Here is a 115,343-nt window from a genome sequence, read left to right on the forward strand (position 1 = left end):
TTATATATATTTATATATATCGATGCCCTCGACCATATACAATCATATATGTACCTTCTATAACGGTAGGTCTCCGTCTCCCCTACTTGAATCTCAAATCTTTCGGTTTGCCCTCACAAGTCCATTCACCTGCACTCCCATCGCTGCAATCACACCACCTGCAACTCTCTGAACATGTTATATGCCGCTACTCCTCTTGATCAACGGTTTATCTTATATCTGTAACCATAATGCGCTTTCCTAGTAAATTTGTCAAGAATAATTTTTCAAGTTTTTGCTATATTTTCACTCGTTTTTTACTGTTTCCCGCATATTTGCTGGACTTTTTCCACTTATCATTTATTTTATACTTTCTTAATTATTTCCTGATTGACTACACCCCCCAACTGAAATATCCTATACATTAGACTTGAGGACGGAGGGGCATGTACCTCCATCCCCACGATTAACGATAAAGTTTTCAGCGGATTTTATAAAGTTATCAACATTAAGGAGTAGTTATGAACACAAGTACAATTTCTTCAAATTCTGAAGAGAGAATGGGCACGGCGCCGATATTTAAACTTATGCTCTCCATGGGCATTCCAACATTTGTGGCGCAGCTCATCAATCTCTTATACAACATAGTGGACAGAATATACATAGGACATATCCCGGAGGTAGGCGCAGCATCCCTCACCGGGATCGGACTGTGTCTCCCGATCATCACCCTTGTAAGTGCATTCAGCGTGTTTGTGGGTGCTGGCGGCTCACCTCTGGCATCCATCGCTCTCGGCAAAGGCGACAGGGACAAGGCACAGCGCATCCTGTCAAATGGCGTAACCCTGCTCATCATATTTACAGTTATTGTTATGGCTGTCATCTACTTATTGAAGAAACCTCTTCTGTATTTCTTCGGAGCAAGTGACGCCACCTATCCGCATGCCGATGATTATCTGAGTATCTACCTTATAGGCACGATATTTGTCATGATCACCACCGGACTGAACACATTTATCACTGCCCAGGGACAGTCAAAGACCGCCATGTTTTCTGTGCTCATAGGAGCCATATTCAACATCATCCTCGATCCGATATTCATATTTGCACTTAACCTCGGCATCAAGGGTGCCGCCATAGCAACCATCATATCTCAGGCGATAAGCGCGGCATGGGTTATCAGATTTCTGACATCCGACAAGGCTAGTCTTCGCATATCAGCGCAGATGATGCGCCCACAGGGCAAACTGATCCTGTCAATTGCAGCCCTCGGAGTGTCCCCATTTATCATGCAGGTCACAGAGAGCCTTATCACAATCATTTTCACACACGGACTTCAAAAGTACGGCGATGACCTGTATGTAGGTTCATTTACCATACTTCAGAGCATCATGCAGATGATCTTCATTCCTATGAGCGGCTTTTCACAGGGCGTACAGCCTATCATCAGCTACAACTACGGCAAGGGCAACGTAGCCAGAGTGAAGAAGACCTGCACCATACTGATAACCATGTCCATAGTCGTGTCATTTGTCCTGGCTGGGGCCGCATTCCTGTTTCCGTCCGTGGCAGCCGGAATATTTACCTCGGATGAATCCCTCAAAGCACTCTGTGCAAAGGTTCTTCCGATATACATATTCGGAATGATGTTCTTTGGCATACAGAACGGATGTCAGCAGTCCTTCATATCCATGGGACAGGCAGGCAAATCCCTTATATTTGCACTGCTGAGAAAGGTCATACTGATAATCCCACTCGCGATCATCCTGCCATACTGCACGCACTCAGTCATGAGTATTTACTACGCCGAGCCTATCAGCGACATAGTGTCCGCATTCTCATGCGGCGCAACATTCATGCTGACATTTAAGTCAATGATGAAAGGTGCAGGGAAGAAGTAACCCTCCTCATTTTCCTTCTCAGCAACACCATGCCCACCACGCACGACACGATCTCCGTGATCGGGAATGCCCACCATATCAGTGATACATCCGCCTGACCGCCTCTGACCAGAGCCGCAAATGCTCCGGCAAGCGGCAGGATGATTATCAACTGTCTGAGCAGCGATATCACAAGCGATTCCACACCGCCTTCAAGGGCCTGATATATTCCCTGAAATGCAACATTTACCCCGGCAAATACGAAACTTAGGGAGATTATCCTCATGGCGTCTATAAAATACACTCTGGACTGTCCCGCATTAAAAAGTCCGGCAAATGCAGCTGGAAACAGCTCTGTCACAGCCATTCCAAACACCATCAGCACTATTGTGTAGATTATTCCATACTTAATCGCATCATTTATCCTCTTTCTGTCATCCATTCCATAGCTGTATGCCGTGATCGGGGTGATCGCATCCCTGAGTCCAAATGCGAGAAACAGCACAAACTGCTGAACCTTGTAGAACAGACCATATGCAGTCTGCGCCGACTGGTTAAACTTGAGAATGAGATTCAGCGCGTATACCATGATGGACATAAGTGCCTGGGCTATGATGGCCGGGAGTCCTATGGCATATATTCCCCGGATGATTCTCCAGTCAGGCTTCATGTATGCACATCCATGTTCAAATTCCTTATTAAGTCTCAGATGGAACACGCACAGCAGAACCGCAGACGCTATCTGACCTATAATAGTCGCATAGGCGGCTCCTCTGACTCCCATCTCAGGAAATGGTCCCACTCCGTATATGAGAAGCGGATCAAGTATGATGTTTATGACAGCTCCCATCACCTGACCTATCGTTGAATACATGGATCTGCCAGTTGCCTGAAGCAGCTTCTCAAACAACGAGAAGAATATTATTCCAAATGAATACACACAGCATATTCTTAGATAATCCACAGCCATCTCTGTGACCTGCGTGTCCATAGTCTGTGAGACTATATAAGTCCTCACTCCCAATATTCCAAATAACAAACACACCACATATATTACAGCACCGAGAAACAGACTGTTGCCAGCCACCTTGGCAGCTCTTTCCTTATCACCCTGACCAAGGGTTCTGGCAATAAACGCATTTGTGCCGACTCCCGTGCCTATGCCCAGAGCAACCATGAGCATCTGCACCGGAAATACCAGCGTGAGGGCATTTAACGCAGCCTCACTTCCCACCTTCATATTTCCCACAAATGCGCTGTCTACGATGTTGTACACCGCCTGAAGCGCCATGGAAAGAATCATAGGAATACCCATCTGGATCATCAGCTTTCCAACTGGCATATCTTTCATCTTATTTCTCTCTCTGTTTTCCTCTTTGTTCTTATCTATTTCTTCCACTCTTCAAACTCCTTTCCCTGAACAAAAAAAGCAGATACCGCCTAAGTTAGTTGGACTTACGCTGAATAGCTACACACTAGAAAATTATTATATATACACATAAAAAGCGAGTGACAAAACTGGATTTACGCAATCTTTGCCACTCGCTTTCGATGTGTATTATACTTTTTGTTTTTGAAAAAGTAAAGTTGTAAAATTTATAATGGACTGAACATGTTATCCAGAATATCCTGATAATTTCTGTCACCAAGTGTCTCTATAGCTATTATCATCGTATACTTTCCGTCATCTGATCTTACTATTACATTTGTCAGAGAGTACTCAGTTCCAGACATATCAGCCGTTGCTGTACATATGTAGTGCTCTTCGCCAAATACTGTACACTTGGAATAATCAGTCTCAATATTGCTTGCTTCAGCGCCAATTCTACTTGCTGTAGATGTAATAACAGTATCCATCTGAGCAACAGTTGCCTTTGCTACTGTATTCTCATCAGCCCACACATCATAACCGTAATTTCCACCACCCTTAGGGGACTTTATTTTGAGCAGAATATAGTGTGTACCATCATTTGCACAGAATGCATAATCGTTTCCTACCGTAAAGCTATTGTCCAGATTATCCAATGCCCTCTGTACAGTCTCATCGCTATTGGAATCCTCCACAACCTCAGAGATATCGGTGGCAGTCAGTAATGAACCTCTTGTCTGAATTCCATAGCTTCCTTCAAGGTTGATCTTAAATCCAAAATACGAATTCTCATAACCATTCTTGGTGTATACACCTACTATTGAAGGATCAGCTTCTGCCTCTTCACTGTCCTCTGTATCTTCCTCTGTGTCCTCCTCATCAATGGCGACCGAACTGTCCTCAGTATCATCTGCAGTGTCCTGTGTTTCAGTATCCTGCTCCTCTGTTGCTGCTTCTGTCTCAGCTTCAGTTGTAGCCTTAGTTACAGAATTGTCATTGCCCCCACAGCCTGTCAGCATCAATCCCATCATCATTGCAGCCACTACAATATAACTTGTTCCCTTTTTCATATTGTTCATTTCCTCCTAAATGTATAAAATTAGCAACATCTCTATTATAAGGTAACTATTATATTATGCAAGATATTTATGATTGCAAACTATACAAACCTGACGGCTGTCCACTATAGCTATGAACTTTTCTTTATTATATACGTCCACCATATACAGGAAAACCACTGCTCGCTCCATAGCTCTCGATCTTCTTGAAATTCTTAAGAGCCTCCATATCCTCTGCACTTATCTCGAAATCGACCTCTGTATTGCTCTTCATGTGCTCTGGATTGGCCGTCTTTGGCAGTGAAATTGTTCCGAGCTGGATAGTATATCTGATGCAGAGCTGTGGAACAGTCACACCATACTTGTCCGCCATAGCCTTGATCTCAGGCTGATTGAGTATCTCACCATGTGCGATAGGTGAATAAGCCTCAACAAGTATATCGTTCTTCTGACAGTAATCCACCAGTTCTATCGGAGTATTGCTGATGTGAAGAAGTATCTGGTTGACCATAGGCTTGATCTCAGCAGTCTCCATAAGGCTCTCGATATCACCGATCTGGAAATTGGATATACCAATAGCCTTGAGCTTGCCTTCCTTGTATGCCTCCTCAAGTGCTCTCCATGCTGCTCTGTTGCCCTCCACGTATCTGTCATCGCTCTGATTTACCTTTACCCAAGGCTGTGGGCTGTGAATGATCATCATATCGAGATAGTCAAGTCCCATCTTCTCAAGCGTTCCATCGATTCCCGCCTTGGCCTCCTCATATGTCTTGTGCTCAGCCGCAACCTTTGAGACTACGAACAGTTCTTCTCTTGGAATACCACAGGTTCTAACTCCTTCGCCTACTCCGCGCTCATTGCCGTATGCCTGTGCAGTGTCAATATGTCTGTAACCTATCTTTACGGCCTCCCTCACGGCATCTGCTACCTTGTCATCGTCGATGAACCATGTTCCAAGTCCAAGCTTTGGAATTGCTACTCCATTGTTAAGTGTGTAAGTTTCTTTTAACATTTTTATATCCTCCTGTTTCTTTTTATTTCAATTTCAAATTATTTCCAGCTATGTTTATTACATCTGTTCAGTTACTTATCTGACACATTACTGTCCAAGGCCGAGCCCGCTTATCCAGTCGGCCACATCCTGCTGTGTCACACCCGACGAGAATCTCTGACCATCCTTCCAGTCTCCGCTTCCTGCCTCAGAAGCCAGATCATCTGCACTGCTTCCCAGTCCTGAGCTCGCCGATGTGCAGAACGGATATACAGTCTTGCCAGTGAAGTCATTTGCCTTGACAAATGAATCTACCGGCCATGCAGACGTTCCCCACCATATAGGATAACCTACAAATACCGTATCATACGATTCCCAGCCAGGAACTTCAGTGGTGGTAAGCTCCACATCCCTGAGGCTTTCGTCATTGTGTTCCTTTGATACCCTGCTGCTGTCATCATTGTAGTTCAGATCATCCGATGTATACTCCTGGGCCGGGGTGATCTCAAATATATCTGCTCCTGTCTCTGCCGCTATATATTCTGCAGCATCTTTTGTATTTCCAGTTGCTGAAAAATAGATCACCAGAGTCTTACCTGTCTCTGTGTCCTCCTGTCTGTTTTAACTACCATATTTTCGAAAAACGTCAGGAACTGTTTCTCTGACATATCTAATAATACTCTTTGGAGTTCACTTCAAGGCAAGGACTTTTTTTGTATTCTTGATTTTTCTATCGTCTGCTCATTTTTGCTGTATTTTCACTCCACAAATCAAGCACCATATATTTTGTATCTTTTTCCTTCTGAATCACCCATTTTAGGAAAATATTATCTCCTTTTCCATATAAAAAGGCCCGAAAGACACAAAATCTGTAAATTTGTATCTTTCGAGCCAATTTCAATCTTATTTGCGAAAATATTGTATCTTTTCTGTTGTAATCTGCCTGATGGAAACAATTTTGAGATAATTTTCTTCCACCGGATTTCAGCCAATCTTTATGATAAAGTCATATCTCCATCCTTAACCCAGCCGAGTTTTCTCACCACCATGTTGATGAGCGGGCAGAGAACTGCAGGAAGTACAAATGAGATTAGGATCAGACCAACCCAGTCCATAGCTGTGACCGCTGTCTTGCTTCCCGCCTCGATATCATTCATCCAGCCTGTGTATACTCCGATCTGTCCAACCAGACCACATGTACCCATACCTGATGATACAGGAGTTCCATTCATCTGAAGCTTGAACAGACATGTTGCAAGAGGACCTGTGATCGCAGAGGTAACTATAGGTGCGATCCAGATTCTCGGATTCTTGATGATGTTACCCATCTGGAGCATTGATGTTCCGATTCCTTGTGAAACAAGGCCACCCCATTTATTCTCTCTGAATGACATAACTGCAAATCCAACCATCTGCGCACAACATCCCGCCACAGCAGCACCGCCGGCCAGACCTGTAAGTCCGAATGCCGCACATATCGCAGCGGATGATATCGGAAGTGTAAGTGCCACACCGACGAGAACTGATACCGCAATACCCATCCAGAACGGCTGAAGGTTTGTAGCCAGCATGATGAGATCTCCGACCTTCATGGCTATGGCACCGAGTGTAGGTGCAAGAAGTGCAGACACAGCCACACCACTTCCGATGGTAACCAGAGGTGTCACCAGTATGTCAATCTTTGTCTCCTTTGAGACAACCTTTCCAAGTTCAGTTGCAATAACTGCAATAAAATAAACTGCCAGCGGGCCTCCTGCGCCGCCCAAGGCATTTGCCGCAAATCCAACTGTTATCAGTGAGAACAATACGAGCTGTGGTGCCTTAAGAGCATATCCTATAGCCACCGCCATCGCAGGTCCTGCCATAGCAGATGCGAGACCTCCAACTGTATAATCTGTTCCATTCACGGTCGCAACAACCGCTTTAAGAAATCCTACACCAAACTGATTGCCAAGTGTGTTCAATATAGTTCCGATCAGCAGAGTACAGAACAATCCCTGTGCCATGGCACCCAGGGCATCTATTCCGTATCTCTTGACACTGAACACAATGTCCTTCTTCTTCAAGAATCCTTTTACCTTTTCCATCATTCTTCTCCTTATTGAAATTATATTGCTGTCAATTACTTCAATTTCTCAAGTATACCCAGTGTATACTTCCATGTTCTCTGCACACTGGCTACATCCATAGACTCTCTGCTTGTATGGATATTCTTCATATCCGGGCCAAATGATACGCAGTCCAGACCAGGCAGCTTACCGGCAAAAAGACCACACTCCACTCCGGCGTGAATCGCCTGTATAACAGGCTTTCTTCCATACTGCTCTTCAAACACATCCACCATAATATCTCTGAGAGGAGAATCATGTCTGTACTCCCATGCAGGATAATCCCCCTGCACATCCAGACTTCCACCAGCCGAGACAGATACACATCGGAGCTGATCTATCAGATTTTCCTTTTCAGACTGTACACTGCTTCTTACTGAAAAGCTTGCTGTGACCTCATCCTCAGTTGTCTTCAATATTCCAAGATTCAGCGATGTCTGCACAAGCCCTTCTATATCATTGCTCATCTTCTGAATTCCATTTGGCATCATCATAAGACTCCTGATAACTATATCCGATGACTTTTCTGTCATAACTCTGTTGATCATGGTTCTACCATACATATCGTTCTGCACATCATCCGCGTTATTATATGAACCCAGATCATCTGACAGATCCGTTTCTACTTTCACTACAAGCTCTGGATCAGTATTTCCCAATTCATGCCTCAGAATCTTCTCATTCTTTTCCGCAGATTTTACAAAATTATCCACATCCTCCGGATCAATACCCACATATGCCTCCGCCTTGTTAGGTATTGCATTGTCCTTAAGACCGCCCTTTATAGATATCAGTCTGTATGGAACATCCCTTCCTATATTATATAGAAGTCTTGCAAGCTGCTTGTCGGCATTTGCCCTCTGTTTTATGATCTCCACGCCGGAATGTCCACCGGTAAGACCCTCTACAATAATTTTCACAACTGAATGATCATCTTCTGCATTCTCATATTCAACCGGAATATGGCACGTAGCACACGCACCTCCGGCACATGACACCAGCAGATACCCCTCATCCTCAGAATCCAGATTGAGCATGATCCGTGACTTAAGTGGACTACAGTCAATCGCCGCAGCTCCCAGCATTCCTATCTCCTCATCAACCGTAAATACACACTCAATCGGTGGATGTGGTATATCATCGGCATCCAGTATAGCCAGTGCAAATGCCACAGCTATCCCGTCATCTCCGCCAAGGGTGGTTCCATCAGCGGATATCACTCCGTCCTCAAGCACTAGTCTCAGTCCGTCCCGCTCAAAATCAATATCACAGTCAACATCTTTCTCACAGACCATATCCATATGTCCCTGTAGCATGACAGGGGCACTGTCCTCATACCCGGCAGTTCCGTCCTTGAATATGATCACATTGTTGCTCTCATCCTGTATATATCTCAGATTTTTGTCTATGGCAAACTTCACCAGATAATCACTTATCTTCTTTGTATCCGACGATCCGTGTGGAATCCCGCATATCTCCTCAAAGAAACGAAAAACTCCATATGGCTCGATATTTGATAAAACTCCCATGCTATATTCTCCTTTTTATAGTATTTTTCATGCCCAATTACTCTATTAGAATACTTTCTATCAGGTATTTCATTTCAACTCTACAATCCGTATACTATCATGTCTCTGATTATATATTTGACACCCGTCAATTTCAACTCACCTCTCAAATTTCATAGTACCTGCCTTCATTGACTTTGTAACCTCTTAATGATATATATTAATCAAATGCGTAACTTAGCATACAACACAGATTGCACAGACATCCATGTGCAGTAGATTGGAGAGTATCATGTCAGAGAATTGTACACACAACTGCAGTACCTGTGGTCAGAGCTGTTCCAGCAGAACAGAACCACAGAGTCTTATCATAGAGCCACATCCAGATTCACATATAAAACATATTATTGCCGTGGTCAGCGGCAAAGGAGGAGTCGGCAAATCCTCAGTAACCTGTCAGCTCGCCGTTCTCATGCAGCGCATGGGTTACAAGACAGCCATACTTGACGCAGATATCACAGGACCTTCTATTCCAAAGGCATTTGGCGTACATAAGACACCAGAGGCAGAAGGAGATTTCCTGTATCCCGATGAGACGGAAACAGGAATCAAGATCATGTCTGTGAATCTTCTTCTGGACGACGAGACAACACCTGTCCTCTGGAGAGGACCTATCATAGCGGGAACAGTCAAGCAGTTCTACTCAGACATCATCTGGGGAGACATAGACTATATGTTCATCGACTGTCCTCCTGGAACCGGCGACGTGCCACTTACCATATTCCAGTCCATCCCTATAGATGGAGTTGTGGTAGTTACCACCCCTCAGGATCTCGTATCTGTCATCGTTGGAAAGGCTGTTCACATGGCAGACAGCATGAATATCCCTGTCATTGGTATGATAGAGAATATGTCATATTTCATTTGTCCTGACTGCAATAACAAGCACTATATATTTGGCAAGAGCCAGCTTGAGCAGGTCATAAGAGACCTGTATATAGGCCACGCGATCCGTCTGCCTATCAATCCTTCCCTTGCGGGGCTTATGGATAGGGGTGAGATAGAGCACATAGAAGCAAATGCTGATCTTCAGGAATTTGCTGATCTCATAAGCACATTTGACCCTGACAAATACTAATTCACCTGTCAGTTAATAACAATTATCATCTATTTTGGAGGTAAATAATATGGATATCCGGCACATCCTGAACAACTGCATATTGTGTCCAAGAAAATGCGGTGTAGACCGTACATCCGGTCACACAGGTGCCTGCCATATGACAGACACAGTCAGGGTGAGCCGTGCAGCGCTACACATGTGGGAAGAGCCATGTATATCCGGAGAGAACGGTTCAGGTGCCGTATTCTTCTCCGGATGTGCACTTGGATGCTGCTTCTGCCAGAATAAAGCCATATCCGGAGGCAAGGCTGGCAAGAATATATCCATATCAAGGCTGTGCAACATTTTCTTTGAGCTTCAGGATAAGGGTGCCAACAACATCAATCTTGTCACACCGGATCACTATATACCACAGATCATATCAGCTATAGACATGGCGAGATCAAGGAACTTCAAGCTTCCATTTGTATATAACTGCAGTGGTTATGAAACGGCCGAGATGATACAGCTACTTGATGGCTATATAGACGTGTATCTTCCTGATTTCAAATTCATGTCACCGGATCTGTCCGCAAAATACAGTAATGCTCCAGACTATCCTGAACATGCCAAAGCCTCCATATCTGAGATGGTCAGACAATGCGGAGGAGACCAGACCCGCTTTGATGACGACGGAATTATGCAGAGAGGTGTTATCGTCCGTCATCTGCAGCTTCCTGATCATCTGGATGATTCCAAGTCAATAATCACATATCTATATAACACATACAAAGATTCAATATATATAAGCATCATGAACCAGTACACCCCTATGCCGGGAATTGAGAATAGATTTCCAGAGCTTGGCAGAACTATAACTCCTTCTGAATACGATGAGCTTGTGGATTATGCCATTGATATCGGCGTTGAAAATGGATTTATACAGGAGGGTGAGACAGCAAAAGAGAGCTTCATTCCAGCATTCGATAACGAAGGCGTGTAACCCACACATCTTCAAATAAGGAAATAAATAAAAGGCCATGGATTTTTGCACAAAAAAATGGACCAGCCACAACATATTGCAGTCAATCCATCTTGTAGTGGGCCGCCGGGGGCTCGAACCCCGCACACCCTGATTAAGAGTCAGGTGCTCTACCAAATGAGCTAGCGGCCCGTATTTATTTATTATGTTCGTCACAACAGAGTAGATTATATATCAGTTCTGAGAATAATGCAAGTGTTTTTCTCATTTTTTTCAACTTTTCTGACATCCAGCAAATGATTTCAAACTGAGTGACAAAAAAATGGACCAGCCACAATTATATTGCAGTCAATCCACCTTGTAGTGGGCCGCCGGGGGCTCGAACCCCGCACACCCTGATTAAGAGTCAGGTGCTCTACCAAATGAGCTAGCGGCCCGTATTTATCATGTTGTGTTCGTCACAACAGATTAGAGTATACATTAGTTCTTTTTATAATGCAAGTGTTTTTTTCAACTTTTTTCATTTTTATTTGTTCGGTATTACTCTGCTCCTATCCCATACCAAAATTACCAGTTATATATATTGTTTGAATATCATTTTCGCCTATGTTATTATTATAAGGTATGACTTTTTCAATAAAAAGAAGATTTTTACAATAAATAAATGGAGATTACTATGAGACTGAGAAATGTAAAAGGATCAAGAGAGACTATCGCAGCAAATGACTATGTAGTGCACAATGAAACAGGCATGAAGGGGCATTGGCATGAGTTATTTGACAACGATAACCCTATACATATTGAGATAGGCATGGGCAAGGGACAGTTTATCATGGAGCTTGCAAGACGCAATCCTGATATCAATTACATAGGCATAGAGAAGTATTCAAGTGTCCTGGTGCGTGCCCTTGAGAAAAGAGAGCTTGAACCTGAGATGACGAATCTCTACTTTATAAGAATGGATGCCGAATATATAACTGACGTATTCGATACAAATGAAGTAGATAGAATATATCTCAATTTCTCGGACCCATGGCCAAAGGACAGGCATGCCAAGAGACGTCTCACATCTACACATTTTCTTGGTCTGTATGATCAGCTCCTCGCCCCTGAGGGAAGAGTTATATTTAAGACTGATAACAGAGGACTCTTTGATTTCTCTCTGGAACAGGTTCCCGAGGCAGGATGGATCCTTGAGAACTACACATATGACCTTCACAATTCAGAATACAACGAAGGCAACATCATGACCGAGTATGAGACCAAATTCTCAGCAATGGGAACACCTATCAACAGACTCGTCGCATACAGAGAAAAGAAATAAACGTTGATTTTGCATTTGTTGACACACAGTTTTTGGTATACTACAATGAAGATTACAGCAAATTTATGGAAAGGAGTTTCATCATGGATACATCTTCTATAGAAAGTCTCAAATTGGTGCGCAAGACCAATCAGGATCTGTTGAATTTCTTCAATGATTCATATATCAGCAAGCTTGAGCAGGTTCAGTCACTCAAAACTGAAGATTTTGAACTCAAGGCAAAGATAGACCAGCTTATAAAGACATTAGATGTATACTCCTTCAAGACAAGCACTGGTCACAATGTATTTTCACCATTCTCAGTAGACACCACCTCACAGCAGGAAAAGGCTACTCAGATAGAGCTTCAGTTAAAGGAGCTTCAGGATATGCAGCAGACTCTTCATCTTCAGATCAAAGAGGACGAAGAAGAAACCGCATTGCTTAAGAAGCGTATAACTGATCTATCCACCTCCAACAGACATATAGATGATCTTCTGACGGAGGTGACTGAGGAAGTATCTACTATTAATAATGAAGATACAACAGAAACTGACGGACCAGATACTGATTCCCTGACAGCAGCGGATCACGGAAAAAATATCCTCAGATTGTACCAATATGAGAAAAAACAGCTTGCGGACAGGATTCAATCTGACATCACAGATGTTCTTGACTCCAATTCACACAAGTTGGATGTACTGTCCTGGCTTATAAGATCAGATATCAACAGAGCTAAGGTCACACTCGAAGAGCTCACCTCATCAACGGCAAAACTTGCCGACCATGTAGATGAACTTGCCAATTCTCTCTCTGGAGAATCAGACAGCGAAGAGCCTGTATGGAATCATCTTGAGAAACTTTTCCAGGGTTACAAGGATGAACATCCTGAATGTGGCATATCATACGACATCAACTGTGCTGATTATGCCATGAATATTCCAAGTATTGTAGCCACATATCTTTTATCAATAACTAAAGATATTATGGACAACATATTTGTTCATTCAAATGCCAACAAGGTCTCAATCAAGATATATCTGAGCAGTAAGCTCATAGATGTATATATCAACGACAATGGCGTGGGTATAGACAACAATTATGATACCAACAGTCCATGGTACAGCAGTCTCCACAGAATCAAGGAGATCATATATCTGTTAAATGGAACTCTGAAGATCGATGGAGATTCAAAAACCGGAACAAATGTAAGATTTACTATTCCACTTGAATAATAACGTATCTGTTGAAAGACATATATTACTTAATTTACAGGTTGGATATCTTAAAGTAACAAGGTGTTATATTGTGTATATGTTGTTTTATCAACACATATATATTTCGAATAAAATAAACATAAAAGGAACATTATCATGAAAGAAAAAATTGCACAGCTTATCTCAAATAACGTAGAAGGAATCGAAATGTCAGATATCATTGCTTCAATCGAGATTCCACCACGCCCTGATATGGGTGATTTTGCATTTCCTTGCTTCAGACTGGCAAAGGTGCTCAGAAAAGCCCCAAATATGATTGCAGCCGATATAAAGGAAGCCATAGGAGATGTAGATTTCATCGAGAAGATCGATGTAGCAGGTGCATACCTGAACTTCTATATCAAGAAAGATGTATTTGTAAAGACAATGATAGAGGCAGCCAACACAGATAACTTCGGCAAATCCGATATAGGCAAGGGACAGACCATATGTATTGACTACTCATCTCCTAACGTTGCAAAGAATTTCCACGTTGGCCATCTCAGAACTACAATAATCGGTAACTCTCTTTACAAGATTCATTCCAAGCTTGGATACAATGTTGTAAGAATAAATCACCTTGGCGATTGGGGCACACAGTTTGGTAAGCTTATCGTAGCTTACAAGGCATGGGGTTCAAAGGAAGCTGTTGAGAAGGATGGAATCTCAGAGCTCATGAAGCTGTATGTGAAGTTCCATGAAGAGGCTGACAAGAATCCAGAGCTTGTTGACGAGGCAAGAGCATGGTTCAACAAGATGGAAAATGGAGACGAGGAAGCACTCAGCATATGGCAGTGGTTCAAGGATATAAGTCTTGTTGAATACAAGAGAACATACAACCTCCTCGGAATGGATTTCGACTACTATCTTGGAGAGAGTTTCTATAGAGACAAGTGCCAGGCTGTTGTGGACAAGGTTAAGGCTGCCGGTCTTCTGAAGGAGAGCGAAGGTGCAATGATCGTTGATCTCTCAGATTACGATATGGCTCCATGTATCATAACCAAGAAAGACGGAAGCTCAATATACGCAACAAGAGATCTTGCTGCTATATTCTATAGAAAAGACACATATCACTTCTCAAAGTGCTTATATGTAACCGGTCAGGAGCAGAAACTTCATTTTGCACAGGTATTCAAGGTAGTTGAGCTTCTTGGAAACGAATGGGCAAAGGATCAGCTTGTTCACATTCCTTATGGTCTTGTAAGTCTTGAGGGAGCAAAGCTTTCTACCAGAAGCGGTAATATCATATACGCAGAGGATATTCTGAAGGATGCCATTGCAAAGAGTCTTGAGATAATCACCGAAAAGAGCCCAAATCTTCCAAACAAGGAGGATGTAGCCAAGAAAGTTGGTGTTGGTGCTGTTCTTTTCAATGACTTATATAACCAGAGAATCAAGGATGTATCATTTAGCTGGGATAAGGTTCTCAACTTTGACGGTGAGACAGGTCCTTATGTTCAGTATACACATGCAAGATGCTGCAGCGTTGTAAGACTTGCTGAGTCATTCGATCCATCAAAACCGGTTAACTACAATCTCATTACAGAGCAGGATGCCATAGAGTTATTAAAAGAGATCAACAGATTCCCATCTGTGATCAAGGATGCTGCTGATAAGTATGAGCCATCTGTTGTAGCAAGATATGCAGTTGATGTTGCTCAGGCATTTAACAAGTTCTATAACTCAACAAGAATCAATGTAGATGATGTTGAGCTCAAGAATGCAAGAGTTATGATCACATATCTCACTAAGAATACAATATCTGAGGCACTTAACCTCCTTGGAATCGAAGCTCCAGAGGCAATGTAATCAGTGCTTCTTCTATATTAATATATGACCATATAACCTGGTTAAAGAAAAAGAGAATGTTTCACGTGAAACATTCTCTTTTTCTCATATATCTCCAGGAATCATTTTAAATTATATTGTCATAGATATTATTGTTTTTGATACTTTTCTCTAAATAATATTACTCATGATATTTCTGTTCTGAATATTATCTTCTAAACACTATCTTCCAGACATCATTGTTTCGAAATTATTATCCTAGATAATTTTGTTCTGAATATCTTTACTTCAGGTATTTTTTCTTATATCAGAATATTTTTAGGTATTCTTCTCTTGTTTTTCTAAGTTTTACAGTTCTCTTTGTGAAGAAATTGTTTATTAAAATAACAAAATCATATTTCTAACCATATTACGTATTATATAATCTCTTCTGTTCTATTCCTTTATATACTTCTATATTCTACATTGCGTTTTTATGAATACAGAATCTTTAAAGCTGTTAAATACTAAATTATATGGTGATTTAAATAATTTCAATAAATAGATCCTTTGTATATTTAATTTTGCTTTAATATTATATATATTTGAATGTTTCACGTGAAACTTTATGATAAACGTATTTCAACTCAAACTTCAGATATCGCTTACATTTGTTTTCTACACTTATAAATCTTTTACATCTTGTTTGTCGTTTTTGCTACCTTATTATTCATTTACATTATAACAAAGTATTATACAACTCAATTACCACTCCATGAACTACTTTTCTGATTTATTTGATAATATTCATGTTTCACGTGAAACATTTTCATCATTACATATAATATTTATATATCTAAGTAATCCACATATAATAATTGTACTTTCTTGTCTATTATTCTGATTTTTTTCAAAGAATTTACAGAACTTTCAAGCATAGTCAATACTTTACTTACCTTTTTAACCATTAATTCAATTATAAAATGTTTCACGTGAAACTTTACCCATATAACGAATACAAAACATGCACCCACTATTTATCAGATTTTACACAGTTTAATTGCCACTTTGTATACGATATTATCCATTCATTAGATAATAGAATGTTTCACGTGAAACATTTTATTAAACATCATATTTTTTCTGTATTTTGTAGAATTAGCACTTTATAAGTGCTATAATAGACAAGCACTATTTATAACATAAAATATCATCATATTTTATCTATATTAAATAAGCAAACAACAATGTTTCACGTGAAACATTCTTTTTTTGAATGAAAAGGAGACAAAATGGGCAGAATTATAGCGATTGCTAACCAGAAAGGTGGCGTTGGCAAGACAACAACAGCCATAAACCTTGCCGCATGTCTGGCAGCAAAGGGTAAAAAAGTTCTGGCCGTTGATATGGATCCACAGGGTAATATGACAAGTGGATTAGGTGTAGACAGGGATTCTCTTGAATACACAGTCTATGATATGTTGAGAAATGAGTGCAACATAGGAGAATGTATGCTCATAAACGTATATCCTGGTCTTAATCTCATTCCTGCCAACAGAGAACTGGCAGGTGCTGAGGTTGAATTTGTCGGAATGGAGGATATGCAGCACATTCTTAAGACACATATCAAGAAGGTAAAGAACAAATTTGATTACGTTATCATTGATTGTCCTCCTGCACTTGGAATGCTTACTGTAAATGCTCTTACAGCAGCAAATACGGTACTTGTACCTATTCAATGTGAATTTTTCGCACTGGATGGTCTCTCACAGTTGGTATACACTATTGAACTGATAAGAAAAAATCTGAACAGACTTCTTACTATAGAAGGTGTTGTATTTACAATGTTTGACTCAAGAACCAATTTATCAGTTCAGGTTGTTGAAAATGTAAAAGAAAACCTCAAACAGCACATATACAACACAGTTATACCGAGAAATGTCAGACTTGCTGAAGCGCCAAGTTACGGAATGCCAATAATTGAGTATGATCCAAGATCAGCCGGAGCTGAGCATTATATGATGTTGGCAGATGAAGTTATAGAAAATGACTACTATAGATAATGGAGGGCTAATATGGCACAGAAAAAAGGTTTAGGAAGAGGTTTGAACGACCTTTTAGGCACTTCAGAGGCTTCAAAGCCGTCCCGAAGTAGAAATAATCAGCAAAACTCCTCTGAAAACACAAGTAAAGAGGTAAAAACAGTAACCAAAGAGGTTGTGAAGGAAGTTGTAAAAGAGGTTGAACAGAAGATTAAGATCAATCTCATTGAGCCAAATAAGTCACAGCCAAGAAAGCAATTTGATGAAGAAGCATTACAGGAATTATCTGATTCCATTAAGAAATATGGTGTTCTTGAGCCTCTGATTGTCACTAAAAAAGGCGATTATTATGAGATAATTGCAGGTGAAAGACGTTGGAGAGCTGCCAGAATGGCAGGAATAAAGGAAGTTCCTGTAGTTATACGTGATTATACTGACAAAGAAATAATGGAGATTTCTCTTATAGAAAATATTCAGAGAGAAGATCTGAATCCAATTGAAGAAGCTGAGGCTTACGAAGCTCTTATATCGGAATATAATCTCAAGCAGGAAGAAGTTGCAGAGAGAGTATCAAAAAGCAGATCAACCATAACCAATTCTCTCCGACTTCTGAAGCTTTGCGAGGATGTAAGACAGATGGTCATGTATAATATGATATCAACAGGACATGCCAGAGCACTTATTCCTATAGAAGATCCTAAATTACAGTACGAAACGGCTGCAATTGTATACGATCAGAAGCTCAGTGTTAGAGAAACAGAGGCATATGTAAAGGCAATTCTGGAGAAAAAGCCGGAAAAAGAGGAAAAACAGAAGCCTCAAAAGGATTTATCCGTCTTCTATTCTGATATAGAGAACAAATTAAAGTCAATTTTAGGTGCAAAGATAGCTATCAAGGCATCTAATAACGACAAAGGCAAAATTGAGATAAACTACTATTCTCAGGACGAGCTTGACCGAATAACAGAGATGCTTTACTCAATCAATAAAGAAATGATGTAGTAACCATCTGCATCATACATATGCACAATCAAGGAAGGACAATATTATAATGGAAAGTTCCATATTACAAAAAATAGGTATTGATCCTGCCTACATACTAATTGGTATGCTGGTTCTCATAATAGCCTTGTTTGTACTATTATTCATATTGATGGGCAATATTAAAAATAGAAACAAACAGATAAAAAGGCTGTTGAGCGGAACTCAGGCAGGTGATCTTGAAGATATTATCATGAAAAGATTCGCTGAGATGGATGCTGTAAAAAACAATTCCAAGCGACTCACAAAGGAACATAAGGAAATACAGAGTCATCTTTCAGCATGTGTCAGTAAAATTGGTCTTGTAAAGTATAATGCATTTGAAGGAATGGGTGGTAATCTAAGTTTTGCACTTGCTCTTCTGGATACAGAGAACAATGGTGTCGTACTCAACTGTATGCATACCAGAGAAGGCTGTTTTAACTATGCAAAAGAGATCATAGGTGGTGAAGCATATGTTGCACTGTCAGAAGAGGAAAAAGAGGCTATTGAACGAGCTAAAACCCTCGAGGATGAAATAGCTGAAAACAAACTAAAATAACCATATTTCAAAAAAATATTATACAAAACATGCAACGTACAAATGTGTATGAAACGCATAAAATAGAAAAGCGTATAAAGCACAAAAGTATATAAAATACAAAAGCGTATAAAACAAAAAAGCGTATAAAACGTAAAATCGCTAAAACGATAAGAACAAGATTTATAAAATAAACAAGGAAAAAAAAAGAAACAAAAACATGGAAATATATTATGTAGCTACATTATTATAATATATTTTCAAATAAATTTATATATTTAATAGGAGGATATCATGATTGATATTAAATTCTTAAGAGAAAACCCAGACATAGTAAAACAGAATATAAAGAATAAATTCCAGAATGACAAACTTCCACTTGTCGATGAAGTAATAGAGCTTGACAAACAGGCTCGTGCTGCTCAGCAGGAAGCTGATACACTCAGAGCAAACAAGAATGCAATAGCAAAGCAGATCGGTGCTCTTATGGCTCAGGGAAAGAAGGAAGAGGCTGAGGAAGTTAAGAAGCAGGTTGCTGAGACATCAGCAAGACTCAAGGAGCTTGAAGCTTTAGAGCCTGAGCTCAAGGAGAAGGTTAAGAAGATCATGATGATAATTCCTAACATCATTGATCCATCAGTTCCTATAGGAAAGGATGACTCAGAGAATGTAGAGGTTCAGAAGTATGGTGAGCCTGTTGTTCCTGACTTTGAGATTCCTTATCATGCAGATATCATGGAGGCACTTGGAGGAATTGACCTCGATTCAGCAAGAAAAGTTGCAGGAAACGGCTTCTACTATCTCATGGGCGACATAGCAAGACTTCACTCTGCTATTATCTCATACGCAAGAGATTTCATGATAGACAGAGGATTCACATATTGTATTCCACCTTTCATGATCAGAAGCAACGTTGTCACAGGTGTTATGAGCTTTGCTGAGATGGATGCCATGATGTATAAGATTGAGGGTGAGGATCTGTATCTCATCGGAACTTCAGAGCACTCAATGATCGGTAAGTTCATCGACACTATAATTCCTGAGGATGAGCTTCCAAAGACTCTTACAAGCTACTCACCTTGCTTCAGAAAAGAGAAGGGTGCTCACGGAATTGAGGAGAGAGGTGTATACAGAATCCATCAGTTTGAGAAGCAGGAAATGATCGTTGTATGTAAGCCTGAGGACAGCAAGATGTGGTTTGACAAGCTGTGGCAGAACACAGTTGATCTCTTCAGATCAATGGATATCCCTGTAAGAACACTTGAGTGTTGTTCTGGAGATCTTGCAGATCTCAAGGTTAAGTCTGTAGATGTTGAGGCATGGTCACCTCGTCAGAAGAAATACTTCGAGGTTGGAAGCTGTTCAAACCTTGGCGATGCACAGGCAAGAAGACTTCAGATCAGAGTAAAGGGTGAGGATGGCAAGAAGTATCTCGCTCATACACTCAACAATACAGTTGTTGCTCCACCAAGAATGCTTATCGCTTTCCTTGAGAACAATCTCCAGGCTGACGGAAGAGTCAGAATTCCAGAGAAGCTTCGTCCATACATGGGTGGAAAAGAGTATCTTGAGAAGACAGGAAAGTAATAATATAAACAAAAACATACAACAAGGGAGGTGTCGGAATGCATAGTTTTCTTCCATCTATAGGCTTTACTAACATAAAAAACAGACAGCAGCTTGAACCTATATACAGGCAGATTCTTGAATCGCCTGACAGGAAATTTATATCAACTATAAGTGCTGACACCTGTCTTGTACAATTCAGCAAAGACTTTGGGGAGAGATTTGGAATATCGCTTGTAGGTGAAATGTCAAAGGATGGCTCAATATCCATTGAGTATTATTTTCCTTACGTCACATCAAAGCTTTTGACCGATGACGAAAATATATACGTTGAGAAATATTCTGACAAGAGAGCATATGCCGGTGTTAGCAGTGATTTCAGTCTTGGAATGACTCTTATTTTCTTCATAACCAACATAGCAGACTATGAAAAATCATTGTGGATGAACAGATCAAACAAGTACTTTTCAAAGGCGTATTTTTCCGGTCTGTCAGTAAATGGTATGATTATTCTTGATGTGGATGATCACAGTGATAAAAATACATCCTACGGCAATGCAAAGAGAAGTAAACTCATCGAGGCTGCAAAGAAGGGTGATCCGGACGCAATAGAAAGTCTTACTCTTGAAGATATGGACACCTATAACACCATTGGAAGAAGGACTCACAAAGAGGATGTTCTGTCCATAGTGAAATCAAGCTTCATGCCTGTCGGTATTGAGACTGATCACTACGCAGTTATAGGAACTATCACATCATATATCGAGACAACCAACAGCTATACAAATGAATCGATATATCTGATTGATGTAGAAAGCAATGATCTGACATTTACCGTAGCGATCAACAAAAACCATCTTCTGGGTGAACCTGCTCCGGGAAGAAGATTCAAGGGTGATGTGTGGCTTCAGGGGCATATAGTTAATCCTTGACTATAAACTCTATAAATGTTACACTTATAATTGATGTGCATCTGTAGCTCAGCAGGATAGAGCGTCCGCCTCCTAAGCGGAAGGTCGTGGGTTCGAATCCCGTCAGGTGCACTATTTTTCACTAATAAATTTTCTAAAGGGACATGACTATGAATTATATTGTTATGGATCTTGAATGGAATCAAAGCTACAATGGGCATATGGGTGAACATCCACGTATGCCTTTTGAAATTATAGAGATTGGTGCCGTTAAGGTAGATAAGAATCTCAACATCATTGACGAATACTCAAGTCTTATCAAACCAAAAATTTATAAGAAATTACATTCAAAGATCAGAACAATTCTGAACTATGATGAGGATGACCTGAGTCTCGGAAGAGGATTCAAGGAAGTCTGTTCAGAATTTCTTGACTGGTGTGGAAAAGATTACATATTCTGCACATGGGGACCTATGGACCTCACAGAGCTTCAGACTAATATGGACTTTTATTATATGGACAAGCTTCCTAGGCCACTTAAGTTTCTGAATCTCCAAAGTATATATGCAAGCGTTACGAATACCTCAGGAATACCTCAGAGTATGAGTAAACTTGAAAAAGCGGTCAGTGAGATGAATATTCCGGAAAATGAACCATTTCACACAGCTCTCAACGATGCAAGATACACCGCACTTGTTATGAAAGAGATGAAAGCCAAGAATATAAATCAGCTTTACAGCTTTGATCTCTATATAACACCTAAGAATAAAGAAGAAGAGATTGAAGTATCTCATAATAACCAGTACGAATATATCTCAAGGGGTTTCAGAAATAAACATGCAGCACTGGACGATGAAAAAGTAACTCAGATTCGTTGTTACAAATGCAGCAAGAAGGTCAAGACACATATTGACTGGTTTGCAAATAGTCCATCATCGTACATGTGTGTTGGAAAATGCTGGATGCATGGTTATTTTTGTGGCAAGATAAAATTCAAATCTGTAAACAATAACTATTATGTTCACAAGACAATAAAACCTATCGACAAACAGGGTATAGAGGCAATTAAACAAAAACAGGAAGATATTCGTGAAAAAAGAAAAGAAAAAAGACATATGAAATCTTCAAACTAAAAAATAAAACAGCCATTTGAGGCTGTTTTATTTTTTTATGCTATTGGCTTTTTAGCAGCTCCCGCTTTTCTCGGGTACTTGTTGTCTGTATTTGCAATCTTCTTTACAAACACAAAGCTTCTCTGGTTATTGGTCTCCGGTATATTCGTATTAAATATGTTCTCGACCTGTCCCCCAAGAATCCTGATTGCTTTCTTTCCATCCCGCATCTCTTCCGGCAAAGCATTTGACTTATAAGATACAAAATATCCACCCGGCTTGACAAATGGAATACACCATTCCGACAGAGTTGCAAGATTGGCAACTGCCCTGGATACAGCCAGATCATATTTTTCTCTATGCATCTCATCTCTGCCTCCATCCTCTGCTCTTGAATGAACAGTGTGGATATCCTGCAGTCCAAGTTCATCTATAACTTCATCGAGGAACTTTAATCTCTTATTCAACGAATCCATAAGTGTTATATTCAGCTCTGGAAAAGCAATCTTCAGAGGAATTCCCGGAAATCCTGCACCTGTACCAACATCTATAACGTCAATATTCTCATGAAGATCTTTATACTTTGAAAGAAGCAGACTGTCAGCAAAATGCTTTATTATTACATCTTCCTTTTCAGTTATGGCTGTAAGATTCATTACCTTATTCCACTCAACCAGAATATCATAATATTTTGAAAATTGTTCTATCTGCTTATCACTCAATTCCAGACCAAACTGTTTTGTTATGGAATTTAATCTGTCCATATTGTTCTCCTTCAACAAATTATTCTGAATAACTTCTATACCAGTTTAGTCTCTACCCTTCATCTTGAGATACACCAGCAATACTGATATATCAGCCGGAGAAACTCCTGATATTCTTGACGCCTGTCCAATATTTTCAGGTCTGATGAGAGACAGCTTCTGTCTGGCCTCGATTCTGAGATTTGATATATCATTATAGTCAATATCTGCCGGCAGCTTTTTCTTCTCCAGCTTCTTAAACTGATTTACCTGCTGATTCTGTCTGTCTATATATCCCTGATATTTTATGGTTATATTTATCTGTTCTATAACATCATCCGGAAGTTTGGTTCTTCCCTCATCTATTGGATCAATCGCCTCATATGACAGTTCCGGTCTTCTTATAAGTTCTGCAAGAGATGCAGCAGTCTTAAGTCCTGTACTTCCAAGATCATCAAGGAACTTCTGTATGGTTGAATTTGCTCCAACCATGGTGCTCTCAAGTCTCTGTATCTCATCCATTATCTGTTGTCTCTTCTTTGTAAATGCAGCATATCTCTTGTCATCTATAAGACCGATCTCATGTCCGATCTCCGTGAGTCTCAGATCAGCGTTATCCTGTCTGAGAAGAAGTCTGTACTCAGCTCTGGATGTCATCATTCTGTATGGCTCCGATGTCTCTTTTGTGACAAGATCATCTATAAGAACTCCTATATATGCCTGTGATCTGTCAAGAACCACCGCTTCCTTGCCCTGTACTTTTCTGGCAGCATTGATTCCTGCCATTATACCCTGGGCTGCAGCCTCCTCATATCCTGAACTTCCATTTATCTGGCCGGCACCAAAAAGTCCTGATACACTCTTAAACTCCAGAGAAGGTTTTAAGTTAATGGCATTTATACAATCATACTCGATGGCATAAGCATTCCTTATTATCTTTGCATTCTCCAGTCCCTTCATGCTGTGTATCATCTCATACTGAACATCCTCAGGAAGAGAGCTGCTCATTCCACCCATATACATCTCATTCGTATATTCACCCTCAGGCTCAATAAATATCTGATGTCTGGTCTTATCAGGGAATTTCGTAACCTTATCCTCAATAGAAGGGCAGTATCTTGGTCCTGTACCCTCGATCACGCCTGAAAACAGAGGTGATCTGTCTATATTATCTCTGATTATCTCATGTGTCTTCTCATTTGTGTAACAGAGCCAGCATGATATTTGATCACGTCTTATATCCGCCTCAGTATTTGTAAATGAGAATGGAACTATCTTCTCATCGCCCTTCTGTTCCTCCATCTGAGAAAAATCTATCGTTCTTTTATCCAGTCTGGCAGGGGTTCCCGTCTTGAATCTTCTTATCTCTATCCCTGCATTCTTCATGGAATCTGACAAATAATTAGCTGCCATAAGTCCATTAGGTCCGGTGTGATATACGACATCTCCGTATATACATCTAGCCTTGAGGTATGTTCCTGTACACAAAACCACAGCCTTTGCAAAATAAGTTGCTCCTGAATATGTCTTTACACCCTTAACCACATTATCCTCGATGATAATTTCCGACACCTCTGCCTGTCTCAATGTGAGATTATCTGTATTCTCAAGGGTGTGCTTCATGGTTCTGGAATAATTTGCCTTGTCTGCCTGGGCACGAAGAGAGTGAACCGCCGGACCCTTAGACGCATTAAGCATCTTTGACTGAATATACGTCTTGTCTATATTCTTGCCCATCTCTCCGCCAAGTGCATCTATTTCCCTTACCAGATGTCCCTTAGAGCTTCCTCCTACATTCGGATTACATGGCATCATGGCCACACTGTCCATACTCACCGTAAAAATAATAGTATTCAGACCAAGTCTTGCACTTGCAAGAGCTGCCTCACATCCTGCATGTCCTGCCCCCACAACTACCACATCATATTCTTCATTCAAAACAGGCATACAAATGTCCTCCTTCCAGTACCTTATATCCTGCAATCTATTTTCCCATACAGAATTCCTTAAATATCTTATCAGCCAGATCATCTCTGGCAGTTTCACCTATTATCAAACCGAGATGTTCATACGCATCCATGAGATCAATGGAGAAAAAGTCTTCCTCCATTCCCATATCTATGCTTTCTTTAACCTTTAACAGTGCATTTTTGGTGCACACAAATTCATTTTTGTGTCGGGTATTAGTGATATAAAGCTGATCATTATATGTCAGTGTACCCTCAAAAAACATCCTGTTCAGAAGCTCATACAATTCTTCACTGCCATCACCGGTCAGTGCTGACAACTGAATTATATCTGCATCTATATATTTCTTAATATCCGATTCGTCTATCTTCTTTTCCAGATCAGATTTGTTGAGTATCACAACAACATTCTTATCCTGTATTCTGGACATGATCCTGTGATCGTTCTCATCCAGGTCAATTGAACTGTCTACCACATAGAGCACAAGATCAGCTTTATCCACAGACTCTAATGCCTTATCCACACCTATCTTCTCAACTACATCATCTGTATCTCTTATTCCCGCAGTGTCAACTATGTTCAGAGTTATACCTCTTACATTTATCACTTCACTGAGCGTATCCCTGGTTGTGCCGGCCATATCTGTTACAATCGCCCTTTCTTCGCCCACAAACATATTCATCAGCGAAGACTTACCCGCATTCGGTTTACCAACAATAACCGTATTTATTCCTTCAGACAACACTTTTCCATTGTCAAATGTTGTCAAAAGGTTATCCACACTATCTACAAGGTTATCCACAATTATTTCTAACTTTTGTGGAAAACCATCCAGACTGTAGTGTTCAGGATCATCCAAAGCAGATTCAATAAACGCCACATTGTACAGAATCTGTTCTCTCATATCAATGATCTTATCCCTAAGTCTTCCCTGAAGCTGCTCCACAGACGTTCTGGCTGCAAAGTCATTCTTTGCATTTATTATATCCATGACGGATTCTGCCTGTGACAGATCTATCCTTCCACCGAGGAATGCTCTCTTTGTAAATTCTCCAGGTTCGGCTGCCCTTGCACCACATTTTATTACCAGATCAAGTATCTTTCGGAGAACTACTGTACCTCCGTGACACTGAAGTTCACACACATCCTCACATGTGTACGTATGGGGAGCCTTCATGACCAGAAGTATAGCCTCATCTATCATTCTGTCATCCTCATACACACCACCAAATGCAGCAGTGTAAGATTTCATATTTACCGCTTTTTTGTTTTTATTTGCAGCGCGGAACAACATGTCTGTTATCTCACATGCCCTGTCTCCGCTGATCCTTATTATTCCAACTCCGGCATTACTCATACCGGTGGTTATAGCTGCAATGGTATCTTCCTTGAACATATCTGTCTTACACTTTTCCTTTCACCGTGATTAAACAACCTATCTATGTAGTGTACAACATTACCAATTCATTTTCCACATAAAAAGACTAAACTGCAACAAAAAAGAGACCATTTTCTCAAATGATCTCTTTCCTGTCACCATAAAATATTGCGATGATCTTTACACGCATCAGCGTGACTATTATTTCTTCTTGAGATATACAATAACCTTACGATATGGCTCCTCGCCCTCGCTTCTGGTTGCTACATACTTGTCGTTCTGAAGAGTAGCATGGATTATTCTTCTCTCATAAGGATTCATTGGCTCAAGAGCAAATGATCTCTTTGATCTCTTAACCTTGAATGCTATATTCTTGGCAAGATTCTCAAGTGTCTCTTTTCTTCTTGCTCTGTAGTTCTCTGTATCGAGCTTAACTCTGATACGTGACTCGCTCTTCTTATTGATAGCAAGTGTTATAATATACTGAAGAGCATCTAGAGTCTGTCCACGCTTTCCAATCAAAATTCCCATCTCTGGTCCCTCAAGATTGATAGACAGAACATTCTCTTCCTCATCAAAATCCATCTGGATCTCTGTCTGGATATCCATAGCCTTGAACAGGCTGTCAAGGTACTCCTTAACATCGTCCAGGAATGTCTTCTTTTTTCTTGCCTTTATGATACAAGGCTTTGAACCTATACCAAGAAATCCCTTTGTCTCTTCGCTGATAACTTCATACTCAAGATCTGTACTAGGGACTCCAAGTTCAACACTGGCCTGCATAAGGGCTTCATCTTTGGTCTTACCTTTGAATTCTAAGAATTCCATTATTTATTTCCTCCCTTATCGTTGCTATTGTTCTGGTACTTAAGCATTATATTCGCCTTAGCTCCTATACTGCCTGGTTTATAGTTTACATTTTCTCTGCGGGTTACATCATCACTGTCAACATTCACTGAATGTGCAGGATTAACATAACTCTTAAGTCTTGAAGAAGCCATCTTATTTATATTCTCTGACTGACTGTTCTCTGTTGGAACGTTACCATTCTGAGCATCCATCATTCTCTCATAGAAAGATTTCTTATCAGGGTTCTTCTTCTTTGCCTGCTTCTTGGCAGCCTTCTCGGCACACTTTGCAAGCAGCTCATCCTTGTCCTGATGATTATAATAAGCATCAACTATAAGCTGAGATATTATCATAATAACAGAACCAACTATCCAGTAAAGACCGATAGCTATAGGAAGAGTTATACAGAATATAAGTGACATGATAGGCATGTAGTACATCATACCCTTCATCATGTTGTTGGCTGTCTGCTGATTGCTATCCATGTTGCTATTCTGTGATGACTTCATGGATATCTTTGTCTGTAAGAACTGCATGAGAGCAGAAACGATAGGAACCACCAAAGCTATTGAAAGCTTCCATCCCGGTGCATCTGCAATATTCAGTCCAAACAGGAACTGGTTCATATTGTGGAACTGATCAACATAGCTTGTGAGAGTAGCATTACCTGTAAGATCAAGATTAGCTATCAGCTTATCCCAATCACTCTTAGAAAACTTATCAAGCACATCAATGATCTGATTCTTTGTAGGGTCATCACCCATCTGTTTCAATGCCATTGTAACTGTGCTTACCTTCGATTCACCTGCTACATCACTTATAGCCTTGACATAATCTGTCTTGGTACTCAGTATCTCTACAATCTTTCCGTAGGTCTTTGTCATTGATGGAACATACGCAGGTATATTCTGGATAACTCTGTACAGACCGTAAAATATAGGTAACTGTATAAGTGAAGTCAGACATCCTGATGCCATGCTGACACCATATTTCTTCTGGATCTTCTGAGTTTCCTGCTGCTGCTTCATCATTGATTCCTGATCAGTCTTGCCTTTATATTTCTTTGTTGCCTTGGCAATCTCAGGCTGGATGAAACTCATGATCTTACTTGATCTCTGCTGCTTGAAATATAATGGGAACAGCGCTCCTCTCAGTACAAATGTGAACAAAATAACGCACACACTGAGATTGACGTATGTGAATCCCATATGGCTTCCAATAAATCCAACGAACATGTAAATCCAATTGAATATCTTACCGAGCAGCCAACAAACTGGTCCGAGTATCATACCATCTTCTCTTGTTAGAAACATAATTTTCTCCTTTATGGAACTGGATCATATCCTCCTTTTGAAAAAGGATTGCATCTAAGTATCCTCCATACTGCAAGGAGACCACCTTTTAAAACTCCATACTTTTCGATAGCCTCAATTGCATACTGCGAACAAGTAGGAAAATACTTGCAGGTAGCATGTCCCTTAAGCGGTGACAAATACTTCCTATAAAATTTGATTAAACCAATAAATATTTTTTTCATTTCTTTACCCTATGTGGCTTATCTTCTTTAACCCACACAAATGCATCAAAGCACTCTCAATGTCCTGACATTTCTTGTCCTTTGATGACGGTCTGGCTACTATCACTATGTCATAGCCAACATCAATATTTGCTCTGTTTAATCGGTAAGCTTCTCTAATCAATCTGGTTACCCTGTGTCTTACCACACTGTTACCAACTTTCTTACTAACAGAGATTCCGAGTCTGTTGTAATCCAAGCCGTTGCTTCTCAGATACATAACTAAATATTTATTGGCTACCGAATTCTTTGTGCTGTACACACTGCCAAACTCTCTGCTGTTTTTTAATGTAATCATCTTACTCATTGTGTAACCACCGAAACTTTGATTATTAGAAAAACTGTTGCTGTGACCCTATAAAAAAAGGTCACAACCATGTGACCTTACGCTGATAATTTCTTTCTTCCCTTAGCTCTTCTAGCGGCCAGTACCTTTCTGCCATTAGCAGTACTCATTCTCTTTCTAAAGCCATGAACCTTAGATCTCTGTCTCTTCTTAGGCTGGAATGTCATCTTCATTACAAAACACCTCCTTCTTTACAAATTTACTTGCCTATTATAAATAAATAGGTAATGTGAGTCAAGCCTTTTTTGCCGTTTTTCCTATATTTTATAAGGATTTCAGCCACTATTTGATAAAGGTGACGAATCGTTCTGGATTAATTAGGTGGATACATTAATATTAATCACAAAATGTTGTGGTTTCATAGATTAATCACATTTTTGTAAGCATTTAATTTTTGTTACCAGTCGCTTTACATAATGTTATCCACAATTTGTTGGTAACTTGTTGATAACTTTTTACTTTTGTGGGTTTAATTCTAAAAAACCCAGTATTTATCGCTGTTTGTGATGTTCACAAATATAAAACAGTCATTTTTTTATATTTACATAAGTTTGAAAATAATAATTATTATGAAACTTATGTAACAAAGTTATCAACATTCCATGTGGATTATACACAAATAAGATTTTTTATTAACTTTTTTATTTTTTTGCCCCTTATTCTCGTTTATTTTGATTTTACCCCCAAATACGTGTACCTAACCGTATAAGCATGTAAAATCAAAATAAAGGCAATTTATCTTGTTTTTAACCTTAATATGCTTGAAATAGGGGTGCATTTATTATAAAATGTAATAGTGTTATTAATAATAGGAAGAATTATTTTTTTGAGGAAGGTTTTTTACGATGAAGGACTTAATATTAGCCAAGTGGAATGACATTTTGAATATACTTGAAAATGAACATGGAATTTCCCATATCATGATCCATACATGGATCGAACCTCTCAAGATATATTCAGTTGAGGATAACAAGGTCTATTTCACTCTGGACGAGGATTACGGACAGAGAGGCGTAGAATTTCTCAAGAGAAAATTATTTGATATATATCTTGAAACAGTTCTCAGAGAGCTCTTTCAGGACGATTCAATTCAGGTTATATTCACACTCGAGAGTCAGATGAGAAAGGATGAAAAGTCCCCTACATATTCAGAGGACTACAACGATGCCATTGCCAAGAGCAATCTCAGACCTGACTACACATTTGAGAACTTTATTGTTGGTGAGAGTAACAAGCACGCTCACGCAACATGTCTGGCAGTTGCCGATTCACCTGGACAGGACAAGTTCAATCCACTTTTCCTGTATGGAGGATCAGGACTGGGCAAGACTCATCTTATGCAGTCCATAGCCCACTATATACTCCAGCACAATAGTAATATGAAGGTTCTCTATGTGCCATCGAACAAATTCACAAATGAGATCATAGAAGCAATCTCCAAGAATAAAACTGAAGAATTCAGGAACAAATACAGAACAGTGGATGTTCTTCTGATCGATGATATCCAGTACCTGATTGGTAAGGCAAGTACGCAGCAGGAATTCTTTGACACCTTCAACGCTCTTCATGACGAAGGTAAGCAGATAATCCTGTCGTCGGATAAGCCACCAAAGGAGATCAAGACTCTGGATGAGAGATTCAGATCAAGATTTGAGTGGGGTGTTCCTATCGACATCCACGCTCCTGATTACGAGACACGTATGGCTATCCTCAAGAACAAGGCTGAGATAAAGGGACTTACCGATATCATCAGCGAGGAGATATTTGAGTATATCGCCAACAATATAACCTACAACGTACGTGAGCTTGAGGGTGCGCTCAACAAGCTCAGCGTATATTCAGAGCTCGGAGATATCAAGATCACTGAGGAACTTGCCAAGAACGTCCTCAAGGATTTCATATCCAAGGATTCCAAGGTGACCATAACACCTGAGCTCATTATCAACACGGTTTCAGAGCATACGAATATATCAGTCAGTGACATCGTATCCACGAAGAGAAGCCAGGATATAGCCACTGCCCGTCAGATATCCATGTACCTGTGCAGAAAGTACACGGACAAGGGTCTGAAGAGTATAGGAGATGCATTTGGAGGAAAGGATCACTCCACCGTGCACAGCAATATACAGAAGGTTGAAGATAAGATTGAGAAGGATCCTGAATTTGCCGAGATGGTTGACGTCATAATAAAGAAGCTTAATCCACAAAAATAGCAAGTTATCCACATTTTTATCTTATAAACTCACTAATTTGTTTATAACCTTACAAACATAACGTGATTGTATATTGTTATTTGATGTTTGTTACATGTTGTTATGTGTTTGAGAATTGTTCTTACGTCAAATGAACCTGATTTTGACATGTTGGTAAATGGTCAGTTTATGAACAGGTTAAAATTGATTAGTAACATGGACACATAATTCTCAAAGCCTTGATTTGTAAGGGCTTGATACACTTTCAACATTATCAAAATCACTACTACTGATACTACTAATTATCTTAATATATTTATAGTTAAGCGCTCGCGCTGTTTGTTGTTATTTGAAGTTATACACACATATCATATTTTGATGATCATTATATTTGGACATGAAAGGAGATCACACTTAAAATGAAAATTTCCATAAGAAAATCTAACTTACTTCAGGGTATAAATATCGTATCAAAGGCTGTCTCAAACAAGACGACCCATCCGATACTGTCTTGTATCCTGGTTGAAGCTGCAGGCGGTGTTATCAAGCTCACAGCTAATGACATGGAGATAGGAATAGAAAGTTATGTTGACGGTACTGTTATAGAGGATGGAAAGGTTGCACTCGAGGCAAAGCTTTTCTCAGATTTCATAAGAAAGCTTCCTGACAGCGACATAACTATAGAGAGTGATAAGGACAGCAAGACACTTATCAAGTGTGAGAGACTTGAGTTCAACATACCTGGAAAGTCAGGAGAGGATTTCTCCAATCTTCCTGTTGTATCAAAGGATAAGTTCATAACCATATCCCAGTTTGCGCTGAGAGAGGTTATCAATCAGACAATATTCTCTATATCAGATAATGAGAACAATAAGCTTATGACCGGTGAGTTATTTGAGGTATCAAACAATAAGCTCAGCGTGGTTTCTCTGGATGGACACAGAATATCCATCAGATATATAGAGCTCAAGGGAGATAATTCAGACATTAAGGTTGTAGTTCCAGGAAAATCCCTCAGCGACATAAGCAAGATCATGAACGGTGGAGTTGATGATCCTGTAAATATTTATTTCACTGACAACAATATATTATTTGAGTTTGATAATACAAAGGTTGTTTCAAGACTGATAGAGGGCGAGTATTTCAGAATAAGCCATATGCTCTCAGTTGATTATCAGATCAAGATGAAGATAAACAAGAGAGAGTTCCTTGACAGTTTGGACAGAGCAACTCTTCTTATAAAGGATTCAGACAAGAAGCCTATCAGACTCAGCATTGATGACAGAACTCTCGGTCTCAAGATCAGTTCTCTCATCGGTTCTCTGAATGAGGAGATAGATATCGAGAAGGAAGGTAACAATCTTGTCATTGGATTTAATCCAAAGCTTATAATAGATGCACTCAGAGTAATTGACGATGAGAATGTAACTATTTATTTCAACAATACAAAATCTCCATGTGTTATCAAGGATGATGCAGAGACATATATCTACCTTATCCTTCCTATGGGAATCAACGAAGAGTAAGAAGGGGTGAGAATATGGAGATAATCAAGTTAAGAGATGAGTTCATAAAGCTTGGACAGGCGCTTAAGGCTGCCGGTCTGGTGGAGTCAGGAGTTGACGCAAAGGAGGTCATAGTTCAGGGACTGGTTGTGGTTAACGGTGAGATAGAGACCAGACGTGGAAGAAAGCTTTATGATGGTGATGAAGTAGAATTTGATGGTGATAAGATAAGTATTCAGAAATAATTGTGGTCGCCATCTTGCAGATGGTGAAGGTTATGTATATAGAGTCGATAGAGCTGAGTAATTACAGAAATTACAGTAATGTGAAAGTAGAATTTGGAAAAAATACGAATATCCTGTACGGCGATAACGCCCAGGGCAAGACAAATATACTTGAATCCATATACATGGCAGCGACTACGAAGTCACACAGAAAAAATACGCAGGATAAAGATATCATAAAGATAGGTGAAGATGAGAGCCATATAAGATTATTTGTCAACAAGAAAGACATATCGCACAAGATAGATATGCATCTTCGAAAGAGCAAAAATAAGGGAGTGGCGATCGATGGCATACCCATAAGGAGGGCCACGGAATTATATGGTCTTCTCAATGTCATATTCTTTTCACCTGAAGATCTGACTATCATTAAAAATGGACCAGCCGAGAGGAGAAGGTTCATGGATCTTGAATTGTGTCAGATAAGCAGATTGTATTATCAGAATCTGGCATCATATAACAGGATACTCAATCAGCGAAATAATCTGTTAAAGCAGATTTATCATAACAGAAGTCTCATGGATACACTGGATGTGTGGAATATGCAGCTTGTGGACTATGGGTCGAGGATAATAAAAGAGAGAAGAAATTTTATCGACATGATGAATGAGATAATTGGGGAGATCCACAGTCATCTCACATCGGGCAAGGAAAAGCTGGAGATAGTGTATGAGTGCAATGTCGATGAAGATAAATTCGATGAGACACTTCAGGAAAAGACTGAGATGGATGTCAGATATTCAAGTACACAGTCTGGTCCACACAGAGATGATATAAGTTTTCTCATAAATGGAATAGACGCCAGAAAATATGGTTCACAGGGACAGCAGAGAACAGTTGCCCTGTCACTCAAGATGGCGGAGATAAAACTTGTAAAAAGGATAATCAATGATAATCCGATATTGCTTCTGGACGATGTCATGAGCGAGCTGGACACCAGCAGACGTGATGCATTGATAGAAGAGATAAAAGATATACAGACTATCATAACCTGTACGGGATATGATGATTTTGTTAAAGAGCAGGTAATAATCAACAATGTTTATAGCGTGGTAGAGGGAACGGCCACCAGAGTAAGAACGGAGGAAGCATGACAATGGAAAATGATAATTATGGAGCTGAACAGATACAGGTTCTGGAGGGACTGGAAGCAGTCAGAAAGAGACCTGGTATGTACATAGGAAGTACATCCTCCACTGGACTTCACCATCTTGTATACGAGATAGTTGATAATTCTGTAGATGAGGCTCTGGCAGGATATTGTACCCACATTCAGGTGTATATAAATGAGGATAACTCCATCACCGTAGTGGATGATGGACGAGGAATTCCTGTTGGAATACATAAAAAGCAGGGAATACCTGCTGTTGAGGTGGTATTTACCATACTTCATGCCGGCGGAAAGTTCGGCGGTGGAGGATATAAGGTATCCGGAGGACTTCACGGTGTTGGTGCATCAGTTGTAAATGCACTTTCAACATGGCTTGAAGTCGAGATTACCAGAGATGGCAAGGTGTACAAGCAGAGATATGAGAAGGGCAAGGTTATGTACAAGCTTCAGGTTATAGGTGAAGCACCTGAGGGAGTATCAGGAACAAAGGTTACATTCCTGCCGGATCATACAATATTTGAAGATAACATATACGATTACGATATACTGAGAAACAGACTTCGTGAGATGGCATTCCTTACAAAGGGCCTGAAGATAAGTCTTACAGACAAGAGACTTATTCCTGAGAAGGTAAGATCATTCCACTATGAGGGTGGTATAAAGGAGTTTGTAACATATCTGAACAGACACAGAGATCCTCTGTACAATGAGGTAATCTACTGTGAGGGAGTCAGAGATGGAATAAGTGTTGAGGTGGCACTTCAGCACAATGATTCATACAATGAATCCACATACAGCTTTGTAAATAACATCAACACACCTGAGGGTGGAACACATCTGACAGGATTTAAGTCAGCCATAACAAAGGTGTTCAATGATTATGCAAGAAAGAATAATATTATCAAGGATAAGGATGACAATCTCTCGGGTGATGATCTGAGAGAGGGACTTGCAGCCATCGTATCTATCAAGATAAGTGATCCTCAGTTCGAGGGTCAGACAAAGCAGAAGCTTGGTAATTCAGAGGCAAGACCTGCAGTTGAGAGTGTTGTAACTGAGCAGCTTACATATTATCTTGAGCAGAATCCGCAGATTGCTAAGATAATTGTGAATAAAGCGGCTGTTGCACAGAGAGCCAGAATAGCTGCAAGAAAGGCAAGGGATGTTGCAAGAAAGGCAAATCTTTCAGACAACATGGCACTTCCTGGAAAGCTTGCGGATTGTTCAGACAAGGATCCAAAGAACTGTGAGATATACATAGTCGAGGGAGATTCCGCCGGTGGTTCAGCTAAGACAGCGAGATCAAGAGCAACACAGGCCATACTTCCACTCAGAGGTAAGATCCTTAATGTTGAGAAGGCAAGAATAGACAGAATCCTTGGAAATGAAGAGATCAAAGCCATGATCACCGCATTTGGAACAGGTATCCATGAGAACTTCAATATAGAGAAGCTCAGATATAACAAGATCATCATCATGACCGATGCCGATGTGGATGGAGCTCATATAGCAACTCTTCTCCTCACATTCTTCTACAGATTCATGCCTGATCTTATCAGGAAGGGACATGTATATCTGGCACAGCCACCACTTTACAAGCTGGAGAAGAACAAGAAGGTATGGTATGCGTACAGTGATGATGAGCTGAACAGTATACTTGATGAAGTCGGAAGAGATCAGAACAACAAGATACAGCGATACAAGGGACTTGGAGAGATGGATGCAGAGCAGCTCTGGGAGACAACCATGGACCCTGAGAGAAGAATACTTCTCAGAGTGGCAATCGATGACGATGATGAGTCAGAGATCGATATGACATTCAACGTTCTCATGGGAGATAAGGTTGAGCCACGTCGTGAGTTTATAGAGACAAATGCCAAGTATGTAAAGAATCTCGATATATAGTATATTGATTAAATAAAAGTGATAAATACAACGAATATCGAGAGAAAGGAAATCAAAAAATGGATGACGATAAGATTTTTGATAAAATAGATGAAGTTGGTCTGAAAAAGACAATGGAACGTTCATATATAGATTATGCCATGAGCGTTATTGCTGCCAGAGCTCTTCCTGATGTAAGAGATGGTCTTAAACCTGTTCAGAGAAGAATACTTCACTCTATGATAGAACTTAACAATGGACCGGACAAGCCACATCGTAAATGTGCGCGTATCGTCGGTGATACAATGGGTAAATATCATCCACATGGAGACATTTCAATATACGAGGCACTTGTAAAGCTGGCTCAGGAGTGGAATACCAGATATCCTCTTGTGGATGGACATGGGAACTTTGGATCAGTCGACGGTGATCATGCCGCTGCCATGCGATATACAGAGGCAAGACTTTCCAAGATATCCATGGAGATGATGGCAGATATCAATAAGGATACAGTTGATTTCACACCTAACTTTGATGGTACAGAGAAAGAACCTGTGGTACTACCATCACGTTATCCTAACCTATTGGTGAATGGTACATCAGGTATCGCAGTAGGTATGGCTACCAATATTCCACCACATAATTTAAAGGAAACTATCAATGCAGCCATAAAGATCATCGATAACAGAGTGGAAGAAGGACGTGAGACAGAGATAGATGAGATCATGGACATAGTAAAGGGTCCGGATTTCCCTACAGGCGCACAGATACTGGGCAGACAGGGAATAAACGATGCATATAGAACAGGTCGAGGCAAGATAAAAGTACGTGCAATCACAGAAATCGAAACAATGAACAACGGAAAGCACCGCATTGTTGTAACCGAACTACCATATATGGTAAATAAATCACTTCTTATAAAGAATATGGTCGATCTTGTCAAGAACAAGAGAATCGATGGAATCACAGATATAAGAGATGAGTCTTCAAGAGAGGGAATGAGAGTTGTCATTGAGCTTAGAAAGGATGTCAATGCCAACGTAATACTCAACCAGCTCTTCAAGCACACACAGCTCCAGGATACATTTGGATGTATCATGCTGGCTCTGGTGGATGGAGTACCTAAGATACTCAACATCAAGGACATGCTCACATACTACCTGAAGCATCAGGAGGATGTTGTCACAAGAAGAACAAAGTATGATCTGAACAAGGCTGAGGAGAGAGCCCACATATTACAGGGTTATCTCATAGCACTGGACAACATAGATGAGGTCATCACGATCATCAGAAATTCAAAGAATGTTGGAGAGGCTAAGGCAAAGCTGATCGAAAGATTTGGACTTTCCGAGGCACAGGCCGGAGCAATCGTTGATATGAGACTCCGTGCTCTGACAGGTCTGGAAAGAGAGAAGATCGAGAACGAGTACAATGAGCTTATTGCGAAGATAGCTGAGTACAAGGAGATACTTGCAGATGAGAATAAGCTTCTCGGAGTTATCAAGACTGAGCTTGCAGCGATAGCTGACAAGTACGGTGATGAGAGAAGAACATCCATAACTGCATATTCAGATGATATAACAGATGAGGAGCTTATCAAGAGAGAAGAGATAGTTATCTCCATGACAAAGCTCGGATATATCAAGAGAATGCCAAAGGATACCTTCAAGGTACAGAACAGAGGCGGCAAGGGTATCAAGGGAATGAACACCATCGACAACGATATAATCGATGAGATATTCCTTACTAATACCCACAACTTCATAATGTTCTTCACCAATATGGGAAGAGTATACAGAATGAAGGGATACGAGATACCTGAGTCGGGACGTAATGCAAGGGGTGTTGCGATAGTCAACCTTCTTCAGCTTCTTCCTGGTGAGAAGGTAACAGCCATAATTCCTATAGCCGGATTTGACAAGAAGTATCTTATGATGGCTACAAAGAATGGTATTGTAAAGAAGACCAAGATAGAGGCATTTGAGAATATAAGAAAGACCGGTCTGGCAGCCATAACACTGAATGAGGGAGATGAACTCATAGAGGTTAAGGCAACGAGCGGTGAGAATGATGTATTTCTTGTAACTGCCAAGGGTATGTGTATCAGATTCAATGAGGAATGTGTCCGTGATACAGGACGTACATCCATGGGTGTACGTGGAATAAGATGCGACAAGGGCGATGAAGTTATAGCAATGCAGCTTGATGTTCAGGGCGACGAGATGCTCTTCGTAACCACAAAGGGTATGGGTAAGAGAACTGAACTGTCAGAATTTGTCCCTCAGATGAGAGGCGGTAAGGGTGTCAAATGTTACAGGATAACCGAGAAGACCGGTGACATCGTCAGCGCAAAGGCCGTGACAAATGACCATGACATTATGATGATGACCAATGAGGGAATCATGATCAGAATGCATTGTTCAGATATAACTGTAATAGGAAGAATAACCTCAGGTGTCAAGCTTATGAATATCGGCAAGGATGGCAACACATTTGTGGCATCTGTTGCAAAGCTTGCAAGAAGTGATGAAGATGAAGAGGCAGAGGACTCAGAGAATCCAGAATCAGCAGAAAATGAAGTATCAGAGAATGTAGAGAACGATACGGAGAATGATGCCGAGAGTAATTCAGAGGAGTAATTATAATTACAAATAAAGATAGATGTACTGTGTTGTAATATGCAAGACAGTACATCTTTTTTTATGTCCATGGATGTTTACAGATTGTGTGCAAATAGCCGTTATGATATACTTATCTTGGATTACACATTGGGAGAAAATAATCCTGAACGCAGGATTTTGAAGGTTATTATAAAGAGATTGGAATTATGGGAAAATACAACAAAATTATTGGGGGTAAAAGGCATGACGGCGAATGTGATACAGGTGGTGGCATCGGCAGCTACAACGGCTGCATCTACAGTTACAGAGGCAACAACGGAAGGAAAACTGGACAAGATATTCCAGAGTTCCGAGAAGGCGTCTGAACTTTCTTACAGTATAATGAACATCATATATATATTGGCGGCGATGATCATAGTTGTTGCGATATTTACAGTGGTGTTATACATATACAAATTCATCATGAACAGGAGAGATCCAAACTACAAAAAGAACGATGATACGTTCCTGGATGATTAAAACAAATTTATAAAATGGCGGTGAAGAGATGAGAGTTATTGCAGCAGAAGAGATTACCAGAAATGTAAGGGAGATGTGCATCGAAGCAAATGTAAATCTGTCTGAGGATATGGAGAAGGCGGTCAGGGATTCAGTAGAATCTGAGGACAGTCCACTCGGAAAGCAGATACTTGGACAGTTGTGTGAGAATCTGGATATAGCAAAGGAGAATGATATTCCTATCTGTCAGGATACGGGAATGGCTGTTTTCTTTGTGAATGTTGGACAGGATGTACATATAGAAGGAATGAACATAACTGATGCCATAAACGAAGGTGTGAGACAGGGATACACTGACGGATACCTGAGAAAATCAGTGGTAAAGGATCCTCTTATCAGAGAAAATACAAAGGATAATACCCCGGCGATTATACATTATGATATAGTTCCGGGAGATAAAATAGAGATAACTATAGCTCCAAAGGGATTTGGAAGCGAGAATATGAGCAAGGTGTACATGCTCAAGCCGGCAGATGGAGAAGAGGGCGTGAAGGCTGCTGTTCTTCAGGCTGTAAAGGATGCCGGACCAAATGCATGTCCTCCCGTATTCGTAGGTGTGGGTCTTGGAGGAGACTTTGAGCTTGCTGCGAAGCTTGCAAAGAGGGCTCTTACAAGAAAGGTAGGAGTTCACTCAGACAGAGAGCATATAGCAAGGATAGAGAGTGAGCTTCTGGAGATGATCAACAACACTGGAATAGGACCTGGCGGTCTTGGAGGAAAGACCACGGCACTGGCTGTGAACATAGAGACATATGCCACTCACATAGCCGGAATGCCATTGGCAGTTAATATGTGCTGTCATGTGAACAGACACGTTACGAGAGTATTATAGGAGGAGGTTAGGTTCATCATGGATAGACATATAAAGGCACCATTTGACAGAGAAGAGGTAAAGACCCTCAAGGCAGGGGATTATGTATATATAGATGGAATAGTGTACAGTGCCAGGGATGCCGCACACAAGAGAATGTATGATGCCATCATGGAATCAGGATGCGTGGACGCCAGTGGAACTGAGTTATACGAGAAGGGCATAGTTCCTATAGACCTTAACGGCAATGTGATATATTATCTCGGACCGACACCGGCAAAACCTGGACAGGTCATAGGCTCGGCGGGACCGACAACCAGCAGCAGAATGGACAAATACACTCCACTCATTCTCAGCAAGGGTCTGTGTGGAATGATAGGAAAGGGAAAGAGAAGCCAGGAGGTTATACAGGCAATAATAGACAACAAGGCTGTGTATCTGGCAGCCGTTGGCGGTGCAGGAGCGCTTCTCTCCAAATGTATCAAGAAATCCGAGGTGATCGCGTACGATGATCTCGGAACAGAGGCTATAAGGAAGATGACAGTGGAGAATTTCCCAGCTATTGTGGTTATAGATTCAGAGGGACACAACCTGTATGAAACAGCGGTAAAGGATTATCTTGAGCAGAATAAATAATACAGGAATAAAATAAAAAGTATACAGAATCTCAACAATGAATTAGCAAAAATGCACAAAATAATTGTTGAATATTACAGTCACAATAATGTTGACTAAAATATATTAAACTTGTAAAATTTTAATATGAGTTAGTCTCATATTAAATTAATTGTTGTATTAACAAGGGAAAGAAGAAAAAGGAGAGATTTAATGAGAAGAGAAAAAGTTTTCAACAGATCGTTATTGATCCTTGCAATCATGTCAATCATGCTCTTTGCAATGACAATAACAGCATCGGCAGCATCAGGAAGAGCAGTAACAAATCTTCAGCAGACAGATGATACCAAGACAAGTGTCACAGTTCAGTGGAGCGGTAATTATGGAGAGGAATACTTAGTGTATTTATCCCAGGATAGATCTTCAGGATATCAGGCATTAAGTTCTTATACTTCAACATCAAATAAGAAGTATATTTACAATCTTCAGGCCGGCAGAGCATACTATGTAATAGTTCAGACATATGTCAACAAGCAGCTTGTTGGACAGTCAGATCCTCTTCAGGTCATAACAACTCCTGAGAGCGTAGATTACAAGTCAATAAAGCAGACTTCAGGCACAAAGAATAAGATCGGTTTACAGTGGAACAGAGTTTCAGGTGTAACAGGATATGTAGTTGCCAAGATCAGCGGTTCAAAGGTTGAGGCTCAGTATAATGTTACTACAAACAAGGCAACTGTACCTGCAAAGGCCGGAACACATTATAGTGGATATTATGTATATTCATATAAGAGATCAGAGTCAAACTACATAGCACTTGGTTATGGACAGTCAACAGGTACACTCTACTCAGCACCTGTTAACCCACAGTATGTTGCCGATGCAAAGGCAGGAACTCTTATATGGAGTCCAGCTAAGAGTGGAAATGTAATAACAATCGGATGGAAGGCAAATCCAAACTATGACTATCCTACAGGATATCAGGTTCAGATCTACTCTCTCAACGGAAAGACCAGATTATACACAACAAAGGCTACAACAAAGACCAGAGTTAAGATCAACAACGCAAAGGTTCGTAAGGCAATCAACAACAAGGGATTCAAGGTAAGAATCCGTGCATACAAAGAGGCAAATGGTGGTGCTAAGTGCTGGAGCGATTGGTCAGCATTCAAGACAATCATACCTCAGGCATGTGTAAAGAAGAGTAATGTAACTTCTGTAAGCAGCACTGCTGCAAAGGTTAAATGGAAGAAAGTAGCAAATACAAAGTATTATCTTGTATACTATACAAAGAATCCATACGCTTCAAATGCAAAATGGATAAAGAAAAAGGTAAGTGCTAAGAGCAGCTCTTATACAATAAGAGGTCTTAAGGCATATTCTACATTTGGAGTATATGTTATCCCTGTTGTCAAGGTAGGAGGAAAGACCTACAGAGGACAGGCTTGTGAGTATATAAGATGCAGTTACTACTATAGATAAGATAGTAAGAAACATCTACAAAACGATAAGAGGGCGGATACAAAAAAGTATCCGCCTTTTTGTCGTTTTTTGGCTGATTATTTTCTTGTAAAAACTCCTTGACATTCACTGCCAGGTTTGGTATTATAAACAAGCGTCAAAAATTAAATACTCTTTGGTAGGAGATTTTTATTTAGGCATTTTGCAGAAGTACTCAAGTGGCTGAAGAGGCGCCCCTGCTAAGGGTGTAGGCCGTTTGCGCGGCGCGAGGGTTCAAATCCCTCCTTCTGCGTTTCCTTTTTGGGAGATGCTTATGACGTTATTCCTCGATAGCTCAATGGTAGAGCACTCGGCTGTTAACCGAGGGGTTGTAGGTTCGAGCCCTACTCGGGGAGCTTTAATTAAATAATATGGTGCGATAGCCAAGTGGTAAGGCCCCGGTCTGCAACACCGTCATCGCCGGTTCAAATCCGGCTCGCACCTCTCAAGCGGAAGATATATGTAATATATATCTTCCTTTTTTTGTAACCTTGAATATGCTTTTTTTGTCTGTTATACTGTAGAGGTATATTGGCTATTGAAATAGTAGGAGGTGGGGTATGACTCAAATTTTAAAAGATTCAATAAAAATTGAATACAAACTTGATCAGGTTACTCCTATTAGCAAATATGAAATGAATGCCTATAATGTGCCTTTTGCAGGCAACACAAGCATGTGCAGGGAAGTGTTTGTTAAGGGGGAAAGAAAACTCGAATTCTCAATAGATGGGGATATGAGTCTTAGTCAGATAATGCAGAAACCGGTTTTCAGGGATGAACTGGTGGAATACATATTCAGCATAAGCAAGCAGCTTGTGTCAGTCATACAGAATGGACTAGCACTCGAGAAGGTAGTGTGGGATACGAATTATATGTATGTGAGATTTAGTGACTTCTCCATACAGCTTCTGTATCTTCCACTTGAAAGCAAATTTGACAAGAAGGACATTGGGGAGTTCGTGAAGAGCATCTTGTCAGGATTTGTCTATGCACACACACCAGCCATAGAATGTGCTAACCAGATAGTTGATTATTTCAACGATCACAGGGAGTTTGATGCATTTCATTTCAATGAATTTGTGTCAGATCTCAGAGCATCAAGTCAGCTCCTTATAATACAGGGTGAAAAGGGCAAGAGTAAGGTACTCACTTCAAATGAGAATAATAAAGAGCTTGCAATCCACAAAGCCGAGGAGGCAGCCAGAAAGGCTGAAGAGGCAAGAATGCAGGCCGAGAATGAGGTAAAGAGACAGATAGAGGAAGCAAAGTATCAGGCGGAAGTTGCCAGACAGGCAGAGGAGACCCGTATGAAGGCCGAGGCGGCAAGGGTCGAAGCCGAGATATGGAGACAGAAGGTCACTGCTGAGGCAAAGGATTATGAGCAGACAGCGGTACTCACAGCTCAGGATATGTACTCATATCAGGGCAATTCCGATGACAGTGAGAGGCTTAAGGCTGAAGAAATGTTCAGGAATGCCGAGGAGGAGCGAATCAGGGCAGAGAAGGTTTCATCGCAGTATGCAGATGAGATAAGACGTGCCAGAGAGCAGGAGATGCATGCTGAGGAGGCTAGAATGCAGGCAGAATTTGCAGCCCGCAAGAATGCTGAGGAGGCTAAGAGACAGGCAGACCTTGCAAAGATCAAGGCGGAGGAAGCCAAGAGACTCAGTGAGCAGCCGGATGAGGAGCCACCTACAACACTGTTCAGCAACAGAACACTTGTCACAGGCAGCAAGCCGACCCTCACCAGAAAGACTACGGGTGAGAGCGTTCAGATTAATAAACAGGTATTCTGTATTGGTAAGGCTGATCAGGGTGTTGACTATAAGGTAACAGGAAACAAGTCTATAAGTAGAAGACATGCCTATATCACCAGTATCAATGGAACACATTATCTGAGAGATAACAACTCAACAAACCATACATTCCTGAACGGAACTCAGGTGTACAGCAATGTTGATGTGGCTATCCCTGATAACAGTGTGATAAGGCTTTCAAATGAGGAGTTCATATTCAGGATAAATTCTTAAATATGAAGTTCGATAAATGTAATAAATCAGGTTGATCCGTAAGGGATGTGTCAAGTTTTCTATGAAAACTTGACATGTAGCTCCAGCCATTTGCCGAAGGCAAATTTTGCATGGCTGGAGTTCAAGATGGAGGAAGAGATATGTATTGTGATAATTGTGGTTGTGAATTGGGGGAGAACGTAAGAAAGTGTCCTGTCTGTGGAAAAGAATTTCCTTTGATAGAGCCGGAAGTTGACGACAGCACAACTGTGCTTACAAGTGAGCCGGACGTCGATGAGGACGATGACAGCACAACTGTCCTGACAGGCGGAACACAGGGCATGCCTCAGATGATGCAGCAGCCACAGGGTAATCCTGTGCCACCGCAGCAGCCTCAGATGGGAATGCCACAACCTCAGATAATGCCACAGGAAGGCGCCGATATAATGATAAAGAAAAAGGGCGAGAAGAAGGGTATGAGCAAGGGTGCAAAGGCCGCACTCATAGCTATACCAGTGGTTATCGTCATCGCTATAGGCGTCTTTGCATTTATATTTGTTCCAAAGTTTAGAAAGTATAACGAGGCCAACGACCTCATGGACCAGGGAAAGGTTGAAGAGGCCGTGACACTGTATAAGGATCTTGGAAAATTCAAGGATTCCTATACAAAGGCAAACGGAGACGCTTATTATGAGTATGCCGAGGGTCTTGAAAAAGAAGGCAAGAACCTTGAGGCGGCTGAATATTATAAGAAGTCAGGCAACAGCAGAAAGGCTGCAGAGAACTACAGCAAGTCATCTGACGGTGACGAGGAGAGTTTCAGCAGCGATGACGCATTTGATAAGGCTTATCAGTGTTATTACAATGCGGGAATGGATCAGATGAATGCGGCATCCTACGATGCAGCCATAGATGCATTCAACAATGCAGGCTCATACAAGGATGCATCGGACAAGGTTATCGAGTGTACATATAAGAAAGCAGAGGCACTTATAACAGCCAAGAAGTACGATGACGCCATCAGTATTCTGTCAACCATAGAGGAGTACAGCGATTCCCAGACTCTTCTTGCAAAGTGCTATTACAACAAGGCATCAGAGCTGCTCGACAGCGGCAAATATGACGATGCGTATGATATGTACATGAAGTCAGAATTTGATGACTACAAGAACAAGGCCAGTGAGTGTACATACAAGAAGGCAGAGCAGTATTACAAGAACAAGGATTACGAGAATGCCATCAAGAGCTATGATAAGGTGGACAAGGATTACAAGGACTGTGTAGCTGAGAAGGACAAGTGTTATCAGGCACTTGGAGCCCAGGCATACAAGGACAAGGAATACAAGAAGTCAGTTGATTACTATGAGAAGGTAGTCAAGACTGATGTGTCCAAGAAGATAGCAAATGGAAAGCTTGCATTTGCAAATGCAAATAAGAACGCAGCCAATGAGACTACAATGACATATCTCGGAGAACTCAGATACGACGGCAACGAGAAGGCTCAGAAGCTGTATTCAGAGCTTGTGAAGTGGAATATAGAATCATTTGTAAACAGCAGTGAAAAAGATCTTGATAAGGGATCTAACAGCATCAAGACAAAGGATGGATCAGATATATATATTCATACGTCATTTGGATTTGACGGTGATGACTCTATGAAGATATCGGGATACGTTGTGTATGCGGATGGAAACAAGTCTGACGTCATAACATTCTCAGATCCTGTGGTTGATGGCTGGTCAACATGGGTCAAGATATCAGGTGACAGCGCACCTAAGGGTGTAACATATCTGTATCTTCAGAACGAGACGACCAAGAAGATCATAGAGGTATATCCGTTCACAATAAAGTAAAGAGACAGGGTGATATATGTGATAAACAGACCTGAATTGCTGGCTCTGGAATTCTACAAGTCGCGGCCTTTTAAGGGCAGTGACAAGGGTATCCGTTACATGATACAGAAGGATGTTGTGGAGATTGAGCCGGAGGGTGAAAAAAATCAGACAGAGGAAGATGCACCGAAGGAGACAAAGACTGTACTCACGGCATTTATATGGCCGGAGCCATTCTGTTTTGAGGTCACACCGGATGAACAGAAAGGATCGAAGCAGTTTGATTTTTCCGAGGAAGGATTGTGTGAGGCCATAGCCTGGTTGAATGAAAATCATGATACATATGCACAAAAAAAACAATAATAAACTACTTAAAAGAATAATTGGAATAACAGCGACTGTCATCATTCTGATGGCAGCAGTTGTTGCAATTATTTTTTTTCATCTTATGAGAAAACCTCAGATAAAGCTTGTGGAGGCCATGGTAAATACCATCAATTCTTCCAGAGAGTCGGAGATGAATCAGCAGTATGGCACATTTGACATGGGTATGAACATGATAAATGGCAGTCAGAGCTTTTCATTTGAGGATAATTCTGATCACAGCGTTGACATATCGCTGAAGAGAAGTGCTTCGAATCACAATTTTCTTGCGGAGGCAGGAGTTGATGACAAGACATTCAAGCTCTATGCAAATAAGAGGACTTCTCTCATATATATAGATGATATGGCAATCAGAATACAGTACGCTGACAATCTCATCACGAACATGAGCAATTCTCAGGTGGTATCACTGCTCGGGATAGACAGCGACACAGTGTACTCATTTGGCACTGCTTATGAGAATTGTATGAGGATGGCTGCAAATAATTATGCGGACATCAACGGTGACGATATCCAGACAGATATTATCCAGAAGACACTTAAGTATTTCTTCAATATGGAGGGTACGAGTGAGGGAAAACAGACTGTGGTCACGGGAGACAGAACCCAGGACTGCAAGGTTTATTCTGTCATCTTCAATGTGGATGATTTCTACAGTTATCTGGACGACTGCTTTGGCACGCATGATATAAATCTTCAGGAAGTGTATGACATGCTTGGCAAATACATACCGGAGATAGATACCATTGACAATACGGCAGAATTGGTACATGATATAAAGCAATTTGTGGATGAAATGTTAGACGGCAGGGATATCACGCTCTATTTTGCTGTGAACAGTAAAAATGAGCTGGTCAAGCTGTATGCGGATCATGTGTCCGACAGGGATATGAGCATGTCGCTGACATTTTACGGAGACAAATATACAGCACAGTCGTATGAGTTCACTGTTACTGACAATTCTGACAACCATCTTGTGATAAAAAAGAGGGATGTGAGCAGTGACGGAGAGACAGGAGTGGTGTTTGATGTGGATATATCGGCAGCCGATCTCATGGATTCCATGAAGCCTGTCAGTATAAGTGCATCGCTGGAGCTTAGATTGTCTGGAAGTGATGCAATTCTTGGTATACAGGTTGGAGATGCCGTGTTCAGAAAAAATGCGGAGATCACCGGATATGATAAGGGTAACAGCATTGATCTTGCGTGGAGCGGGGACAGTGATGGAAGCATGCATATCGGCTGTGATTCAGGAGCGATAGAGAAACCGGAATACAGGGACAGCCTGGATATATTTGACACAGATGTGATAAGTGCGTATAAATTTATAAAAGAGATAATGAACAGATAGATGGAGATTTGTATATGAGTGATACATCAGTTGTGGATAACTCCACGGGCAAAGAAAAAAGCAGATATACATCGGGAACCATATATAAGATGATAATTGCTATAACGTTCCTTCTGGCATTTGGACTGATAATGATATTCAGCGCATCCAGTTACGGCACGGCTGCCAGCAATTTCAGAAGCCAGTTGGTGTTTATCGTTTTCGGAGCATTGGCAATATGGGGATTGGCGTTTTTCCCATACGGTCTGTATAAGAAGCTTACATGGCCTGCATATTTTCTGTCATTGATACTGACATTTTTGCTTCTCACGCCATTGGGAGTAAATGTAAATGGTGCGACGAGATGGATTCAGATCCCTCACATACCATTCAGAATCCAGATCGCTGATATAGTGAAGACTCTCATGATCATATTCATAGCTTCATTTATAAGCAGCAAATGGAGAGAGATGCACAAGTGGCAGACTGTCATAATACTGTGGGTGCTTGTGGGACTCCAGGCGGGACTTTTGCTCGTCATATCCACAAACCTGAGTTCGTGTCTGGTCGTTCTTGGAATATGTTACTGTTCAACATTTATAGCCAGCAAGAACTGGAAACTGCATTTGGGAATATTGCTGATAGCTGTGGTGGTGGCGGTGGTCTATGTGAAGGTAGCCACGAGCTACCTGCCTACGGAGGAAGAACTTCTGTCAAATGACAACTTCCGTGCAAAGCGAATCCTGGGATGGCTGTACACAGAGAAATATGAGAAGAGTGCAGGATATCAGGTCATACAGTCGCTGTATGCCATAGGAAGCGGATCTTTCTTCGGCAAGGGACTTGGAAATGGAACACAGAAGCTTTCGGCTATACCGGAGGCCCAGAATGATATGATCTTCGCGATAATCTGCGAGGAGCTTGGTGTGGCAGGAGCAATCATGTTATTTCTTCTGTATGGCTATCTGTTATACCAGATGTATGTTATAGTTAAAGAGTCATCGAACGTATTTGGAAGCATGATGGTCATAGGTGTGATGGTACACCTTGTATGCCAGATAGTGATCAACGTAAGCGTTGCGACAAATGTAATTCCGAATACAGGTGTCACTCTTCCTTTCATAAGCTCGGGAGGTTCCGCACTTCTCATGACCATGGTCGAGTGTGGTATGTGTATAGGAATCAGAAGGCAGCAGACGAGAAGAGTGTATCAGAAGCATTTGAATGAATAAAATCCATGTGAGGAATAAGAGAGGTAGTATATGGTAAAGTTTAGAAAAATTGCGTTTTTGACAATGGCAGCAGTATTGTTGTCAACTTGTGCGACAGGAATCTCAAATCTGTCAGAAAGCAGGGTCGGCGGACAGTACACGGTGTACGCTGCGGAGACTCAGGCTGATGCCGGAGAGAGTGTTGCGACATTGACGGATGCAACTGCCACTGTGAAGAATAAGAAGGGCTGGTATACCAAGAACGGTAAGACATATTATTACGATGAGAACGGCAAGGCGTTAAAGAGCAAGTTCCTTACATACAAGGGCGACAAGTATTATTTTAACAGATATGGCCGCATGGTGAGAGGTCTTAACAAGATCCAGAATAATTACTATTACTTCAGAACAAATGGCAAGGCACTGGTGAATACCTGGAAGAAAATAAAGGGTAAGAAGTATTACTTTGGTTCTGATGGAAAAGCCTATAAGGGTGCACATAAGGTAAAGAATAGCAAGTATTACTATAATTTCTCAAGTAATGGTTATCTTGCGGAGGGTGTCAGAAAGATAAATGGCGTGACATACAGATTTGGTTCCAATGGAAAGCCATATACAGGATGGTATACTACAAAGCTTGGAAACAGACAGTATTACAGCGCTTCAGGTGTTGCATACAAAGGACCTAAGAAGGTAAATGGCAAGCTGTATCTGTTTGACAAGAATGGTGCACTGGTGAAGGGCAGAGGCTGGAAATATTACAACGGCAAGCGTTACTTCGTAAGCGTCAAGGGAACATTACTCACCGGATACAGATATGTGGATGGAGCATACTATTACTTCAGTAAGAGCGGTGCCATGTACAGAAGCAAGTGGGCATATGCGAATGGATATAAGTTCTATTTCAACAGAGGTGGCAAGAGACTCACAGATGTTGATAAGATCCTCGGAAAACAGGATTCCTATGAGATAAAGGTCAACAAGACCACAAATGTTGTGACTGTATATGCAAAGGATGGCAACAAGGGATATATCATTCCGGTAAAGGCATTTGTATGTTCAGGCGGTGACACAACACCTCTTGGAACATTCTGTACCCCGGCAAAGGGAAGATGGTGGACACTGATGGGGCCATGCTATGGACAGTGGGATACACTTATAACAGGTGATATACTTTTCCACTCTGTGTATTACGGAGAGGAGGATCCTACCACATTATCAGTCAGCGCTTATAACATGCTCGGAACGACATGCTCACACGGATGTATAAGACTTAAGGCAGGAGATGCAAAGTGGATATATGATAACTGCGATCTTGGAACAAAGGTAACTATATTCGAGAGCAATAAGAGCGGCCCGTTCCCTAAGCCTACATCAGTTCAGCTTGATTACAGCCATACATGGGATCCTACAGATCCAACCATGGCATACAAGTGTAGAGAGAACGGATGTCATAAGGGAATAGCATGGTAATATCGTGTTCAATGTGGAGAGAATAGATATATGAAAAAAGCGTCGTGGATGGACATGGGCAGAAAATATATATTATTTATGATTGCGGTCATCTGTTTTGCAGGTATCTGCATGGGATGCGGGAAGGTGGATGACGGTCAGGAGGAGAGTACCGGTATCCAGATAAAGAGCGGTGATGTTGAATCCGCGGAGGATATGACTCAGATAGGAGTGTATCTCGATGTGGATAAGAACAGTTCCGAGATAACGGATGTGAAGTACAAGATATCCGGTGACATAGGTATCGTGAGTTTCAGGTACAGCGGAGTGAAGGTTGAACTCAGAGGCTCCTGCAAATACGAGATGTACGATCTGGCGGGCGTTGAGAACACCAGCAATGGTGACATGATAACCGGCAACATCCAGGGATACAGTGCTACTTATTACACTCTGTCTCCCGGACGTATAGCTTTCTGGAGCGATGGAACAATTAACTATTCGCTATATATATACGTCACAGCCAGTGATGAGGTACTCAATGAAGTGCTGTCACATATAGTATTTGAGAACAGATATACGGACAGGGCTGATGTCCAGCAGCAGATAGAGACGGACAGCAGAGCATTTGCTGAGAAGATCGTGAAGGTGTTCAATGATGAAGATCTTGAGACCATGAAGGATATGGTTTTATATCCTCAGGAGACAAGTGGTGGACAGTCCATAGCAAATGAAAATGAGCTGTTGAATGTTGATAAGAAGGCGCTGTTCACTGACATTCTTATGAAGGCTCTGAACGATGAGAATGCACTGGATAATCTGAGAAAAACCAACGACGGCTCCGAATATGTAATTGGAACAAACTATAAAAATGTACATTTCAGACTGAACGACGATGGACAGTTTGTCATCACAAAAATAAATAACTGATATTTATCCCCTGCACATAAGGGCAAACTGATATGTGCAGGGGATTTTTCTGTTTAAAAATACTGAAAAAGTTCTATTTGTCACGAATAAGTTCAGAATGTGATAAGTATGGGAGTATAGTGGGAAAATTTAGAGGACGATTCGCGTTGAGACTGTGTATTAAAGTCCTTAGAATTGTATCAGGACAGGAAATAACTTAAGACAGGACCTGATCTGAGACAAGGAGGAGATATACACGATGACAGAGAGAGTTTACAGTATAAGTGAGGCAGCAGCCAAGGTTGAGGTTGAGTCACATGTGCTTAGGTATTGGGAGGAAGAGCTTGAGATCGATATCAAGAGAAATGACATGGGTCACAGGTGCTACAGTGAGAAGGATGTAAAGATACTTCAGAGGGTTAAGACTTTGAAGGATAAGGGGATACAGCTCAAGGCGATAAAGGATATGGTTCACAGAATGTATGAACTTCTTGACGAGGGAGAGAGCACAGAGGAAAAAAATGCGGATGATGCGGTGACGGAGCTTATCGCAGAGAGTGAAAATACAGAGAAGAAGACCATAGAAACCATAAGGGTGAGCAGCGATGTGGGGGATGATTCAAGAATAGTTGATTTCAAGATGGCACAATTCCAGAATATCATGGACAAGATAATCAGCAACTCCATAAAGGACAACCTTAAGGTGATAACACAGTCAGTGTCCGCTGCGGTGTCCGATGACGTGGTAAAACAGATGGATGTGCTGATGAAGGAGAAGGAGGATCAGGAGGAAGCGAGATACAGAAAGCTTGACGCCACCATAAGAGAACTTCAGCAGACCAGACAGGAGGTTGCGGCAACGGAGATAAAGAGGAAGAAAAAGGGCATTTTCAGAAGAAAACAGAGAGAGAGTTTATAAAAACTTCACACACTAACAATAGGGATTAATGCTATAATTAGCGCTAGTAAGATGGGAGTTAACACGAATGAAGATTACTAAGAAAGTTAAGATAGCGATAATTTTTATATGGATAGCAGCGATATTGTCCATGGTTATAGGTACGGCTATCATAGGGCGATATTTTATCACTGGAACTTATGGCCGTAATCACTCACTGCAGCTTTTATATTCGGAGGACGATCCGGTCAATGATGTGTACAAATCTCTGTCCACATTGCGTGAGGAAGTTATAAGCAAGGTGAAGAAGAATCCTTCATACTATACAACCCAGGATAATGCAGATGCACTGGATGAAAAGAGCTCGGTATTAAATACTCATATAGCAGTGAAGAAGGATGGAGAGTACATATATAGTTCCGTTGATCCTTTTTCTGAGAGCCTGAAGGAGCAGTTAAAGAGAAATGATAACAGTTCGAATATCAATGCGATAGATGGTGATTCGATTGATACCGGAAATAACAGTGATATAAAGGTTCAGGAATATCTCATAACCCAGCCGTCATTCTATCTGTGCAACCAGGTATCATATGTGCTGGATGGAAGTCAGGTAGATATTTACATGCTCACATACTATGGTAATTATATGGCGAAGTTCAGGGGAACCATCATGGGTTATTCCATACTGATGGTTCTAATGATGATGCTCCTGAGCGGTGTCGTGGCATTCCTTGTATACCAGCAGTTTGTGAATCCTCTTGTCAAGCTCAAGGAGGCAGCAGAGCGTATGGGCTCAGGCAACCTTGACGAGAAGATAGACTTTGGCGATAACAGAGTCGATGAGGTTGGTGAGCTCTGTGAGTCATTTGAGGATATGAGACAGAAACTGTCAGACTTTACCAAGGCGAAGATGAGATATGAGGAAGAGAACAGGCAGCTCATAAGCAATATATCACACGATCTCCGTACTCCTATCACGACCATCAAGGGTTATGTGGAGGGAATCATGGATGGAGTTGCAGATACCCCTGAGAAGCAGGAGAGATATCTGAAGATGATATACAGCAAGGCAAATGAGATGGACAGCCTCATCAATGAGCTTTCACTGTATACGAATATCAACAACAACGCCATACCATATGAGTTCCACAGGGTATCGGTGAAGGATTATTTTGATGACTGTATGGAGGAGGTATATACGACGCTCCTTTCCAAGAACATGACGCTCACATACAAGAACTATTGTGATGACGATGTGAAGGTCATAGTTGATCCTGACCAGCTCAAGAGGGTCATCAACAACATAATTACAAATGCTATCAAGTATACCGATAAGGAATATGGACAGATAGATATCAACATATATGACAATGACGCGGAGGTTAAGGTATCCATAAGCGACAATGGCCGTGGAATAGATTCAGAGAGCCTGCCTCATATATTTGACAGAATGTACAGAGCTGACAGCGCAAGACAGTCAAGAGGCGGAAGTGGTCTTGGACTTGCTATATGCAAGAAGATCGTTGAGGAGCACGGCGGCAACATATATGCCACAAGCCAGCTTGGTGTTGGAACAACGATAGTATTTACCCTGAAGAAGTATATTCCAAAGGTTGAGGAGATCGAGGGTGATACTTCTGACGCCAGCGGTGAACAGCAGGCAAATGTAAAAAAGGATACACAGAAAAAAGATGATCAGAGAAAAGACAATCAGAAAAAGGATGGTCAGAGAAAAGGATCATTGCAGATCATAAATACACTAAAGAAAAGGAGAGATACAGATGAGTAAGATATTGATCATAGAAGATGAGCTTAGTATTGCAGAGCTTGAGAGAGATTATCTGGAGCTCAATGATTTCGAGGTAGAGATAGAGACAAATGGACTTAAGGGTCTTGAGAAGGCATTGGATGAGGAATACAGTCTTATCCTTCTGGATCTCATGCTCCCTGAGGTGGATGGATTTGAGATATGCCGACAGATAAGGGAGAAGAAGGATATTCCGATCATCATGGTAACAGCCAAGAAGAATGATATAGACAAGATCAGAGGTCTTGGTCTGGGAGTTGACGACTATGTCACAAAGCCATTCAGTCCAAGTGAGCTGGTGGCAAGAGTCAAGGCGCACATATCCAGATACGAGAGACTTGTTGGTTCAACGGCACTCAAGAATGACGTCATCGAGATCAGAGGTCTTAAGATAGACAAGACGGACAGAAGAGTGTATGTTGATAACGAGGAGAAGGTATTTACGAATAAGGAGTTCGATATACTGTGCTTCCTTGCCAGCAACCCAAACAAGGTATTTTCCAAGGATGAGCTGTTCAGCAAGATATGGAATATGGACAGCATAGGAGATATAGCCACGGTTACTGTTCATATCAAGAAGATCAGAGAGAAGATTGAATTTGACACATCGAATCCACAGTACATAGAGACTGTGTGGGGCGTGGGCTATAGGTTTAGGATGTGATAAGAAAGCCCCAGACGGCGAACATGCAGCGTTCATGCTTGCATGAAACGCTGCATGTTCATCGGATGGGCAGATATTCATGAGCATGTATGCCGATAGGCAGGAATGCTCATGAATGTGCGATTACGAGAGCCACGAAGTGGCGAAGTAATCGTAAGGCTTTCTTATCACAATTATAATAAGCCCCAGATGGCGAATGAGGAGAAAACAAATGAAATTAAACATTTTACATGAGGATAATGATATAATCGTGGCTGTAAAGCCATGTGGTGTGCCAACTCAGCCGGACAAGACCAATTCAGAGAGCATGGTGAGTATGCTCAAGCTCAGGATATACGAGAAGGAGAACAGAAAAGAGGAGCCATATCTTGTGCCTATACACAGACTGGACAGGCCTGTAGGCGGAGTTATGGTATTTGCCAAGACTCCTGAGGCGGCTGCAAATCTCTCAAAGCAGAGCGAGGATGGTTCTATGATGAAGTATTATCAGGCGATCCTCACTGGTGAGCTTTCAAATGACCAGGGAGTTTTGAAGGATTATCTTCTTCACGATACTAAGGACAATGTGACAAAGGTCGTGGACAAGGACACACCTGGAGCAAAGTATTCCGAGCTGGAATATGAGGTGCTGGATGTCATGGATACGGACGAGGGAGTTCTGTCATATATACTTGTTGAACTCATAACTGGAAGACATCATCAGATCAGGGCACAGTTTGCAAAGAGAAAGTGTGGAATCTGGGGTGACACAAAGTACAATCCTAAATTTCAGAGGACAAATAAGAAGTACAAGGAGATAGGACTTCACGCGTCCAGATTGGAATTTGACCATCCGACAACAGGGGAACACATGGTGTTCAAGCATGAGCCGGATGGCGGAGCATTTGCCATTCTGGATCTGGATGAGTTTTAGTTAAAATGGTATTTACAGGGCGGATGTTGGCATGTTTCGTGTTGACATACGTCCTGAAATTTTGTAGATTAAAGAGTGTATGCATTAGGTAGTTCAGCTATGCAGCAGATATAGAATGTTTTAGAATTAAGGAGATAAATAAGATGGCAAACGATAAGAAGATGGTTGAAGCTATTACTTCCATGGATGAAGATTTTGCACAGTGGTATACTGACGTTGTCCTCAAGGCAGGACTTATCGCATATACCAACGTGAAGGGATGTATGGCTATCAAGCCCGCAGGATATGCAATCTGGGAGCTTATACAGAAGCAGCTTGATGAGAGATTCAAGGCTACAGGTGTGGAGAATGTGTACATGCCTATGCTTATTCCAGAGAGCCTTCTTGAGAAGGAGAAGGATCACGTTGAGGGATTTGCACCTGAGGTAGCATGGGTTACTTATGGCGGACTCAATCCACTCACAGAGCGTATGTGTGTAAGACCTACATCAGAGACTCTGTTCTGTGATTTCTACAAGAATGATATCCAGTCATATCGTGATCTGCCAAGGGTATATAATCAGTGGTGTTCAGTTATGCGTTGGGAGAAGGAGACAAGACCATTCCTTCGTTCAAGAGAGTTCCTGTGGCAGGAGGGACACACTGCACATGCAACAGCCGAGGAGGCTGAGGCAAGAACAATACAGATGCTGAATCTGTATGCAGACTTCTGTGAGGATGTACTGGCTATGCCTGTTATCCGTGGACAGAAGACAGAGAAGGAAAAGTTCGCAGGAGCAGAGGCAACATACACAATAGAGGCACTTATGCACGATGGCAAGGCGCTCCAGTCAGGAACAAGCCATAACTTCGGAGACGGATTTGCCAAGGCATTTGGAATACAGTTTACAGACAAGGACAACAAGCTCAAGTATGTTCATCAGACATCATGGGGTATGACAACAAGACTTATCGGAGCCATCATCATGGTTCACGGAGACAATTCAGGTCTTGTACTTCCTCCAAAGGTTGCTCCAACTCAGGTCATGATCATTCCTATCATGCAGAAGAAAGCAGGAGTGCTTGAGAAGGCAGCAGAGCTTCGTGAGAAGCTTGGAGCATTCAGAGTAAAGGTCGATGACAGCGACAAGAGCCCAGGCTGGAAGTTCTCAGAGCAGGAGATGAGAGGTATTCCTATCAGAGTTGAGATCGGACCAAAGGATATCGAGGCCAATCAGGCAGTTCTGGTACGCCGTGACACAAGAGAGAAGATCACAGTATCACTTGATGAGATAGATACAAAGGTTGGAGAGCTTCTTGAGACTATCCAGAAGGATATGTTCGAGAGAGCAAAGGCTCACAGAGATTCACATACACATGCAGCGCTTAACTGGGATGAGTTCAAGAATATCATCGACAACGAGCAGGGCTTTGTAAAGGCTATGTGGTGTGGCGAGACAGCTTGTGAGGAGGCTATCAAGGATGAGACAGGAGCATCCACAAGATGTATGCCATTTGCACAGGAGCATCTTTCAGATGTATGTGTACACTGCGGCAAGCCGGCCAAGAAGATGGTATACTTCGGAAGAGCATACTAAAATATAGATAATAATCATGTATAATAACTTCTTCAGCATTTTGCTGGAGAAGTTATTATTTTACAGATATAAAGATGCGGAGAGAAGATATATGAGAATAGACATTCCAGAGGGAGCAAATAAAGTTATAGAGGGTCTTGAGGCAGCAGGCTATGAGGCCTATATAGTCGGCGGCTGCGTGAGAGACAGCATACTCGGAAGAGAGCCGGGGGACTGGGATATCACCACATCTGCCAGACCTGAGCAGGTCAAGGAGATATTCAGGCGAACCGTAGATACAGGAATAGAGCATGGAACCGTAACAGTCATGATGGGCAAGGAAGGCTATGAGGTCACGACGTACAGGATAGATGGAGAGTACAGTGATCACAGGAGACCGGATCAGGTGGAGTTCACAGCCAGCCTTGAGGAGGATCTGAAGAGAAGAGACTTCACCATAAATGCCATGGCGTACAGCCACAGCAAGGGCATAATAGATATGTTTGGCGGTGTGCAGGATCTGAATGACAAGGTTATAAGAGCTGTCGGTGTGGCAAGGGACAGATTCGATGAGGATGCACTTAGGATACTCAGAGCCATAAGATTTGCGGGACAGCTTGGATTTGACATAGAGAGGGATACCCGAAAGGCCATGATCATCCAGGCACAGTACCTCAAGGATATAAGTGCGGAGAGGATCAGGGTGGAGCTCACAAAGCTCCTTGTATCAGATCACCCGGACAAGCTGCTCGAGGCCTATGTTACAGGGATCACTGCATATATCCTTCCTGAATTTGACAAGATGATGGAGCAGCCACAGAACAACCAGTATCACAGATACAATGTGGGTGTACACTCCATTGAGGCGGTTAAGAATATAAGAGCTGACGTCACCATGAGATGGGCGGCGCTTCTCCACGATATAGGCAAGCCATCCACACACACTGTGGACGAGAATGGAACAGATCACTTTTACGACCACCAGATCGCGGGAGTTCCACTGGCGGAGGCGGTTCTCAGAAGACTGAAGTTTGACAACAATACCATCAAGGACGTGTGCAAGCTGGTGAGATGGCATGACTTTGGCATGGGCTGCGTTCCGAAGAAGAATACCATCAGGAAGCTTCTCGGAGAGGTTGGAAAGGATTTCTTCCCATATATAATCGAGATCAAGAAAGCCGATATGGCTGCCCAGAGCGATTACAAGCTGGAGGAGAGACAGAGCCAGCTTGCGGAGCTTGAGAAGAAATATGAAGAGATCGTGGCAGATGCTGACTGCGTCAGGATCAAGGACCTCAAGGTAAATGGCGGAGACCTCATAAAGCTGGGAATAAAGCCGGGACCTCAGATGGGCGAGATACTTCAGAAACTGCTGGATATGGTTATAGAAGATCCGGAGAAGAACGACAGGGAATACCTTATTGAACAGGTCAAAATGATGTAAGGAGTATGTATTTCCCATATCATATAAAAAAGAATTATTGGATGATGCGATAACAGTCGTAAAAAAATCCGGTAAAATATAATAACTTAAGAATGAATCTTAACAGCCCCTCATACAATAATTTAGCAGGTTATTATTGCTATAAAGTGAGCGACAGTTGTAGGAGGGGGTTTTTATTTGGCTGAAAAAATGGGTGAAGTGTATGAAGCATACGATATGGAAGTACAGGGAACGGGCAGAGGCAGAGGTGCTGTGATCCTGATGACGGACAAGGGGGTCAGACAGGTGTCATCCCTGAATGGAACTGACGAGAGGCTTCAGCAGGAGAAGGAATTCAAGGATAAGATATATGAAAAGGGCTTCTGTAATATAGACCGGGTCGTGGCCAACAGCGAAGACGAGCTGGTGACCTGCGACAGGTATGGAAATCCATTTGTGTGCAGGGAATATTTCCAAGGGCGGGAGTGTAATGCATCAAGCATAAGGGATCTTGAGAAAGCAGTTATAAATCTGGCGTGGTTTCACAGAGCCGGAAGGGAACTGTACATGGAGGAGAATACGTCATACACAAAAAAAACTCCGGGAAATCTGGATAGAAAGGTAAATGAGCTTCGCAGGATAAGAAATTTTGTCAGCAGGAGAACCCTGAAGAATGACTTTGAGATGATGTACATAAAGACATTTGATTATTTTTACAGCCAGGCAGAGAAGTGCCTGTCGCTGTTTCAGGATAATTTCACATACAACGACAAATGGCTTGGCTATTGTCACGGCTCGTATAATTATCACAGCGTGATGTTCTGTGATGGATACATAGCAACCATAAATTTTGACCGGTTCCATGTGGGATACCAGCTCATGGATCTGTACCAGTTTCTCCGCAAAGCCATGGAGAAGAACAGGTATGATATCACCATGGCGAAGGACATTCTGAGTGCGTACAGTCAGATCAATTATCTTGAACATGAGGATTATGAATTCATATATCTTATGTACAGTTTCCCGGAGAAGTTCTGGAAGATAAGTAACCGGTATATGAACACCAGAAAGAGCTACATATCCCCGGTTTTGATGGAAAAACTCCAAAAAGTTATCGAAGATGACCAAGAAAAGCTCAAAATTTTGAGTGAAATTAACGATACCTATGGACTTCACAAGCTGACAAATTAAGAGTATAATGTTGGGGCGTGGATAATAATTGAGTTAGACACGTGATACTGAATTGTGATGTATTTTACAGATGGTTTTTTCGTGTGTGTGTTTTCCATTTGTAGGATGCTCTATGGGTAACATAAAGCAATAGATTTCACAGGAGGCAAAATGATGAGCGATTATAATTACAAGGACGTGTATGAGCAGTGGGTGAACAATCCTTTGTTTGGTCAGGAAACCAAGGATGAGCTCTTAGCGATCAAGGATGACGAGAAAGAGATAGAAGAAAGATTCTATTGTGATCTTGTATTTGGAACAGCCGGACTTCGAGGCATCATCGGAGCTGGTACTAACAGAATGAACATATATGTAGTGCGCAAGGCTACACAGGGACTTGCAAACTACATCATCAAGGCGGGCAAGCAGGACAAAGGTGTGGCAATAGCTTATGATTCAAGAAGAATGTCACCTGAGTTCTCTATGGAGGCAGCTCTCTGCCTGGCAGCAAATGGCATAAAGGCTTACAGATTCGAGTCACTTAGACCGACACCTGAGCTTTCATTTGCAGTGAGATATCTGGACTGTGTAGCTGGTATCAATGTAACAGCATCACACAACCCACCAGAGTACAATGGATATAAGGTATACTGGGAGGATGGCGCACAGATCACACCACCTCATGACCAGGGAATCATGGCCGAGGTAAAGGCCATCACAGATTTCGCAGATACAAAGACCATGGACATGGTAGAGGCAAAGAAGAAGGGGCTTCTTGTAACTATCGGTTCAGAGGTTGATGACGCATACATGGGCGAGCTCAAGAAGCTCATTCTCAATCAGGATGCAATTGACAAGTATGGTAAGGATCTCAAGATAGTGTACACACCACTTCACGGAACAGGCAACATCCCTGTAAGAAGGATTCTCAAGGAGATCGGATTTGAGAATGTGTACGTGGTTCCTGAGCAGGAGCTTCCGGATGGAGATTTCCCAACAGTTGAGTATCCAAACCCAGAGGCAAAGGAAGCATTTGCACTGGCACTCAAGCTGGCAAAGGAGGTCGATGCAGATCTCGTTCTGGCAACAGACCCTGATGCCGACAGACTCGGATGCTATGCCAAGGATTCCAAGACAGGTGAGTACAAGGTATTCACAGGTAACATGTCAGGAAGCTTACTCTGCGAGTATGAGGTAAGCCAGATGAAGGAGAAGAATGGCAGCCTTCCAGCAGACGGAGCAATCATCAAGACTATCGTTACTACCAACATGGTAGATGCTATAGCAAAGTATTATGGAACAGATCTCATCGAGTGTTTCACAGGTTTCAAGAACATTGGCCGTGAGATCCTCAGATTTGAGCAGACAGGCAAGGGAACATACCTCTTCGGATTCGAGGAGAGCTACGGATGCCTGATCGGAACCCACGCAAGAGACAAGGATGCCGTTGTTGCAACTATGGCTCTCTGTGAGGCAGCAGCTTACTACAGAGGTCAGGGCAAGACTCTCTGGGATGCGATGATGGATATGTACGAGAAGTACGGATATTATGTAGATGATATCAAGACCGTAACACTCAAGGGTGTTGAGGGATCAAAGAAGATCGGACACATCATGAATATCCTCCGTGCAAATGTACCTGAGGAAGTAGCAGGATACAAGACCAGAGTGGTACGTGATTATCGTCTTGAGTATATAAGGAATATCGAGACAGGTGAGGTTAAGCCTACCGGATTCCCGAATGCCAATGTACTCTACTACGAGCTTGAGAACGATGCATGGCTTGCGGTAAGACCTTCAGGAACTGAGCCAAAGATCAAGTTCTACTACGGAATCAAGGGTTCATCATACGATGAGGCACAGAAGGAGTCAGCAGCATTTGGTGACAAGGTCATGGATCTTATCTACGATATACTTGAAAAGTAATAAAGAAAAATAATCATAAACAAACGGATTGTTACAGTGACATATAATATACGGTCACAATGTAGCAGTCCGTTTTTTATTTTAAAATAAATTAAGTATACAAAGGAGGTAAACTGCTCTTATTATATGGGCAAAGACAGTGGGAGAATAGATTATGACAGAGAGTGTAAAGAAAAATAAAGAAATCAGGACAAATCGGTATTTCTGGATCGCATGCATAGTGCTGGTGTTACTGCAGTATGGACTGTGCATCCACTACGGGCTTAAGAGACAGTATCTGTTTTGCGATGAGGTGTACAGCTATGGCCTTGCAAACTCCACGGACAAGACTTTTCTCCATCCGGGAGAGGACAACACGCCACTTGATGAGTGGGTGACGGGGTCATATTTTGAGAACTATATGAATTATAACGATGATTCATTCAACTACAGTGCGGCATACAGAAATCAGGAAAATGATGTCCACCCGCCGGTATATTATATGCTGCTGCATACGGTGTGCTACTTTTTCAAAGGAGCGGGATACAGTGCAGTTCCGGGAATAGTGCTCAACCTCATACTCCTGATATTTGTGGATATTCTTCTGTTGTATGTGGCGGCATATCTGCTTGGAAACAGATGGTATGGACTGATGGCGGCAGCTCTGTGGGGCGTATCATCGGTGGGCATAAGCAACTGTATGCTCATACGGATGTATCTTCTTCAGACCTTGAATGTATTGCTGCTGACGGCGGTTCATGTATATATACTGAGACATAAAAAGAAGATGACCGTGCCGTATTTTATATTGCTGGCACTGGCGGTCATGTTCGGCGGACTCACACACTATTATTTCTACTTCTATGTTGCCGGACTTGGATTGTGTGTATGTATATACCTGTTGTATATGCGAAAGGTAAAGCAGATGTTTGCGTATGGCTTTAGTCTTGTTGCTGGATTTGGTGCGGCAATAGCGGTATTTCCCGCGACGATAAAGCACATATTTGGTTACAGGGGAAGCTATGCTACCGATAATCTGATAGGACTTTCCGGTCACAAATTCTTATATTATATCAGTTATATAAACAGGTCGTATTTTGCAGGACTGCTTCCGCTGATCGTGCTTGTGGCACTGGTGCTCATCGTGGCAAGGATAGTGCTTTCATTTGTGGATATAAAGATATCCTTGGTCAGGGAAAATGATGGATTATCCTACAGAGTATGTATACACAGGAGAGATATAGATGCGGACAGAACAGGAAGGATAGAGTCACGCTCACTGTTATTGGCGGGGGTTATCGTGGCTGACGCCGTTCTTGCATTTGTGGGAATACAGGGGTCCGAGCTTGTAAATGCAAGATATATTTACTCGGCACTTCCTATAGTGGCTGTGTTTATGATATGGTGTATGATGAAGCTGGTTCCAGTAATAACCAGGAAGAGATGTGCAGTTGTAACCGCTGTCATATGCCTGGCATTATGTGCAGGCAGTATAGCTGTAAAGGGTATAGACTGGCAGTACATGGGCTACAGCGACTGGAGCACAGCCTTGGAGGAGATGAAGGGACAGGACTGTATCATACTGTGTCACGGAGATGGCAAATGGAACAACGTGTACGCGGGAATGAACGTATTTTCCCAGATGGGAAGATGCCGGTATGTGTACGAGGATGATATAGACAGCATCGCTGATCTGGTGAAGGACTGCGGCGATGAGATATATGTGGCGGTCATCAATGATCCAAAATTTGAAGAGAAAAAGATACACAAGATGACTGAGAAAATAGCAGAGATAACAAAGTATACAAAGAAATCTATAGAATACAGATTTTCAGGAATACGAATTTATAAATTTAAAGCAGGTGAAACAAAATGAAAAAAGTTAGTTTGATAATTCCATGCTATAACGAAGAGCAGGCTCTTCCGATATTTGCAGGGGAGCTGGACAAGGTGAGACAGGAACTCAGACAGTATGATTTTGAGGTTCTTATGGTAAATGATGGTTCGTCGGATAAGACTCTTGAGACCATGAAAAAGATATCAGAGGAATACGATTATTTCAAGTATTTGTCATTTTCCAGAAACTTTGGTAAGGAGGCTGCAATGTATGCGGGCTTCTGCAATGCAGATGGGGATTACGTGGCGGTGATGGATGCCGACATGCAGGATCCGCCAAGTCTGCTCCCGGAGATGCTCGGTATACTTGAGCAGGGAGAATATGACAGTGTGGCGACCAGAAGAGTCACCAGAAAGGGCGAGCCGCCGATAAGATCATGGTTTGCGCGGATGTTCTACAAGATCATCAACAAGATATCCGACTCCGATGTCGTGGATGGCGCCAGGGATTTCAGGCTTATGAAGGCAGAGATGAAGGATGCCATCGTGTCGATGTGCGAGTACAACAGATTCTCCAAGGGAATATTTGGCTGGATCGGGTTCAGGACAAAATGGCTGGAATACGAGAATGTGGAGAGAGTTGCGGGCGAGACGAAGTGGAACTTCTGGAAGCTTTTCAAATACGCACTGGACGGAATAATCAACTTCTCCGAGGCGCCGATGAGTATAGCTTCAGGATTTGGAATATTTTGTACATTTGTCTCATTTGTCATGATGCTGTTCTTCTTCATAAGAAAGCTGGTGTGGGGAGACCCTGTTGCGGGATGGCCGTCACTTGTGTGCATCATACTGTTTATATCAGGACTCCAGTTCCTGTGCATAGGAATAATGGGTAAATATATCGCCAAGACATATATGGAGACCAAGGGAAGACCACATTATATAATTTCCGACACCAATAAAGACGACGTGAATAAGATAAATTGATAACATTATGAAGTTGTATTGTGATGGAATGGTTATGATACAGCTTTATTTGGATGATAAGACGTTTTATGTAATATTTACATCCGTTACAGGTACATATAGTTGTAATTTGACTACTTGATAGCTTATAATTTAGATGATACTGTTTTAGTCAAATGGGGCTTATGTTTGGTAGACATGGGGGTAACATGCAATGAATCTTACAGTAAAATGTCCATCCTGCGGCGGTGTTGTGGTACTGAATCCTAAGACGAGGCAGCTGCAGTGTACGCAGTGTGATTCGGTGATCAGCAGAGGCATAGGAGAAGAAAACTCTGCCATGACCAGGAATGAGGATGGAGAGCTTGTAGATAAGAGAAGCTATAAGGCAATTCAGAAGATTGCCAGAATAAAAAGATACATAACTGATGCCACGGATACGATATACACATTGGATGAGATCAATATTGGAAAGGATGATGAATCACCAAGGTATATGGATATGAATCTATATGAATGTACATCCTGTGGTGCAAGACTTATGGTGAAATCCACGGAAACTTCCAGTTTCTGTGCGTATTGCGGGCAGCCGATGATATTGGTTGACAGAGTTAAGGATGAACTGGAGCCGGACCTTATTATTCCATTTGGAATTTCTCAGAAGAGAGCAGAACAGCTTATACGTGACAGGTTCTGTAAGGGGTGGTTTGTTCCGGATGAGATAAAGAAATTTGAGATTGATAAGATACGAGGAATATATATACCATATTGGCTGGCATCTTATCATGTTAGAAAAAAGCTCAAGTATGTATTTCAGGAGAATGAAAAAGGCGAGCGCGTTAGTAATTATGAAAAATGCTTTGGTTCTATAGCAGCAGTTGCACAGAAAACTGCAGACAAAACAGTCACACACAATTGTATGAGAGATTGTGAGTGTACAGTTCCAAGGGTACCTGGTGATGCAACAAGAAGATTGAATGATCACATTTCGGCAAGACTGGAGCCTTATGATTTAGAGAAGGCTTTGACGTTTTCTCCAGAATATCTGTCCGGATTTTACACGGACAGGTACGATGTACCAGCTGCCGAGATCGCAGCCGTTGCAAAGAGAAAGAGCAATGATGCGGTGAAGGAAGAGATGATGAGCGATGTTCCGAAAAACGCCCGGATTACTGAGGAAAAAACGGATATAAAGATGACAGATATCGAGTATGCATTGCTGCCAGCGTGGTTCATGACTTTTCGTTATCAGGGAATACTCTATACCGTGGCGGTGAATGGGCAGACCGGCAAGGTCGTGGGAAATGTCCCATCCAACAGATTTAAGGTTGGGGCATCCATAGCGATACTTATGACAGTGATGGTTGTGCTTTGTACATATGTATCTGTATTTGTTGGGGGACTTATGACGGATCTGTATAGGATAAGTGCAGGTGTGGGTGATTCAAGTGGAGCTTTTATGGTATTTTCCGCGTATGTGGCTGGAGTTATATATAGTTTGGTGAGCTTCTGGCGTGCGATCAACAAGCTTCACAGATCAAGGATAGATATTCACAGATTCAGAAGCTATGGCACTATAGAATACGTTAAGGAAAGGCAGGATAAGACATGGGTTCGATAGTATTTTTGTATGTTGCAATAGGTATCGTGTGCGGGATATGCTTAACGGTATCCATAGTGATTTCTGCTCTTGTAAGATCCAACAATATTGGACAGAATGAGGAGAAGAAAGCGGAATACGTTGATTATACTACATTTGTGTATCATGCAAAGTATGACAGCCACAGCCCGATTAACTATTTCGATGGATATTATAAGGATTGAGTCAGATCCTTCGATATCGCACAGAAGTTTATAGAGCAATGATATGATGACAAAACCAGGGGGATTTGGTATCATATTTTTGATATATTTTCACACAGGGAAAGGAATTGGAGGTAACAGGAATGAACGAGAATCAGGATCAGCATTTTGGTCAGCCACAGGGAGAACAGCAGGTGGCAGATCAGGCACAGACAAATCAGCAGGCGGCGGAGAACAGCCAGCCACAGGCAGATCAGCAGGCAGCGGCTTACAGCCAGCCGCAGATGAGTCAGCAGGGAGTGTACAATCAGCAAGGCTATGGCCAGCAGATGAACCAGCAGGGTGCATACAATCAACAGGGTTACGGCCAGCAGATGAACCAGCAGGGTGCATACAACCAGCAGGGCTACGGTCAGCAGATGAACCAGCAGATGTATAATCAGCAGGGTTATGGCCAGCAGATGAACCAGGGAGCATACAATCAGCAGGGCTACGGTCAGCAGATGAACCAGCAGATGTATGGTCAGCAGGGCTACGGCCAGCCACAGATGAACCAGCAGATGTACGGCCAGCAGGGCTATGCACAGCCACAGCCGAAGAAGCCATCAGCAGTGGGCAATATGATAAATGATCTTCTCAAGAATGTGATAGGTCTTTTCAAGAGCCCTGCAGATACAGCGGGTGAGATGGTTCAGAGTGACAACATGGTTCCTGGCGGAATACTTGCAGGAGTAAATGCCATCCTCTCACTTATATTTGTAACTGTCGGATTCCTCATAATGGGATTTGACTTTGGCGATTCAATAGCAAAGGGATTCTACATGTTCTTCTTCACTATAATCGCAGCAGTCATCATGACAGCAGCGGTATTTATCGCCGGAGGAATTATATTCAAGGGTGGAATCACATTTGGAAAAGCACTTAACGCCGTTGGTGTATTTGCACTTTATGAGGCAATAGCAATGGTTGCAGGAATCATATTTGAGATCATCTCAGCACTCTTCCACAAGGTTGATTTCCTCAGCGGAATCATCGGAGGCTTTGGATACATACTCTTCCTCGGAATAAGCCTTTGCGGAATCGTGATCGCAGCTCATGCGTTATTCGATAACCTTGAGACAAATGACAACTCAAAGATATTTGCAGTTATCGCTGCTATAGTTATCTCAGTATTCCTCATCACTGTTATAGATAACATCGCAGAAAAGATATTCAGTGACAGCGCAACATGTGCAGAGCAGGTACTCAGCTACTTCAAGAACGCTGCAACAGTATTTGGTTACCGTCACTGGTAAGACATAATTTATAAATATTTTACGGGAAGCAGACAGATCTGAAAATTGACAGGTTTGTCTGCTTTTGTTAAAATATAAAGGTGTTTTTGGTGTTAACTTATATAAAAGGGTGGCAAAGATATGGTAAAGGAAAGGACGGGTTATGGTAAGAAAGGTTGGTTTAACTGACAGTGTTGGTTTTGCTTGTCTGGAAGATCTACAGTTGTCGAACTCCTATATGTGGGGTACCGCAATCAGTCTGGACTATTGTGGCAGAGAGGATTGTATAAAAGGCTGGAAGTTTGGTCCATACGTCAGAGAATCATATGTTATCCATATGGTAAAGAAGGGCAAGGGTACATTTACAATTGCGGGGAAGACTTATGAACTGGGACCTGGACAGGCGTTTATCATCAGACCTGGTGAGGAGACTACTTACAGGGCTGACGATGATGATCCATGGAGCTACATGTGGGTTGGATTTCATGGCTACAGAGCTGAAGATTTTATTGAGGCGATGGGGTATGTAAAGGGCTCACCTATCATCAAGATAGAGCAGATGGATACGTGTGCAGAATGTATCAACAAGATGCTCGAATATTCCCAGATCACACGTATAAACGAGGTGAAGAGAATGAGTGCACTGATGCTTCTCTTCGCAACCATTATGGAGGATAATGCCTCCGATGCGCAGGAATCTGATAACATTGAGTATCCAAGTAAGATATATGTAAAGGCTGCTGTCGACTTCATAACAGAGAAGTACATGAACAAGATCAAGATCGATGACATTGCGGATTTCATAGGAATCAGCAGAAGTCATCTGACAGGAAGCTTCAAGAAGGAGATGGGTGTATCTCCTCAGGAGTATCTTATCAACTTCAGATTGGAGAAAGCTGCAAGTCTTCTCCGGTCATCAAAGGAACAGATCAATATAATCGCATATCAGTGTGGTTATGAGGATTCTCTTTCTTTCTCCAAAGCATTCAAGCAGAAGTTTGGAATGAGTCCTAAGTCATTCAGGAATCTTGAGGTTGAGCTTGAGACGAATGATGCCAAGTTTGGACATGAGGCTTCGAAGCTGTAAGATATAATTGAATCAAAAAATTTGAATTAAGCAAAAGGCGGGTGTGCGATTTGTCGCACATCCGCCTTTGCTGTATTTACGATATACGGTAAAAACTACTGTCTGCCATGATATGAATTGTCAACGATAAGCTTCTTGGTCACCTTTGTGGATTCAGGATTATCCTCATCTGATTCAGATGTCTGGTCATCGCTGTGCATCCATGAAGCAGGATCGTCGTCCGTGTACTTCTTTGTGACCTCATCCAGATATGGGGTGAATGCCTTCAAAAACATGAATGATGATACATATGCTATAAGGCCAAAGCCACATACTATGAACACGAATATACCTACCATGAATACCTGAGTGCTGGATAGCAGAACATATGCAGGCAGAGTGTAGAGAACCATGATCACTATTGTAAATATGAAGTTCTTGGCTGCCAGGTAAATGGACTGCAAGAGAAGGTTCTTCAATGTGTTCTTAAAGGCACTTATGACAGGGAACAGGTAAATTGCGATGAAGCATGTCAATATCATAAGCACGACACTGGTGTAGTACATGAGCTTGTTCTCCTGTGGACCACCCTTGCCAAAAAGGTTGAAATCCAGAGTGAATATAAATGATATAAGAAGGAATAGCAGCCATGAAATCGTTGACTGTTTGAAATTATCCTTGAAGCCTTTGAAGAATAATTTCACTACACCTCCATTTTCGCCTGTCCTCTGCTTCTTTAACAGAGTGAAATACATTGCACTCATGGAAGCTCCCATGGTGACTATGGGAATACTACACAATATAAATAGAATGTTCACTATTATAATATCGCCGAGCGTTCCAAAAAATCTGGAAAACCAGCCGTCACTGCTGAAAATGTTCATAAAATTCCTCCTGATGTAAAAAGTGATAATATCGTTTGTTTAACTATAGCACAAAAAGGTATGCCAATATATAGCGAATTTTACAATTTACCATATGTATTCTACATTATACCATAAAATAGCACAAAAACAGCGAACTTAACTACTTAAAAATATACATTTGTGACAAAACCCCATGATATTTTGACATTTTTCCATGTAAAAATCTTCACCAAAATTTTATAATTCAATCATAGAAAGCACACAGAACGCCGTAAGGCGAACCGGCAGAACAGGACGCAGAATTCAGGGTATGAAAGAGAATGTGGGTGTCGTAAATCCTGCCGGTGATGTAAAAAGGAGGAAGGTTTTATGAGAAGAACAATGAAGAAAGCTGTAGCAGTAGGGCTTGCAGCAGCAACAGCATTTTCACTGTGCGCATGTGGCGGCGGTGATGGAAGCAAGGGTAGCAGTAAGGATGCACTTGAGGTGGTTATCTGGGATAACAATCAGCAGAAGGGTCTGCAGCAGATATGTGATCTCTTCACAGAAGAGACAGGAATCAAGGTTGATGTACAGGTTAAGGAGTGGGATTCATACTGGACACTTCTTGAGGCTGGAGCATCAGGTGGAGATATGCCGGATGTATTCTGGATGCACTCCAACAACTCACAGATGTACATGAAGAACAACAAGCTCTTAAAGCTCGATGACTACATTGAGAAGAGCGATAAGGTTGATATGAGCAACTACATGTCAGAGATCACAGAGCTCTACACATATGATGGCTCATATTACGCAGTACCAAAGGATTACGATACAATCGCTCTCTGGTACAACAAGAAGATGTTTGATGATGCAGGACTTTCTTATCCAGATGAGACATGGACATGGGATGACCTCTATGATGCAGCTAAGAAGCTTACTAATGGCGATCAGTACGGTTTCTGTATGAACACATCAAACGATCAGGACACATACTACAACATGGTTTACTCAATGGGCGGTTACATCGTAAATGACGATCACACAAAGTCAGGATATGACGATGCCAACACTATCAAGGCTATGGATTATGTAGGAAAGCTCCTCAAGGATTGCTGCCCACCGGCAACAACAATGTCAGAGACAGGTACAGACGTTATGTTCCAGTCAGGTACAGTAGCAATGATCACACAGGGTTCATGGATGACAGCAGGATTCCTTGACAACGAGTATCTCGTTGAGAACTGTGACGTAGCAATTCTTCCATACGACAAGACAACAGGTATGAGAACTTCTATCTGTAACGGACTTGGATGGGCTGCATCAGCAGACACAAAGAGACCAGATGACTGTTGGAAGCTTATCGAGTGGTTAGGTTCAAAGGAAATGCAGGAGAAGCAGGCTGAGCTCGGTGTAACAATGTCAGCTTACAACAACACATCAGATAAGTGGGTTAACTGCACAGACAAGTTCAACCTCAACGCTTACCTTGATATCACAAAGGATTCAACAGTTTCAGGTGTTACAAATGAGCTCGTGCTCAGACCTTACACATACAATTCAACAGTATGGTCACAGGCAGCACAGACATTCTTCGCAGATGCATGGGCAGATCCATCAAAGATGGAGCAGTCATGTAAGGACTTCGCAGTTCAGATGAACCAGTACATCGATGAGGAAGACAAGTAATCCTACAGAGCATTTATAAGATAACATAACAGTGGGTAGGATGAAGGTCCTGCCCATTGCTTACCAGAAACAATGGGGTGTTAATTACAGTATAAATGATAAGAGGAGGGATTTTATGTCAGATAACAACAAGAAAGTTGAAGAAAAAGCGGCTGAGATAATTCAGGCTACAGAGACACAGACAGTTAAGCCGGCAGCAGCAGAAGATAAAGAGTTCAAGAAAAAGAAGTCAACAACATGGGAAAGAAACCAGCGCAAATGGGGCTGGGCATTCATCCTCCCAACAATGATAGGAATCATCGTACTTAACTTATGGCCTATAGTACAGACAATATATCAGTCATTCTGCAAGGTCGGTTCATTCGGAGATTCATCATTTGCAGGATTTGCAAATTACAAGAAGATGTTTGCTGACCCTGAGGTATGGCAGTCACTTCTCAATACATTCAAGTATGCGATCATTGAGGTTCCATTCTCAATCGCCATCGCACTTATACTTGCGGTATTCCTGAATCGCAAGATGCACGGAAGAACAATATACAGAGCAATATTCTTCCTGCCAATGGTAGTTGCACCTGCAGCTGTAGCCATGGTATGGAGATGGTTATACAATTCACAGTTCGGTCTGTTAAACCACATCCTCGGTACAAAGATCGAGTGGATATCCAATCCAAAGATCGCATGGATCTCAGTTGCGATCATCGGTGTATGGTCGATCATTGGTTACAACATGGTTCTGTTCCTTGCAGGACTTCAGGAGATACCTAAGGATTACTACGAGGCAGCAGATATTGACGGAGCATCAGGAGTAAGAGCATTCTTCAAGATCACTCTTCCACTTCTCTCCCCTACAGTATTCTTCGTACTCGTAACAAGAGTAATCGGAGCACTTCAGGTATTCGACCTTGTATACATGGTAATGGATATTTCCAATCCGGCTCTCAAGAAGACAGAGTCCATCGTATATCTGTTCTACCAGTACTCATTCCAGAATGGTAACAAGGGTTATGGATCAGCAATAGTAGTTCTTCTTCTCGCAGTCATCATGGTACTTACAGTATTCCAGATGATCGGTCAGAAGAAGTGGGTTCATTATAACTAGGAAGGGGGAATCGATATGACAAGAGGCGTACAGTTTAAGAGAAGAATGCAGAGATTATTGATTCACCTCATTCTGATCATATTCTCAATCATTATGATAGTGCCATTTGTATGGATGACACTCACAGCATTTAAGACAGTAACAGAGGCAACTTCGGTAAGTCCATTCGTAATATTCCCATCACAGTGGCGTACAGACGCGTTCACTACTGTTTGGAATAACATGAACTTCCTTGTTCTCTACAAGAACACATTATTGCTCATATTCTTCAGAGTTGTGTGTGCATGTCTCACAGCAACACTCGCAGGATATGCATTTGCAAGACTTAAGTTCAAGGGCAGAGACTTTATGTTCTCCCTGATACTTTTCCAGATGATGATTCCTTCACAGATATTCATCATCCCACAGTTCCTGATGATCAGTAAGATGGGCATGACAAATACAATGTTTGCTCTGGTATTCCCGGGAATTGTAACAGCGTTCGGTACTTTCCTGCTCAAGCAGGCTTACATGGGACTTCCTGGAGATCTCGAGGAGGCAGCGAGACTTGACGGATGTAACATTCCAAAGACATTCGTGTTTGTCATGGCTCCGCTTGCAAGATCATCGATGGTTGCCCTCGGTATATTCACAGCAGTGTTCGCATTCAAGGATCTGATGTGGCCACTGGTTGTAAACAGCAGTGCAAACAAGATGCCGCTCTCAGCAGCTCTTGCAACAATGCAGGGACAGTATCAGTCCAATTATCCACAGCTGATGGCTGCATCTCTTATATCATGTATACCAATGATCGTTATATACCTGATATTCCAGAAGCAGTTCGTAGAAGGTATCGCAACATCAGGTGGAAAGCTCTAAAGAAAGTTAAAGAAGATATTATATATGACCACAGGGTGACGTCAGTTACTGACGCCACCCTTGTGAAATATATCGTAAGTGCGAAGCACTTGCGATGCTGCAGACGCCGCGCGAAGCGCCTCTCATGCGTCTGTTCCAAAATATATCGTAAATACGAAGTATTTACGATGCCGTGGACGCCGCGCGGAGCGCCTCTCATGCGTCCACTCCAAAGTATATCGTAAGTGCGAAACAAAAGGAGGACGTCTATGAAAAAGCCGATAATCACGGAAGAAGAAAAACAGAAGATCAAAGAGATGGACTCCACCCGCAAAAAAATAGGATATATCTGGGATTATTACAAGCTTTGGATAATCGGTGCGGTCGTTCTCGTGGGACTTGTAGTGTATTTCTCTGTTGTGTTTGCAACGAGGGAGGACAAGCCGATACTGGATGTCGTCCTTGTGAACAACTACGATGATGTTTCAGAGGACTGCAGGCTGACACAGGGATTTGTGTCGTATGTAGGGGAAGAAAATCTCCCGGGAAGGGTTACATTTGACAACAATGCATTTTTTAATCTGGCAAATAACTCAGATTATAAGAACAGTTACTATATGAAGGTGCTGGCATACCTTGAGGCGGACACTGCTCAGGCAGTCTTGTGCCAGTATGACAATCTCATAGGTCTGGCGAAGAGCGGCAGACTTGCAGACCTGTCGGATGAGAAGGTCGGCGATATATATGATAAGTATAAGGATAGGATAATTTATTACGAGGATGAAGAGGGGAAGAAGATACCTGTCGGAATAGATGTATCTGAAGGATACAAGGCGGCAGGACTTACTGAGTACACAGATGGCAAGGCATATATTGGATTGTCAGCATATGCGGCGGATTATGGATATGTGGAGAAATTTGTGGACTACATGGTGGAACTTGGAATACAATCCGGCGGAGCTGGTTGTAGATAAATTATGAGGAAAGACCAGTCAAATGAAATTTGGCTGTAGAGAAACTGGAGATCACGAAAAGGAGGACTTGGGCATGGCAATATTGATAAATGAAGAGAAAAAGCTTTTCACATTGAACACCAAAAATACTACATATCAGATGAAGGTGATCGACTATGGGTATCTGGCTCATCTGTATTATGGCAAGAAAATGGACGGGGATATGTCATATGTCATAACTCATTACGATAGAGGATTCTCAGGCAATCCTTATGAAGCACAGGAGCACAGAGAATTCTCTCTGGACAACATTCCACTGGAATATAGCTGCTACGGCAACGGAGATTTCAGGACTCCGGCATTCAACATAAAGGACATAGAGGGAATACATGGATGTGATCTCAGATATGTTTCATATGAGGTGATGGACAGTAAGTATAGTCTCAAGGGACTTCCTGCTGCTTACACAAATGACGGCGAGAAGGGTGAGACCCTTAAGATCGTTCTTCAGGATCCTCAGGTGGGAGTGGAGGTTGATCTTCTGTATGGAATTATAGAGGATAAGGATCTGATCACAAGATCAGCTATAATCAGAAATATAAGCGATGCGGATATATTTGTGGCAAAGGCATCAAGTGTGAGCCTGGATTTTGTGACAGGTGATTATGATCTCATCCACTTCCACGGAAGACATGCTATGGAGCGCATGTATGAGAGAGAAGCTATAAATCATGGTGTGAAGAAGATCGGAAGCACAAGGGGTACATCAAGCCATCAGCACAGCCCATTTGTGGTTATAGCAGGCAAGGATGCGAATGAGGATGCAGGTGACTGCTATGGAATCTCACTTCTCTACAGCGGAAGCTTCAACTGTGAGGTTGAGAAGGATCAGACAGATCAGGTGAGACTCAATATGGGTGTTCAGGATGAGATGTTTGAGTATGTGCTCTATCCTGAGAGCGAGTTTGTGGCACCTGAGGTAGTTATGGTTTATTCACCTGATGGATTTGCTGACATGTCACATAAGATGCATGACGTTGTGAGATACAATATCTGCCGCGGCGAGTACAAGACAAAGAGGAGACCTATTCTCATCAACAGTTGGGAGGCAGTATACTTCGATTTCAATGGCGATGATATTGTAAACATAGCAAAGCAGGCTTCAGAGCTCGGCGTTGAGATGCTGGTTCTGGATGACGGCTGGTTCGGTGTGAGAAATGACGACAAGTCAGGTCTCGGCGACTGGTTTGTAAATGAGGATAAGATGGGCGGCCCTATGGCTGATGTTGTCAAGAGGGTTAAGGATCTCGGCATGAAGTTCGGTATCTGGATCGAGCCTGAGATGGTATCCGAGAAGAGCGAGCTTTTCAAGGAGCATCCAGATTATGCATTTGTGATCCCTGGAAGAAAGCCTGTCATGGGAAGAAGCCAGCTCAATCTGGACTTCTCAAGAAAAGAGGTCGTAAACTGTATATTTAATCAGCTGACAGCGGTGCTTGACAAGATAGATGTTGATTATATAAAGATGGATATGAACAGAAGCATCTTAAATGTATACTCCATGACTGAGGGAATCCAGAACAATGGAACTATCCTCTACAAGTATGTACTCGGTGTATATGACTTTATGGAGAGGCTTCAGGCGAGATATCCAAAGATGTTCATCGAGGGCTGCAGCGGCGGCGGCGGAAGATTTGACGCCGGAATGATGTATTACACACCTCAGATCTGGTGCAGTGATGACACAGATGCCATCTGCAGACTTGACATACAGTATGGAACTTCATTTGGCTATCCTATATCGGTGGTTGGTTCACACGTATCAGCGGTTCCAAATCATCAGACAGGCAGGACAACTCCATTCAATACAAGAGCCGTTGTTGCCATGGCAGGAAGCTTTGGCTACGAGCTTGATCTGAACAAGGTCAGCGATGAGGAGAAGGAAGAGGTAAAGGCTCAGGTAGAAAACTACAAGAAGTACTGGGATCTTCTTCATAATGGACTTTACTACAGACTGACGGATGCGGATAAGAGCAAAGGTGTAGCTGCATGGTCATTTGTCGCAAGGGACAAGTCAGAGACCCTTGTCAATATCGTGACGGTGGAGAGCTTCTGCAATGCCCCTGTACCTTTTGTCAGAGTAAAGGGACTTGATGTGGATGCCACATACGTTGACGAGGAGACCGGAGCAGAGTACAGCGGACAGGGACTTGAACAGATAGGACTTCCTGTACCACTCAAGTTCGGCGAGTACAATGCTTACCAGATCCACCTGGTTAGAAAGTAAAATTGCATAAGTGATATTGTGTTATTTATACATAAATATTAATTATATTGTATTAAATTACAGCTTCATGATAATATGAGGCTGTAATTTTTTGTGCTTATATATTCGGCATAAATGTGCTGAATATGTATGGGAGAAAAAGGGAGGTTACATATGAAATTGAAGGGGATAATGGCTGCGGCTGTAACTGTAGCCATGGTGTCGTCGTGCATTCATATACCGATGACGACTGCACAGGCACAGACTTTACTGTCAAATATGACAGCGTATGCCGTACAGATGAATGAAGCTGAGATATCAGCAGCTACAGAGGATATTTCAGAGCTTGAGGGTGACTATGGAGTTGTGAACATAGTTAATGGCAAGGAGAGTAAAATATCGTTTGTCACGGATGAGACAGGATATTATGAGATAATATTGCAGGGAAGCCAGTCACGGCTGATGCTTCAGGAGACCTTGTATAACAGTAAGAGTAAGCGCCTTGCTACAGGTAAAAAGGATGGCAGTGGATGCTGCAGGCTGGTATACAAGTGCACTGCGGGGGAGAAATACATTCTTGGGTCTAAGTATGCCCGTTCTTATACAGTTTCCGAAAGTGCAAATATAAGCGTGAGAAAGCTTCCGGATGTGGCGGCAATAAAAATGGTGCCGGATAATACAACGATACTGGAGGGAACACCAGACTCCATAACATCGGCGTACGCAACGGTAACCTATTCCGGTGGAAAGGTGCGCAGTTCAGGTATCAGCGGCTCAGACTGTAAGATAGATGGAGTTACATACAGTCTGTGGGTGAAGGATTCCAAGGGAAGTTATTATTATGAGGGCGATGAAGGGGATATGGTATCGTATGCGGATGCGGAAAAACTTCCGGCCGGTACGTATACTGTTCAGCTTACAGATAAAATGGATAGTGAGCCGAACCAGTCGACCAAGATATACGATTCGTACACTGCAAAGGTGCAGACTCCTGCTGAATATTTTGTAGGAAAAAGGAATATCAGTGAGACGGATACCTACGCATATGATACCAGGGTGGACGGTTACGAGTATTACAGATTTATACCATCTGCAACTGCTGACTTTGTGTTTGAAGTAGATAAATCATCAACTGCATTTATAGATGTATATGATTCGGACATGGCGGTGGTTGAGACCGATAATGACAGGTATTCATTTGTCAAGGGAAAGACCTATTATGTCAGACTTTCAGGAACAACGGATGATGACAATGAAACATTGAATGAGGTCAGGCTCAAGGCGAAGGAGTATGCGGCACCTTCAGGGGTGACATTGAAGCTGGCAAAGAGCGAATGGGCAGCCGGAACGCCGATAAGCTTCATGAATGGTGCGAGCAGTACAATAAAGTATAATGATAAGTCCACGGAAAGCATAGATCTGACCGGTGGAAGTGGATACAGTAATGGAAACAGATATACAGTATATTATTCGTCATCTGATGATAACTGGAAAGAGTACGAATATGAAAAAGGTGTAAATCTTTCAGAGGGCGAGTACAAAGTAGCTGTGGGATATAATGCGGCTGAGGAAGATCAGGAGCTGCTCGGCACGGCAGTGCTTAAGGTAGTGTCCATAGACAAGCTGAGCGCAGGACAGCTCTCCGAAGGTGACAACAATGTGAGTGTCGGAACGGATGAGTATGACAAGGCCTATTACAGTTTTGTCATGCCATTTGACGGAAGTGTGGTAATAGAAAGCGACAGTCCTTATTGTGTATATGAGTCCGGTGATGAGGGCCCGGTAGAGGTTACAGGAAAACTTACTGGAGGCAGCACTTATTACGTAGGCCTGTATAATGAGTTATCTACTTCCAAGACAAATGTGAGACTGAGCTTTATTCCGAAAGTGACAGATATGATTGCTGTTCCCGAGAACACAGATTTCATCAGAATGGGCAGCTACGATAAGGATATCAGCAGTTATGTAGATGGAACCAGAGTAAAGATCTCGTATGCTGACGGAAAAACAGAGGAGCTGGTGTTTGACGATTCGGACAGTGTGGAAACCTCCAGAGGAGACGAGGTACGTGCTGAGATAGTTACAGATATGGAAAATGAGTGCCCTGTCGGAGCGGCACAGATTAGGATATACACACTGTATAGTGAGGACTCTTATGCATATGACATAGAGATAAAGGATATAGAGGATGTTGCTGCCGGAAGTCTTGCGGAGGGATCTAACCAGGTAAGTCTGTCGGAGAATGGCAGTGTATATTATACGTTTAAGCCTTCGACATCCGCCAGGTATACATTTGCCCCAGTGGGTGGCATGGAGATCTACAGCAAGATCGACGCTGACGATGAGACAATGTATGATCTGAAGAAACTTAGTGTATCGGATGGCGAGGCTGCACTTGAGAGCGGCAATACATACTATATCTGTCTCGATGGTGGAGTAGAGGACAAGTGGGGAGATACGCAGACCAGTTGGAGCATGAATGTGACAAGGGGAGAAACTTTGTCAAATTCAAAGATCAGTTCATGGAAGCTGAGAGATAACAGAACCTATGAATTCCTTCCAGATATGAAATTATCAGGTATCAAAAACCTTCTGGATAGAGAGACTCTTCAGTTTGTATATGATGATGGCAGTGTAAAAGAGGCCAGTGTCGGTGACAGCGAGGATAATGAGCTGATCACGAGTACATGGTACAGATATAACGAGAAAACTGGAAAGTATGTCGAGATCGCAGGCCTTGGCAGCAGGGTTGATACAGGCAGATACATGGTTGAACTTGCAATCGATGGTGCGGATGGCATGGATACGGTTGAGATACCATTTGCAGTGAAGACTGCACAGAGCATGAGCCTTGGAACATGGGACGGCTCAAAGACGCTGGATATTTCCGGCGACAGATATATGTATGTATATAAGGTAAGTGCCCAGGCGGGTTCGTATGTGGTATCCGCTGATGAGAAGATCGATGGCATCAGGATTTTAGATGCAAATGGAACAGAGATAACGACTAACAACGTGGCTTATTCATCTGATGGATTTGGCAGTGCGGGATTTGACACAGCAGGCGGGGATCTGTATGTATGTGTGTATCCGGGAAAAAATGTAAATAAATGCGGCGTGACAATGAAGGAGATCGTCAAGGCTGTAAGCGTAAGCACAACCGTTTCTAAGACTGAATATCTGAGGGAATTTGATGAGCTTAAGGGTAGCATAAAAACCGTTGTCACATATTCTGATGGAAGCACCAGAACATTTGATGCGGATGACGATGATACAAGCTATACGATCACGAAAAACGGCAGGGTGAGCAGCTATTTAAGCATCGACACGATAACAGAACAGACCGGATCATATGAGATAATACCTTACATATGGGGAATGGCTGACGATTGTGAAGTTCAGGGAGCATCATTTGATGTCGTGGATCTGAATGTGGATGAGCTGGAGTACCTGATATCAGGTGAGCCTGCGGTGCTTTCAGGTGTTGAGAACACTGGGGATGTAAAGCTGTACAGATTTGATATTGCGTCAGATGGAGTGGTATCCCTTCAGAGACAGGGCTTTGAGCTTAAGGGTATATATACCATTGAGGATGATGGCAGCTTTTCAGATACATATAGCAGTGGAGATGCTTTCTCTCTGAAAAAGGGAAGCTATATTATAGCACTCTATGCGAGAGAGAAAGATGATCAGATAACATTTACATATCACGATTCGTATGTGACAGGTAATGGAAAAATAACACCGGGTCAGAAGACAACAGCGGATATAAGCTATGACGGAGAGGGCATCGAGTATGAATTTATCCCAACGGAGACCGGAGAGTACAGATTTACGGTGGACTGCGGAGATAATACAGTATACACCAGAATCTATGCTGATGGGGTTCTGGAAAAGACATACTCACGGAACGGCGGACAACTCATTATAGACAGGACATTTGAGGCGAACCGCAGTTATACATTCAGGATCAGCCTTGCGTCGCAGCAGACAGGAAGCGTGACGATCACTCCTGAGAAGGTGGAGGCAGAGGTAGAGAACGAGTACGATATCTCCGCTGTGAGCATATCAGGATGCAAGGTGAAGAAGACAGAGGACGGATACAGTGTAACCGGAGATATAGAGATAACATATGCAAATAATGAGAGCCAGAAGACACCATTTGTCAGCGGAAGATGGACTGATGCATATGGAAATATCATTCAGGGAATCATGTCTGTTGTGGAAAATGACACATACACAGATGTGACCCTGGATCTCAGATATAAGAATACGGGTTCATCAGAGTGGATATATGCTGAGTCAAAGACCCAGAAGTTTGGGGCTGGAGATGACGAGGGATGGATCATAACCAAGACTCCGACATGTACTGAGAACGGAGAGAAGACAAGGTACATTGAGGATGAGGATATATATGAGACCGAGGTGATCCCTGCTACAGGACACAGCTTCACAAAGTATGAGTCAGATGGAAATGCCACATGTTCGCAGAAGGGAACCAAGACGGCAAAGTGTGACAATAACTGCGGAGAAAAGGATACTATCATAGACGATGAGACCACAGTTCCTCACGATTATCAGACGGTGTGGACGGTTAAGAAAAAGGCATCACAGACCCGTGACGGATATAAGGTGCATTTGTGCAAAAACTGCAAGTCAGCCAGCAAGGAAACTCAGAGTATATACAGGATAAAGAGTATCAGGCTTGCATACAGCGCTGTTGAGTATGATGGTACAGCTAAGAAGCCTGCGGTAGAGGTCAAAGACTCAAAGGGCAGAAAGGTTGCCGCAGGAAATTACAGCGTTTCATATTCAAATAACAAGAATATCGGCAAGGCCAAAGTTGTCATCAAATTCAAGGGTGACTATGAAGGGGAGAAGACACTCACATTTGACATCAAGATGGGTGTGAGAAAAGTTGAGTCCATTGACAACACAGCAAATGGAATAAAGTTGAGCTGGAAGAAGTATAAAGCGGCATCGGGATATGTTGTTTACAGAGGAGTAAATGGAAAAGCATATACGATAGCAGGTGTTGTTCAGAATCCGGAGACAACATCGTTCGTGGACGTCACAGCTAAAAATGTGGGTGTAAAGTATACATATAAGATAAGAACTTATAAGACATTTGGCGATGTGACATACAATTCGGCATTTGGCGGCGAGAAGACAGGAAGTTATGTACCTGCCGTGAAGCTGAAGAAATTCACAAGTGCATCTGCCGGAACAGCCAAGGTTACATATAATAAGGCAGCCAAGGCCACCGGATATCAGATACAGTATGCAGACAATGCATCGTTTAAATCTGCAAAGACGGCCAATGTAAACGGAGGTTCAGTTACAAGTAAGACCATCAAACGACTTACTAAGGGCAAGAGATATTATGTCAGAGTACGAAGCTTTAAGAAGATTGATGGTAAGGTTTACTATTCCGCATGGAGTGGAAAGAAATCGGTTGTAATAAAGAAGAGATAATATCAAAAGAAATAGAAGAATCCGCCATGGATACAATCTGTATCCGTGGCGGATTGTTTTTTATTCTGTGTGTTCATCATCATAACGCCTTTTATTACATAATAGCGAAAGAAAACAGGTAATAAAGTGTAAAAATTGAGGTAATGTGATGTTTTTGGTTGGACATGGCAGACATAAAATGCTACCATGATTCTATGGGAACATTATTGTTCCAGAGCAGCAAAAGGGATGAGCAGAATAAGGAGAGAAAGATGGACGAGAATAACATAAATGGATTTAATGATATGGACGACGATGAGGACGAGGGAACTACTGTCCTCACGACTCCGGGAGTGAGCGCATTTTCTCCGGTGCAGAACAGTGCACAAGGGCAGCCGAACCCGGGTCAGCCACAGCAGAATCAGCAGCCGGGTGGATTTGGACAGCCGATGGGCGGACAGTATGGAGGATTTGGACAGCCACAGTATGGTCAGCCGCAGTACGGTCAGGGTCAGCAGTTTGGTGGAAATGTCCAGCCGACAGGTGGACAGTATGGAGGATTTGGGCAGCCACAGTATGGGCAGCCACAGTACAGCCAGCAGCCGGGCATGACTCCGGGTGTTATGGAGCCGGGTAAAAAGGTGAACAAGAAGCTTATAGCAATAATAGGAGGAATCGCAGCGGCAGTCCTGATCGCGATAATAGTCGTTGTTCTGATCCTGGCGGGTGGTTCCGGTGAGAGAAGTGCCAAGAAGGTCGGAGACAAGCTGGTGACAGCCTATGAAAAAGGCGATGCCGATGCCATGGTTGATCTGATGGACAAGGAATATTACAAGCTGTATAACAGAATAAGAAGCTATACAGGCAGTGATGACTATGTCAAGGATACATTCAACGAGCAGGTCAGCGACATGGTAGATGAGGTAGGCAAGGTCAAGAGTATCAAGGTCGAGGACCGATCAGAGAAGGAATATGACGAGGATAAGCTTAAGGATGTAAATGATACATTTGACATGCTGGATGTCGACATGACGGTTGACAAGTGCTACGAGGTGGACCTTGATGTCAAGATAAAAGGATCTACTGACGAATCAGATGGCGAGATCATATACACAGTTATAAAGACTGGCGGTAAGTGGTATCTTGTAGACTATGATCTCTACGTATATTAGAAAATAAATCTCATGGATTGAGGATTGATTTCTCAGTTCATGAGATTTTTGTATATATTAGATAAATACGAACGTGTTTTGTAGTAAATATGCATAAAAAACAAATTGTATTTGTATATGCATGGTGATAATATAAAAAACGTAAGAAATTTTTATATGTATCTTAATAATGGAGCTGGTGGATATATCGTATACAGAAAGGCTGGAAAGGGAAAGTACAGCAAGCTGGCCAATATAAACAAAAACACAATACTGAGCTATACAGATAAGTCAGCTAAAAATGGAACGGTATACACATATAAGATTGTTGCGTGCAAGACGGCAGGCAAGACAAGTTACAATGCGGCTGACAGCAATCAGAAAACCATTATGAGAATCACTTCGTCAAAGGTTACCAAGACCACGAACAAGGCAGGAAAGAAGATGACTGTTAAGTGGTCGGTAAATTCCAAGGTAGGAGGATATCAGATACAGTATTCTGTAAAGAGCAATTTTGCCAAGGCAAAGACTGTAAAAGTGACCGGAGCTAAAAAGTCAAATGTCACAATAGCAAAATTGGCTAAGAAGAAATATTATGTGAGAGTCAGAAGCTTCAAGAAGGTAGGAAAAACAACTTACTATTCTGCATGGAGCACAACAAAGAATGTGGTTATAAAGAAGTAGAATAGTAAATTATTTGCGCATATTGCGATTGACAAACCACAAATACTTGCTATACTAATGAATGGATAGGTTCAGAAATGGCTTATACAGGCGGGTTTCTGGATCATATAAGTTAAAAACGATGACAGAGACAGTACGGAGTCTGCGAGATCAGCAGCGAGCCGGGGGCGGTGCGAGCCCGGTGACAGTAGAGACTTTCGGAATATCACTCTGGAGTTGCAGACCAAAAGAGATTTGCTCAAGTAGGCTCTGACGTATTTCCTGCGTTAAGGGGAGCGCATATGTTAGTATGTAAGTAATAGGTGGTATAACGAACTCAAAGCCCTTCGTCCTGATTACGACGAAGGGCTTTTTTATATTTATCACAGAAAGGAAAGACGACATGTACGACAAGGTTTCGACTAAACTGGAATTCGTAAACAGAGAGCAGAAGGTATTGGACTTCTGGAAAGAAAATCAGGTATTTGAGAAGAGTGTTGAAGAGACAAAGGATCTGCCAACATACACATTCTATGATGGCCCTCCAACAGCAAATGGTAAGCCACATATCGGACACGTTCTCACACGTGTAATCAAGGATATGATCCCTAGATATCAGACAATGAAGGGACATAACGTAGTCAGAAAGGCCGGATGGGATACACACGGTCTGCCTGTTGAGCTCGAGGTTGAGAAGCTCTTGGGAATCGACGGCAAGGAGCAGATAGAGGAGTACGGACTGGAGCCATTTATCCAGAAATGTAAGGAGTCCGTATGGAAATATAAAGGCATGTGGGAAGAGTTCTCAGGCAAGGTTGGTTTCTGGGCTGATATGGACAACCCATATGTAACATACCATGATGACTTCATCGAGTCAGAGTGGTGGGCACTGAAGAAGATCTGGGATCAGGGACTTCTGTACAAAGGCTTCAAGATCGTGCCTTACTGCCCAAGATGTGGTACACCTCTTTCAAGCCATGAGGTTGCACAGGGATACAAGACAGTCAAGGAGCGTTCAGCAGTAGTAAGATTCAAGGTTATCGGAGAGGACGCATATTTCCTCGCATGGACAACAACACCTTGGACACTTCCTTCAAACGTAGCACTCTGTGTAAATCCAGATGAGACATACGTGAAGGTTAAGGCAGCAGACGGCTACACATATTATCTTGCACAGGCGCTTGCAGACAAGGTTCTCGGCGGTCTTGCAAAGGAAGCAGCAGACGATCAGGCAGCAGTTCCTGCATACGAGGTTCTTGAGACATATGTCGGTAAGGATCTTGAGTACAAGGAGTATGAGCCACTCTATGAGTGCGTAAAGCCTGTATGTGAGAAGCAGCACAAGAAGGGCCACTTCATCACATGTGACACTTATGTAACTATGACAGATGGTACAGGTATCGTTCATATCGCACCTGCATTTGGTGAGGACGATGCAAATGTTGGAAGAAACTACGATCTTCCATTTGTACAGTTTGTAGATGGCAAGGGTGACCTCACTGAGGAGACTCCATTTGCCGGAATGTTCGTAAAGGATGCAGACCCTGAGGTACTCAAGGATCTGGACGCAAGAGGACTTCTCTTCGATGCGCCTAAGTTCGAGCATGAGTATCCACACTGCTGGAGATGTGACACACCACTTATCTATTACGCAAGAGATACATGGTTCATCAAGATGACAGCAGTCAGAGACAAGCTGGTTAAGAATAATGACACTGTAAACTGGATCCCGGAGAGCATCGGTAAGGGACGTTTTGGCGACTGGCTGAAGAATGTTCAGGACTGGGGACTTTCAAGAAATCGTTACTGGGGTACTCCGCTGAACATCTGGGAGTGTGAGTGCGGCTGCAGACATGCCATCGGATCAAAGGAAGAGCTCCGCTCAATGAGTGACAACTGCCCTGAGGACATCGAGCTTCACCGTCCGTTCATCGACGCTGTAACTATCAAGTGTCCTGAGTGTGGCAAGCAGATGCACAGAGTCACAGAGGTTATCGACTGCTGGTTCGATTCAGGATCAATGCCATTTGCACAGTGGCACTATCCATTTGAGAATCAGGATATATTTGAGAAGCACTTCCCTGCTGATTTCATCAGTGAGGCTGTTGACCAGACAAGAGGATGGTTCTACTCACTTATGGCGATCTCAACGCTGCTGTTCGACAAGGCTCCGTTTAAGAACGTAATCGTTCTCGGACATGTCCAGGATAAGGACGGACAGAAGATGAGTAAGTCCAAGGGAAATGCTGTAGATCCTATGGATGCTCTGAACAAGTACGGTGCAGATGCCATCAGATGGTACTTCTACAGCAATTCAGCACCATGGCTTCCTAACAGATTCCATGAGGATGCAGTTGTTGAGTGTCAGAGAAAGTTCATGGGTACACTGTGGAACACATATGCGTTCTATGTACTCTATGCAAATATAGACAACTTCAATCCACTTGAGCATGAGCTAGAGTACGACAAGCTGTCACTTATGGATAAGTGGCTTCTGTCCAAGCTGAACTCAACAGTCAAGGCAGTTGACGCAAACCTTGGCGCATACAAGATCCCTGAGACAACAAGAGTTCTCGAGGAGTTTGTGGATGACATGAGTAACTGGTATGTCCGTCGTGGCCGTGAGAGATACTGGGCAAAGGGCATGGAGCAGGACAAGGTAAATGCTTACATGACACTTTACACAGCGCTCGTTACTATAGCACAGACAGTAGCTCCTATGCTCCCATTCATGGCAGAGGATATTTACCAGAATCTGGTTAGAAATATAGACAAGGATGCACCTCTCTCAGTTCATCTGTGCTCATTCCCTGAGGTGGATGAGAAGATGATCGATCCAGAGCTCGAGGTAGCTATGGACGAGATCCTGAAGATCGTAGTTCTGGGACGTGCAGCAAGAAATACAGCAAATATCAAGAACAGACAGCCAATCGGCAAGATGTATGTCAAGGCTGACAAGAAGCTTTTCGGTGAGGAGAAGGCTATCATCGAGGATGAGCTGAACGTGAAGAACGTTGAGTTCGATGATGATGTAAGCGCTTACACAACATACAGCTTCAAGCCACAGCTTCGTACAGTCGGACCTAAGTACGGTAAGCACCTTGGTAAGATCAAGGAGCATCTGTCAGCACTGGATGGCAACGCAGCCATGGCAGAGCTCAAGGCAGAGGGCGCTCTGAAGTTTGAGGCAGACGGAGAGGAGATCGTACTCACTGAGGCTGATCTTCTGATCGACATGGCTCAGATGGACGGTTTCGTATCTGAGGCAGACGGCGGTGTGACAGTAGTTATCGACACAAATCTGTCAGAGGAGCTTCTTGAGGAAGGATTTGTCCGTGAGATAGTATCCAAGGTTCAGACTATGAGAAAAGAGGCTGGATTCGAGGTTATGGACAAGATCACTGTATACGCAGACGGAAGCCAGAAGGCAAATGACATCATCGCAGCAAATGCGGATGCCATCATCGGCGACGTTATGGCAACAGAGATCATTACCGGTTCAGTTGATGGTTACTCTAAGGAGTGGAACATCAACGGCGAGAAGGTAACTCTCGGAGTGAAGAAGAACGACTAAGGGATATAATATTAGGGCTTAAAACAGGCATTTTGGAAAAAATTATCCCTGATCAAGAGAATACGGCCCGAAAGGTACAAATCTTAAAGATTTTGTATCTTTCGGGCTATTTTTATGTGATTTAGGATAATTTTGTACTTTTTTTAAATATATTTGGATATTAGGGGATGACGGTGGAATTACGATTTATTAAGTTTGTGTATGTGTGGTGTTGGGAGTATATTATTGTATGAATAAATCGTACAAAGGACTGCCGTCAATATGTATATTGGCCAGTCAGAAAAACAAAGGAGAAAAAAGATGATAGCAATTTTTATTGCGCCTTTTTACATAGCGTTAAATATATATTTGTTCTGGAGAATAAAGGGTTGGGTACAGGCATATTTCCCGAAACTCAAAGGCAAGAAGGGCTGGATAGTCCCGATAGTGCTATATGCATTTCTGGCGTCGGCGCTGGTGATCGCATTCTTCCTGCCACAGGGAAGGTTCAAACGTGGCATGAAGCTGGTGGGAAATTACTGGCTGGGTGTTCTGCTTTATATGATATTCTTCATAGTGATAGCCGAGCTTGGAAGATTCCTACTGCTTCATGTATTCAGAGTGAGCAAAGATAAGATATGTGTGCCGCGGATTCGCAGGATAGTAGGCTGTGTGTGCGCAACACTCATCATGTGTATATCATTCTGGGGAGTGGTAAATGCGAGACTTGTGCGGGTGACGCCTTATGATGTGACCATCAATAAGGAAGCACGGGATGAGAATGGTCAGAAGATGGATTCCATGAAGATAGTGCTGGTTGCAGATCTTCATCTTGGATACAACATAGGCGTCAGGCAGGTTCAAAGAATAGTGAATTCCATAAATAAGCAGGACGCAGATCTGGTGCTGATAGCGGGTGATATATTTGACAACGAATGGGAAGCCGTTGACCAGCCGGAGGAGCTTGAGAAAATACTCCGGGGGATCAAATCAAAGTATGGAGTGTATGCATGCTATGGTAACCACGATATACAGGAGCAGGTGCTTGCCGGATTTACATTTGGCGGGCAGAGGGAGAAGACCAGCAGCCCTGAGATGGACGAGTTTATGGAGAAAGCGGGAATCACACTTCTTCGTGATGAGGGAGTTCTGATAAACGATTCCATATATATCTATGGCCGCCGCGATGCCCACAGACCGGGAAATGGAGCCGCAGACAGAGCATCTGCGGACGAGATCACGAAAAATATGGACAAATCAAAGCCCATCATAGTCCTTGATCATGAGCCAAAGGAGCTGGAGGAGCTGTCGTCGGCGGGTGTGGATATGGATCTGTGTGGACACACCCATGACGGACAAATGTTCCCAGGCAACATACTTGTGGCGATGATGTGGGAAAATTCCTGCGGTTACCTGAATGTTGACGGCATGCACAACATAGTGACATCCGGAGTCGGTGTGTTTGGCCCCGATATGAGAGTTGGAACCAAAGCGGAGATATGTCCGATAACGGTGAATTTTAAATGACCACCACACCGCATTATATTTCGCCAACCGCCCGCATAACTTAATTAATAAAGGAAAATAACCATAACACCACAATACTCTGGACTTTGTGGCAAAAATACAGTAAATTTACGGGTATATAAACTGATTCGGGATAAAAATGAGGGGAGTGCCGGGTCGGATGATATGGATAACCTGGAAAGAGGAGGCAGTTGTATGGAAAAGTTAAATGAGATCGTGTCGGCGGTGGATGGATTTGTCTGGGGACCGGTCATGCTGGTGCTTCTGGTTGGAACGGGAATATTTCTGACGATCAGAACAGGATTTCTTCCTTGGAGGAACCTCGGCTATGCGCTGAAGAGTACACTTAGCAAGGAGGCAAGGACAAAGAGCAGGGGAACCGGAGACGTGTCACCATTTTCGGCACTGACCACCGCGCTTGCTGCAACCATAGGAACGGGAAATATCGTTGGTGTTGCAACGGCCATGGTATCGGGAGGTCCGGGAGCACTGGTGTGGATGTGGATATCCGCAGCATTTGGAATGACATCCAAGTTCTCAGAGTGTATGCTTGCTATCAAGTACCGTGAGGTGAATGCCAAGGGCGAGATGAGCGGCGGTCCTATGTACACTATGAAGAAAGCATTTAAGCATAAGAAGTTCGGCGCAGTGCTGGGCTGGCTGTTCGCACTCTTTGCAGTCATCGCCTCATTTGGAATAGGAAATATGACACAGGCCAATTCCATATCTGAATCTCTTAGCAGCACATTCAGCGTGCCTACATATGTGACAGGAATCATACTTACGGTTTTTGCCCTTCTTATAATAGTTGGAGGAATCAAGACTATATCTAAGGTGTCATCAGTTGTTGTTCCTTTGATGGCGATATTCTATGTTGTAGCCGGACTTATTGTAATAATCGTCAATATCCAGAATCTTCCGGCAGGAGTTGTCATGATATTCAAGATGGCATTCTCAGTCAAGGCAGTCGGTGGCGGTCTGTGTGGTACGATCACAGCAGCTATGATGAACGCCATGAGATTCGGTGTTGCCAGAGGAGTATTCTCAAATGAAGCTGGAATGGGCTCTGCGGCCATCACGGCGGCGGCTGCCACAACAGACAATCCTGTCCGTCAGGGTTACATCAATATGACAGGTACATTCTGGGATACCATAGTAGTCTGCACCATCACAGGTCTCTGTATTGCATCATCGGGTGTGCTTGGAATCACGGAGAACAGCACAAAGGGCAGCTATCAGGTGAGCGGAACGGAGGTTACTGTGGAGGCTGTTGATTCTGACAACAAGATTACCACGACGGATTATACATATGAATTCACAGATGACCAGCTCATTCTGACAGATACATCCAATTCGTCAAATACACTGACTCTTTCTGTTCTTCCATCCGGCGAACTCAACAAGGATGAGAATGCAAAGCTTGCAAGTGAGCTTGCGGTGGAGGAGAGTCAGGCAGCCATAGGAAGTCTTACCGGTACATGGACTGATGCAGCCGGAAACCATTATACATTTGCTGAGGATGGAACATTTGCCTGCTCAACTGTTATAAAAGGTGCAGCTCTCACGATACTGTCATTTGGCTCTGCACTTGGCAAGGTGGGAGGCTGGCTCGTAACTATAGGAATTGTGCTCTTCGCATTCTCCACGATCCTTGGATGGGAGTATCACGGAGAGAAGGCGTTCGAGTACCTGTTCAAGTCGCACAAGTACAATATGATATACAGGATAGTGTTCTCGCTCGTTGTATACGTAGGCGCGACGATATCACTGGATCTTGTATGGAACTTCTCAGATATAGCGAATGCGCTCATGGCGATTCCGAACCTTATCTGTCTGCTGGCATTAAGCGGAGAGATCGCAAAGGATATGAAGGAATTCCAGGCGGTTATCAAGGCAGAGAAAGCATCAAAGTAGAATATTTAGTCCCGGGGACGGAGGAGTCAAGTACCTCCGTCCCCTTTTTTATACTCTCTTAACCGAACTTTATACTTACTTTATTTTTTGTCCAAATTATGTTCATAAGTGATGGTTATTATATACAATATATGGGGACGGAGGTGCCTGACCCCTCCGTCCCCATGAGTAGATTAGAATACCATTACAGAGAGGTTGACATATATGAGCAGAGTAGTAGGAATAGACCTAGGAACAACAAACAGCTGTGTGGCAGTGCTTGAGGGCGATCAGCCAACTGTCATACCGAATTCGGAGGGCGGCAGGACCACACCTTCCATAGTAGCCATCACAAAGAATGGAGAGAGACTGGTGGGTGAGGCTGCCAGGAGACAGATGACTGTGAATGTGGACAGAACTATCACATCCATCAAGAGAGCGATGGGAACAACATACAGAAAGAGGATAGACGGCAAGGACTATTCGCCGCAGGAGATATCCGCCATCATACTTGCAAAGCTGAAGAGCGATGCTGAGAGTTATCTGGGAGGACCGGTATCTGATGCAGTCATAACAGTTCCGGCTTACTTTGACGACAGCCAGAGACAGGCCACAAAGGACGCCGGAAGAATAGCGGGACTGAATGTGCTTCGAATCATAAATGAGCCTACATCGGCGGCTCTCGCCTATGGTCTTGACAATGGACAGGCGCAGAAGATACTTGTATACGATCTGGGCGGAGGAACATTTGACGTGTCTGTTATAGAGATAGGGGACAGCGTCATAGAGGTTCTTGCCACCGCGGGAGACAATCATCTGGGCGGAGATGATTTTGATGAGAGGTTGCTGGACTACGTCATCAAGACCTTTAAAAAGGAGACAAAGGTCAATCTGGCGAAGGATATCACGGCATCCCAGCGAGTGAGGGAAGCCTGTGAGAATGCCAAGAAGGAGCTCTCATTTGCGCAGACTGCACACATCAATCTGCCATTTATATCGACAGTGAAGAATCAGCCGGTGCATCTGGATATGACGATAACCAGGGAGCAGTTCAACGAGCTCACCTATGACCTGGTGGAGAGAACGGCGGGACCTGTAAACCAGGCATTATCCGATGCGGGCATAACGAGAAATCAGATAGACAAAGTGCTGCTGGTGGGTGGCTCCACCCGTATACCGGCGGTTGTGGATAAGGTTCGTGCCATAACCGGCAGGGAGCCATCCAAGAATATGAACCCGGACGAGTGCGTTGCCATGGGTGCGGCGGTCCAGGGAAGCAAGCTCAGCGGCGAGCTCACCGTGTCGAACAAGGTGAATGACATTCTCCTCATGGATGTGACACCTCTTTCGCTGTCCATTGAGACCCTTGGAGGCGTGGCAAATGTCATCATTCCGAGAAATTCTGCCATTCCGACCAGGGCATCAAAGATATTTACCACGGCGGGCAATTTCCAGAGGGATGTCGAGATCAAGGTATACCAGGGCGAGCGGCATTTCACAAGGGACAACAAGCTGCTAGGCAACTTCAGACTCAGTGGTATCAAGAGAGCCATGGCGGGCGTTCCTCAGATCGAGGTCACATTTGACATGGATGCAAATGGTATCCTCAAGGTCTCAGCTAAGGATCTGGGCAGGGGTGTGGAACAGCAAATAGTGATCACATCCAGCACCAACCTTTCGGAGGAGGAGATCCGCAGAGCCAGGGAGGATGCGAAGAAGTACGAGGATGATGTGGCTGGAGCCAAGGAGTTCAAAGACATTATGAACGAGGCCGAGTCGTATGTATATAAGGTAGAGAATCTTCTTGAGACCAGGGGCGCACAGCTCGACAAGAAGGAGATGAAACGGATCAAGAGCGACTGCGAGTATCTGAAGAAGCTTGTGACACGAACTGACATGAATCATGTAGATGACGTGGAGATGGGCAGGATGAAGGAAGCCTACAGACAGCTCCAGGAATCTGCAGAGAAACTGGAGACAATGTAAGAATTTGCGAGGAGAATGGTGAATTATGAAAGACAAATTTATAAGATTTATGAGATCCAGGTACGGCAACGATCAGTTGTCATCATTCCTTACCTGGGGCGGATTGATTTTTATGGTGCTGGATGCATTTATCAAGACAGGGATATTTTATTTCCTTGGACTTTTCATGTTCGCTTATGGATATGTGAGGATCATGTCCAAGAACTATGACAAGCGCGCGGCTCAGAACAGATGGTTTATGGAGCACACCGCGGGCGTGAGAAATATATTCAAGCGCGCGAAGAAACAGAAGGAAGCCGGCAAGGAATACAAGATATTTGTCTGCAGCAAATGCCAGCAGATGATCAGAGTTCCAAGGGGAAAGGGCAAGATAGAGATCAGATGCCCTAAGTGCGGCAACAGATTTGTGAAGAAGTCTTAGTGATGATGCGGACTTTAGATATTTTGAGTTGAAATACAGTGTGGAGATTGAGAGATGTTTGGATATATAGTGGTGAACCAGCCTGAGCTTAAGATGAAAGAATACGATGAATACCGTAGGTATTATTGTGGCCTGTGCAAATCGCTGAAGGACAGATACGGTGCGAGAGGACAGATAAGTCTCAGCTATGATATGACATTTCTGGTCCTTCTTCTGACGGGACTGTACGAACCGGAGAAGCACTCGGGCAGCAGAAGATGTATCGCACACCCGACATCGAAGCATGCTTATGTACAGAACGAGTACACAGATTATGTTGCTGATATGAACGTGATCCTTACCTATTATAAATGTATAGATGACTGGGATGATGAGCATATGTTTACCCGAAAGCTGTATGCGGATGTACTGCTCGCAGGACAAAATGGCAGGAGGCTCAAGGAAGATTATCAACAGAAGATCCAGGTTATTGCGGAGAACCTCAAGGCGATAAGTGAGCTTGAGGAGGTGGGATCCGATGACATGGATGCATTGTCAGGGCATTTCGGCAATATAATGGCAGAGATATGTGCCCCGAAACATGATGAGTGGGAATCATATCTCCGCACCATAGGCTATTATCTGGGCAAATTTGTCTACATAATGGACGCGTATGACGATATAGAGAAGGATATAGGTGCTGGAAATTACAATCCATTCGTGTGCAGGCTTGCGCATGAGCTGGGTGTTGAGGTACAATCAGTGGGGGCAGATAAAACCATAGAACAGGACAAATGGCAGGAGCTTGCAGAGTGGACGAAGGATGTTCTGATGATGATGGTGGCACCACTTGCAAAAGAGTATGAGATGCTTCCTATTATTGAAAATGTAGGTATACTCAGGAACATAATATACTCAGGAATATGGGAAGCATATTATTCGACTACAAATAGAAGATGCGGCGATGAGGAATAAATTATGAAAGATCCTTACGAGGTGCTGGGACTCAAAAGAGGTGCCAGCGAAGAAGAAGTAAAAAAAGCATATAGAAGGCTGAGCCGGAAGTATCATCCGGATGCGAATATCAACAATCCTCACAAGGATGAGGCTGAGGAAAAGTTCAAGGAGATACAGCAGGCTTACAAGTCCATAGTGAGCGGCGAGGCTGACCGTGCAAGTTACGGTGGTGCTGGTGGGTATGGAACTGGAAGCTCGCAGGGCTACGGCGGCGGTTATGGATCTGGCGGTTCATATGGTCCGTATGGTGGAAGTTCTTACGGCGGTTCGTCAGGAGGCTACGGACAGTATGATGATCCATTTGGCGGTTTCGGAGGATTTGGCCCATTTGGTTTCGGTGGCTATCAGAGACAGAATGACTACGATCCGAATGATAAAGATTCCAGATATTTTCAGGCCGCGAAGAACTATATGAACAGCGGAAGCTATGAGGAGGCGAAGAACGTCCTCAATCAGATAGAGAATCACGATGCCAAGTGGCACTATTACAGTGGCGTGTGCAACGCCGGACTTGGCAATCAGATAAGAGCCATGGAGATGCTGAAGCGTGCAATGGAGCTTGAGCCGGGCAATCAGGAATACCGTCAGGCATATGAGTCCATCAAGAGCGGCCGTCAGTGGTACATGGACAGAGGTGCCGGGTATGGAATGGATATGCCGACCGGCGGAAAGTTTTGCAACAACCTTTGTACCATATGTGCTCTCATGTCGTGCTGCATGGGCGGTATGCCTTGCGTGTGCTGCATGCCGAGTGGATACGGACGAAGTTAGATATAAAACCCCTGGGAGTTGCCTCTCCCAGGGGTTTTATATCGTATACGTGGTGCATTTACAATATTCTGGTAATCATTGAAAACGCTAGAACCCCCGATTAATCTCGATATTATCAGACATTTATCGCCTTTTATGTAAAAAAACTGCAAATTCTATTTGACCATAGTCTAATTTTATAGTGTTATTTAACAAATTTTTTCTCATGTATTGTTAAAAAAAAAGGTTGATGATAGAATGAAACAGTGAAAATGGAAAAAATTATATCTATTTATCCAAGGAGGGAATGAATCAGATGAAGATGTTAGCAGATTTCGATAAGGAAGGCTTCAAGAAGGAAGTCATTACTAACGTAAAGACCCTTTTCCGCAAGCCTATCGAGGAGGCTACTCCACAGCAGGTATTCCAGGCAGTCAGCTACGCAGTAAAGGACGACATCATTGACAGATGGATTGCTACACACAAGGAGTATGAGAAGAAGAACGTCAAGACAGTTTATTATCTGTCTATGGAGTTCCTTATGGGTAGAGCACTCGGTAACAATCTTATCAACTTGACTTACTACGATGCAGTTAAGGAAGCACTTGACGAGTTAGGATTTGACCTGAACTTTATAGAGGATCAGGAGCCTGATGCCGCTCTGGGTAATGGCGGTCTCGGACGTCTTGCAGCTTGTTTCCTTGATTCATTGGCAACACTTGGTTATCCTGCATACGGTTGTGGTATCAGATACAAGTATGGTATGTTCAAGCAGGGTATCAAGGATGGATATCAGGTTGAGATGCCGGATGACTGGCTCAAGGATGGCAACCCATTCGAGGTTAAGCGTTCAGAGTACGCTGTTGAAGTTAAGTTCGGTGGATATGTCAGAGTTGAGAACAAGAATGGCAGAAACTACTTTATACAGGATGGATATCAGTCAGTTCGTGCCGTACCTTATGACCTTCCAGTCATCGGTTATGGCAACAACGTTGTAAATACACTTAGAATCTGGGATGCTGAGGCAATCCAGGAGTTCTGCCTTGACTCATTTGACAAGGGTGAGTATGAGAAGGCAGTAGAGCAGCAGAACCTTGCAAAGACTATCGTTGAGGTTCTCTATCCAAATGACAATCACTACGCAGGTAAGGAGCTCAGACTGAGACAGCAGTATTTCTTCATCTCAGCTTCAGTTCAGAGAGCAATCCTCAAGTTCAAGGAGCTCAACAAGGACATCCACAAGCTGCCAGAGAAGGTAACATTCCAGATGAATGATACACATCCAACAGTAGCAGTTGCCGAGCTCATGAGAATCCTCATGGATGAGGAAGGCCTTGAGTGGGATGACGCATGGGATATTACAACAAGAACATGTGCATACACCAACCATACGATCATGGCAGAGGCACTTGAGAAGTGGCCTATCGAGCTGTTCTCAAGACTGCTTCCACGTATCTACCAGATCGTTGAGGAGATCAACAGAAGATTCGTTCTCAAGATCCAGGAGATGTATCCAGGCAACCAGGATAAGGTTAAGAATATGGCAGTTCTGTACGATGGCCAGGTTAAGATGGCTCATCTTGCAATTGCAGGTTCTTACTCAGTAAACGGTGTTGCAGCTCTTCATACCAAGATCCTTGAGGAGAGAGAGCTTAAGGACTTCTATGAGATGAGACCAGAGCAGTTCAACAACAAGACAAATGGTATCACTCAGAGACGTTTCCTGCTTCATGCTAACCCACTTCTTGCAAACTGGATCACAGACAAGATCGGTGACGAGTGGATAACCAATCTTTCACACCTTAAGAAGCTTAAGGTATATGTGAACGATGAGAAGTGCCAGCATGAGTTTATGAACATCAAGTACCAGAACAAGATCCGTCTTGCAAAGTACATCAAGGAGCACAACAATGTGGATGTAGATCCTCGTTCAATCTTCGATGTACAGGTTAAGAGACTTCATGAGTACAAGAGACAGCTTCTGAACATCCTTCATGTTATGCATCTGTATAACAGACTGAAGACAGAGCCAGAATTCGATATGTACCCAAGAACATTCATCTTTGGAGCAAAGGCATCAGCAGGATATAAGAGAGCTAAGCTTATCATCAAGCTCATCAACTCAGTTGCAGATGTTGTCAACAACGATGCTTCAATCGAAGGCAAGATAAAGGTTGTATTTATAGAGAACTACAGAGTATCCAATGCCGAGATTATCTTTGCAGCAGCAGATGTATCAGAGCAGATCTCAACAGCTTCAAGAGAGGCTTCAGGTACAGGTAACATGAAGTTCATGCTGAACGGTGCACCTACACTTGGAACCATGGATGGAGCAAATGTAGAGATCGTTGAGGAAGTTGGCATCGAGAACGCATTTATCTTCGGACTTTCAGCAGAAGAGGTTATGAAGTATGAGCGCGAGGGCGGCTACAACCCAATGGATATCTACAATAACAACCAGGCTGTAAGAAGAGTTCTCACACAGCTTATCGATGGTACTTATGCATCGGATGATCCGGACAGATTCAGAGATCTCTATGATTCTCTCACAAAGGAAGATGTATACTTCATCCTCAAGGACTTCGATTCATATGCAGAGGCTCAGCAGAAGGTTGATAAGGCATACCAGGATGAGAAGGGCTGGGCAAAGATGGCTATGCTCAACACAGCATGTGCTGGAAAGTTCTCATCAGATAGAACTATCGAGGAGTATGCAAAGGAGATCTGGAAGCTTAAGAAGGTTAAGGTTTCCCTTGATAAGTAATTATCAGATAGAATGAAATAACAAAATAAAGGACGGACATCATATGGTAAGGATCGTATGGTGTCCGTTTTTATTTTGCATCTGTTAATACATCCGCGCCTATGTTATGATAGATATATATGTTACGTTGTGATGAAAAGGGGGTTATAAACATATGAAAGGTAGAAAATTGAGACACAGACTCACGGCTCTGCTGCTCGCATTTGCAATGATATTTACAGCGGTTGCCGTACAGCCGAACTGTGATGCATTTGCAGCTACGAAGGTAAAGACGCCGGTGGCGACACATGGAAGACTGTCTGTGAAGGGGGCAGATCTGGTGGATGCCAAAGGCAAGAAATTCCAGCTCAGGGGAATCAGCACACACGGTATCAACTGGGATGTGGGATATCCTTATGTGAACAAGGCGGCGTTCAAGACTCTGAGAGACGACTGGGGAGTTAATGCGGTAAGACTTGCCATGTATACATCTGAATACAACGGCTATTGCGCGGGCGGCAGCAAAGCGGCACTTCGAAATCAGATATACAAGGGCGTGAAATATGCGACCGACCTCGGAATGTATGTGATCATCGACTGGCACATACTCAGCGACGGGAATCCTATGACACAGGTTGCAGAGGCAAGAAGATTCTTTGCAACTATGGCGAAGAAGTATAAGAAACAGAAAAATATCATTTATGAGATATGCAATGAGCCAAATGGCTGCGACTGGAAGATTGTCAAGCGATATGCGTCCCAGGTCATAAAGGTCATAAGAAAGTATGACAAGAAGGCGATCGTCGTAGTGGGAACGCCGACATGGTCCCAGCTCGGTTCGGATGGCACACACAATGAGGTTGCGGATAACCCTATCAAGGGCTACAAGAATATAATGTACTCACTCCATTTCTATGCAAATGAGTGGAGCCACAACCAGTATCTTCCTGCGAAGCTTGCATACGCAAGGAAGAAGGGGATAGCGGTCATAGTCACAGAGTTCGGAATGTCCGCGGCAAGCGGCGATGGAGGCATAAGCAAAGCCTACACCGGCAAATGGCTGACCAGACTCAACAAGGCGAATGTCAGCTATTTCTGCTGGAGTCTCAGCAACAAGAATGAGTCGTGTTCATTGCTTTCGTCTAAGACGAAGAAAACAAGCAGGTGGAAGACTACAGAGCTGTCTGCAGCTGGCAGATACATAAGAGCGAAATACAGAGCCCGCAAGAAGGCTCTCGGAAGCAGGGCGTAACGGGAAGCCGTGAGGAAACCGTGATATTAACAAGCAATAAAAAACAGGCGCTATATAGATCAAAGATCTGTATAGCGCCTGTTCTTGTGTTAATGGTTATATGTGAATTAAGCTACAACTGTTACGTTAGTTGCTCTCTCCTTAGAAGCGTCCTTAGGATCAGCCTCTACGTCAAATGTAACCTTCTGTCCCTCGTTAAGAGTCTTATATCCATCAGAGTTGATTGCTGAAAAATGAACAAATACGTCCTTTCCTGTCTCATCATCTGAGATGAATCCATAACCCTTTTCTCCGTTGAACCACTTAACTGTACCGTTCTTCATCACGAGTACCTCCTAAAAATGAAAATTTGTACTCAATGAAAACACTACAATATACCTTATAGAGAATACTCCAAAGAAAAGCTTACCTTATATAGCAATCGAACCGTTAATCTTGAATACGCTATTATCATATTATGTCATGTTGCATTTGTCAATAAACGATACGACTAAAATTTGCGTTAAGATTTCTCAGTAAAAAGGGTATATGAGCAGTGTAAAAACGATATATATATAAGAGGTATAAAAATGCGGGAGGGTGAAATGAGGAATGCAAAGACGATCATTATAGGGATTGCGTGTGCTATGGCACTTGCTTACATAATATCAGGAATATACGACAAGGCGGTTGGGGGAGATGACACTGACGGATCGGCAAAAAGCGGACGCAATGTGTGTATTTATGATAATGGGGAGTATTCCCTCGTGGATGTGGAAGAGTATACAGCATCGACGCTGGCGGGAATGATGAGTGACAAATGGAGCGATGAAATGCTCAAGGCGGTCGCAGTTGTGGTTAGGACCGGAATCTATTACCAGATGGATGAAAATGACAGAAATTCCGCCACACAGGGGCAGACAAAGAATCTTATAAATGAATCCCAGCTCCGGGAGATAAGATATACGGAATCACAGCTCAAGAAGAAATGGGGAGGCGAGTGCTCCGGGATAATGAGAAGGGCGGAGAAGGCGGTGTATGCGACCGGTGGACAGGTTATGAAATACGGTGGAGAGATAATACTTCCGGCGTATCATATGATAAGTACAGGGCATACTGTGAGTGCACAGGAAATATATGGGCATGACATACCGTATCTCAGGCAGGTGGCAAGTGATGTGGATCAGATGGCGGAGGACTTTTCGACCACTGAGATATACAGCGGGGACAGGCTTCAGAAGATATTCAGAAAATGGATAGACGCTGACAATATGACGGATGAGGTCAAGGTTATGACAGCCACAGAATCTGGATTTGCACAGACCATAAATGTATTTGGGAGCGAGCTGGAGGCTGATGTTTTCAAAGAACAACTGGGACTTGCCTCGACGAATATACACATAGATAAGGTTAAGGATGGATACAGGATTATAACGGTGGGCGTTGGAGATTCTCTGGGAATGTCACTGTATGGGGCGTCTGTATTGGCGGAAAATGGAGAGAAGTATGATCAGATCCTCAGGTATTATTATACTGGAATAGAGATTGCAAAATAAAGGTTGATAAAAAATATTTACACATTCAAATCATCTGTATATAAGTGCCAATAAGTGGACATGATACAGATGAGGTGATGAATATGAAGAAATTTTTGGGCGGCATAAAGAAGAATATATTTTATATCTCGCTCATCACAGGCATGGCAGTGCTTGTGACAGTGCTCGGACTTTATAACGCACAGACCAATTCAAAGGAGAAGACCATAACAATAGGACAGAATACGCCGAATGACAGTACGACGGAAGCCGATGCGAAGGAAGCTTTGAACGATAAGAAAAATGATAAGAACAGCGGAGTGTCGGATGAAGGTACATCAGAGCAGAAAGATATTGAGACGGATAATACCATAGAGAATTCCACTGCATCCACAGCGGAGAGTGAGAGTGCTGAGACTGGAGCTTCAGGAGTTTCAAATGACAGCCTGCATTACGATCCAAAGGATAGCATATCATGGCCTATAAATGGCAATGTGATAATTCCTTACAGCATGGATACGACAGTGTATTTTGAGACACTCAAGGAATACAAGTGCAGCCCTGCAATGGTAATTGAGGCGCAGACGGGCGATGAGGTCAAGGCTGTATATGAGAGTAAGGTAGCGGAGGTCTCAAGCAACCCAGAGCTGGGCAATTACGTCAAGCTTGAGCTTGGAGACGGCTACACCGTGACACTTGGACAGCTTCAGGATGTGAAGGTTGCACTTGGCGAGCATCTGGATGCCGGCCAGGTAGTGGGAACCGTTGGCGAGCCAAGCAGATTCTACAGCGAGGAAGGAAGCAATCTCTATTTTGCAGTCGAGAAGGACGGCAATCCTGTGGATCCGATGCTGCTTATACAGTAGAGGTAGGGTTGGACAGGTTGCTAATTTGTATCTTTTACGAGGACAACACAGCGTTTTGCGACAATCCCGTGGCGGGATGAAGAAGATAGGCCATATAAACAAAAAAGCCCCACAATATCTAAAATAGATATTGTGGGGCTTTTGCACTATATACTTACGTATATTTTCTTAAATGTGCTTTATAATCCACGGTCTATATTAGCCCATTACAACCTCTACTGAGTGAGTCTTGCCATCGCCAAATGCTGGGATAACGTTGCCCTCGATAGCGTTGCCATCAACGAGTACGCTCTTAACGCCCTTGTTGATGTGAGCTGGGTTAGAAACCTTGATGTCGTATGTAGCACCACGGAACTGACGTGTAGCTGTCATTCCATCCCATGCAGCAGGAATTGATGGATCGATCTTCAGACCATCGAAGTCTGCTGAGATACCAAGGATGTACTGTGATATAGCTACCATGTTCCAAGCAGCAGTACCAGTCAGCCATGAGTTCTTACCCTGACCGAAGTGGTTGCCCGGCTTGCCGATATCAGATCCGGCATCCTTACCACCGATCATCTGGCCGTATACATATGGCTCAGTCTTGTGTATATCTGATGTCTCCTCAGTGAAAGCTGGAGCTATCTCTGAGTAGTACTTAAATGCCTGATCACCGGCACCTGCGTAAGCAGCAGCACAGATGATCCATGCATTGTTATGTGTGAAGATTCCGGCATTCTCCTTGTATCCACCTGGGTATGTAGAAATCTCACCATACTGGATGTAATACTTTGTAAATGCTGGGTTGTTGAGTACAAGTCCGTGCTGTGTATTAAGTCTCTCATCGATTGCAGCAAGAGTCTTCTTGTCGCAGCCCTGATCCTTACCGATGTCTGACATGATAGCGAATCCCTGTGGCTCGATGAAGATCTGACCTTCCTCGCACTCCTTGGATCCCATCTTCTCACCGTTTGCATCGTAAGCTCTGAGGAACCAGTCGCCGTCCCATGCTGACTCCATGATGTTGGCCTTCATCTTGTCGATCTCAGCCTGAGCAGCATCAGCCTCAGCGTCCATTCCAAGGTGCTTAAGGATAGCAACGTAGTTAGGACCTGCATATGTGAAGAGTGTAGCAACCATAACTGACTCAGCAACCTTTGAGTATCCACCCTCAGCAGCGAACTTAGGGTTGGTGTATGTCTGGAAGCTCTCACCTGGTGTATCTGAGAAGCATGAAAGGTTGATACAATCGTTCCAGTCAGCTCTCATTGCAAGTGGAAGTCCGTGTGGTCCAAGGTTGTTCACGATCTTGTAGAATGAAACCTTGAGGTGGTCAAGCATAGGCTTTGCAATTGACATATCGTTGTCATATGGAACCATCTCGTCAAGGATGCCCCAGTCGCCAGTTTCCTTGATATAAGCTGAAACTGAAAGGATCAGCCATAATGGATCATCTGAGAAGTCTCCACCGATATCTGCGTTACCCTTCTTGGTAAGTGGCTGGTACTGATGGTAGCATCCACCGTCTGGGAACTGTGTTGAAGCTATATCGATGATTCTCTCTCTTGCACGATCAGGGATCTGATGAACAAATCCAAGCACATCCTGGTTGGAATCACGGAATCCCATACCACGGCCGATACCTGACTCGAAGTATGAAGCTGAACGTGAAAGGTTGAATGTAACCATACACTGATACTGATTCCAGATGTTGACCATACGGTTAACTTTGTCATCAGGTGTGTTAACGTTGAGAATGCTCAACAGTCTGTTCCAGTGCTCCTTGAGCTCCTCAAGACCTGCAGCAACCTTCTCAGGAGTGTTGTACTTCTCGATCATCTCGAGAGCCTTTACCTTATTGATAGTCTTGCCGTCTGCCTCGAACTTCTGGTCAACAGGCATCTCAACATATCCAAGTATAAATACAAGAGTCTTTGTCTCGCCTGGAGCAAGAGTGATCTTCTTGTAGTGTGAAGCGATAGGCGACCATCCATCAGCAAAAGAATCATTTGACTTGCCAGCCTCAACAGCCTGTGGGTTGTGGAAGCCGTTGTAAAGTCCGATGAATGAATCTCTGTCTGTATCGTAACCATCGATCTCGTCATTCACTGTGTAGAATGCGAAGTGGTCACGTCTGTCTCTGTACTCTGTCTTGTGGTAGATAGTTGATCCGACAACCTCTACACGACCTGTACTGAAGTTTCTCTGGAAGTTGGTGCAGTCATCCTGTGCATCCCAGAGACACCACTCCTCAAATGAGAAGAATGAGAATGTCTTCTCCTCTGAGCCTTCATTTGTAAGAACGACCTGCTGAACCTCTCCAGCGTAGTTCTGAGGAACAAAGAAAGTAACCTCAGCCTTAAGGTCATTCTTCTTACCTGTGATGATTGTATATCCCATACCATGACGGCACTGATACTCGTCAAGCTCTGTCTTTACCGGTGACCATCCCGGATTCCATATTGTACCATTGTCGTTGATATAGAAATAACGTCCGCCCATATCTATAGGCACGTTGTTATAACGATATCTTGTGATTCTACGAAGACGAGCGTCCTTGTAGAAGCTGTAACCTCCTGCAGTGTTGGAGATCAGTGAAAAGAAATCCTGTGTTCCAAGGTAGTTGATCCAAGGATAAGGAGTTCTAGGAGATGTGATGACATACTCCTTGTTGGCATCATCAAAATAACCAAATTTCATGTAGCATATACCTTCCTTCCAATGTTTTGTGAAGGCTTCCAGATGGCTATGCCAGCCCCCCTGAAGCCGCTTTTGTATCGACTTGTGCTAAATTCTCCCTTAAAGTCAGCCATACACTCTGATTATATAATAAAAGACTTTAAAACACAACAAAGTTATAGTGAAAATTGCACAATTACTAAATGTATTAATTCCTGTATTTGAGTAATTAATTGATGCTTATGCTGTGTTATACTGTGTAATATCAAAACAGTATAGGAGTTATTTACTATGGGAAAAAATGAAACTAAGAATTATGTAGGCGGAAGCGGAATGGATGATATGGAGCTGGACGAGCGTGATATACAGCTTATGGAGGAGAGCAGAAAAGAAGGCAAAAAGAAGCTGTTTATAGCACTTGGTGCGATCGTGTTAGCAGTGATAGTAGTGGTGATATACATAGTTGTCAGAAAAAATATGACCGGAAAATCAGAGAGCGAGTATCTGATAAAGACCTACATGGAGGGCCTTGAGGAAGCGGATCTTGACAAGGTGGAGAGTGTTATGGATCCTGATACCATAGACAGCGATTCGTCAAAGGATCTGGTCACTGTGTTCCAGACTTATAAGGAAAATAATATAGAATATACAGTCAGCTATACCATGGGTGATGGGCATGTGGCAGAGTCCAGCGATCTGGCGGCAGTCAGCAGCACTGTATATGGAAAGACCCAGAAGGAAGCAGGTATATCAAAGGGTTATGTCATTCCAGTTACCGGAAAGATAATGATGACATTCCAGGGTCAGACTTCACCGTATGATCTGGACATGGATATCATTTGTTATGAGAAGGATGGAGAGTGGTATCTCGGCGGAACAGTTATGACTACGGGAGATACGACTACAGATGATACGACAGAGTAGTCACGAGAAGGACAACTGCTGGATACAGATATTGAATACAGAAACTGAATATATGGACATGGATACATGAACAGACGACAAATGGTGCGGATATTAAATGTAATATTCGCACCATTTGCTGTCTTCTGCCAGTGTGCAGCTATCTCTCTTGATGAGCTTGCACTGGAGCTCAATTCTTGCGACTCCCTTGTGACCGCCCTTGAGTCTGTCCATTAGAAGCTGCAGGGCGAAATGCCCCATGTCCGTCTTGGATATCTCCACTGTGGTCAGCATCGGAGTTGTGTACTGGGCTTCCTCGATACCGTCGCTGGATATGATGGAAGGAGTGTAATATCTGTTCTTGCATTTGGCAAGGTACTTCAGCATCCCTATGGCCGTTATGTCATTGGCACAGTATATTCCGGTTGGGCTCTTGTCGGATTTCATGAAGTGTTCCATGGCCTCAAATCCTTCAACCTCGCTGAGCTTTGTGTTGATGACGTAGTCCGTGTCGATATCAAGTCCATGATCGTGAAGAGTTTCAAGATATCCTTTGTAGCGGGCCTCGTTATTGCAGTTTCCCACATATCCGATATTCTCATGTCCAAGAGATATGAGGTATTCAACCGCTGTTCTGGCAATCTGGCTACCGTTGCAGATGACCTCATCCACCTCGCCGTTTGCAGAATCCCTGTTGACATACACTGTGCTGCGATAGCGCTGGCTGAGCTTCTTCAGGGCTGCGCGGTTGCATTTTCCGATGACAATAAGTCCGTCGTTGTGGCCATCCGCTTCCTCGCACATCCTGCGGATTACAGAATCCACGTTCTCATACCTGCATCTCCTGTCGTCGGAGAAGATGGACCGATACCATACCTTGGACAGGATGCATCCGTTCTTGTGGATCTCACTCTCTATGACATGCAGCAGTTCTGTAAAGAATGGGTCCGACGTGGCAGAGTCCATTCTGGTCATGAGCACATTTATATAGTAGGTTTTCTCCACAGTCGCGCCTTTTCCATTCTTGAGCTGGCGGGCAGACTGGTTTGGCGTGTAGTTGAGCTTCATAGCTGCGTTCCAGATCTTATCCCTGAGCCATGCGCGGAGCTCCTTTCTGACCTTTGCATCTATAGCGGCAAATGGTTCATCGAGAAGCAGGAGCTGTGGCTGGGTGGCAAGCGCTCTGGCAAATGCGACCCTCTGACGCTGGCCTCCTGACAACTGTCTTGGGTATCGTTTCTCAAGGCCCTTCAGTCCAACCAGTTCTATCAGCTCCGTCACTCTGTCGCGGATCTCTGACTTTGGGTATTTCTGTATCTTCATTCCAAATGCGATATTGTCATAAACTGTCTTGTATCTGAACAGCGCGTAATTCTGGAATACGAAGCCAATCTCCCTCTTGCTGGCGGGAATGCCATTTACTTTTTTGCCATCTATGTATATGTCCCCTGAGTCCGCGGTCTCGAGTCCTGCAAGTATGCGGAGGATAGTGGTCTTGCCGCTTCCACTTGGACCCAGAAGTCCGATGAGCTTTCCTTTCTCAATGGAGAAACTGACATCATCGGATGCCCTGTAATCTCCAAATGTTTTATTGATGTTTCTGAGCTCTACGTATGAATGTGTATCTGTAGGTGTATTCATATCATATACCTCCCTCTTTATTTCCTCTGTGTTCAAGTATGTTTCTAAGTATCAGTATGATGACTGCCATGATGACCAGTATGGACGACATGGCAAAGGCTCCTGTGAAGTCAAATGCCTGGTACAGCAGTTCGATATAGAGTGGCATGGTGTTGGTGAGTCCTCTGAGATGTCCCGAGAGAACTGACACAGCTCCAAATTCACCCATGGCCCTTGCGGAGCACAGTACAATTCCGTACAGCAGAGCCCAGCGTATGTGGGGGAGTGTGATCTGTGAGAATATCTGGAATCCGTTTGCTCCCATGAGGGCTGCAGCTTCCTCCTCATCGTTGCCCGCCGCTGTGAGAACCGGTATGATCTCCCTTGATATGAAAGGAAATGTTACAAATATAGTAGCCAGGACGATCCCCGGAACCGCGAATATGATCTGTATCCCGAGCTTTTCAAGGTATGGATACAGGAAGCTCTGCCTGCCAAATGTAAGTACGAATATAAGGCCCGCGATGATCGGGGATATGGTAAACGGCAGATCGATGAGCGTTGATATGATCTTTTTGCCCCGGAAGGTGAATTTGGTTATGAGCCACGCGGCATAAAGTCCGAAAATTGTGTTGACCACCACCGTGATGACTACGACCTTCAAGGTGAGAAGTATTGACTTCACTGCGTAGCTGGACAGAACTCTCGGTCTGGTGATGGTCTGCCAGAATTCGGATAGTGACAGTCTGGCTGAGAATACCACCAGAGAGCACAGGGGGATCACCACTATAATTCCGAGGATTGCCATTACTATTCCAAATGACAAACCGAATCCCGGTATGATGCTTTTACTTTTCTTTTTTGCGTGTGTGTGCCGATGTGTCATGTCTCAGTCATTCCTTTCCTGTATGTATTATCTGGATTTCCCGCCAGACTGCCATTTCAAATTAATTCTTTTCCTCGTATATGGAGTCAAAGAGCCCTCCGTCCGCGAAATGCTTTTTGCTGGCCTCTGTCCAGCCTCCGAAGTGTGATATGTCTGTGAGGTCAACATTTGTTATGATCCATTTGCCGTCCTGTGGCAGCTCCGATATGGTGTTGCTCTGTCCCTGATATTCGAACTGCTTCAGGATATCCTGATCTGATGGTCTGTAGTACCACTCTGCCTCAAGCTTCTGTGCCTCGTCGGAATACAGGTAGTTCAGATATTCGGTTGCGACATCCCTTGTGCCTCTCTTGTCAACCACCTCGTCGACTACTGAGACTGTAGGTTGGCACAGTATAGATACGGAAGGAACCACGATCTCGTACTCACCAGGATGCTCATCCAGTGAGAGGAACGCCTCGTTCTCCCATGCGAGAAGCACATCGGCCTGAAGCCCATTTGCCACCTCAAGCGCCTGCTTTCCTGAACCACCGTGTGACTGAACAACTGATACGTCCTGTCCCTTTTCCTCTTTCCAGTGCTTTGCAAATAAATCGTTGTACGCTGCGTATAGCTCTCTGGTTGGGTCGTAGGATACGTTCGTTATCTCAATAGCGCCCGCTGAGTCAGATGAGCTGCCGGTTGAGTTAGATGCTGCGCTCACACCGCATCCTGACAGAACTCCAATTCCAAGTGCTGTGACTGCGAGTAATGTTGCCAATTGTTTCTTCATAATCTTCTTCCTCTCTTTTTTTAATTTCCCGTTTTCATATCGGGTATGTATGCAATATATGCTTGTAAATGCTGGAAATCAAAAGAAAAGAGTGAAAACGTTGTCACATGGAAAAACATAGAAAAACAGCACGTCAGGTTGTCCTGACGTGCTGCCTTATTGAACTTTTCGGTATTATTTCTTCTTCATACCTGAAATTATGATTATCACAAACGAGACTAGAATGGTCGCAAGCACTGTTATAAGGATTATGAGCTGAAGGTTATGTACCTTACTCTTACTCTTATCAGTGGAAGCGTAGCTGCCCACGGTGAGTGTGCTCTTTTCTGTTGTGACCTCAGTGGTCGTCTCGGTTGTGGTACGCTCTATCGTGGATATCTCAGTTGTGGTCGCCTCGGTCGTCACAGGGGTAAATGTATTTCTATACTCTGTGGTGACCTCGGTCGTACTTGCCGTTGTCGCCTCGGTTGTGGCTCTGGTAGTTGTCTGTGTGGTTGTGGAAGTCTCCTTCTTGGACACTGTAAATGTTGTCACAGCATCTCCGGTCTTGGATCTGATGGTTATGGTGTGGCTTCCGACCGAGAGGGATTCAAGATAGCTCGTCTTGAGCTCGATTATGATGCTTCCCTCTTTCTTGTTGTAATATGAAGGGTCAAGTTCCTTGTCATCTATGAGGACACAGACAAAGTCAGCGTACTCAGCGTTCGATCTGAACTTGATAGTGTTCTTGCTGGCCTTGCTCCATTTGCTTCCCTTGCCGCCGATAATCTCGGGTGCTGCCTTGTCGATGACTGTGTCAGCCTTGCTTATCTCCTTTGTACAGCCCTTGTTGCTGAAATATTTCTTGCAGGCTGAGCAATACCAGTATTCTATATTGCCCTTGCTGGAGGTGGTTGCTGCTACATAATCAGTCTTCTTAAGGTCTGTGTGGTTCGTTGTGCTGAGTTTGCCGTAGCTCTTGCCGCACACAGAGCACACTGCCTTCTTCTGGCAGGTTGCGGTTCCGCCGGAGCAGTCCTGGATGACCTTATATCCACAGCCCTTGTTCTTGCACTTGCGGGAATGGGTTTTGCCGTTGCCATCACTTGTCCAGTTGCCGAGGTCGTGGCTGCTCTTGCCCTCTACGACGATCTCACCGCAGTAGCGGCATTTCTGAGGTGTCGTGCAGTCACCGTCGTCGGTTTCTGCGGTGTGTTTCTTGTTTACTGTTACAGTCAATTTGGTTTCATTTCCCGCCTTGTCGGATACGATGATGGTCTGCTCACCATCTGTGGCTTCCAGAGCAAGTGAGTGATCGTCGTCAAGGGATTTCTCCTCGCCGTTCACTGTGACCTTTGCCAGATGGGATTCCTTCACGGTCATCACGGCTGACAGGCAGTAAGTCTCTCCGTCGGCGATTCCTGTGACCTTTGGCGCGTGTGTGTCGATGATGAAGCCATCTGTGGATAAGTATGTTGTTTTGCCGTCCTCTGATGAAAGCTTTGCGTATACAACATATTTGCCCTCGTCCTTTATGGAAAATGCTTTCTTATACTCGGTAAATGTTGCTGCACCCAGATCGTCCGATGACAGAGCTGAGTCGCTTATCAGGTAGCCGACTGTGATGGAAGGGTCGGAGTTGTTGTCACAGGTGATGGTAACCTTCTGGGTCTTGTTGTAATACTGCTCAAATGATGATACATCCTGGAGACCGTTCCAGCTCTTATCGCCCATGCTGATGGTGCCTGTAGGAGCAGAGTCTGATTTCCACATCGCATAAAATACCAGGTTTCTTTTAGCCGATGAGTCATCAGTATCGGAATACTCATATCCGTTATCTGCCGCCTTCTCAAAGGAAGAGGTGTATATGATGTTCACGGTCTTGCCTGATCCGTCGGACTTCGTGTTCCAGCCCTTGAACTCATAGCCCTCACGGGTCGGTGGGTAGTCGTTCAGTGCCACGCCATATCCTGATCCTGCTACATCAAAGTCATATGTTCCGCTGTCCGCATCTCCGAGCTTGCCTCCATTTGCATTCAGTGTGAAGGTGAGCCCTGAACCGGAGAAGCTGTCCTTGGTGTACATCGCTGTCAGCTTTATACGGTTTGTAGACTGGAAGTATGATGTGTCAATGCTGGTGACCTTTGTCTTGTCGTTGTACCATCCGGTGAATGTAAAGCCGTCTTTCTCTGGCTTGTACTTTGACAGGTCAACAGTCGTAAATTCTGCTGATGGGCTGCTTATCACAGTGGAAGTCTCTCCCGATAACTGTCCTCCTGCTGCATCCAACTCCAGATAGTATGTGTCTGGAGTGTCGGTATCTTCTGCAAATGCTGTGAAGCATGTCATACAGAACATTGCCGCGAAAACCAGTAAAAATCTAAGTATTTTTTTCATAGAATCCCTCCTTGCATATGGTATTATAATAATTTTATTATACCGGGGGGAGAAAAACAACGAGACAGGGGAAAAATTAATAATATGAAAGAACGGCCTCCGCCGGGAGACCGTTCCATAGAAAATGTCATGTTTTATGCCATTGTGAATATTCTTTCTTTTACTGTCTTGGACTCGCCTGGAGCAAGCTCTGTGTAGCCTGTGATCTCCGGTGCTCCTGAGAGATTTGGAGCGTCAATATTCCAGCTCATTGGCTCAGGACAGAAGTAACCCTTGTCGCCGTGATCGTTCCACATGATCCAGAACTTCATTGTGTCGTCAACCTCATAGCAGACCTTCTTGCCTGTGGCAACATCAGTTGCGTATACTCCGTAGAAAGGCTTGCCGTCCAGCTCGTTCATCTCCGCTGTGTAGAGATCGTTGTCGATGTCCTTCAGAACAGGTACCATGGTTCCGTTCTTGTACTGGAGATCGTAATCTGTTATAGGAAGGTTCTTCTCTGTAGGGATAGCGTGCTCATCAAGCTCCCATTTGTCTCCAACAGGTACACAGAGACGTACATCCTCGCCCTTTCCTGTGCTTGTGAAAGGCCCCTTGAATGCAACGTGGTTACATACGCCGTATGGCATCTGCTTGTCGGAGAGGTTGGTGAGTGTGAACTCGTAGTGCATACCGTCCGGAGCAAGAGTGAATGTGAAGTCTGCTCTAAAGCTCACAGGGTATGTAGTGAAAAACTCATCCTTCTCATCATATACATATGAAGTCTTGCCGATGGCCTTGTCTCCATCCACTGACACGCTCTCTATGCTGTGGTTTCTGAGATGAAGGAAACCGTGGAGATGGTTGCCGAGAGGATCATTGCATGGGAAATGATACATGGCATCGGAGGTTCTTAAGTTGCCGTGTGACAGTCTGTTAGGGAGATACAGGGTAGGCATTCCGTAGATCTCTGCTGCTGCTTTGAGCTGTGCAGGAGTCAGGGAAGGATCGTTCCTGAATATATCAATATCCAGAGCTGTGTTCTCCATCTTCATAATGTTGCTCCCGTTAAATGGTGCGATCAGTGCACGGTAATCGCCTGATATAAGTTCAATACAAGTCTCGCCCTTGTAGTCTATTGTACGTGCTGTAGTGTTCATCGTGTTCTCCTCTTCTATAAATATGTTGTGTTTGAGTTGTATGCTGAAATCCGCAAAAACATTGAACTTTCCTATGTGAAATAGTAACACGGAAAAAATTGTATGGCAACAATGAGGTTCACAAAACGCGGCGTTCTTGATTATTTTATCATTAATTGCTATACTATCATAGGATATTTTGCGAAAGACATGAAAGTTAGTTAATTCGGAGGTCGAAGGTGACTAAGAATAATAACACTGATTATAGAAAAAAGATATACAGACAGCGGCATCACCGCAGAATGAAACTCGTCGAGAGCGGAATAGGAGTGGTCGTCGCAGTCATAATGATATTTGCGCTTGGACAGGGCAACCTGAAAAAGAATGTGAACGGCCAGGAGGAGTTCCAGCCTGAGAGCGGAACATCGGCAGATATAAGTGAGAGCAGCAGTCAGGATATGTCATACAGTGACACGGAGGGGGCTGCACAGCAGTATCTGGCAACTGCGGAGGATGCGGCCATTCCGGATCAGCGAAATGGTCAGTATGTACAATTTGTCAATTACACCAACCCTGATGTGAGCGGCAAGGGAGCGGACAAATATGACAGCAATATATACATGCCGGCGAATGCCACGGATGACCAGTATTTCTCGACATCTCTGCTCATAGGTGATTCCAGAGCCGAGGCGCTGGGACTGTACAGCGGTGTAGACAACTGGGATATGTGTGTGGCGAAGAATCTGGACATAGAGAAGGTCGCTAATACCAAGATGTTCACCTGCGATTCAGGAGAACAGTGTACGGTTGTCGAGATGCTTGGCATGAAGAGCTATGAGAATATATACATTTCATTTGGGCTTGAGGAGCTTTCGTGGTATAACGAGCGGTACATGTTGGCCTACAAGACTTTACTGGATCAGATCTCCCAGTTACAGCCTGCGGCAAATGTATATGTGATGTCAGTACTTCCTGTATCGGCGGAGCTTTCATCAAAAGACCAGGTGTATAACAACCCGGGTGTGGACAAGCTCAATTCTCTCATGCAGGAGATGTGTGGCAGCTACGATCAGGTGATCTATCTCGATGTGGCTCACAGCGTGTCTGTGGATGGTGTTCTGCCGGAGGATGCGGGAATAGATGGAAAACATTGTAATAAGAAATATTGTCTCAAGATGATGGACTACATCAGAAAGAACGTGTATGTCAGAAGATAGTGGAGACGGAGGCATATGATAAAAAGAATAATATATTTGTTTGCATGCTGTCTGGTGATCTGTTCGCTTGCGGGATGCGCAGGAAATGGAGACGACGAGGCAGATATGCCGGATGTGCACTCTCTGGCTGATATGCTCATGCAGAACGTGAAGTTTGAGGATTCCGTGGAGGAGGTCTCCTCTGAGACGGCGCTCAGATATTATGGTATAGACAGCGTTCAGGTGCAGGACAGTGCAGTGTACATGTCAACGGGAGCCACCGCCGAGGAGCTCGCAGTATTTCAGGCGTCGTCAACGGTCGATGCCCAGGGCATACTGGCGGACATGAAGAAAAGACGCGACTCACAGTTGCGGATGTACCTTGATTACAAATCGTCGGAGGCCGCCAGACTTGATGATGCGGTTCTGTATGTGCATGATACATTTGTGGTATACATGGTGTCCGATGACAGCGAAACGGCACAGGGAATAATAAGTGATTATCTGGAATGATCTTCCGGGTGATCATTTTTTTTGTCTGCATTTCCTTGTGTAACACCGGGACAGATCATTCATATTATAGTAATAAATCCGCTGTCAATAAAATAAGATAAATAAAGAGCGCTGTATGCGGTTGTAATTTTATGCACTGGCATGTATTATTATGTATAATGTATACAATATACAAAATACGAACAATTGACAGCTTGAGATATCAGCACTGTGGTGCGTTGCGCCACAGTGACTGAAAGTGGCTGAAAATGAGTTGAAGGTCAATAGAGAAAGAGGTATAGACATGGCAAAACAGAATTGGAAACCAGGAAATATGTTGTATCCGGTTCCGGCAGTTATGGTGAGCTGCCAGAGACCGGGAGAGAAGCCAAACATAGTGACGATAGCGTGGGCCGGTACCATATGCAGCGATCCTGCAATGGTGTCCATATCGGTGCGTCCGGAGAGATATTCCTACGACATAATCAAGGAGACAGGAGAATTTACCATAAATCTCGTCACCGAGAAACTGGCATTTGCAACTGATTATTGTGGTGTGAAATCAGGAAGAGACGTGGATAAATTCAAGGAGATGAACCTCCATGCATGTGACGGCGTGAATGTGTCATGCCCGGCTATAGAGGAGAGTCCGGTGAACGTAGAGTGCAAGGTAAAGCAGGTAGTTGAGCTTGGATCCCACCACATGTTTATCGCTGAGGTGGTCGGAGTCCAGATAAGTGATGAATACATGGATAAGACCGGCAAATTCAACCTCAACAGCACGGGACTTGTCGCATATTCACATGGAGAGTATTTTGCACTTGGCGACAAACTCGGCAAATTTGGATATTCTGTTAGAAAAAAGTGATCGCAGGCTGAAAAGCTGCAGGGGAAATGTCACGGATAGGAGAGAAAATGGAAATATCATTAAAGGCATATGGAAAGATAAACCTCGGTCTCGACGTGGTCAGGAGACGCGAGGATGGATATCATGAGGTGAAAATGATCATGCAGACGGTCGATCTGTGGGATGAACTGACATTTTGCGATGTCACCACAGACGAGATCGTTATAACATCGGATTCGGCGGAGCTGCCGGATGTGAAGGATAACATCATATACAAGGCGTGCCGGATGATGAAGGATATATATGGAATAGACAAGGGTGTTCATGTAACCGTGGATAAACACATACCGGTTGCAGCCGGAATGGCAGGGGGAAGCGCTGATGCAGCGGCAGCCCTCAAGGCGATGAATATGCTGTTTGGACTGAACCTTTCCGATGAACAGCTCATGGAACATGGAGTGAAGCTCGGCGCAGATGTGCCTTACTGTATCATGCAGGGTACGGCACTCTCGGAGGGAATAGGAGAGATCCTTACACCACTTCCACCTATGCCGGACTGCCTGATCGTCATAGCGAAGCCGGCGATCGGAGTGTCCACAAAATGGGTATACCAGAACCTGAAGGTGGATCTGCTGGAGGAGCATCCAGATATCGATGGCATGGCGGATGCACTCAAGACCGGAGATCTGAAGGGAATAACAGACAGAATGGCAAATGTGCTCGAGACGGTTACGATACCTGCAAATCCTGTGATAGATTCAGTCAAGAAGCTCATAGCGGAGAACGACTCCATGGGAGTGCTCATGAGTGGCAGTGGGCCGACAGTGTTCGGAATATATGACAACAGGGATAAAGAACTGGCACAAAGGGTAGTAGATATGCTGCGTGAAAAGGACGAGATACAGGCTGCGTATGCCGTCAGCCCGTATAACATAAGAAGAGGTATGTGATGGATCTTAGATTGAATATGGATGAGTACCTGCCCCTTCGAGAGGTAGTGTTTAAGACTTTGAGGAATGCTATAGTTCACGGTGAGTTTGAGCCGGGGGAGAGACTTATGGAGGTCACTCTTGCGAAGAGGCTTGGCGTAAGCCGTACCCCTGTCAGGGAGGCCATGAGAATGCTTGAGCTTGAAGGGCTTGTGGTCATGATCCCGAGAAGGGGAGCAGA

Annotated in this window: 90 protein-coding genes, 6 tRNA genes and 1 pseudogene (1 of these 97 running past the window's edge); 72 read left to right on the forward strand and 25 right to left on the reverse strand. The window is 43.2% G+C overall.

Going from position 1 to position 115,343, the window contains the following annotated elements:
* The first annotated feature begins 500 nt into the window (after window positions 1-500).
* Window positions 501-1,880, forward strand: a complete 1,380-nt coding sequence (locus tag DWW60_RS02740) for an MATE family efflux transporter (RefSeq protein ID WP_117874329.1) — start codon at window positions 501-503, stop codon at window positions 1,878-1,880.
* Here the strand turns inward: DWW60_RS02740 and DWW60_RS02745 are convergent.
* From DWW60_RS02745 to DWW60_RS02770, 6 genes are all read right to left on the reverse strand, one after another.
* On the reverse strand, window positions 1,846-3,210 hold the full coding sequence (locus DWW60_RS02745; protein ID WP_117874450.1) for an MATE family efflux transporter: 1,365 nt from the start codon (window positions 3,208-3,210) through the stop codon (window positions 1,846-1,848). The two genes, DWW60_RS02740 and DWW60_RS02745, sit on opposite strands and share 35 nt — an antisense overlap.
* Before the next feature lie 245 nt (window positions 3,211-3,455).
* Window positions 3,456-4,298 carry a hypothetical protein gene (locus tag DWW60_RS02750; protein WP_022217400.1) on the reverse strand — a complete coding sequence of 281 codons (843 nt, stop codon included), beginning with the start codon at window positions 4,296-4,298 and terminating at the stop codon, window positions 3,456-3,458.
* Window positions 4,299-4,434: 136 nt separating this feature from the next.
* Entirely contained in the window at window positions 4,435-5,298 is an 864-nt protein-coding gene (locus DWW60_RS02755; RefSeq protein WP_015534418.1) for an aldo/keto reductase, read from the reverse strand.
* Window positions 5,299-5,385: 87 nt separating this feature from the next.
* Entirely contained in the window at window positions 5,386-5,862 is a 477-nt protein-coding gene (locus DWW60_RS02760) for a flavodoxin (RefSeq protein ID WP_243002904.1), read from the reverse strand.
* Window positions 5,863-6,272: 410 nt separating this feature from the next.
* Entirely contained in the window at window positions 6,273-7,364 is a 1,092-nt protein-coding gene (locus DWW60_RS02765) for a PTS transporter subunit IIC (protein WP_055272015.1), read from the reverse strand.
* Between the two features lie 35 nt (window positions 7,365-7,399).
* Window positions 7,400-8,914, reverse strand: a complete 1,515-nt coding sequence (locus DWW60_RS02770; protein ID WP_117874331.1) for an aminoacyl-histidine dipeptidase — start codon at window positions 8,912-8,914, stop codon at window positions 7,400-7,402.
* A gap of 271 nt (window positions 8,915-9,185) precedes the next feature.
* Here DWW60_RS02770 and DWW60_RS02775 point away from each other — a divergent pair, with 271 nt between their 5' ends.
* A complete protein-coding gene (locus DWW60_RS02775) occupies window positions 9,186-10,031 on the forward strand; it encodes an Mrp/NBP35 family ATP-binding protein (protein ID WP_117874332.1) in 846 nt (281 codons plus the stop codon).
* 49 nt (window positions 10,032-10,080) lie between these two features.
* Window positions 10,081-10,995 carry a radical SAM protein gene (locus tag DWW60_RS02780; protein WP_117874333.1) on the forward strand — a complete coding sequence of 305 codons (915 nt, stop codon included), beginning with the start codon at window positions 10,081-10,083 and terminating at the stop codon, window positions 10,993-10,995.
* A 98-nt stretch (window positions 10,996-11,093) separates the two neighbouring features.
* On the opposite strand, the gene DWW60_RS02785 is transcribed toward DWW60_RS02780, so the two are convergent.
* Window positions 11,094-11,166 (reverse strand) — tRNA-Lys (locus DWW60_RS02785).
* A gap of 172 nt (window positions 11,167-11,338) precedes the next feature.
* Window positions 11,339-11,411: transfer RNA gene (locus tag DWW60_RS02790), tRNA-Lys, on the reverse strand.
* A 239-nt stretch (window positions 11,412-11,650) separates the two neighbouring features.
* On the opposite strand from DWW60_RS02790, the gene trmB reads away from it, so the two are divergent.
* The 10 genes from trmB (at window position 11,651) to DWW60_RS02840 (ending at window position 22,513) form a co-directional block, all read left to right on the forward strand.
* A complete protein-coding gene (gene trmB / locus DWW60_RS02795) occupies window positions 11,651-12,298 on the forward strand; it encodes a tRNA (guanosine(46)-N7)-methyltransferase TrmB (protein ID WP_015534422.1) in 648 nt (215 codons plus the stop codon).
* Between the two features lie 83 nt (window positions 12,299-12,381).
* Window positions 12,382-13,512, forward strand: a complete 1,131-nt coding sequence (locus DWW60_RS02800; protein ID WP_117874334.1) for a sensor histidine kinase — start codon at window positions 12,382-12,384, stop codon at window positions 13,510-13,512.
* A gap of 138 nt (window positions 13,513-13,650) precedes the next feature.
* Window positions 13,651-15,342: an arginine--tRNA ligase gene (gene argS / locus DWW60_RS02805; RefSeq protein ID WP_117874335.1), complete on the forward strand. Its 1,692-nt coding sequence runs from the start codon at window positions 13,651-13,653 to the stop codon at window positions 15,340-15,342.
* A gap of 1,250 nt (window positions 15,343-16,592) precedes the next feature.
* Window positions 16,593-17,363 (forward strand): ParA family protein, encoded by a 771-nt coding sequence (locus DWW60_RS02810; RefSeq protein WP_022217394.1) that lies wholly within the window; start codon window positions 16,593-16,595, stop codon window positions 17,361-17,363.
* Window positions 17,364-17,375: 12 nt separating this feature from the next.
* The gene (locus DWW60_RS02815; RefSeq protein WP_022217393.1) at window positions 17,376-18,344 is read left to right on the forward strand and encodes a ParB/RepB/Spo0J family partition protein; all 969 of its coding nucleotides are present in this window, start codon (window positions 17,376-17,378) and stop codon (window positions 18,342-18,344) included.
* A gap of 49 nt (window positions 18,345-18,393) precedes the next feature.
* Window positions 18,394-18,924, forward strand: a complete 531-nt coding sequence (locus tag DWW60_RS02820) for a DUF4446 family protein (RefSeq protein WP_022217392.1) — start codon at window positions 18,394-18,396, stop codon at window positions 18,922-18,924.
* A gap of 273 nt (window positions 18,925-19,197) precedes the next feature.
* Complete coding sequence (serS, locus tag DWW60_RS02825) at window positions 19,198-20,490, forward strand: serine--tRNA ligase (RefSeq protein ID WP_117874336.1); 1,293 nt, start codon at window positions 19,198-19,200, stop codon at window positions 20,488-20,490.
* A 38-nt stretch (window positions 20,491-20,528) separates the two neighbouring features.
* Entirely contained in the window at window positions 20,529-21,401 is an 873-nt protein-coding gene (locus DWW60_RS02830; protein ID WP_015534425.1) for a DUF3881 family protein, read from the forward strand.
* Window positions 21,402-21,438: 37 nt separating this feature from the next.
* A tRNA-Arg gene (locus tag DWW60_RS02835) sits at window positions 21,439-21,512 on the forward strand.
* A 38-nt stretch (window positions 21,513-21,550) separates the two neighbouring features.
* Complete coding sequence (locus tag DWW60_RS02840) at window positions 21,551-22,513, forward strand: 3'-5' exonuclease (RefSeq protein WP_022217390.1); 963 nt, start codon at window positions 21,551-21,553, stop codon at window positions 22,511-22,513.
* Window positions 22,514-22,548: 35 nt separating this feature from the next.
* Here DWW60_RS02840 and rsmG read toward each other — a convergent pair whose 3' ends face one another.
* The 8 genes from rsmG to rpmH form a co-directional block, all read right to left on the reverse strand.
* Window positions 22,549-23,256, reverse strand: coding sequence for a 16S rRNA (guanine(527)-N(7))-methyltransferase RsmG (rsmG, locus tag DWW60_RS02845; protein WP_015534426.1), 708 nt, complete (start codon window positions 23,254-23,256; stop codon window positions 22,549-22,551).
* A 45-nt stretch (window positions 23,257-23,301) separates the two neighbouring features.
* Window positions 23,302-25,182, reverse strand: a complete 1,881-nt coding sequence (mnmG, locus tag DWW60_RS02850; RefSeq protein ID WP_117874337.1) for a tRNA uridine-5-carboxymethylaminomethyl(34) synthesis enzyme MnmG — start codon at window positions 25,180-25,182, stop codon at window positions 23,302-23,304.
* A 37-nt stretch (window positions 25,183-25,219) separates the two neighbouring features.
* Window positions 25,220-26,599 carry a tRNA uridine-5-carboxymethylaminomethyl(34) synthesis GTPase MnmE gene (gene mnmE, locus DWW60_RS02855; RefSeq protein WP_117874338.1) on the reverse strand — a complete coding sequence of 460 codons (1,380 nt, stop codon included), beginning with the start codon at window positions 26,597-26,599 and terminating at the stop codon, window positions 25,220-25,222.
* 183 nt (window positions 26,600-26,782) lie between these two features.
* Window positions 26,783-27,409: an RNA-binding cell elongation regulator Jag/EloR gene (jag, locus tag DWW60_RS02860; RefSeq protein WP_022217387.1), complete on the reverse strand. Its 627-nt coding sequence runs from the start codon at window positions 27,407-27,409 to the stop codon at window positions 26,783-26,785.
* Window positions 27,409-28,743 (reverse strand): YidC/Oxa1 family membrane protein insertase, encoded by a 1,335-nt coding sequence (locus DWW60_RS02865; protein ID WP_117874339.1) that lies wholly within the window; start codon window positions 28,741-28,743, stop codon window positions 27,409-27,411. The genes jag and DWW60_RS02865 overlap by 1 nt, the downstream gene beginning before the upstream one ends.
* An 11-nt stretch (window positions 28,744-28,754) precedes the next feature.
* Window positions 28,755-28,967: a membrane protein insertion efficiency factor YidD gene (yidD, locus tag DWW60_RS02870; RefSeq protein WP_022217385.1), complete on the reverse strand. Its 213-nt coding sequence runs from the start codon at window positions 28,965-28,967 to the stop codon at window positions 28,755-28,757.
* 4 nt (window positions 28,968-28,971) lie between these two features.
* Window positions 28,972-29,313 (reverse strand): ribonuclease P protein component, encoded by a 342-nt coding sequence (gene rnpA / locus DWW60_RS02875; protein ID WP_022217384.1) that lies wholly within the window; start codon window positions 29,311-29,313, stop codon window positions 28,972-28,974.
* 77 nt (window positions 29,314-29,390) lie between these two features.
* On the reverse strand, window positions 29,391-29,525 hold the full coding sequence (gene rpmH / locus DWW60_RS02880) for a 50S ribosomal protein L34 (RefSeq protein WP_004852723.1): 135 nt from the start codon (window positions 29,523-29,525) through the stop codon (window positions 29,391-29,393).
* Between the two features lie 672 nt (window positions 29,526-30,197).
* On the opposite strand from rpmH, the gene dnaA reads away from it, so the two are divergent.
* The 34 genes from dnaA to DWW60_RS03050 all read left to right on the forward strand — a co-directional run bounded on the left by dnaA (window position 30,198) and on the right by DWW60_RS03050 (window position 68,859).
* Complete coding sequence (dnaA, locus tag DWW60_RS02885; RefSeq protein ID WP_022217383.1) at window positions 30,198-31,565, forward strand: chromosomal replication initiator protein DnaA; 1,368 nt, start codon at window positions 30,198-30,200, stop codon at window positions 31,563-31,565.
* 398 nt (window positions 31,566-31,963) lie between these two features.
* Window positions 31,964-33,070 (forward strand): DNA polymerase III subunit beta, encoded by a 1,107-nt coding sequence (gene dnaN, locus DWW60_RS02890; protein ID WP_022217382.1) that lies wholly within the window; start codon window positions 31,964-31,966, stop codon window positions 33,068-33,070.
* A gap of 14 nt (window positions 33,071-33,084) precedes the next feature.
* A complete protein-coding gene (locus DWW60_RS02895) occupies window positions 33,085-33,294 on the forward strand; it encodes an RNA-binding S4 domain-containing protein (protein ID WP_015534430.1) in 210 nt (69 codons plus the stop codon).
* Between the two features lie 32 nt (window positions 33,295-33,326).
* Window positions 33,327-34,427, forward strand: a complete 1,101-nt coding sequence (recF, locus tag DWW60_RS02900) for a DNA replication/repair protein RecF (RefSeq protein ID WP_117874340.1) — start codon at window positions 33,327-33,329, stop codon at window positions 34,425-34,427.
* A gap of 2 nt (window positions 34,428-34,429) precedes the next feature.
* Complete coding sequence (gyrB, locus tag DWW60_RS02905; protein ID WP_117874341.1) at window positions 34,430-36,349, forward strand: DNA topoisomerase (ATP-hydrolyzing) subunit B; 1,920 nt, start codon at window positions 34,430-34,432, stop codon at window positions 36,347-36,349.
* Window positions 36,350-36,408: 59 nt separating this feature from the next.
* Complete coding sequence (gene gyrA, locus DWW60_RS02910) at window positions 36,409-38,967, forward strand: DNA gyrase subunit A (RefSeq protein WP_117874342.1); 2,559 nt, start codon at window positions 36,409-36,411, stop codon at window positions 38,965-38,967.
* A 225-nt stretch (window positions 38,968-39,192) separates the two neighbouring features.
* Window positions 39,193-39,468 (forward strand): hypothetical protein, encoded by a 276-nt coding sequence (locus tag DWW60_RS02915; protein ID WP_015534433.1) that lies wholly within the window; start codon window positions 39,193-39,195, stop codon window positions 39,466-39,468.
* Window positions 39,469-39,496: 28 nt separating this feature from the next.
* Window positions 39,497-40,339, forward strand: coding sequence for a fumarate hydratase (locus tag DWW60_RS02920; RefSeq protein WP_015534434.1), 843 nt, complete (start codon window positions 39,497-39,499; stop codon window positions 40,337-40,339).
* A gap of 18 nt (window positions 40,340-40,357) precedes the next feature.
* Complete coding sequence (locus tag DWW60_RS02925) at window positions 40,358-40,954, forward strand: Fe-S-containing hydro-lyase (protein WP_015534435.1); 597 nt, start codon at window positions 40,358-40,360, stop codon at window positions 40,952-40,954.
* Between the two features lie 192 nt (window positions 40,955-41,146).
* Window positions 41,147-42,415, forward strand: a complete 1,269-nt coding sequence (locus DWW60_RS02930; RefSeq protein ID WP_117874343.1) for a fibronectin type III domain-containing protein — start codon at window positions 41,147-41,149, stop codon at window positions 42,413-42,415.
* Between the two features lie 183 nt (window positions 42,416-42,598).
* Window positions 42,599-42,686: transfer RNA gene (locus tag DWW60_RS02935), tRNA-Ser, on the forward strand.
* 31 nt (window positions 42,687-42,717) lie between these two features.
* Window positions 42,718-42,789: transfer RNA gene (locus tag DWW60_RS02940), tRNA-Asn, on the forward strand.
* Window positions 42,790-42,806: 17 nt separating this feature from the next.
* Window positions 42,807-42,877, forward strand: a tRNA-Cys gene (locus DWW60_RS02945).
* A gap of 116 nt (window positions 42,878-42,993) precedes the next feature.
* The gene (locus tag DWW60_RS02950) at window positions 42,994-44,463 is read left to right on the forward strand and encodes an FHA domain-containing protein (RefSeq protein ID WP_243002905.1); all 1,470 of its coding nucleotides are present in this window, start codon (window positions 42,994-42,996) and stop codon (window positions 44,461-44,463) included.
* Between the two features lie 140 nt (window positions 44,464-44,603).
* The gene (locus DWW60_RS02955) at window positions 44,604-46,295 is read left to right on the forward strand and encodes a tetratricopeptide repeat protein (RefSeq protein ID WP_117874344.1); all 1,692 of its coding nucleotides are present in this window, start codon (window positions 44,604-44,606) and stop codon (window positions 46,293-46,295) included.
* 18 nt (window positions 46,296-46,313) lie between these two features.
* Window positions 46,314-46,637 (forward strand): hypothetical protein, encoded by a 324-nt coding sequence (locus DWW60_RS02960; RefSeq protein ID WP_071849497.1) that lies wholly within the window; start codon window positions 46,314-46,316, stop codon window positions 46,635-46,637.
* Window positions 46,618-48,009, forward strand: a complete 1,392-nt coding sequence (locus tag DWW60_RS02965; protein ID WP_243002906.1) for a hypothetical protein — start codon at window positions 46,618-46,620, stop codon at window positions 48,007-48,009. Before DWW60_RS02960 ends, DWW60_RS02965 begins: the two co-directional genes overlap by 20 nt.
* Before the next feature lie 14 nt (window positions 48,010-48,023).
* Window positions 48,024-49,220, forward strand: a complete 1,197-nt coding sequence (locus DWW60_RS02970) for an FtsW/RodA/SpoVE family cell cycle protein (RefSeq protein WP_015534440.1) — start codon at window positions 48,024-48,026, stop codon at window positions 49,218-49,220.
* A 30-nt stretch (window positions 49,221-49,250) separates the two neighbouring features.
* Window positions 49,251-50,672: a L,D-transpeptidase family protein gene (locus DWW60_RS02975; protein WP_055145928.1), complete on the forward strand. Its 1,422-nt coding sequence runs from the start codon at window positions 49,251-49,253 to the stop codon at window positions 50,670-50,672.
* A gap of 30 nt (window positions 50,673-50,702) precedes the next feature.
* Complete coding sequence (locus tag DWW60_RS02980) at window positions 50,703-51,578, forward strand: hypothetical protein (RefSeq protein WP_117874345.1); 876 nt, start codon at window positions 50,703-50,705, stop codon at window positions 51,576-51,578.
* A 238-nt stretch (window positions 51,579-51,816) separates the two neighbouring features.
* On the forward strand, window positions 51,817-52,476 hold the full coding sequence (locus DWW60_RS02985; protein ID WP_117549944.1) for a helix-turn-helix domain-containing protein: 660 nt from the start codon (window positions 51,817-51,819) through the stop codon (window positions 52,474-52,476).
* A gap of 67 nt (window positions 52,477-52,543) precedes the next feature.
* Window positions 52,544-54,244, forward strand: coding sequence for a sensor histidine kinase (locus tag DWW60_RS02990; RefSeq protein ID WP_117874346.1), 1,701 nt, complete (start codon window positions 52,544-52,546; stop codon window positions 54,242-54,244).
* Window positions 54,237-54,926 carry a response regulator transcription factor gene (locus DWW60_RS02995; RefSeq protein WP_022217373.1) on the forward strand — a complete coding sequence of 230 codons (690 nt, stop codon included), beginning with the start codon at window positions 54,237-54,239 and terminating at the stop codon, window positions 54,924-54,926. Before DWW60_RS02990 ends, DWW60_RS02995 begins: the two co-directional genes overlap by 8 nt.
* Before the next feature lie 211 nt (window positions 54,927-55,137).
* Window positions 55,138-55,839: an RluA family pseudouridine synthase gene (locus DWW60_RS03000; protein WP_117874347.1), complete on the forward strand. Its 702-nt coding sequence runs from the start codon at window positions 55,138-55,140 to the stop codon at window positions 55,837-55,839.
* Between the two features lie 143 nt (window positions 55,840-55,982).
* Window positions 55,983-57,416, forward strand: a complete 1,434-nt coding sequence (proS, locus tag DWW60_RS03005) for a proline--tRNA ligase (protein ID WP_022217371.1) — start codon at window positions 55,983-55,985, stop codon at window positions 57,414-57,416.
* A gap of 91 nt (window positions 57,417-57,507) precedes the next feature.
* The gene (locus DWW60_RS03010) at window positions 57,508-58,839 is read left to right on the forward strand and encodes a CCA tRNA nucleotidyltransferase (RefSeq protein WP_022217370.1); all 1,332 of its coding nucleotides are present in this window, start codon (window positions 57,508-57,510) and stop codon (window positions 58,837-58,839) included.
* Between the two features lie 177 nt (window positions 58,840-59,016).
* Entirely contained in the window at window positions 59,017-60,009 is a 993-nt protein-coding gene (locus DWW60_RS03015; RefSeq protein ID WP_243002907.1) for a hypothetical protein, read from the forward strand.
* Window positions 60,010-60,162: 153 nt separating this feature from the next.
* Window positions 60,163-61,914: a phospho-sugar mutase gene (locus tag DWW60_RS03020; protein WP_117874349.1), complete on the forward strand. Its 1,752-nt coding sequence runs from the start codon at window positions 60,163-60,165 to the stop codon at window positions 61,912-61,914.
* A gap of 154 nt (window positions 61,915-62,068) precedes the next feature.
* Window positions 62,069-63,769: a hypothetical protein gene (locus tag DWW60_RS03025; protein ID WP_117874350.1), complete on the forward strand. Its 1,701-nt coding sequence runs from the start codon at window positions 62,069-62,071 to the stop codon at window positions 63,767-63,769.
* On the forward strand, window positions 63,766-64,716 hold the full coding sequence (locus DWW60_RS03030; protein ID WP_055145910.1) for a glycosyltransferase family 2 protein: 951 nt from the start codon (window positions 63,766-63,768) through the stop codon (window positions 64,714-64,716). Before DWW60_RS03025 ends, DWW60_RS03030 begins: the two co-directional genes overlap by 4 nt.
* Before the next feature lie 193 nt (window positions 64,717-64,909).
* A complete protein-coding gene (locus tag DWW60_RS03035; RefSeq protein WP_117874351.1) occupies window positions 64,910-66,316 on the forward strand; it encodes a hypothetical protein in 1,407 nt (468 codons plus the stop codon).
* Window positions 66,304-66,519, forward strand: coding sequence for a hypothetical protein (locus DWW60_RS03040; RefSeq protein WP_015534452.1), 216 nt, complete (start codon window positions 66,304-66,306; stop codon window positions 66,517-66,519). Before DWW60_RS03035 ends, DWW60_RS03040 begins: the two co-directional genes overlap by 13 nt.
* Window positions 66,520-66,641: 122 nt before the next feature.
* A complete protein-coding gene (locus DWW60_RS03045) occupies window positions 66,642-67,793 on the forward strand; it encodes a YIP1 family protein (RefSeq protein WP_117874352.1) in 1,152 nt (383 codons plus the stop codon).
* 142 nt (window positions 67,794-67,935) lie between these two features.
* Entirely contained in the window at window positions 67,936-68,859 is a 924-nt protein-coding gene (locus tag DWW60_RS03050; protein WP_015534454.1) for an AraC family transcriptional regulator, read from the forward strand.
* Between the two features lie 95 nt (window positions 68,860-68,954).
* Here DWW60_RS03050 and DWW60_RS03055 read toward each other — a convergent pair whose 3' ends face one another.
* A complete protein-coding gene (locus tag DWW60_RS03055) occupies window positions 68,955-69,722 on the reverse strand; it encodes a YesL family protein (protein WP_022217363.1) in 768 nt (255 codons plus the stop codon).
* Between the two features lie 351 nt (window positions 69,723-70,073).
* Here DWW60_RS03055 and DWW60_RS03060 point away from each other — a divergent pair, with 351 nt between their 5' ends.
* From DWW60_RS03060 to DWW60_RS03140, 17 genes are all read left to right on the forward strand, one after another.
* On the forward strand, window positions 70,074-71,375 hold the full coding sequence (locus DWW60_RS03060; RefSeq protein WP_242859617.1) for an ABC transporter substrate-binding protein: 1,302 nt from the start codon (window positions 70,074-70,076) through the stop codon (window positions 71,373-71,375).
* 115 nt (window positions 71,376-71,490) lie between these two features.
* Window positions 71,491-72,477 carry a carbohydrate ABC transporter permease gene (locus DWW60_RS03065; RefSeq protein ID WP_015534456.1) on the forward strand — a complete coding sequence of 329 codons (987 nt, stop codon included), beginning with the start codon at window positions 71,491-71,493 and terminating at the stop codon, window positions 72,475-72,477.
* Between the two features lie 15 nt (window positions 72,478-72,492).
* On the forward strand, window positions 72,493-73,335 hold the full coding sequence (locus tag DWW60_RS03070; RefSeq protein ID WP_004852646.1) for a carbohydrate ABC transporter permease: 843 nt from the start codon (window positions 72,493-72,495) through the stop codon (window positions 73,333-73,335).
* Window positions 73,336-73,583: 248 nt separating this feature from the next.
* Window positions 73,584-74,288 carry a hypothetical protein gene (locus tag DWW60_RS03075; RefSeq protein WP_117874353.1) on the forward strand — a complete coding sequence of 235 codons (705 nt, stop codon included), beginning with the start codon at window positions 73,584-73,586 and terminating at the stop codon, window positions 74,286-74,288.
* 73 nt (window positions 74,289-74,361) lie between these two features.
* Window positions 74,362-76,554 carry an alpha-galactosidase gene (locus DWW60_RS03080; RefSeq protein WP_055272034.1) on the forward strand — a complete coding sequence of 731 codons (2,193 nt, stop codon included), beginning with the start codon at window positions 74,362-74,364 and terminating at the stop codon, window positions 76,552-76,554.
* Window positions 76,555-76,707: 153 nt separating this feature from the next.
* Entirely contained in the window at window positions 76,708-82,008 is a 5,301-nt protein-coding gene (locus DWW60_RS03085) for a hypothetical protein (protein WP_117874354.1), read from the forward strand.
* Between the two features lie 164 nt (window positions 82,009-82,172).
* Window positions 82,173-83,159, forward strand: coding sequence for a hypothetical protein (locus DWW60_RS03090; RefSeq protein ID WP_117874355.1), 987 nt, complete (start codon window positions 82,173-82,175; stop codon window positions 83,157-83,159).
* 156 nt (window positions 83,160-83,315) lie between these two features.
* Window positions 83,316-83,822, forward strand: coding sequence for a hypothetical protein (locus DWW60_RS03095; protein WP_055272037.1), 507 nt, complete (start codon window positions 83,316-83,318; stop codon window positions 83,820-83,822).
* Window positions 83,823-84,204: 382 nt separating this feature from the next.
* On the forward strand, window positions 84,205-87,375 hold the full coding sequence (ileS, locus tag DWW60_RS03100; RefSeq protein ID WP_117874356.1) for an isoleucine--tRNA ligase: 3,171 nt from the start codon (window positions 84,205-84,207) through the stop codon (window positions 87,373-87,375).
* A 300-nt stretch (window positions 87,376-87,675) separates the two neighbouring features.
* A complete protein-coding gene (locus tag DWW60_RS03105) occupies window positions 87,676-88,881 on the forward strand; it encodes a metallophosphoesterase (RefSeq protein WP_117874357.1) in 1,206 nt (401 codons plus the stop codon).
* Window positions 88,882-89,076: 195 nt separating this feature from the next.
* A complete protein-coding gene (locus tag DWW60_RS03110; protein ID WP_117874358.1) occupies window positions 89,077-90,795 on the forward strand; it encodes an alanine/glycine:cation symporter family protein in 1,719 nt (572 codons plus the stop codon).
* 204 nt (window positions 90,796-90,999) lie between these two features.
* Window positions 91,000-92,760: a molecular chaperone DnaK gene (gene dnaK / locus DWW60_RS03115; RefSeq protein WP_117874359.1), complete on the forward strand. Its 1,761-nt coding sequence runs from the start codon at window positions 91,000-91,002 to the stop codon at window positions 92,758-92,760.
* Window positions 92,761-92,785: 25 nt separating this feature from the next.
* Window positions 92,786-93,181 (forward strand): hypothetical protein, encoded by a 396-nt coding sequence (locus tag DWW60_RS03120; RefSeq protein WP_055222351.1) that lies wholly within the window; start codon window positions 92,786-92,788, stop codon window positions 93,179-93,181.
* Window positions 93,182-93,235: 54 nt separating this feature from the next.
* Entirely contained in the window at window positions 93,236-94,135 is a 900-nt protein-coding gene (locus DWW60_RS03125; RefSeq protein WP_117874360.1) for a DUF5685 family protein, read from the forward strand.
* Window positions 94,136-94,138: 3 nt separating this feature from the next.
* On the forward strand, window positions 94,139-94,948 hold the full coding sequence (locus DWW60_RS13770; protein ID WP_015534468.1) for a J domain-containing protein: 810 nt from the start codon (window positions 94,139-94,141) through the stop codon (window positions 94,946-94,948).
* A gap of 301 nt (window positions 94,949-95,249) precedes the next feature.
* Window positions 95,250-97,691: a glycogen/starch/alpha-glucan phosphorylase gene (locus DWW60_RS03135; protein ID WP_055146369.1), complete on the forward strand. Its 2,442-nt coding sequence runs from the start codon at window positions 95,250-95,252 to the stop codon at window positions 97,689-97,691.
* Window positions 97,692-97,845: 154 nt separating this feature from the next.
* The gene (locus DWW60_RS03140) at window positions 97,846-98,922 is read left to right on the forward strand and encodes a glycoside hydrolase family 5 protein (protein ID WP_117874361.1); all 1,077 of its coding nucleotides are present in this window, start codon (window positions 97,846-97,848) and stop codon (window positions 98,920-98,922) included.
* Between the two features lie 107 nt (window positions 98,923-99,029).
* On the opposite strand, the gene DWW60_RS03145 is transcribed toward DWW60_RS03140, so the two are convergent.
* A complete protein-coding gene (locus DWW60_RS03145; protein ID WP_015534471.1) occupies window positions 99,030-99,245 on the reverse strand; it encodes a cold-shock protein in 216 nt (71 codons plus the stop codon).
* Between the two features lie 261 nt (window positions 99,246-99,506).
* Between DWW60_RS03145 and DWW60_RS03150 the strand changes: the two genes are divergently transcribed.
* The gene (locus tag DWW60_RS03150) at window positions 99,507-100,457 is read left to right on the forward strand and encodes a SpoIID/LytB domain-containing protein (protein ID WP_243002908.1); all 951 of its coding nucleotides are present in this window, start codon (window positions 99,507-99,509) and stop codon (window positions 100,455-100,457) included.
* Window positions 100,458-100,540: 83 nt separating this feature from the next.
* The gene (locus tag DWW60_RS03155) at window positions 100,541-101,302 is read left to right on the forward strand and encodes a M23 family metallopeptidase (protein ID WP_055145858.1); all 762 of its coding nucleotides are present in this window, start codon (window positions 100,541-100,543) and stop codon (window positions 101,300-101,302) included.
* A 198-nt stretch (window positions 101,303-101,500) separates the two neighbouring features.
* Here the strand turns inward: DWW60_RS03155 and DWW60_RS03160 are convergent, their stop codons facing one another.
* Window positions 101,501-103,984 (reverse strand): GH36-type glycosyl hydrolase domain-containing protein, encoded by a 2,484-nt coding sequence (locus tag DWW60_RS03160; RefSeq protein WP_015534474.1) that lies wholly within the window; start codon window positions 103,982-103,984, stop codon window positions 101,501-101,503.
* A 270-nt stretch (window positions 103,985-104,254) separates the two neighbouring features.
* Between DWW60_RS03160 and DWW60_RS03165 the strand changes: the two genes are divergently transcribed.
* Entirely contained in the window at window positions 104,255-104,887 is a 633-nt protein-coding gene (locus DWW60_RS03165; protein WP_117874363.1) for a hypothetical protein, read from the forward strand.
* A gap of 93 nt (window positions 104,888-104,980) precedes the next feature.
* On the opposite strand, the gene DWW60_RS13975 is transcribed toward DWW60_RS03165, so the two are convergent.
* The 6 genes and pseudogenes from DWW60_RS13975 to DWW60_RS03190 all read right to left on the reverse strand — a co-directional run bounded on the left by DWW60_RS13975 (window position 104,981) and on the right by DWW60_RS03190 (window position 111,659).
* A complete protein-coding gene (locus DWW60_RS13975) occupies window positions 104,981-105,934 on the reverse strand; it encodes a LacI family DNA-binding transcriptional regulator (RefSeq protein WP_199414443.1) in 954 nt (317 codons plus the stop codon).
* 12 nt (window positions 105,935-105,946) lie between these two features.
* Window positions 105,947-106,507 (reverse strand): annotated as a pseudogene (locus DWW60_RS13980) (sulfate/molybdate ABC transporter ATP-binding protein); the annotation flags it as partial.
* Between the two features lies 1 nt (window position 106,508).
* A complete protein-coding gene (locus DWW60_RS03175; RefSeq protein WP_117874365.1) occupies window positions 106,509-107,372 on the reverse strand; it encodes a sulfate ABC transporter permease in 864 nt (287 codons plus the stop codon).
* A 61-nt stretch (window positions 107,373-107,433) separates the two neighbouring features.
* Complete coding sequence (locus DWW60_RS03180; RefSeq protein ID WP_015534478.1) at window positions 107,434-108,144, reverse strand: substrate-binding domain-containing protein; 711 nt, start codon at window positions 108,142-108,144, stop codon at window positions 107,434-107,436.
* Between the two features lie 174 nt (window positions 108,145-108,318).
* The gene (locus DWW60_RS03185) at window positions 108,319-110,520 is read right to left on the reverse strand and encodes an InlB B-repeat-containing protein (protein WP_117874366.1); all 2,202 of its coding nucleotides are present in this window, start codon (window positions 110,518-110,520) and stop codon (window positions 108,319-108,321) included.
* A gap of 134 nt (window positions 110,521-110,654) precedes the next feature.
* A complete protein-coding gene (locus DWW60_RS03190) occupies window positions 110,655-111,659 on the reverse strand; it encodes an aldose 1-epimerase (RefSeq protein ID WP_055222344.1) in 1,005 nt (334 codons plus the stop codon).
* 218 nt (window positions 111,660-111,877) lie between these two features.
* On the opposite strand from DWW60_RS03190, the gene DWW60_RS03195 reads away from it, so the two are divergent.
* From DWW60_RS03195 to DWW60_RS03215, 5 genes are all read left to right on the forward strand, one after another.
* On the forward strand, window positions 111,878-112,855 hold the full coding sequence (locus tag DWW60_RS03195; RefSeq protein ID WP_055272041.1) for a hypothetical protein: 978 nt from the start codon (window positions 111,878-111,880) through the stop codon (window positions 112,853-112,855).
* Between the two features lie 15 nt (window positions 112,856-112,870).
* Window positions 112,871-113,347: a DUF4358 domain-containing protein gene (locus DWW60_RS03200; RefSeq protein ID WP_055272042.1), complete on the forward strand. Its 477-nt coding sequence runs from the start codon at window positions 112,871-112,873 to the stop codon at window positions 113,345-113,347.
* 283 nt (window positions 113,348-113,630) lie between these two features.
* A complete protein-coding gene (locus DWW60_RS03205; RefSeq protein ID WP_015534482.1) occupies window positions 113,631-114,194 on the forward strand; it encodes a flavin reductase family protein in 564 nt (187 codons plus the stop codon).
* A 47-nt stretch (window positions 114,195-114,241) separates the two neighbouring features.
* Window positions 114,242-115,123: a 4-(cytidine 5'-diphospho)-2-C-methyl-D-erythritol kinase gene (gene ispE, locus DWW60_RS03210; protein ID WP_055272043.1), complete on the forward strand. Its 882-nt coding sequence runs from the start codon at window positions 114,242-114,244 to the stop codon at window positions 115,121-115,123.
* On the forward strand, window positions 115,123-115,343 hold the 5' end (the start) of the coding sequence (locus DWW60_RS03215) for a GntR family transcriptional regulator (RefSeq protein ID WP_015534484.1). The gene runs 451 nt beyond the window's last position; the window shows 221 of its 672 coding nt (coding positions 1-221); its start codon is at window positions 115,123-115,125; the stop codon falls past the right edge of the window. The genes ispE and DWW60_RS03215 overlap by 1 nt, the downstream gene beginning before the upstream one ends.

It is taken from the genome of Coprococcus sp. AF16-22, from assembly GCF_003461545.1.
Taxonomy (GTDB): domain Bacteria; phylum Bacillota; class Clostridia; order Lachnospirales; family Lachnospiraceae; genus Coprococcus; species Coprococcus aceti.

What these genes read in the sequence shown, in the direction of transcription:
- DWW60_RS02755 (WP_015534418.1), bottom strand. Translation starts at nt 5,298, where the DNA reads ATGTTAAAAGAAACTTACACACTTAACAATGGAGTAGCAATTCCAAAG.
- jag (WP_022217387.1), bottom strand. Translation starts at nt 27,409, where the DNA reads ATGGAATTCTTAGAATTCAAAGGTAAGACCAAAGATGAAGCCCTTATG.
- DWW60_RS02865 (WP_117874339.1), bottom strand. Translation starts at nt 28,743, where the DNA reads ATGTTTCTAACAAGAGAAGATGGTATGATACTCGGACCAGTTTGTTGG.
- DWW60_RS03060 (WP_242859617.1), top strand. Translation starts at nt 70,074, where the DNA reads ATGAGAAGAACAATGAAGAAAGCTGTAGCAGTAGGGCTTGCAGCAGCA.
- DWW60_RS13770 (WP_015534468.1), top strand. Translation starts at nt 94,139, where the DNA reads ATGAAAGATCCTTACGAGGTGCTGGGACTCAAAAGAGGTGCCAGCGAA.
- DWW60_RS02820 (WP_022217392.1), top strand. Translation starts at nt 18,394, where the DNA reads ATGGAAAGTTCCATATTACAAAAAATAGGTATTGATCCTGCCTACATA.
- gyrA (WP_117874342.1), top strand. Translation starts at nt 36,409, where the DNA reads ATGGATGACGATAAGATTTTTGATAAAATAGATGAAGTTGGTCTGAAA.
- DWW60_RS03110 (WP_117874358.1), top strand. Translation starts at nt 89,077, where the DNA reads ATGGAAAAGTTAAATGAGATCGTGTCGGCGGTGGATGGATTTGTCTGG.
- DWW60_RS02955 (WP_117874344.1), top strand. Translation starts at nt 44,604, where the DNA reads ATGTATTGTGATAATTGTGGTTGTGAATTGGGGGAGAACGTAAGAAAG.
- DWW60_RS03200 (WP_055272042.1), top strand. Translation starts at nt 112,871, where the DNA reads ATGATAAAAAGAATAATATATTTGTTTGCATGCTGTCTGGTGATCTGT.
- DWW60_RS03120 (WP_055222351.1), top strand. Translation starts at nt 92,786, where the DNA reads ATGAAAGACAAATTTATAAGATTTATGAGATCCAGGTACGGCAACGAT.
- DWW60_RS03000 (WP_117874347.1), top strand. Translation starts at nt 55,138, where the DNA reads ATGAAATTAAACATTTTACATGAGGATAATGATATAATCGTGGCTGTA.
- DWW60_RS13975 (WP_199414443.1), bottom strand. Translation starts at nt 105,934, where the DNA reads ATGAAGCTCAACTACACGCCAAACCAGTCTGCCCGCCAGCTCAAGAAT.
- DWW60_RS02830 (WP_015534425.1), top strand. Translation starts at nt 20,529, where the DNA reads ATGCATAGTTTTCTTCCATCTATAGGCTTTACTAACATAAAAAACAGA.
- DWW60_RS03090 (WP_117874355.1), top strand. Translation starts at nt 82,173, where the DNA reads ATGGCAGACATAAAATGCTACCATGATTCTATGGGAACATTATTGTTC.
- DWW60_RS03145 (WP_015534471.1), bottom strand. Translation starts at nt 99,245, where the DNA reads ATGAAGAACGGTACAGTTAAGTGGTTCAACGGAGAAAAGGGTTATGGA.
- ileS (WP_117874356.1), top strand. Translation starts at nt 84,205, where the DNA reads ATGTACGACAAGGTTTCGACTAAACTGGAATTCGTAAACAGAGAGCAG.
- DWW60_RS03165 (WP_117874363.1), top strand. Translation starts at nt 104,255, where the DNA reads ATGGGAAAAAATGAAACTAAGAATTATGTAGGCGGAAGCGGAATGGAT.
- DWW60_RS03155 (WP_055145858.1), top strand. Translation starts at nt 100,541, where the DNA reads ATGAAGAAATTTTTGGGCGGCATAAAGAAGAATATATTTTATATCTCG.
- DWW60_RS02775 (WP_117874332.1), top strand. Translation starts at nt 9,186, where the DNA reads ATGTCAGAGAATTGTACACACAACTGCAGTACCTGTGGTCAGAGCTGT.
- DWW60_RS02965 (WP_243002906.1), top strand. Translation starts at nt 46,618, where the DNA reads ATGCACAAAAAAAACAATAATAAACTACTTAAAAGAATAATTGGAATA.
- DWW60_RS03160 (WP_015534474.1), bottom strand. Translation starts at nt 103,984, where the DNA reads ATGAAATTTGGTTATTTTGATGATGCCAACAAGGAGTATGTCATCACA.
- DWW60_RS03135 (WP_055146369.1), top strand. Translation starts at nt 95,250, where the DNA reads ATGTTAGCAGATTTCGATAAGGAAGGCTTCAAGAAGGAAGTCATTACT.
- recF (WP_117874340.1), top strand. Translation starts at nt 33,327, where the DNA reads ATGTATATAGAGTCGATAGAGCTGAGTAATTACAGAAATTACAGTAAT.
- DWW60_RS02800 (WP_117874334.1), top strand. Translation starts at nt 12,382, where the DNA reads ATGGATACATCTTCTATAGAAAGTCTCAAATTGGTGCGCAAGACCAAT.
- DWW60_RS03040 (WP_015534452.1), top strand. Translation starts at nt 66,304, where the DNA reads ATGGGTTCGATAGTATTTTTGTATGTTGCAATAGGTATCGTGTGCGGG.
- DWW60_RS02780 (WP_117874333.1), top strand. Translation starts at nt 10,081, where the DNA reads ATGGATATCCGGCACATCCTGAACAACTGCATATTGTGTCCAAGAAAA.
- DWW60_RS03175 (WP_117874365.1), bottom strand. Translation starts at nt 107,372, where the DNA reads ATGACACATCGGCACACACACGCAAAAAAGAAAAGTAAAAGCATCATA.
- proS (WP_022217371.1), top strand. Translation starts at nt 55,983, where the DNA reads ATGGCAAACGATAAGAAGATGGTTGAAGCTATTACTTCCATGGATGAA.
- mnmG (WP_117874337.1), bottom strand. Translation starts at nt 25,182, where the DNA reads ATGCCTGTTTTGAATGAAGAATATGATGTGGTAGTTGTGGGGGCAGGA.
- argS (WP_117874335.1), top strand. Translation starts at nt 13,651, where the DNA reads ATGAAAGAAAAAATTGCACAGCTTATCTCAAATAACGTAGAAGGAATC.
- DWW60_RS03025 (WP_117874350.1), top strand. Translation starts at nt 62,069, where the DNA reads ATGACAGAGAGTGTAAAGAAAAATAAAGAAATCAGGACAAATCGGTAT.
- DWW60_RS03030 (WP_055145910.1), top strand. Translation starts at nt 63,766, where the DNA reads ATGAAAAAAGTTAGTTTGATAATTCCATGCTATAACGAAGAGCAGGCT.
- dnaN (WP_022217382.1), top strand. Translation starts at nt 31,964, where the DNA reads ATGAAAATTTCCATAAGAAAATCTAACTTACTTCAGGGTATAAATATC.
- DWW60_RS03045 (WP_117874352.1), top strand. Translation starts at nt 66,642, where the DNA reads ATGAACGAGAATCAGGATCAGCATTTTGGTCAGCCACAGGGAGAACAG.
- rnpA (WP_022217384.1), bottom strand. Translation starts at nt 29,313, where the DNA reads ATGAGTAAGATGATTACATTAAAAAACAGCAGAGAGTTTGGCAGTGTG.
- yidD (WP_022217385.1), bottom strand. Translation starts at nt 28,967, where the DNA reads ATGAAAAAAATATTTATTGGTTTAATCAAATTTTATAGGAAGTATTTG.
- DWW60_RS02895 (WP_015534430.1), top strand. Translation starts at nt 33,085, where the DNA reads ATGGAGATAATCAAGTTAAGAGATGAGTTCATAAAGCTTGGACAGGCG.
- DWW60_RS03065 (WP_015534456.1), top strand. Translation starts at nt 71,491, where the DNA reads ATGTCAGATAACAACAAGAAAGTTGAAGAAAAAGCGGCTGAGATAATT.
- DWW60_RS02970 (WP_015534440.1), top strand. Translation starts at nt 48,024, where the DNA reads ATGAGTGATACATCAGTTGTGGATAACTCCACGGGCAAAGAAAAAAGC.
- trmB (WP_015534422.1), top strand. Translation starts at nt 11,651, where the DNA reads ATGAGACTGAGAAATGTAAAAGGATCAAGAGAGACTATCGCAGCAAAT.
- DWW60_RS02925 (WP_015534435.1), top strand. Translation starts at nt 40,358, where the DNA reads ATGGATAGACATATAAAGGCACCATTTGACAGAGAAGAGGTAAAGACC.
- DWW60_RS02840 (WP_022217390.1), top strand. Translation starts at nt 21,551, where the DNA reads ATGAATTATATTGTTATGGATCTTGAATGGAATCAAAGCTACAATGGG.
- DWW60_RS02770 (WP_117874331.1), bottom strand. Translation starts at nt 8,914, where the DNA reads ATGGGAGTTTTATCAAATATCGAGCCATATGGAGTTTTTCGTTTCTTT.
- DWW60_RS02990 (WP_117874346.1), top strand. Translation starts at nt 52,544, where the DNA reads ATGAAGATTACTAAGAAAGTTAAGATAGCGATAATTTTTATATGGATA.
- DWW60_RS02985 (WP_117549944.1), top strand. Translation starts at nt 51,817, where the DNA reads ATGACAGAGAGAGTTTACAGTATAAGTGAGGCAGCAGCCAAGGTTGAG.
- DWW60_RS02810 (WP_022217394.1), top strand. Translation starts at nt 16,593, where the DNA reads ATGGGCAGAATTATAGCGATTGCTAACCAGAAAGGTGGCGTTGGCAAG.
- DWW60_RS03185 (WP_117874366.1), bottom strand. Translation starts at nt 110,520, where the DNA reads ATGAAAAAAATACTTAGATTTTTACTGGTTTTCGCGGCAATGTTCTGT.
- DWW60_RS02995 (WP_022217373.1), top strand. Translation starts at nt 54,237, where the DNA reads ATGAGTAAGATATTGATCATAGAAGATGAGCTTAGTATTGCAGAGCTT.
- DWW60_RS03095 (WP_055272037.1), top strand. Translation starts at nt 83,316, where the DNA reads ATGTATCTTAATAATGGAGCTGGTGGATATATCGTATACAGAAAGGCT.
- DWW60_RS03075 (WP_117874353.1), top strand. Translation starts at nt 73,584, where the DNA reads ATGAAAAAGCCGATAATCACGGAAGAAGAAAAACAGAAGATCAAAGAG.
- DWW60_RS03205 (WP_015534482.1), top strand. Translation starts at nt 113,631, where the DNA reads ATGGCAAAACAGAATTGGAAACCAGGAAATATGTTGTATCCGGTTCCG.
- DWW60_RS02930 (WP_117874343.1), top strand. Translation starts at nt 41,147, where the DNA reads ATGAGAAGAGAAAAAGTTTTCAACAGATCGTTATTGATCCTTGCAATC.
- DWW60_RS03180 (WP_015534478.1), bottom strand. Translation starts at nt 108,144, where the DNA reads ATGAAGAAACAATTGGCAACATTACTCGCAGTCACAGCACTTGGAATT.
- rpmH (WP_004852723.1), bottom strand. Translation starts at nt 29,525, where the DNA reads ATGAAGATGACATTCCAGCCTAAGAAGAGACAGAGATCTAAGGTTCAT.
- gyrB (WP_117874341.1), top strand. Translation starts at nt 34,430, where the DNA reads ATGGAAAATGATAATTATGGAGCTGAACAGATACAGGTTCTGGAGGGA.
- DWW60_RS03150 (WP_243002908.1), top strand. Translation starts at nt 99,507, where the DNA reads ATGAGGAATGCAAAGACGATCATTATAGGGATTGCGTGTGCTATGGCA.
- DWW60_RS03020 (WP_117874349.1), top strand. Translation starts at nt 60,163, where the DNA reads ATGAGCGATTATAATTACAAGGACGTGTATGAGCAGTGGGTGAACAAT.
- ispE (WP_055272043.1), top strand. Translation starts at nt 114,242, where the DNA reads ATGGAAATATCATTAAAGGCATATGGAAAGATAAACCTCGGTCTCGAC.
- DWW60_RS03085 (WP_117874354.1), top strand. Translation starts at nt 76,708, where the DNA reads ATGAAATTGAAGGGGATAATGGCTGCGGCTGTAACTGTAGCCATGGTG.
- DWW60_RS03070 (WP_004852646.1), top strand. Translation starts at nt 72,493, where the DNA reads ATGACAAGAGGCGTACAGTTTAAGAGAAGAATGCAGAGATTATTGATT.
- DWW60_RS03050 (WP_015534454.1), top strand. Translation starts at nt 67,936, where the DNA reads ATGGTAAGAAAGGTTGGTTTAACTGACAGTGTTGGTTTTGCTTGTCTG.
- DWW60_RS02815 (WP_022217393.1), top strand. Translation starts at nt 17,376, where the DNA reads ATGGCACAGAAAAAAGGTTTAGGAAGAGGTTTGAACGACCTTTTAGGC.
- DWW60_RS03190 (WP_055222344.1), bottom strand. Translation starts at nt 111,659, where the DNA reads ATGAACACTACAGCACGTACAATAGACTACAAGGGCGAGACTTGTATT.
- DWW60_RS03125 (WP_117874360.1), top strand. Translation starts at nt 93,236, where the DNA reads ATGTTTGGATATATAGTGGTGAACCAGCCTGAGCTTAAGATGAAAGAA.
- DWW60_RS03010 (WP_022217370.1), top strand. Translation starts at nt 57,508, where the DNA reads ATGAGAATAGACATTCCAGAGGGAGCAAATAAAGTTATAGAGGGTCTT.
- DWW60_RS03140 (WP_117874361.1), top strand. Translation starts at nt 97,846, where the DNA reads ATGAAAGGTAGAAAATTGAGACACAGACTCACGGCTCTGCTGCTCGCA.
- serS (WP_117874336.1), top strand. Translation starts at nt 19,198, where the DNA reads ATGATTGATATTAAATTCTTAAGAGAAAACCCAGACATAGTAAAACAG.
- DWW60_RS02740 (WP_117874329.1), top strand. Translation starts at nt 501, where the DNA reads ATGAACACAAGTACAATTTCTTCAAATTCTGAAGAGAGAATGGGCACG.
- rsmG (WP_015534426.1), bottom strand. Translation starts at nt 23,256, where the DNA reads ATGGACAGATTAAATTCCATAACAAAACAGTTTGGTCTGGAATTGAGT.
- DWW60_RS02915 (WP_015534433.1), top strand. Translation starts at nt 39,193, where the DNA reads ATGACGGCGAATGTGATACAGGTGGTGGCATCGGCAGCTACAACGGCT.
- DWW60_RS02950 (WP_243002905.1), top strand. Translation starts at nt 42,994, where the DNA reads ATGACTCAAATTTTAAAAGATTCAATAAAAATTGAATACAAACTTGAT.
- DWW60_RS02750 (WP_022217400.1), bottom strand. Translation starts at nt 4,298, where the DNA reads ATGAAAAAGGGAACAAGTTATATTGTAGTGGCTGCAATGATGATGGGA.
- mnmE (WP_117874338.1), bottom strand. Translation starts at nt 26,599, where the DNA reads ATGTTCAAGGAAGATACCATTGCAGCTATAACCACCGGTATGAGTAAT.
- DWW60_RS03080 (WP_055272034.1), top strand. Translation starts at nt 74,362, where the DNA reads ATGGCAATATTGATAAATGAAGAGAAAAAGCTTTTCACATTGAACACC.
- DWW60_RS02765 (WP_055272015.1), bottom strand. Translation starts at nt 7,364, where the DNA reads ATGGAAAAGGTAAAAGGATTCTTGAAGAAGAAGGACATTGTGTTCAGT.
- DWW60_RS03055 (WP_022217363.1), bottom strand. Translation starts at nt 69,722, where the DNA reads ATGAACATTTTCAGCAGTGACGGCTGGTTTTCCAGATTTTTTGGAACG.
- DWW60_RS03035 (WP_117874351.1), top strand. Translation starts at nt 64,910, where the DNA reads ATGAATCTTACAGTAAAATGTCCATCCTGCGGCGGTGTTGTGGTACTG.
- DWW60_RS03105 (WP_117874357.1), top strand. Translation starts at nt 87,676, where the DNA reads ATGATAGCAATTTTTATTGCGCCTTTTTACATAGCGTTAAATATATAT.
- DWW60_RS02980 (WP_117874345.1), top strand. Translation starts at nt 50,703, where the DNA reads ATGAAAAAAGCGTCGTGGATGGACATGGGCAGAAAATATATATTATTT.
- DWW60_RS02975 (WP_055145928.1), top strand. Translation starts at nt 49,251, where the DNA reads ATGGTAAAGTTTAGAAAAATTGCGTTTTTGACAATGGCAGCAGTATTG.
- dnaA (WP_022217383.1), top strand. Translation starts at nt 30,198, where the DNA reads ATGAAGGACTTAATATTAGCCAAGTGGAATGACATTTTGAATATACTT.
- DWW60_RS02745 (WP_117874450.1), bottom strand. Translation starts at nt 3,210, where the DNA reads ATGAAAGATATGCCAGTTGGAAAGCTGATGATCCAGATGGGTATTCCT.
- dnaK (WP_117874359.1), top strand. Translation starts at nt 91,000, where the DNA reads ATGAGCAGAGTAGTAGGAATAGACCTAGGAACAACAAACAGCTGTGTG.
- DWW60_RS02920 (WP_015534434.1), top strand. Translation starts at nt 39,497, where the DNA reads ATGAGAGTTATTGCAGCAGAAGAGATTACCAGAAATGTAAGGGAGATG.